Raw genomic sequence first — 101,191 nt, 5'->3', positions numbered from 1 at the left:
GACGCTCCCTCTCTTACGGTGGCTGTCAAACACCACCATTCTGGCACATCGATGCCGTCGAGGGGGCGTCCACCCCATCACTATCCTTTCTCTTCTCGACCAGCGCGGTTCGGTGCTGTTCTCAGGCATGGTCGGCGACACTCCGTAGGCAGGTCTGAACCAGGCCGAAGCCGACCGCCGATCTTTCCGATCGAATATCCGATGATCTGGTAGCAGGAGCGCGCTGCCGCCTTTGCCATACTCACCGGAGTACCAGTTTCGGGTTTCGCTGCTGCGGCTGAACGAACGGAGCCTACCCCGGACCTTCGCGCGCCGATTTTCTACTAGCTTCCCGCGAGCGACAACCCACTGGCGCGCTCGCATAACAGGGCAAGCAATTCGCTGCGCCGCGCTTCTGGCGTGTCGACGGGCAACACGAAACAAAGCGTCTTGTTGATGGCTCCGTTGCCGTCGCGGATCGGCGCGGCCATGCACCAGGTGAAGCGGTCGGCCAGAGCGGCGGTCTCGCTGAAACCTTGCTGGCGCGCCAGAGCGACATCGTCGAAGAACTCGGCTGGCGCAATGACGCGGCCGTCGGGAAGCGTGTAGTCGCCAGGCGGAATGAAGTCCCGTATTTCCTGCTCGCTCATATGGCCGAGCAGCAGCCTACCGGACGCCGTCCACGGTATCGGCACCTCGACGCCGACATCGCTTGAAATCCGGAACGGGCCAGGCGAGTCCCGGCAATCAAGGACGACATATTTGGTCCCGCGCAGGCCGCACAGTTGGACGGTCTCGCCCGTCTCCGCGCCTAGTCTGTCCAGGGTTTCGATGATGCGCCGGTAATGGGCATTATGATGTGAGTAGGCCCAGCCGAACAGATGCATCGCCTTTCCGAAATAGACATAGCCTTCCGTCCCGACATTTTCGAGCATTTCGGCTTCCAGCAGGCTGTTGACGATTTCATAAGTGGTTGAACGCGGCGCGCCGATCATCTTGGCGATGTCGCCGACGCGCATCGGCGCGCGGTGCCGCAGAAGGGCCTCGAGTAGCATGATGACGCGGTCGATCCCGCGACGCCGTTCGCCATTGCGCGGCTCGGCGCCGGCTTCCGTTTCAATTAGACCAGTGACGCCATCGCTCATGTAGGCCGCACCCGCGCAAAATCATTCGGCCCTCGTCTCAAGACGCTTGAAAGATGTCAAGGCTCAGTCTAGCATCCCGTTTGTCCGATATACAGGCCTATTGTCTGAAATATCGGACAATAACGAGCCAGGCGCAGAAAGTCCTGACGAGAAAAACGGGCGGTTTCCGATACGGCAACCGGCGGGTTCTCTCGTCCCGATCCCGCACGTCCAGGCATAACTTCAGAAGGGAACAATCATGACGAAATCATCGTTTTTCGCGTCCGCCAGTGCCCTTTGCCTCGGCCTCCTCCTCAGCCTCGGCGCCGGTTCGCAGGCCAACGCCGCCGCTAAATGCATCAAGGGCGATCGCAAAGCGCCATATACGATCGGCTGGGCCAATATCTATTCAGTGCCGACCTGGATGAAGCAGACACAGGGCACGATCGAAGCCGAAGTCAAGACTTTGAAGAAGCAAGGCTTGGTCGACAAACTCGTCGTGACCGATGCCCAGGGCGACGCCAACGTCCAGATTCAGCAGATCCAGTCGATGATCGATTCCGATGTCGATGCCATCATCTTGATCGCTGGTTCGTCGACCGCGCCGGCGCGCGTGCTGGCGGACGCCTGCGCCAAAGGCATCGCCATCATCAACTTCGACAGCCTCGTCGATACCGACCAGGTGACCGCCAAGGTCAACACCGATTCCTCACAGTGGGGCGATCAGGCGGCCAAGTTCCTGATCGACGCCATCGGCGGCAAGGGCAAGATCCTCATCCTCAATGGCCCAGCCGGCGTTTCGGTCAGCGACGACCGGCGCAAAGGCGCCGATGCCGAGCTTAAGGCCCATCCCGATGTGAAGGTGCTTGCCGAGACGAACACGCCCTACAATGTCGCGCCCGCCCAGGAGGCCGTCACCAGCCTGCTTTTCGCCAACCCCGAAATCGACGGCATCCTGTCGCTGGGCGGCGCGTTGTCGGCGGGCGCCGTGCTCGCGCTCGACAAGCAGGGCCGCGACCAGGTGCCGATCACCGGCGAGAATGCGCGCCAGTTTCTCGAACTGTGGAAGGAAAAGGGCCTGAAGAGCTGGGCGACGATGCAGCCGAACTGGCTCGGCGCCTTCGCCACCTACACCGCCGTCCAGGCACTGGAGGGCGAGGATGTGCCGGCTTTCGTCAAGATCCCGTTGCCGGTGATCGACAATTCCAACATCGACGAATACCTCGCCCGGGCGAAGGATTTCCCGGCTGACGGTTACATCTATTCGCCGTACGATGAGGATCTATTCAAGAAGCTGCTGGCCCAAAAATAAGCCTGAAGGGTTGTAGCATTGACAACCACGGCTCCGCTTCTCGCCGCGCAGGGGGTGTCGAAGTCCTTTTTCGGCAACCCCGTTCTGCGCAACGTTTCAATCGCTCTCCAGCCCGGCCGCGTGCATGCACTGCTGGGCGAGAACGGCGCAGGTAAGTCGACACTGATCAACCTTTTGTCCGGCGCCTTGCGCCCGGACGGCGGGGCGATCGAGGTCGATGGGCGCCCGGTCTCGCGCATGACCCCCGCTAATGCGCGACAGGCCGGGATCGCCGTTGTCCAGCAGGAACTCAGCCTGACGACCAGCTTGTCCATTGCCGAAAACATCGGGCTCGGTGCCTATCCCAAGCGGTTCGGCTTGATCGACTACAACGAGCTTGCCGTCCGGGCCAGGGCCGCATGCGATCTTGTCGGGCTTTACGAACCGCTGTCTGCGCCGGTGGGGCACCTGTCCCTCGGCCGCCGGCAGATGGTGGAGATCGCCAAGGCGCTTTACCGCCGGCCGCGCGTGCTCATTCTCGACGAACCCACCTCATCGCTATCGGCAACTGAGACAAAAATCCTCACCGACCTGCTGGAGAGGCTTCGGGGCGAGGGCATCGCTATTCTCTACATCTCACACCGACTGAACGAGGTGATGGCGCTGTGCGAGCATGTCACCGTGCTCAAGGACGGGACCTGCACGGCGGACTGCTCGCTGGAAGGAACCGATGCCGCCGGGCTGGTACGGCTGATGGTCGGCCGCGACCCCGGCGATCTCTTTCCACGATGGCGGCCTTCGCCATCGCCGGCCGACGCCATCTCGGTTCGTAAATTTTCGGCCGGCCTGATGCGCGACGTCGATCTCGACATCAGGACGGGCGAGGTGCTTGGCATTGGCGGCCTGGTCGGGCAGGGGCAGGAAGATCTGCTGCTTGGCCTCTACGGCGCGATCCCCGCCAGGACGGTATCCGCGACCGTAAACGGTGTTTCGGGTTTGCCCGGCGGCGTGCCGAACGCCAATGCGCTCGGCCTCGCTTATGTCCCGGCTGACCGCAAGCGCGAAGGCCTGCACCTGATCCATCCCATCATCACCAATATGATGCTGCCCGCCTTCGCAAGGCTGCCGGCGCTGAAGCTGCGCAGTCGGCGTGCCGAGCGCGATATGGCAAGGGGTCTCGCCGCCCAGCTTGCCATCAAGGGCGACCTCGACCGCCCGGCACAGGCACTCTCAGGTGGCAACCAGCAGAAGGTCGCGCTGGCGAAATGGATGCCACACGAGCCGCTTGTGCTTCTCCTCAACGACCCGACGCGCGGCGTCGATGTCGAGACCAAGCGTGAGATCTACATGATGCTTCGCAAACTCGCCGCCGCCGGCAAGGCGATCGTGCTGCTCAGTTCCGACACACCCGAACTGGTGCATCTTTGCGACCGCGTCGGCGTGGTCCGCGAAGGCCGCATCGTGGCCATGCTCGAGCGCGAGGCACTGAGCGAGGAAGCCATCGTTTCCGCCGCAATGGGCGCCGAACAGCAGAAAGTTGCGGCATGAGCGCGGTCGCATCCTCAAGCCAAGCCGGCGCGCTCTACTGGCCGGTTCAGCTGCGCCGCAATGTCGGCGTGCGCAGCCTGTTCGCTGTGGTCCTGGCGTTCGTCATTGCTTACGGTTTCCTGTTTCCCGGCCTCTTGACAGCGTCCGGTTTCGCCAAATTCACCCAGAGCTGGTTTCCGCTGGCGCTGGTCGCCATGGCCCAGGCGATCCTCATGCTCACCGGCGGCATAAGCCTGGCCATCGGCGCCATGGTCAGCCTGGGCGCAGTGATCGCTGCGACGACGATGACTGGACCGCTGGGCGTAGCCGGCGGTGCCGCTGCGGTGGCGCTGACCGGTCTCGGCATCGGTGCCGCGATCGGGTTCATCGTCGTGAAACTTCGGTTGCCGGCGATCGTGGTGACGCTGGCTGGCTCCTTCATTATCGGCGGCGCTGCCCTGCTCATCCTGCCGAGGCCGGGGGGCGCCATACCCGAGTGGCTGTCGGACCTGCTTGCCGGCAACACGCCGGCGGCATTCGTGCTGCTGGTACTCATCGTGGTTTTGTGGAAACTCTATCTCGCCACGCCGCTTGGTTTGAGCATCTATGCTGCAGGCGAAAATCCCGTCGGCGCCTACCGCTCCAGCGTGCCGGTCGACGGTGCCCGGATCGCCGCCTACGCGATTAGCGGCCTGCTTTGCACAGGCGCCGGCCTGTTCATCGCCGCGCAAACGGGTTCGGGCGATCCAGTCATCGGCACGGCGTTCACGCTGAATTCCATAGCCGCCGCAGTGCTCGGCGGCATCGGTTTCCTTGGCGGCCAAGGTACCATGCGCGGCGCTCTTGCGGGCAGCCTGCTGCTCAGCCTGATGATCAGTGTCATGTTCTTCCTCGGCTTCACGCCGGTCGCCCAATATGTCGCCCAGGGCCTCATCATCATCGGGGCGGTCGCCATCCCGCAATTCCGCAAGGTGCAGCAATGACAGCACGGAAAGTCAGTGTGAGCGGCAGGCGCGCCGTGACGATTTTGCGCAGCCGGCCCTTCCTTACGATCGCTATAGTTGCGGCGGTATGGATCGCGGCGAGCTTCGCTTCACCTGGCTTCGGCGCTTATGGGCATTTGCGCTATTTGGTTGAATTGGGCGCGGTGGTCGGCCTGGTCGCGGCGGGCCAAACTTTCGTGGTGATTGCCGGCGGAATCGACCTTTCCGTCGCGGCGATCGTCACGGTTAGCGCTGTCAGCCTGCCGCTGCTTTCATGGCAGGCGGATCCGACAGGGCTCACCGCCGTTCTTGCAGTTCTCACGTTGACGAGCGCAATCGGTCTGGTGAACGGGCTGGGCGTGGCGCTGTTGCGCGTTCATCCAATGATCATGACGCTGGCGATGGCGACATTCCTGCAAGGTCTGCTGATCATCATCGCCGGCGGCAGTGCCGTGACCGCCGAGAACCCGCTGGTCCGCTGGCTCGGCAATGCGCGGCCGGTCGGTATTCCGGCAGGCGTGCTTTTGTGGGTGGTCATTTCAGTGATCGTTCTGACCACGATGCATGCGACATCCCTTGGCGCCCGGATATTCGCGATGGGCGCCAATTCGCTCGCCGCGGCGCTGTCCGGGGTTCCCGTCGCCTCGACCACGCTGGCGGTCTACGGCATCAGCGGCTTCTGTGCGGGACTTGCCGGTGTGTTGGTCCTCGGCATGAACGGACAAGGCTATGTCGGTATCGGCGATCCTTATCTGCTCGCCTCGATTGCCGCCGTGGTGCTTGGCGGCACCTCGATCCTCGGCGGGCTTGGCACCTATGCCGGCACCATCCCCGGCGCCATCCTGCTGGTTACGATCACGGCGCTGATCACCGTGGTCAACGCATCGCCTGGCTGGCGCAGTATCCTGTTCGGGTCGCTGATCCTGGGGCTGCTGCTTCTCTCAGGCAGAGAGCAGGCCCGCCGATGACATATCGTCCAGCCGATAAATGCGCCGTGCATTGCCGTAGAACAGTGCCGTCTGCTCGTCCGCGGAAAGCTCTCCTGCAATGGCCTTGAAGCTGTCATACACCGCATCGAACGATGCATGCAGGCCGGCGACCGGAAAGTCGCTGCCGAACATCGCGCGCCGCGTACCGAAACAGTCGATGCAATGCATGACAACCGACCTTAGGCTGTCGAGCGTCCAATCATGATCGTAGGCGACCAGATCCGATATCTTGATGGCGACGTTCTCGCGCTCCGACAAAAGCCGCAGCCCCTCGCGCCACACCCGCATTCCGTCCGCATCGCGATCGATCGGGCTGCCGCAATGGTTGAGAACAAAGAGCTGGTCTGGAAATGCCGCTGCGAGGCGCGCCGCGCCGGTGAGCTGGCGCGGAAACACCATCAGGTCGAAAACCAGCCGGCGGCGCCCAAGCAGGGACAGGCCGGCACGCCAGGCCGGATCGTCCATGATGCCGTCGCGGGCGGCAAAACGACGGGCGGGATCAGGATCCCAGCTCAGTATGTCGCGTACGCCGACGACACGGTCGAATGCCGCCTGCGCCTGGACCAGCGCCGGCGCTTGGCGGTTCGCCAGAGGTACGTGAACGACGTAACGGGCGGCCACGCCGCGCGACTTGTCGAGGGTTTCAAGCCACCGCGTTTCACCCACGCAGTCATCCCCGGCCCAACCGGCTTCAATATGGACGGTGGCGACGACACTGTGCTGGCCGGCGTCGCGCAAATAATCTTCAGGAAGGTAGTTTCGCCGCAAGGGGCCAAGCTCGCCCAGACCGCCGCGTTCGCCAGCCGTGGGCGCGAGCCAGGGATGGCGGCCGAGGCCGAGATCCCACAGGTGATGGTGGGCATCGATGATCGGTCCGCAGTAACGCTTTGGCACGCATCTCTCTCATGGTGTGGCCGGCATCGGAAATCGATCCGGACTTCATCCTGCGAAAGCGAAAGGACTAGCATCGGATGACCGAAAACTCACCCGTACTGTCGCTCGCGACCCGTGAAAATTTCCTGCTCGACGATCGTATCCGCGGCGTTCCGCCTGGCACCCTCGGCCTGGACAGCAGCTTTGTCGCATCTGAGCGCTGGCATCCAGCGCATGGACGTATGTCGTTGCCGGTGTTGACCCTCGACGAGGAGGCCTTCATCGCCAATCGTGACCTGTTCTTGGGGTATGCGCGAGAACAGGGCGCCGTGATCGCCCCGCATGCCAAGACCCCGATGGCGCCGGACCTTGCCCGGTCCCTGGTCGAGGCCGGAGCATGGGGCACGACCGTCGCCGACATAAGGCAGGCCACAGTGATGCTCAGATCCGGGCTCTCTCGGCTGATCATCGCCAACGAGGTCGGCGGACCAGGTGGTGCGAACCGACTTGCTGTCCTTGTCGGCGCCTGGCCAAGCGCCGAGTTCTACGTTTTTGCCGACTCTTTCGACGCCGTGAATGCGCTTGCTGAAGCTTGGCGCGCCAATGCGACGCTGCCGCCATTGCGCGTGCTCGTCGAACTTGGTGCGGGGAGGGCAGGCGCCCGGACCACCGGCGAAGCCGAGGCGATCGCCGACGCGGTTGTAGCTGCCGGAGGGCGGCTGCTGATCGCCGGCGTCGCAGCCTACGAAGGTGCCGCGGCGCAAGCCGATCCTGGCCGTACCGATGAGGCGATATCCGCGCTGTTGGCAATGACAGCCGATATGTTCCTGCGGCTCCGCGCCCGCGTCGGCGGCGACACCCCGCTGATCGCCACCGCCGGCGGCTCGGTGTACTTCGACAAGGTGGTCGCAGCGCTTTCGCCCCTCGTCTCCAGGGACGGCAATGCCACGTTGGTGCTGCGCAGCGGCGCCATCTTCTTTCACGACCATGGCGTCTACGACAGGTCGCTCGGCGCACTCGATGCCCGCGACGGTTTTGCGATCGGCGGCGTCGGTGCTTCCGCACGAAATTCCTTCCATCCGGCTTTACGTCTTTGGGCCGAGGTACTGTCGCGGCCGGAGCCCGGCCTTGCTATCTGCGGTATGGGCATGCGCGACGTGTCGTTCGACCAGGGCTTTCCGAAGGTCGTGACCATCTTTCGTGCCGGCAAGCAGCTGCCGAAAGCGCGTGCCGAGGTCTTCAAGCTCAACGACCAGCACGCCTTCCTGACAATTGCGTCGGGCGACGATATTGCCGTTGGTGACGTCGTTGAATTCGGCATCTCGCACCCCTGCACCTGCCTCGATCGCTATCGCGTGATCTTCGGCGCCGACGCGGCCGGGTATGTCCGCCACGCCTTTCCTACCTATTTCGGCTGAGCAGATATCGCGGCCACTTCCAAAAAAGAGAACCTCGAAAGGATCTGATATGATCAAGTACTTCCAGTCCGGCTCCCGCATGTCTCAGGCGGTCGTCTATGGCGGCCTCGTGCACATCGCAGGCCAGGTGGCAGACGACCGCAAGGCCGGCATCGAGGGTCAGACGAGCGACGTGCTCTCCAAGGTCGAGGCGCTCCTTGTTGAGGCCGGCAGCAGCAAGTCGAGGCTAGTGGCGATCAACATCTTCCTGCCGCAGATCGCCGACTTCGATGCCATGAACAGCATCTACGATGCCTGGGTGGATCCTGCGCGCCTGCCGGCGCGCGCCTGTGTCGAGGCGCGTCTCGCCGATCCCGATCTCCGCATAGAGGTCACTGCGATCGCAGCTATCTGAGCCGCCGCCATGCACACCGGCCTCAGCCATACGCTCGACTTCGACCGGGACGGCAAGACACTCGGCCATCTCAGCATTCCGTTTTCGATCGACCGTTCGCCCTATTTCCAGGTCAAGGTCCCGATCTGCCTTGTCCGCAACGGCGAAGGCCCGTCGGTGCTTCTGATGGCCGGCAATCACGGCGACGAATATGAAGGCGAGCTGTCGTTGGCAAAGCTGGTGCGCCGGCTCGATCCCAAGCAGATCAAGGGTCGCGTCACCATCCTGCCGATGGCGAACGTGCCGGCGGTGATCGCCGCAAAGCGCTGCTCGCCACTCGACGGCGGCAATCTCAACCGCGCCTTTCCGGGCGACCCGTCAGGCACGCCAACAAGCCGGCTTGCCAATTTCCTGGAGATGGAACTGTTTCCCCGCCACGACGTCATCTTCGACATTCATTCTGGCGGCACCTCGATGGAGCATCTGCCGACCGCGCTTGTCGAGCACAATACCGATCCCGACCGGCACCGGCGCGGTGTGGAGCTAATGCGGACGCTCAGCATGCCCTATGGGTTCGTGGCCGACAACGGCCAGGCCTCACCGACCTCCATGGGTGCGGCGCGCCGGGCCGGCGCCATCGGCGTCAGCGGAGAGTTCGGCGGCGGTGGCACTGTCACGGTCGATACGATGGAGATTACCGCCCGCGCACTCGACGCCCTGATGGCCGCCTTGGGAGTGGTTGAGGCGCCGGTTCTTGCACCGGCAACCGGACCTTCGGCGCCGACGCGGCTTCTTTCGTTGTCTCGGCACAGTCAGGGCCTTTATGCCACAAGCCGTGGTTGGTTCGAGCCGGCAGTCAGGCTGGGCGACAGCGTGACTTCAGGCCAACTGGCGGGCTGGTACCACGACCTCGAACGACTCGACCTCGCCGAGCAAGCCCTGCACTTCCTCGAAAGCGGCATTGTGCTTTCGCGCCGGCTGCACACGATGTGCGAGGCGGGAGACTGCCTCATGCAGGTCGCCGAGCCGGTCGACTGATAAGAAGCCCTCCCGACCATACGCCCATATCAGGATCAAGACTGAGGACAACCGGATGCAACTGTCGATGTGGACCTATCCTTGGGATGTCCAGGATCTGGGCTTGGAGATGGTCGAGCGCGATCTTGTCGAGCGTGCCGGGCTCAACATGATCAGTCTGGCGACTTCGTATCACGCTGGCCGGTTTCTGCAGCCGCGCAGCCCGCGCCGGAAAGCCTATTTTCCGGAAGACGGAACCATCTATTTCAAGCCAGATGCGGCACACTGGGCCGACCTAGCCATCCAGCCCAAGGTGGCGAAGGTGATCATGGAAGGCGGCGATGTGCTTGGCGACCTTGTCCGCCGGCGCGAGGTGGGCGGGCTGGGCGTTTCGTGTTGGACGGTCTGCTTGCACAACACCCGGCTCGGCATGCTTCATCCGCAGGCCGTAACCCGCAACGCCTTCGGCGATGCCAACTACTACAATCTCTGCCCATCACATCCGGAAGCGCGCGCTTATGTCCGCGCGCTGATCGCCGATATCTCGCACAGCTACAGGCCGGACCGGATCGAGCTTGAAAGCCCGTCCTTCATGGGCTTCGCCCACGAATACCATCATGAGAAAGACGGTGTCGGGCTGATGCCGGAAGACGATTTTCTGTTGTCGATATGTTTCTGCCCGTCCTGCCTTGCGCGCGCGGCCGAGGCCGGCGTCGACGGCGAAGTAGCGCGCAAGCTCGTCGGGCAATGGATCGTCGAGACCTGCGAGCGCGCCGTGCCCGAACGGCGCTTTCCAGACTTTCCGGGGAGCGGCCTCGACACTTTTTTGCCATGGCCGGAACTCCATGGCTACCTGCTGTGGCGGTTCGAACCGGTGACCAGCCTGGTCGCCGAACTGCGCGAGGTGGCCAATCCGGCGACCCGCGTTGTCATCATCGATTTGAAAGACGGTTGGCTTGGCGGCTGCGATCTCGCGGCGCTCGGCAAGGTCTGTGACGGGGCAATCCTGTGTGCCTACGACATGCAGCCCGGCGATGTCGCCAGCCTGATGGCGGCCGGACGCGCAGCCCTTGGCGTGAAAAAGTTCCTCGGCGCCGGCTACCGGCTGTTCTATCCGGAAATGGCCGGCCCCGACATCCTCACCGCCAAGGTCAAAGCTGCGATGGCGCCGGATGTCGACGGCATCAATTTTTACAATTATGGCCTTGTCCCTGCCGCACGCCTCGATTGGGTGAGTGCCGCAAGATCCGTTTGAAAAACCGATCCGTTGCCGCAGTCTGCTAGGACTGACCTCACTTTGCCTTGGAGCTTTATGAGCATGCCGGCTATTCGCTTCGGTCACATTGGCCGGCGGCGGCCGGACAAGCTGAAAGCATGGCGGTGACGGTCCATGCGGATCGAAGATCATACGCCGACCATATTGCTGCTTATACGCTTCAAAGTATACAAAATTCGATACGGAAAAGCGTATATTGAAATTTATCTGCGCGAGCGTATAATACCATGGCTAGAGAGGTATGCTGTGGACCAAATCGCCCGAACACCCAAGCAAATTGGAGATGCCGTCCGCCGGCAGCGTCGCAAGCTCCGCCTCAACCAGACCAATGTCGGGGACCAAACGATGCTGCGTCAGGCGACCATCTCGGCCGTCGAGAGTGGCGCGTCTGGGACCCAGCTCGGAACGCTTTGCGATATTCTCGCAGCGCTCGACCTCGAATTCGTCGTCCGCCCTCGGACCAAGGCAAAGCCGGCTGAGATCGAGGACATCTTCTGATGGCTCGTCCGCGGCAGCACATCCCGCTAAATGTCTTCTTGAACAGCCGTCTCGTCGGGCGGCTGAATAGACAATCCAGCGGCGCGATCGATTTTCAGTACGATCCGTCCTGGCTTGCTTGGGAGCACGCGCTGCCCGTCTCGCTATCACTGCCTCTGCGTGAAGATCGTTATATCGGTGCGCGCGTCATCGCCGTCTTCGACAATCTCCTGCCCGACAACGTCCCCATTCGCCGCCGTATGGCGGAGCGTGTTCATGCTCAAGGAATAGACGCTTACGACCTGCTTGCCGCTGTCGGGCGCGATTGTGTCGGCGCATTGCAATTCCTGCCGGATGGTGTCGAGCCAGGCCCCGCCGGTATTGTCAACGGCAAACCCGTTGACGATACCGAGATTGCTCGTCTTCTCCTCGATCTGGCATCGGCTCCCCTTGGGCTTGGCGAGGACGAGGATTTCCGGATCTCGATCGCTGGCGCTCAGGAAAAGACTGCGCTCTTGTTCTGGAAAGGACGTTGGTACAAGCCGCTGGCGACGACTGCCACGACGCACATCCTCAAACCACAGATTGGACGGTTGCCAAATGGCATCGATCTTTCCTTCAGCGTCGAGAACGAATTTTTCTGCCTCAAGCTGACAACCGCCCTAGGGCTCCCGAGCGCCGTCGTCGCAATCGAGGAGTTCGAAGGCAATCGCGTGCTCGCGGTCGAGCGGTTCGATCGCCGATGGACCAGTGACAATCGTCTCCTGCGTTTGCCCCAGGAAGACTGCTGCCAGGCCCTTTCTGTGCCGCCGTCACTGAAATACGAATCCGACGGCGGGCCTGGCGTTCCGGCTATCCTCAATTTGATGAAGGGAAGCGACCAACCGGAGGTAGACCAGGCTGCGGTTTTAAAGGCCGTGGTTGCCTTTTGGCTTCTCGGCGCCACAGATGGGCACGCCAAGAATTTTAGCGTCTTTCTTTCCCCCGGCGGCCGGTTCCGCATAACGCCGCTCTATGATGTGATTTCAGCGCAGCCCAGCCTTGATGCGGGACAGATCAAGCGCAACAAAATGAAACTGGCGATGGCTATTGGTGACACACGCCACTACCTCGTCGACAGCGTCATGCCACGCCATTTTATCCAGACCGCCGCCAAAGCAGGGATCGGTCCGAAACCCGTCAAGGCGATCTTTGATGAGCTGCGCCAACAGGCGCTAGCGGCGGTCGAACTGGTTTCTGCATCGCTCCCAAAGGATTTTCCTGCGGAAGTCGCTGATGCCATCGGCAATGGGGTCAGGGCTCGTGTACGCAGACTGGAAGAGGCGTGATGCTGAAAGTAGAGACGCAACGAGACTGATGTCGCCATTGCGACAACGCTCAAATGGTCTTCTTCAGCAGCAGCAGCATCCAGGCGGCCACGGCCGCCGCTGCGTCGTCCAGATGATGCCGAACCCACCCCTTACCTTCTCATGCGCGATAGGATGGGCCAAGGTTTGACCACGTCAAAAAAACCGGAAAGCAAGGAACCTGCCGACCACCAGAGTGGCTCGAGCGGCAGCATGGAAAGTGTGACGCGGGGCTACCCGATCCTAGCCAGTGCCTTTCCGGGATAGGATCAACTCACGGATTTGCCAGCCTGTAACTTTCTTACGAGGCCGATCAACTGATCCAGATCAGCGCGTGGAAGCGCAAGTATCTCGGGCGGGGGTTTGTGATATTCCTTCATCAATTCCTTGATGGTTGCGGCACCTTTGGGTGTGAGCTTGACAAGCTTCACACGGCGATCGCCTGGCGACGGAATCCGTTCGGCGAGCCCCGCCTGCTCAAGCCGGTCGACCAGCCAGGTCGCCGTCGATGGATCGCACTGCCATTGAGCAGCCAATGCGCCGATCGGCTTGCCCGCATCTTTGTCGAGCGTGAAGAGGGCGCGGGAGTCGTTGGGCGTCAGGCCCAATTTCTGCTGGATCGCCAACCGGTCCGGCGCGGACCGCATCAGGAAATCAAACATCAGGCGCCATGCCTCGGTGGCGTGCTGCAAGCGATCTTGGCTCGGTCTCATTCCACGCTCCTTCATGTCTTGACACATACTTGGACCAATCGTATGATTTGATCAATCAAAATGTTTTTGTGGTCAAAGCAATGAGAGGAGATCCGAGATGACCAATACCACGGTTCTCGTCGTCGGAGGCGGCCTGAACGGTCTGACGGCGGCCGCCCTTTTGGCTCACAACGACATTGCGTGTGTCCTCGTCGAGCGTCATCCCGACACGTCAATCCAGTACAAGTTTGCCGGCATCTCCCCGCGCAGCATGGAGATATTCCGAAGCCTCGGCCTCGAGGAGGAGATTCGTACAAATCGGACGGGGGACCAGCAGGCAGGCGCTATTGCGCGCGCCAGGAATCTCGCCGATCCGCAGATTCAATGGGGCGGACCGGCGTGGCCGGATGCAAGTGCCCTCAGCCCCACGCAACCAGCGACGTGTGATCAGCACGTCCTGGAACCGATTCTGCGCCGCTACGCCGAGCGGAACGGTGCAGACGTGCGTTTCAGCACGGAGCTGGTGACTTTCGATCAGGACGAGACCGTCGTCCGCGCGGAAATTCGCGATTTCGCGACCTGCGCAAAGGAGGTCATCTCGGCCGACTATCTGATCGTCGCGGACGGTGCGAACGGTTCCCTGCGAGAGAGGCTGGAGATCAGCCGCAGCGGGGCAGGCCGCCTTCAGCACTGGATGAATGTCGTCTTTGACACGGACATGCCTCCGACGATAGGCGGCAAGCGCTTCACGTCGTGCTTCGTGACGGACCTCAACGGGACCTTCACGCCCAGACAGGGTGGACGATGGCTTCTGGCGCTCCAGTACTTTCCCGAAAAAGGGCGAGAAACCACAGGATTTTGATGAAGCCAAGTGCAGGGAACTGATCATACGAGGTGCGGGCCGGCCGGACATCACGACGAGGCTTGTCGATGCGCGCTCCTGGGAAGTGGCCGCCCTCACAGCGCGCCAATTCCGCCGAGGCCGCGCGTTTCTTGTGGGGGATGCCGCACATGTGATGCCCCCAACAGGCGCTTTCGGTGGCAATTCAGGTATCCACGACGCCCATAACCTTGCCTGGAAGCTTGCGATGGTAGCACGCGGGCATGCCGATCCCTCGTTGCTGGATAGCTATGACATGGAGCGCCGGCCGGTCATCGAGGCTACGTTGGCGCAAGCGCTCGCCCGCCTACAGAAATGGTTCGACGATCCGTCGAAGCGGTTGCCTCCTCCTGTTGCGATCGTCGAGGATTACGACGTGGTATTTGGCCAACGCTACGCTGCAGGCATCGTGGCTCTGGAATCCACACCGGACGATCACCCATTCCAAAAATCCACGGAGCTGTCGGGCCGCCCCGGCACGCGTTTGCCGCATTTCGCGGTCGGGCGTGCCGGCCAGCGGATTTCGAGTCTCGATTTGTGCGACCGCGATCTTCTTCTCCTCTGCGCCGACGAAGCATGGTGTCAGGCCGCTGACTCCGTAAGCCAGCGCCTCGGGATGCCGCTGACGTGCCACTCGTTGGGTGCGAATGGGGATCTGCTTGACTTGGACCATCGGTGGCCTTCCGTGCTCGGGGTTAAAAGCGGCGGTTCCGCCTTGGTCAGACCGGACGGATTTGTCGCGTGGCGGTCAACGCACGGTGTGCCTGATCCTGTACAGGTGCTGATCGAAACACTTGATGGGCTCGGTTTCCGCACGGAGGCGCACGAACATCATCGGTGAGCGGCGGCGAGTGCGGATGCCTCCCGCCTTCGGGCATGACTTGCTTGCCGATGCCATCACTGGGAATGACAACGATGCCAGGCGCTTGCTCCTTTCCTACTCGTTGTCGCCGAGTAGGGCCGCGCACACCGCTTCGGTGACCTTATCGGTGGTGGCACTTCCGCCGAGATCGGGCGTGTGCAGTGAGGCGTCCGCCGTCACGCGCTCGATGGCGCGCATCAGGCGCGCCGCGGCAGCCGGCTCGCCAAGATGCTCCAGCATCATCACCGCCGACCAGAACGTGCCGACCGGATTGGCGATGCCCTTGCCGGTGATGTCGAAGGCCGAGCCGTGGATCGGCTCGAACATCGACGGAAACCGCCGCGCGGGGTTGAGGTTCGCAGTCGGCGCAATGCCGATCGATCCGGCAAGTGCGGCCGCAAGATCCGACAGGATATCGGCGTGAAGATTGGTCGCGACGATTGTGTCGAGCGAGCGCGGATTGAGCGTCATGCGCACTGTCATCGCGTCGACCAGCATTTTGTCCCATGCGACATCAGGAAAATCGGCCGCGACCTCACGGGCGATGTCGTCCCAGAGCACCATGCCGTGACGCTGGGCGTTCGACTTGGTGACCACGGTCAACAGCTTTCGCGGCCGCGACCGCGCCATCTCGAAGGCGAAGCGCATGATGCGCGTCACGCCGGCGCGGGTGAAGATCGAGACCTCGGTCGCGATTTCCTCAGGCAGGCCGAGATGCGAGCGCCCGCCCTGGCCGGCGTATTCGCCTTCCGAATTCTCCCGAACGATGACCCAGTCGAGATCCCCTGCCGTGACGCCGCGAAGCGGGCTCTCGATACCGGGCAGGATGCGGGTCGGGCGGACATTGGCGTACTGGTCGAAGGGCTGGCAGATCGCGAGCCGCAACCCCCAAAGCGTCAGATGGTCGGGCACGTCTGGCGCGCCGACAGCGCCGAAATAGATCGCATCGAAGGCCTTCAGCCGCTCGGTGCCGTCCTTGGGCATCATCACGCCGTTGAACTTGTAGTAGTCCGAGCCCCAGTCGAAATGCTGCACCTCGAGACTGAAACCGCCGTCGCGCGTGGCGCAGGCGGCCAGCGCACGAAGGCCGGCCGCTACGACTTCCTTGCCGATCCCATCGCCTGGAATGGCCGCGATCCTATAGCTTCGCATTAGTCCAGTCCTCCCCTTGTGGCGCTAAACTAGCATGGACCATCGTGCTGGCCTTTGGCCGTGAGGCCGAATGCCGCCATTACGGCAAATGGTCAATCAATCCGTTCAGCAGGAGCAGCAGCACCCCGGCGGCCACAGCCGCAGCCGCATCGTCCACCATGATACCGGCCCCACCCCTTACCTTGTCATGTGCGATACGGATGGGCCAAGGCTTGACGACGTCGAAAAACCGGAAAGCAAGGAAGCCTGCTGCCCACCAGAGCGGATCGAGGGGCAGCATGGAAAGGGTTAGGGCCGCGCCGAAGGTCTCATCAATGACGACGATCTGCGGATCCTCCGTCCCGGTACGGGAGATAACATACGATGACGCCCATACGCCGACGGCGAACAGGGCCACGTAGGCAAGCACCGTCAGCCAAGGTGATGCGGGTATCAGAGCCGCGGCAACAGCCACTCCAACCATTGCGCCGGCCGTGCCCGGCCATATTGGAGATAATCCCGCGCCGACAGAGGTCGCGAGCAGGTAGGCGAACTTGGGTGGAAACTTATGCATCGATTTTCGGCCGGCTTCCCACGGATCGCAAGCGATCATAGTCACATCGTTCGGGTGCTGCCGCCAGACTGCTGTTCGATTTGCACCACCTCACAAGGGCATCGCCCAAACCGTGAAAATGCTGTCGGGCAGCTGTCGCAGCGACTGGAAGTTCTGTTTCGCCGCCAGCTCGGCGAGTACCTTAATCCGCCGGCCCCATTCGCCAAACGAGATCGTTTTTGCGGCAAGTTGAGAACGTTGCTGAGCCCGGTCTCGGCCCGCATTGGCCAACCCAAACGGTGGCGACGGTGGAACAAACCCGCAAATTGCTGGTAAACCCGTCAACCGACATCATCAGAGGAGCCGCCATGATCGCCGGTCTCATGAAAAGTCGCATCGACCCGCTATGGGAGCAGGCCGCCTCTCCGCTGATCGGGATCGGCATGACGCCGAACCAGGTTACGGCCAGCGGGCTGGTGCTCGTGGCTTTGTCTTCGGCCGCCTACGCGTTTCATCATTCAAGTCTTGCCTTTGGCCTTTGCTTGGCGTTTGCCTTCAGCTTCGATGCGCTGGACGGTGCGGTCGCCCGCCGGACAAATATGAGCACCAAGGCCGGTGGCTATTTCGACGCCGTCGTCGACCGCTATCAGGAATTGGCCGTCTTTGCGGCTATCGGCTGGGTTGCCGATCTGTGGGCGATCGCAATGTTCGCATTCGCGGGCGGGATCCTCACCAGTTACGCCAAGGCGCGGACGGCGCTGGAAATCCCTGTGAAAAACCACGGTTGGCCGGATTTCTTCGAGCGGATGGAACGTCTGGTGTTCATTTGCGTGCTGCTCGCCGCCGACGGAGTCGCGACCGCGATGGGCGCGGCTTCGCCCTGGATTCTGGCGGGTGGGTTCGCGCTGTACGCAGTGCTGGCCAACGCCACAGCCCTGCAACGGATCAGTCGCGCATTTGCGATGCTGAAACGAGCCGACGGGAAGCAGCCGTGAGACTACGGGGATGCTTGCACTTGGCCTCACCTGAGGCTAATGGCATTTGGAAATATAGCCGATGTGCTGGGCTGCCGCCCAAGGAGACGGCTGCACGGTCGCCATTCGGGCTGATGGCTCGAATCGAAGACGGATTGCCGTTGGGTGCGCTTGAACGCGTCTCACAATTGCTGGCACCGGCCGATACGCAATTCAAATATCGCCTCGTCCCAAAGGCAACTTATGAGCGCCGCAAGAGAGGTGCTCTCCGACTCTCTTCGGAAGAGGGCATGCGGGTGGCGCGGGTGGCGCGCCTATGGAACCTGGCCCTCGACGTTTGGCAGATCGAAGGTGAGGCTCGTGACTTTCTGTTTCGGTCTCATCCCATGCTGGAAGACCGACGCCCGATCGACGTGGTCATTCAAAGCGAGATCGGCGCCGAACTGGTGCTCGATATCCTTGCAGGCCTGAAGTACGGCACCGCTGCTTGACGGCACAGATACTCGATCGCATGCTGCAGTGCTTCAGGATCGGCGATCCAGCCGGCACATATCCGATCTTCGACGCGACGGGCTCGACGATAGCGCCTGGCCGCTGGAACACGCCCGGCAGCCCGTTGATCTACACCAGCGAGCATTATTCAACGGCCTTGCTGGAAAAGCTGGTGCACGGCAGCGGCAGACTGCCGCCCAACCAGCCTTACGTCCAGATCATGCTTCCGCGCGGGCTGAGCTACGAAATCTTTTCTCAGCCGTCGTTGCCCGGATGGGATATGATGCCGGCAACGGTGAGCAAGGAATTCGGTGAGACATGGTGTGTCGAGCGCCGCAGCGCGATCCTGATCGTGCCAAGCGTCGTGGCTCGCCCCGACAACAACGTGTTGATCAATCCGGCACATCCGGAGTTTTCCCTGATCACGGCCAGCCTGCATCAACCCGTATACTGGGATAGCCGCCTGTTTGGCTCCTGAGCCGGGCAGAGAGGCAGGTTCCTACTTAACACAACCCGTCAGCGCCAACTCAAGCCTGGAGCGACATGGGTCAGGATCGCCTCGATGGCATGGACATTGTACTCGACGCCGAGCTGGTTGGGGACGGTAAGCAGCAGCGTATCGGCCTCGGCGATGGCTTCGTCGCCCTTTAGCTGCTCGATCAGGACGTCCGGTTCGGCGGCATAGGAGCGGCCGAACACCGCGCGTCTGTCTGCCTCGATGTAACCGAAATGATCTCCGCTCTGGTTGCCGCCGAAATAGGCTCGGTCGCGATCGTCGACCAGCGCAAAAATGCTCCGGCTCACCGACACCCGCGGCTCGCGCGTGTGTCCGGCCGCCTTCCAGGCCTCACGAAAAGCCCGGATCTGTTCGGCCTGCTGGACGTGAAACGGCTTTCCGCCTTCATCGAATTTGAGCGTGGAGCTCTGCAGGTTCATCCCCAGTTTCGCCGCCCATTCGGCGGTGGCGTTTGTGGCGGCGCCCCACCAGATGCGCTCGCGCAGGCCCTCCGAGTGCGGCTCGACGCGAAGCAGGCCAGGCGGGTTGGGAAACATCGGCCGCGGGTTGGGCTGCGCAAAGCCTTTGCCCAGCAACACTTCGAGCAGCACTCCGGTGTGTCTACGGGCCATGTCGGCATCGCTCTCGCCCTCTTGCGGGGCGTAGCCGAAGTAGCGCCATCCCTCGATCACCTGCTCCGGCGAGCCTCGGCTGATGCCCAGCTGCAGACGCCCTCCGGCGATTAGGTCGGCGGCGCCGGCGTCCTCGGCCATGTAGAGCGGGTTCTCATAGCGCATGTCGATCACCGCCGTGCCGATCTCGATTCGGCTGGTCTTTGCGCCGACCGCCGCCAGCAGCGGGAAGGGCGAGGCGAGCTGGCGGGCGAAGTGATGCACGCGGAAATACGCGCCGTCCGCACCCAGCTCCTCGGCCGCGACCGCCAACTCGACGGACTGCAAAAGCGCGTCGGATGCCGTCCGCGTCTGCGATTGCGGCGAGGGCGTCCAGTGCCCGAACGAGAGGAAACCAATCTTCTTCATGAGAACCAGCCTAAAGGGGAGCCAGGTGCAGACTATGCTGCGGCGCGCAGCAAAGCATCGCAAAATCGGTGCCGATGACCGCCTGCCTTGACGCGCAAAGCTTGAATCGGCGGTTGTTGATCAACGATGGCCGACCGTGCCGAGCTGCCGTCGGACGCCAGCCTAGGAAGGTGCCGCGAATGCGAGCGCTATCGCGATGAGGATCAACAGCGGTCCCATCCATTTGAAGCGAGTCCCAAAGTTGGTCCACCATGCTTGCTGCTGGCCGGGGCGAGCTTGGAACGGGTCCGCGAGAAATCCGAAGCCGATGCCAGCCATCCACAACCCGGCGCAGAACATGATGAACTCGTCGATGTATTCCGCGACCATGCTTCGAAGCTTTCGAATTTATGCCGCCGCTACATGCGCCGAATTCGAGCCGATATAGTTTCGGATCGTTTCGATGATCCGGTCCTGGTCAGCCTCGCTCAGATAGGGATGCATTGGCAGGCACAGGATGCGCTTCGGCAGCTCTTCCGAAACGGCAAGGCCGGTCGGCGTGCGCGGATAATCGCGATAGGCAATCTGGCTGTGCAGCGGTTTCACATAGTAGATGACCGACGGAATGTCCTTTTCACCGAGATGTGCCTTGAGCCCGTCGCGTTTCGGCGTTTCGATGGCGTATTGCGCCCAGGCCGAGCGGCCGCCGCCCAGATTGCGCGCCGCCTTGACGATATCGCCGAGACCTTCGGCATAGCGATTGGCGACCGCTTGCCGCGCCACCATCTCGTCCTCGAGGATGGCCAGCTTCTCTATCAGGATCGCCGCCTGAAGCGTGTCGAGCCGTGAATTGATGCCGACGCGGACATTGTCGTATTGCGTCTCGCCCTTTCCGTGGAAGGCGAACGAGCGCAGCTGTTCGGCCATCGCATCGTCATTGGTGAACATCGCACCGCCGTCGCCATAGCAGCCGAGCGGCTTTGCCGGATAGAAGCTGGTCGAGCCGACGGTGCCGAACGAGCCGCACATCTTGCCGTCAGCCGAGCCGCCGGTCGCCTGCGCCGCATCCTCGATGACCATCAGGCCTTCGCGATCGGCGATGGCCATGATCGCCTCGTAATCGGCGGCGAGGCCGAACAGGTCGACGGGAATGATTGCCTTCGGCCTCAGCCGGCCCTCCGCCTTGATCATGGCAATTGCCGCCTCGAGGCTGGCGATGTCGATATTGTAGCTGTCGGCATCGACATCGACGAACACCGGTTCGGCCTTGGTCAGCGCCACCACTTCGGCCGTGGCGGCGAAGGTGAAGCTCGGCACGAACACCGCGTCGCCCGGGCCGATGCCGGCGGCAAACAGCGGCAGCAGCAGCGCATCGGTGCCGTTGGCGCAAGCGACCACGTGCTTGGTGCCGATATAGGCGGCGAGCTTGTTTTCGAATTCGGTGACCTGCGGTCCGAGAATATAGCGGCCTTCGTCGACAACCCGGTCGATTGCCGCTTTCAGCCTGTCGCGGATGCGTTCGCGCTGCGCGCCAAGATCGATGAACTGCATGTCGGCCTCAAACGGTTTTAGTCAGATAACCGGCCGCTGGTAGCAGACTTGGTACGGCCGAGAAAGCCGCAGGGCAAAAACCCTGAATTGCTCAAGTGTCGCAGCCTGTTACCTCTGATTTCCGATCTGGCCTCTTAAAGGCGTGGAAATCCGGGCTTCGGCCGGCCTGTTACAGGCTTCGCACCCCGCCCGCCAGGCTGGACGAAACATAAAGTGATCGCCGGTGAGCAGTCCATGGGCTGCGCACCAGCCGGTCAGGCGATTTCATGCCGCCATGGCGGGTTGGCGCCGGCCCGCGATACCGTCACCGCCGCGGCCTTGGCGCCAAGCGTCAGCGCCTTGTGGATGGCGTCTTCCGGCAAACTGGCGATTGCCGTCTTCGACAGCAGACCCTGTTCATGCAAGGAGGCAAGAATGCCGGCATTGAATGTGTCGCCGGCGCCGACCGTATCGACCACCTCGACCTTGTCCGGCACGACGGTGACCCGGTGCTGGCTGCTGTAACCGACCGCGCCTTCGCTGCCGTGGGTGACGACGATCAGCTTCGGGCCGCGATCCAGCCAGTTGCGGACGACGTCCTCATGCGAGCCGGCTTCGCCGAACCAGTTCAAATCCTCGTCCGACAGTTTCACGACGTCGGCCATCGCCATCATGCTGCGGATGCGCCTGAGGTGCCTGGCCTTGTCGGGAATGAAGTTTGGCCGGATGTTGGGGTCGAGCATCATCACGCGGCGCTCATGCTCGCGCCGCATGAACTCTTCATAGGCCGACCCGGCCGGCTCCGAGATCAGGCTGATGGCGCCGAACAGCATGGCCTCGATCTCGCTGCCGAGTTCCGGCAAGTCCTCGATGGTCAGCATGCGCCCGGCGGTGTTCTCGTCGTAGAAGGTGTAGGTCGCCTGGCCGTTGGTGAGCCGCACGAAGGCGAGAGTAGTCGGACGCGGCGAGGTGTGCGCATAGGTGGAACTGACCTTGCTGGCCTTCAGCGCCTCCCTGAGCTGGCCGCCGAACAGATCCGACGACAGGCCGGAGAAAAAGGCAGCGGGCGCGCCGAGCCGGCCTAGCGCAATGGCCGAGTTGAAGACGGCACCGCCGACATAGGGGGCAAAGGCCGGCTCGCCCTCCGTCGTGGTCCGCGGCAGCATGTCGATCAGGGCTTCGCCGCAGCAGAGGATCATGAAGTCTTGCTTTCCGGCGGATAGATCACGCCCTTGCGAATGATGATGTTGGCGTAGAGCCGCGGCTCGCTCGTCGCGACGATCGCGTGCGCGGCCTTGACCCGTGCATAGAAGTCGGCACCGGCAAGCGCAACCACCTTGCGGCCCGGCGCACGCCTGGCGCAGATCGCTTCCATCTCATGGTGAACCGGATCGGCGAGCAGGGGATCGCCTTTGGCCGAGGCGCGAAACAGCGCCTGCGGCACGGCGTCGTCGACCGGCAATACGCTCAATACCGCATCGAGCACGGGGACGAGATGATGACCGTCGGCGCGGACCAGCCGCTGTGCCTGCTGCTCGGCCGGGTAGTTGCCGTCGACCAAGGCGATCTCGTCGCCATGGCCCATGGCGCGCAATATCGCCAGAAGCTCGGGGCCGAGCAGCGCCGGGATGCCGATCAGCATGCTCAGAAGCTCCGGGAAATCGTGGTCGAGCCGATGAGGAAGCGCTCCGACAGCGGCAGGCTGGCGCCACCCAGCGCCCGCGCATGGATGCCGACGGTTCCCTCGCGAACGGCCGGCAGCCTCAGGCCTTCGCCGTCGATCCGGCCGATGGCCTGGATAATGGCATCGACAAGCCGCCTGCGCACGGCAAGCGGCATCCATCCGTCGATCACCGCGGCATCGAAGTCAATGACGGAGGAGGCCGAAACGATGGCATAGGCAAGCGCCTGCGAGGCGCTGGCGATCCAGTCGTCAAGCTCGGCGCCGATCTCGCCCCAGTCCCCCGGTGATGTCCACAGATGCGAGGCCTCGATGCCGCGCGCGTTGAGCGCCTTTTCCAGCATGGCGATCGACGCCACGTCGATCAACTGCGTCGGCTTGCCGTCCGGCCCTGGCACCGGCATCGAGCCCAGCGCGCCGGCATTGCCGGTTGGGCCACCAAACAACCGGCCGTTCAGCACGATGCCGCCGCCGGCAAAGGCACCGATATAGAAATAGACGAAATCGCGTGCCGCACCCGCCGCGTGGCCGAACACGAGTTCGGCGCCGCAGGCCGAGGTGGCGTCGTTCTGCAGATAGACTGGAAATTCGCATTGCGCCTGGATATCGGCGCGGATGTCGCGATGGCGCCATTCGTCCATGATTTCGCGCGGTGCGCCGGCGGTGTCGGCCCAGTTCCACAATTCGAACGGCATGGCGATGCCAAGCCCGGCAATGCGTTTGTCCTGCGCCGGGGTGAGTTCGCCGCGCATCTTCTTCATGCCGCTTGCGACGAATTCCACCGTTTCGCGCGGCGCCGGATAGCGGTAGGAATGCTGCAGCATAGAGCGCACATTGCCGAGGAAATCGATCAGCACCAACTCGGCGCTGCGGCGGCCGATCTTCAGGCCGATGAAATAGGCGCCGTCGGGATTGAGCGCCATGGGTATCGAGGGCTGGCCGATCTTGCCGCGCAACGGCGCCTGGCGGACGAGCAGGTCGTCCTCCTCCAGCTCGCGCATGATGACCGACACTGTCTGCGCCGAAAGGCCGGTCATACGTGCGATGTCGGATTTGGCCAGGCTGCCGTGCTGGCGCACCAGCGACAGCACCAGCCGCTCATTGTGGTCCCGCATGCCGCTTTGATTGGTGCCGCGGTGCAGGCGGCTTTCGGCCGCATCGGGCGAGCCGTGCCTCGTAATGCCGGTCTCCACCCTGTTCCTCCCGTCGTTTCCCCTCAATGCTTTTGGTCTAGAGTGAGTGAACAATCCTGCGTTGTCAATAATAAATAAGAGTGATTTAATTATTGACAGTGCTGCCGGACTGGTGTCTCTTGAGGTCGGCGCCGACACTGGGAGATTTCGTCGGACGCGCTGCAGATGCCGGTTGGCCGGCATCCTAAATGGTTCCATGGGAGGAAAATCGTGACCACGTCAAAACTGTTGAAATCCACCGTGTTTGCCGCGGCCGGACTGAGCCTGATGGCCTTTGCGTCGACGGCATCGGCCGCCGGGGTCGGCGCCTGCTTGATCACCAAGACCGACACCAATCCCTTCTTCGTCAAGATGAAGGAAGGTGCGGCGGCCAAGGCCAAGGAGCTTGGCGTCGATCTCAAGACTTACGCCGGCAAGATCGACGGCGACAGCGAGAGCCAGGTGGCTGCAATCGAGAGCTGTATCGCCGACGGGGCCAAGGGTATCCTCATCACCGCGTCCGACACCAAGGGTATCGTGCCGACCGTGAAGAAAGCGCGGGACGCCGGGCTGTTGGTGATCGCGCTCGACACCCCGCTTGATCCGATCGATGCGGCTGACGCGACCTTCGCGACCGACAATCTGGAAGCCGGCAAGCTGATCGGCGCATGGGCCGCCGCGACGCTTGGCGATAAGGCCAAGGATGCCAAGATCGGCTTCCTCGACCTGACGCCGTCGCAGCCCACGGTGGATGTGCTGCGCGACCAGGGTTTCATGATGGGCTACGGCATAGACGTGAAGGACCCCAACAAGATCGGCGACGAGGACGATCCGCGCATCGTTGGCCACGACGTGACGAACGGCAATGAAGAGGGTGGTCGCAAGGCGATGGAGAACCTTCTGCAGAAGGATAACACCATCAACGTCATCCACACCATCAACGAGCCCGCAGCTGTCGGCGCCTACCAGGCGCTGAAGGCCGTCGGTCTCGAAAGCCAGGTGCTGATCGTCTCGGTCGACGGTGGCTGCCCCGGCGTGAAATCGGTGACCGAAGGCGTGATCGGCGCTACCTCGCAGCAATATCCGCTGCAAATGGCGGCGCTCGGCATCGAGGCGATCGCCACTTTCGCCAAGGACGGGACGAAGCCGAAGCCGACCGAAGGCAAGAACTTCTTCGATACCGGCGTCAATCTTGTCACCGACAAGCCCGCCAACGGTGTGAAGTCCATCGACACCAAGGAAGGCCTCGCCAAGTGCTGGGGTTGAGCCTGGCCTGACCGGCAACAGATCGCGATCGGCCGGGGCTTGATCCCCGGCCGCTCCGGGTGGACGATGTGCCGATCTAAACGCAAATAGTGCCGGCGGCAGACCGGAAGGCGTGGATGGCGTCGGCGGTTGGCCGAAGCCCAGGGGAGGAAACATGGCTCAAGCACAAGAATTCGAAAAAGTTCTATCGAGCAGCGACACAAGCGTCGCCGCGTTCGACGACCATAAATCGGCCGTCAAGCGTGCCCAGCATTTCCTGCATTCCACGCCGGCAGCAGTGCCGCTTATCGTGTTGGTTCTGGCTATCATTATTTTTGGTATCACCATCGGCGGGCGTTTTTTTTCATCCTATACGCTGACGCTGATCCTTCAGCAGATCGCCATTGTCGGCATTCTGGGCGCCGCACAGACGCTGGTGATCCTGACTGCCGGCATCGACCTGTCGATTGGCGTGATCATGGTGATTTCGGCTGTGATCATGGGCAATTGCGCGGTCAGCTACGGTATGCCGGCCGTGCTCGCGGTGGCGATCGGGCTTCTCGCCGGTGGCGCGTGCGGCCTGCTCAACGGTGTGCTGGTCGCCTACATGAAGCTGCCGCCCTTCATCGTGACGCTCGGCACCTGGAACATTGTCATGGCCACCAACTTCATCTATTCGGCCAATGAGACGATCCGCGACACCGACGTCGACGTCCAGGCGCCTCTGCTGCACCTGTTTGCCCTGAGCTTTAAGGTCGGCACGGCCGTGCTGACGCTTGGCGTCATTGCCATGGTCGTTCTCGTGTTGGTCCTGTGGTACGTGCTCAACCACACCGCATGGGGCCGCCATGTCTACGCGGTCGGCGACGATCAGGAGGCTGCGAAACTGTCGGGCATCCAGACGAAGAAGGTGCTGATGACCGTCTATGCCCTTGCCGGGCTGATCGCCGCCTTCGCAGCTTGGGTCTCCATCGGCCGCAATGGCTCGATCTCTCCTTCCGCCGCTGTCACCGACTACAATCTTCAGGCCATCACCGCGACGGTGATCGGCGGTATTTCTCTGTTCGGCGGGCGCGGCTCGATCCTCGGCACGCTGTTCGGCGCCATGATCGTCGGCGTCGTCTCGATGGGCCTCAACATGCTGGGCGCCGATCCGCAGTGGAAGGTGCTGCTCACCGGCGTGCTGATCATCGGCGCCGTGGCGATCGATCAATGGATCAGAAAGGTTTCGGCATAGCCATGACCCAGGAACCCATCCTCATCGCGCGCGGTCTGGTCAAGCGCTATGGCCGCGTCACCGCCCTCGACAACGCCGATTTCGACCTCTATCCGGGCGAAATCCTTGCCGTCATTGGCGACAACGGCGCCGGCAAGTCGTCGCTTATCAAGGCGATTTCCGGCGCGGTCATGCCCGACGAAGGTGAGATACGACTTGAAGGCAAGCCCGTTGCGTTCAAGTCGCCGATGGAGGCACGGGAGGCCGGCATCGAAACAGTCTATCAGAACCTGGCTCTGTCGCCGGCGCTGTCCATCGCCGACAACATGTTCCTCGGCCGGGAGATCCGCAAGCCGGGGTTCCTCGGCGAATGGCTGCGCATGCTCGACCGCCCGGCGATGGAAAAGCGCGCCCGCGACAAGCTCACGGAGCTTGGCCTGATGACCATCCAGAACATCAGCCAGGCCGTGGAAACGCTTTCCGGCGGCCAGCGTCAGGGCGTGGCGGTGGCGCGCGCCGCCGCCTTTGGCAGCCGGGTGGTGATCATGGATGAGCCGACGGCGGCGCTTGGCGTCAAAGAGAGCCGCCGCGTCCTCGAACTGATCCTCGACGTGAAGAAGCGAGGCCTGCCGATCGTGCTGATTTCACACAACATGCCGCATGTTTTCGAGGTGGCGGACCGCATCCACATTCACCGGCTCGGCCGTCGCCTCTGCGTCATCGATCCGAAGCAGTATACGATGTCCGACGCGGTCGCCTTCATGACCGGCGCCAAGGTGCCGCCGGAAGCGGCGCTGGCGGCCTGAGCAAGAACTTGCGGCCTGTCGCGGAGGTCCCAAACGCGCTGTTTCCAAATGCCAAATTGCCGCAGGGCAACCCGGCTTGCGATCACCTGAATCGATTGAACATCCGGTGGGATGTACTAGCATTGGCAGAGATGGTGAAAGCCGCATGATCCTGGCAACGTTACGAGAGGCAGCATGACGCGCGCGATGACAACCGAAGCTCCTCTGCCCACGCTCAAAAACCCGGATCCCAAGACGCTCGCCGAGGAAGTCTTGCAAGCCCTCAAATACAGGGTCGGCAAGGGCACCAACGTTGCAACCCAGTACGATTGGCTCACCGCCTCGATCAAGGTTGTACGCGACCGCATCGTCGATCACTGGATGCAGGCGACCCAAGAGGCCTACGCCCAGCAGGAAAAGCGCGTCTACTACCTGTCACTGGAATTCCTCATCGGCCGCCTGATGCGCGATGCCTTCTCCAATCTCGGCCTGATGGACAATATGCGCGAGGCGCTGTCGTCGCTTGGCGTCGACCTCGACATCATTGCAGCGCTCGAACCGGACGCTGCCCTTGGCAATGGCGGTCTTGGCCGGCTCGCCGCCTGCTTCATGGAAAGCATGGCGACCGTCAATATCCCCACGCATGGCTACGGCATCCGCTACGCCAACGGCATGTTTCGGCAGGAGATCCATGACGGCTGGCAGGTGGAGCTGCCCGAGACGTGGCTCGATCACGGCAATCCCTGGGAGTTCGAGCGCCGCGAACGCTCCTTCGAGGTCGGCTTCGGCGGCTCGGTGGAATCGATCACCTCGAAGGACGGCAGGCTCGAGCGGCACGTCTGGAAGCCGACCGAACATGTTCTGGCCGTTGCCTACGATACGCCGGTGGTTGGCTGGCGGGCCAACCGCGTCAACACGCTGCGTCTGTGGTCCGGCATGCCGGTCGACCCGATCCTGCTCGACAAGTTCAATGCCGGCGATCACATCGGTGCGCTCGCCGAAAGCAACAAGGCCGATGCGTTGTCGCGCGTCCTTTACCCGGCCGATTCCCACAAGGCCGGCCAGGAGTTGCGGCTCAGGCAGGAGTATTTCTTCTCCACCGCCTCGCTGCAGGACATCGTCCAGCGTCATCTCAGCCAGTATGGCGACCTGCAATCGCTGCCCGACAAGGCGGCGATCCATCTTAACGACACCCATCCGGCCATCGCCGTCCCCGAGTTGATGCGCCTGTTGATGGATGTCCACGGCATGGATTTCGACCAGGCCTGGAGCATCACCAAGCGCACTTTCGGCTACACCAACCACACGCTCCTTCCCGAAGCGCTGGAAAGCTGGCCCGTGCCGCTGTTCGAGCGGCTGTTGCCGCGCCACATGCAGATCGTCTACGCCATCAACGCCGAGGTGCTGCTCGAGGCGCGCGCCTCCGACCAGTTCTCGGACGAGCAGATCAGCCGCATCTCGCTGATCCAGGAAAATGGCGATCGGCGCGTGCGTATGGGCAATCTGGCCTTTGTCGGCTCGCACTCGATCAACGGCGTGTCGGCACTGCATACGGAATTGATGAAGGAGACGGTGTTTGCCGACCTCCACAGGCTCTACCCGGATCGCATCAACAACAAGACCAACGGGATCACACCGCGGCGCTGGCTGATACAGTGCAATCCCGGCCTCACTGCACTCACCCGAGAGGCGATTGGCGACGGCTTCCTCGACGACATCGACGAGATAAAGCGGCTTGATCCTTTCGCTGAGGACGCAGCCTTCCGCGACAAGTTCGCCGCCGTCAAACGGGCGAACAAGATGAGGCTTGCCAAGCTCGTTGCCGACCGGCTCGGCATCAAGGTCGACCCATCGGCGCTGTTCGACATCCAGGTCAAGCGCATCCACGAATACAAGCGCCAGCTCTTGAACATTCTCGAAGCGGTCGCGCTTTACGACCAGATCCGCTCGCATCCGGAGCGCGACTGGATGCCTCGCGTCAAATTCTTCGGCGGCAAGGCGGCGCCCACCTATCACAACGCCAAGCTGATCATCAAACTTGCCAATGACGTCGCCCGGGTCATCAACCGCGACCCGGCGGTGCGCGGCTTGCTGAAAGTGGTATTCGTGCCGAACTACAATGTCAGCCTGGCCGAGATCATGATGCCTGCCGCCGATCTTTCGGAGCAGATATCGACCGCCGGCATGGAAGCGTCCGGCACCGGCAACATGAAGTTCGCGCTGAACGGCGCGCTGACCATCGGCACGCTCGACGGCGCCAATGTCGAGATCAAGGAATGCGTGGGCGACGATAATATCTTCATCTTCGGCCTGACCACCGATGAGGTCGCCGAGCGGCGTAACAATGGTTACGATCCGCGCGCTGTGATCGAGGGATCGCCTGAATTGGCGCAGGCGCTGGCCGCGGTTTCATCCGGAGTCTTTTCACCTGACGATCCGGACCGTTATCGCGACCTGATCAACGGTCTTTACCAGAGCGACTGGTTCATGGTCGCCGCGGATTTCGATGCCTACGCCGCCACCCAGCGCGACGTCGATGCCGTCTGGCGCAACAGCCCGGACTGGTACGCCAGAGCCATCCGCAATGTCGCGCGCGTCGGCTGGTTCTCGTCCGACCGCACGATCCGCCAATATGCGAAAGACATCTGGCACGTGCCCGCCTGATGTGATTGCATGAGACTACGAACAATGTGGCCCTAGTGGAGTGATTTGACCCTCGCATCCCTTGGAGGGTAAGGCGGCATGGCGAATGTCGAATTCAAAACTCCACTAGAAACATACACTTGGTGCCCGGGGAGGGTCACTGCCTGATGAGCAAGCCGCGCGCGACCGTTGCGACAAACGGGCCGGACGGACTGGCGCCAGCCGGCGATGTCGCGGCGATTGTCGCCGGCACCCACGGCGATCCGTTTGCCGTGCTTGGCGTGCATGAGGCGGGAAAGGGCTTTGTCGCCCGCTGCTTCGTCCCTTATGCCGAGTTCGTCACCGCCTATACGCTGACCGGCAAGAAGGCCGGCGAGCTGTCGAGACGCGACGACAGCGGTTTCTTCCAAGGCAAACTGTCGCTGCGCAAACGCCAGCCGCTGCGCTATCACGCCAGGAATTCCGGCGGTGACTGGTGGCTGACCGATCCATATTCCTTCGGTCCCGTGCTCGGCCCGCTGGACGATTATTACATCGCCGAAGGGTCGCATCTCAGGCTGTTCGACAAGCTCGGCGCCCATCTCATCGACCATGAAGGTGCATCGGGTGTGCATTTTGCGGTGTGGGCGCCCAATGCAAGGCGCGTCTCGGTGGTCGGCGACTTCAACGAGTGGGACGGCCGCAGGCATACCATGCGCGTCCGCCGCGATACCGGCATCTGGGAGCTGTTCATTCCCGACATTGGCGCTGGCCGCCCGTATAAGTATGAAATCATCGGGCCGGATGGCGTGAGATTGCCGCTCAAAGCCGATCCGTTCGCCTTCAAGTCCGAACTGCGCCCGGCCACCGCCTCGGTGACGGCGCTGCCGCCGGCGCACGAATGGGGCGACGAGGCGCACCGGAACTACTGGCGCAATGCCGACCACAGGCGCGAAGCCGTATCGATCTACGAGGTCCATGCCGGGTCATGGCGGCTTCACGACGACGGCAGCTTCCTGTCGTGGGACGAGCTCGCCGACAGGCTGATCCCTTACGTGGTCGAGACCGGCTTTACCCACATCGAATTCATGCCGATCGCCGAACACCCTTATGACCCGTCCTGGGGCTACCAGACGACGGGTCTTTATGCGCCGACTGCCCGCTTTGGCGATCCGGACGGTTTTGCCCGCTTCGTCGACGGCGCCCACCGCGCCGGCATCGGCGTCATCCTCGACTGGGTGCCGGCGCATTTCCCGGTTGACGAACACGGTCTGGCAAAGTTCGACGGTACCGCGCTCTACGAACATGCCGATCCGCGCAAGGGCTTCCATCCCGACTGGAGCACCGCGATCTACAATTTTGGGCGCCGCGAAGTGATTTCGTTCCTGGTCAACAATGCGCTGTTCTGGGCCGAGAAATATCACGTCGACGGACTGCGCGTCGATGCGGTCGCCTCGATGCTTTATCTCGATTATTCGCGCAAGGCCGGTGAATGGATTCCCAACGAGAAGGGCGGCCGGGAGAACCTCGAAGCGGTCAGCTTCCTGCAGCGTATGAACAAGGAGGTCTACGGCCACCATCCAGGTGTGATGACCATCGCCGAGGAATCGACCTCGTGGCCGAAAGTCTCGCAGCCGGTGCATGAAGGCGGACTGGGCTTCGGTTTCAAATGGAACATGGGCTTCATGCATGACACTTTGGAGTATTTCTCCAAGGAGCCGATCTTCCGCAAGCATCACCACAACGACATCACCTTCGGACTGGTCTACGCCTTCAGCGAGAATTTCGTGCTGCCGCTGTCCCATGACGAAGTGGTGCACGGCAAGGGCACGCTGCTCAACAAGATGGCCGGCGACGACTGGCAGAAATTCGCGACGCTGCGCGCCTATTACGCCTTCATGTGGGGTTATCCCGGCAAGAAGCTGTTGTTCATGGGCCAGGAGTTCGCACAGCGCCGCGAGTGGAGCGAGGCGCGCGCACTCGACTGGAACCTGCTCGATTTCCGGCTCCACCGCGGCGTCTGGCAGACGGTGCGCGATCTCAACTATCTCTACCGCTCGCGCCCCGCGCTGCATGCCCGCGACTGCGAGCCGGAGGGCTTTTCCTGGCTGATCGTCGACGACAGCGCGAACTCGGTATTTGCCTGGCTGCGCAGCGCGCCGGGCGGCAACCCGGTCGCCGTCATTTCCAACTTCACGCCGGTGCCGCGCGACAATTACCGCGTGCCGTTGCCGCACGCCGGAAAATGGCGCGAGATCATCAACACCGATGCCACGGATTATGGCGGTTCCGGCAAGGGCAATAGCGGCGGCGTCGAGGCTCAGGCGGAAGGAGGAGGCATTTCGGCGACGATGCTTTTGCCGCCGCTGTCGACGATCATGCTCGAATTCGTCCCGGACTGAGCTATGTCTGGAGCATCTAACCTGGGAGGATAGGAATGGCTGAAACAAAACGAACACAGCCGCTGGCACGCGACGCCATGGCTTATGTGCTGGCCGGCGGCCGTGGCAGCCGGCTCAAGGAACTGACCGACCGCCGCGCCAAACCGGCGGTCTATTTCGGCGGCAAGACCCGCATCATCGATTTCGCGCTCTCCAATGCGCTCAATTCCGGTATCCGCCGCCTCGGCGTCGCCACCCAGTACAAGGCGCATTCGCTGATCCGCCATCTGCAGCGCGGCTGGAACTTCCTGCGGCCCGAGCGCAACGAGAGTTTCGACATTCTGCCGGCCAGCCAGCGTGTGTCGGAAACGCAATGGTATGAGGGCACCGCCGACGCCGTGTACCAGAACATCGACATCATCGAGGCCTACGGGCCGGAATACATGGTCATCCTGGCCGGCGACCACATCTACAAGATGGACTACGAAATGATGCTGCGCCAGCATGTCGAGGCCGGCGCCGATGTCACCGTCGGCTGCCTCGAAGTGCCGCGCATGGAAGCCACCGGCTTCGGCGTCATGCATGTCGATCCCAAGGACACCATCATCTCCTTCATCGAAAAGCCCGCCGATCCGCCGGGCATTCCCGACAAACCGGATTTCGCGCTGGCCTCGATGGGCATCTATGTGTTCAAGACCAAATTCCTGATGGAGCAATTGCGTCGCGATGCGGCGGAGCCCGGCTCGAGCCGGGACTTCGGCAAGGACATCATCCCCTACATCGTCGAGCACGGAAAGGCGATCGCCCATCGTTTTGCCAAATCCTGCGTGCGCTCGACCGCCGAGAACGAGGCTTATTGGCGCGACGTCGGCACGGTCGACGCCTATTGGGAGGCCAATATCGACCTGACCGACATCACGCCGGAACTCGACCTTTACGACCGCGATTGGCCGATCTGGACCTATGCCGAGTTGAAGCCGCCGGCAAAATTCGTGCATGACGAGGATGGCCGCCGCGGGTCGGCCGTGTCGTCTCTCGTGTCGGGCGATTGCATCGTTTCGGGCGCTTCGCTGAAGCGAAGCCTGATCTTCACCGGCGCGCGCATCAATTCCTATTCGACGCTGGAGGAGGTCGTCATGCTGCCGGACGTCCATGTCGGCCGCAACGCCAGGCTGAAGCGCGTGGTCATCGATCACGGCGTCAGGATCCCGGAGGGTCTGGTGGTCGGCGAGGATCCCGTCCTCGACGCCAAGCGTTTCCGCGTTTCGGAAAAAGGCATCTGCCTCGTCACGCAGGACATGATCAACAGGCTGGGATCGTAGTGCATGCAGGTTCTGTCGGTGGCGCCCGAGATCTTTCCGCTGGTCAAGACGGGCGGGCTCGCCGACGTGACCGGCGCCTTGCCCGTGGCATTGGCCGGCAAGGGCGTCACCATGCGCACGCTCGTCCCCGGCTATCCTCAGGTGATGGGCGCCTTCAGGAAAAAGAAGCCGGTTCAGCAATATCCATTGCTGCAGGGCGGCAAGGCTTCGGTGTATGCCGCCCAGATCGCCGGGCTCGACCTGTTCGTGCTTGACGCGCCGCATCTTTTCGACCGTCCCGGCGGCCCATACGGCAACGCGACAGGCGCCGACTGGCCGGACAATTGGCGGCGGTTCGCGGCCTTGAGCCAGGTAGGCGGTGATATTGCCGGCGGTGCGATCTCGGGCTACCTGCCCGATATCGTCCATGCCCATGACTGGCAGTCGGCAATGACGCTTGCCTACATGCGCTACGGCAAGGCGGTCGGCACGCCGTCGATGATCACCGTGCACAACCTCGCCTTCCAAGGCCAGTTCGGCGCCGGCATCTTTGGCGAGCTTGGCCTGCCGGCGGCGGCGATGGCGCTCGACGGCGTCGAATATTACGGCGGCGTCGGCTTCCTCAAGGCCGGCCTGCAGGCGGCGTGGGCGATCACCACGGTCAGCCCGACCTATGCGCAGGAAATCCGCTTGCCCGAATTCGGCATGGGCCTCGACGGCCTGATCAACATGCGCTCCGTCGATCTCCATGGCATCGTCAACGGCATCGATACCGAGGTGTGGAACCCGGAAACCGACAAGCATCTGGTCTCCAACTACACCGCAAAGACGCTCAAGGCGCGAATGCCCAACAAGGCCGCGGTCGAGGACCGTTTCAGCCTCGATCGCGATGACAGTCCGATCGTCTGCGTCGTCAGCCGGCTGACCTGGCAAAAGGGCATGGACATACTGGCTGCGGCCATCGACGGCATCGTCGCGGCAGGTGCACGGCTGGCGATCCTCGGCTCCGGCGACGCTGGGCTGGAAGGCGCGTTGCTTGCCGCCGCAGCCCGCCATCGCGGCCGCATCGGCGTCGTCGTCGGCTATGACGAGGGACTCTCCCACACCATGCAGGGCGGCTGCGACGCAATCATTATCCCATCGCGCTTCGAACCTTGCGGGCTGACACAGCTTTACGGCCTGCGCTATGGCTGCGTGCCGGTCGTCGCGCGCACCGGCGGCCTTGCCGACACGATCATCGATGCCAACGAAGCCGCCATCTCTGCCGGCGTGGCGACCGGTTTCCAGTTTGCGCCCGCCAATGCCGGCGCCTTGCTGCACGCCGTCCGCCGCCTTGTCGAGGCGCATGCCAATCCCGCAGTGTGGACGTCGATGCAGCGGCAAGGCATGAAGGCCGACGTTTCGTGGGACAAAAGCGCCGAAAAATATGTCCAACACTATCGCTTGCTGCTTTCGAAAAGGGCTGCCTGACTGATGATCCGCACCGTCGCCACCAAACCCTATCCCGACCAGAAGCCCGGCACCTCCGGGCTGCGTAAAAAGGTCCCGGTGTTCCAGCAGGAGCACTATGCCGAGAACTTCATCCAGTCGATCTTCGACGCGCTGGACGGGTTCGAGGGCAAAACCCTGGTGATCGGCGGCGACGGCCGCTTCTATAACCGCGAGGTCATCCAGAAGGCCATCGCCATGGCCGCGGCAAACGGCTTCGGCAAGGTGCTGGTCGGGCAGGGCGGCATCTTGTCGACGCCGGCCGCTTCGCATGTCATCCGCAAATACAAGACCTTTGGCGGCATCATCCTGTCGGCCAGCCACAATCCGGGTGGCCCGCATGAGGATTTCGGCATCAAGTACAATGCCGGCAATGGCGGCCCGGCGCCGGAAAAGCTGACCGACGCGATCTTCGAAAAATCCAAGGCGATTTCAAGCTTCAAGATCGCCGATATCGGGCAGGTCGACATCGACACGATCGGCACGGTCAAGACGGGGGACATGACCGTCGAAATCATCGATCCTGTCGCCGACTATGCCGAACTGATGGAAAGCCTGTTCGATTTCGACGCATTGCGGGCGCTGTTCAGGTCGGGCTTCCGCATGCGCTTCGACGCCATGCATGCGGTGACCGGCCCCTACGCCAAGGAGATCCTCGAAAACCGGCTCGGCGCGCCCAACGGCACCGCCCGCAATTTCATTCCGCTGCCGGATTTCGGCGGCCATCATCCCGATCCCAATCTGGTGCACGCAAAACACCTATACGACGAGATGATGGGGCCGGATGCGCCAGACTTTGGCGCCGCCTCGGATGGCGACGGCGACCGCAACCTGATTATCGGCAAGGGAATTTTCATCACCCCGTCGGATTCGGTGGCGATGCTCGCCGCCAACGCCCATCTGGCGCCGGGCTACAAGGCGGGGCTGAAAGGCATCGCCCGCTCGATGCCGACCAGCGGTGCTGCCGACCGGGTCGCCGAAAAGCTCGGCATCGGCATCTACGAGACGCCGACCGGCTGGAAATTTTTCGGCAATCTGCTCGATGCCGGCATGGCAACGATCTGTGGCGAGGAGAGTGCGGGGACCGGCTCCAACCATGTCCGCGAAAAGGACGGCCTGTGGGCTGTGCTTTTATGGCTCAACATCCTTGCCGTTCGCGGCGAAAGCGCCAAGCAGATCGTCACCCAGCATTGGGCGGCCTATGGCCGTAACTATTATTCGCGCCACGACTACGAGGAGGTCGAGACCGATCGTGCCAACGCGCTTGTCGGCGAGTTGCGCGCCAAGCTCGGCTCGCTGCCTGGCACCAGCGTGCGCGGCATGACGATCGCCAGCGCTGATGATTTCGCCTATCACGATCCGGTCGATGGCTCGGTCAGCAGGAAACAGGGCATCAGGGTGCTGTTCGAAGGCGGCTCACGCGTCGTCTTCCGCCTGTCCGGCACCGGCACCTCGGGCGCGACGCTGCGGCTTTATGTCGAGCGCTACGAGCCGGACAAGAACCGCCACGATCTCGACACCCAGGAGGCGCTTGCCGATCTGATCGCGGCGGCCGACGACATTGCCGGGATTCGCAGCCATACGGGCCGCGCCAAGCCGAGCGTCATCACCTGATGTCGTCGGGACTATCCGCCGGCTATCGTCCGCGATTTGGCGGGCTTGCCGGGGAGGGCGGTATCCGCTTCGCCGCATGGTCCTCGTCGGCTCGGCGCATCTGGGTTTCGATTTTCGACGAACACGGCAACCGCGAAGTCGACCGGCTGGAACTCCAGTCGGAAGACGAGGGCGTCCATGCACTTTTTGTTGCCGGTCTCGCCGCCGGGACCCGATACGGGTTCCGCGCCGATGGCGACTACGCGCCGGAACACGGTCTCTGGTTCGATCCCGACAAGCTGCTGGCCGATCCCTATGCCGTCGAGATCGACAGGCCCTATGCCTATGACGGCCGGCTCGCCGCGCGCCGAGGCGAGGGGGCCGACACGGCGCCGCTGATGCCGAAAGCCATCGCCGGCGCCTTGCCGGAACCCTTGTCCGCCTTGCCGCCGCTGTTTCGGCCCGGCGGCCTTATCTACGAAGTGCCGGTACGCGCCTTCACAAAGCTGCATCCCGACATTCCCGAGAAGCAACGCGGCACCATTGCAGCGCTCGCTCACCCCCTCGTTGTCGAGCATCTGCAAAAACTCGGCGTGGCAGCCATTGAGTTGATGCCGGTGACTGCATCGATCGACGAACGGCATTTACCGCCGCTCGGTCTGCGCAACGCCTGGGGTTATAATCCCGTGACCTTCATGGCGCTCGATCCGCGACTGGCGCCCGGCGGTCTGGCCGAGTTGCGCGGAACGGTCGCCGCGCTGCGCGAGGCCGGCATCGGCACCATTCTCGACCTGGTGTTCAACCACACCGGCGAAAGCGACCGGCTCGGCCCGACATTGTCGCTGCGCGGGCTCGACAGTCGCGCCTACTACCGGCACGAGGCCGACGGCGCTCTGGTCAATGACACCGGAACCGGCAATACGCTCGCCTGCGAGCATCCGGTCGTCCGGGAAATGGTCCTCGACACGCTTCGCCACTTTGTCCAGCGCGCCGGTGTCGACGGATTCCGCTTCGACCTGGCGCCGATCCTCGGCCGCGTCGACGGCGTTTTCGACTCCGATGCGCCGCTGCTGAACGCCATTCGCAACGACCCTGTTCTTGGCGACCGGGTGCTGATCGCCGAGCCTTGGGATATCGGACCGGATGGCTATCAGCTCGGCAATTTTCCGCCGCCCTTCCTCGAATGGAACGACAAATACCGCGACGATATCCGCCGCTTCTGGCGCGGCGACGGCGGCATGATCGGTGCGCTGGCGACGCGGCTTGCGGGTTCGTCCGATGTCTTTGCCAAAGCAGACCAGACAACGAGCCGCAGCGTCAATTTCATCGCCGCGCATGACGGCATGACGCTGGCCGATATCGTCGCCTATGAGCACAAGCACAACGAGGCCAATGGCGAACAGAACCGCGATGGTCACGACGACAACCTGTCCTGGAACAATGGCGTCGAGGGCGAGACCAGCGACCAGTCAATCGTTACGGCCCGTTTCGATGACCAGCGCGCGCTGCTGGCGACGCTCTTTGCCTCGCGCGGCACGATCATGCTGACGGCCGGCGACGAGTTCGGCCGCACGCAGCGCGGCAACAACAACGCCTACGCGCAGGACAATGACATCACCTGGCTTGACTGGGCCGGGCGCGACCTGGCGCTCGAGCATCATACGGCTCTGCTCGCCAGGATGCGTCGCGCCGTGCTGGCGCTCTTGGACACAGCATTCCTGACCGGAGAACAGCTTGCGGGTTCGGAAATCCCAGACGTAGCCTGGCTGACGGAAACCGGCGTGCCGTTCGAAGAGGCAGCCTGGGACGATGCCAGGCGGCACCGGCTGGTCACGGTTCTCGGTAGCGGTGAGAACAGTCGCCTTGCCGTGATCATCAACGGCGACCGCCGGGCCTGCATGTTCACGCTGCCGGAACGGGCGGGTTTTCATTGGCGCCCAGCTATCGAACCGGATAGTAGCGATATCTCGCGGCCGGTGCCTGGGCGAACAGTCCTGTTCATGATCGAAAGCAGGACAGCGCGTGCGGGCGCAGGGGAGAGCCATGATGGCTGACAATGCCGAATGGTGGCGCGGCTGCGCCATCTACCAGATCTACCCGCGCTCCTTCCAGGACACGACAGGCGACGGCAGCGGCGATCTCAGCGGCATCACCTCGAGGCTGGCCCATGTCGCATCGCTCGGTGCCGACGCCGTTTGGCTGTCGCCTTTTTTCAAGTCGCCAATGGCCGATATGGGTTACGACGTTTCGGATTACTGCGCCGTCGATCCGATGTTCGGCACATTAGAGGATTTCGACGCACTGATTGCGGAGGCGCACCGGCTCGGCCTGAAGGTGATCATCGATCAGGTCTTGTCGCATTCGTCGGATCGGCACGAATGGTTCGTCGAAAGCCGCACGAGCCACGACAACCCCAAGGCCGACTGGTACGTCTGGGCCGATGCGAAGCCCGACGGCACCGCCCCCAACAACTGGCTGTCGCTTTTCGGCGGCCCGGCCTGGGAATGGGACGCAACGCGCAGGCAATATTACCTGCACAATTTCCTCGCCTCGCAGCCGGACCTGAATTTCCACAACCCACAGGTGCAGGACGCCTTGCTGGAAACGGTGCGGTTCTGGCTCGAGCGCGGCGTCGACGGTTTCCGGCTGGATACGGTCAACTATTACGTCCACGACCACTGGCTGCGCAGCAACCCGCCTTTGGCGGAAAGCGTCGCCGGCACCAATACGGCAACCAGCCCCTATCTCTATCAGGAGCATCTGTTCGACAAGAGCCAGCCGGAAAACCTTGCTTTCCTCAGGCGCTTCCGGGCCTTGCTTGACGAATATGAAGGCCGCGCCGCTGTCGGCGAGATTGGCGACGAAACGCGTTCCTTGCAGACACTCGCCGCCTATACCGGCGGTGGCGACAAGCTCCAAATGTCCTACACGTTCGACCTGCTCGGCCCGCAATTCTCGGCGTCGCATGTGCGTGGCTGTGTCGAGGCCTTCGAGAGTAAGGTATTCGACGGCTGGGTTTGCTGGGCGTTCTCCAACCACGATGTCGTGCGCCATGTCAGTCGATGGAAAAGGCCGGGCGGCGATCCGGACAGGGTGGCGAAATTCTCGATCGTGCTGCTTTCCTGCCTGCGCGGATCGATCTGCCTCTACCAGGGCGAAGAACTCGGGCTGGAGGAGGCCGAACTGGCGTTCGAGGATTTGCGCGATCCTTTCGGCATCCGCTTCTGGCCGGGGATCAAGGGGCGGGATGGGTGCCGAACGCCGATGGTCTGGGAGGCTGGCGCCGACAATGCCGGCTTTTCGACGGGCAAGCCGTGGCTTCCGGTCCCGGCAAGCCATCGCGCCCAGGCGGTCGACGTCCAGGATGGCGAGCAAACCTCCGTCCTGGCGAGCTACCGTGCGATGCTGGCCTTGCGCAAGCAGCATCCGGTGCTGGTTCGAGGCTCGATCCGGTTCCTCGATGCCGAAGGCGACGTCCTTGCTTTCATTCGCGAAGGCGGTGACGAAAAGCTGCTCAGTGTCTTCAATTTCGCCGACGAGCCGGCCGGCTGGCAATTGCCACCGGATCTGGAAGCGATAGAGCCGATAGACCTTGGCGGTGCTGCCGGCGTCTTGCAGGAAAGAACGCTGTCGCTGCCGCCGCTGGGCTGCTTCCTCGGCCGGATTGGCTGAGCTCTATTTCATTATCTCATTGAACGAGCACGGAGCGCCCGCAAGTCGCGCCGACAACCCGCACATCGGCCTCGCCGACATGCACGCCGACAGCTGCAAGCACGTTATAGACCAGTTCGTCGACCGGCGCCGTCACGCCGTTCAGAACCGTTACCACCGCCGGCTTAACCGTTCCGAGCAGGGCCGTCACGTCCAGCCCGAGGCCCAGTGCATTGACCGAGAGCGAGAGGCCGCTGACCAGCGATGTCGTGAGTGATTGCGTCAGGTTTTTTGTGGCGACAGTTTTTATCGTCTTGTTGGCGATATCGGTGCTGTCGAACGTCAATGTGGTCGGATCGTTGTTGGTGATGGCAAGTGATGACGAACCCTTCACATCGAGCAGATTGAGGGTAAGCAGCAGAAGCTTCACGCTTACCTGGGCAATCGTGGCATCGGAGAACGATTGCGGATTGCTGAAATCGGCGAAGGCCGATGCGTTATTGTCGGCGTCGCTGGCGGCAAGGTGCAGCGAGGCCACGCCTGGCTGCGCGGCGATCGAGACCTTGATGCTATCCGGCCGGCCCGTCGGGCAGCTGATGTCGGTTAGCTTGGCTTCCGCATAGGCGACTTCGACATGCAGAGGCAGGTTGACGGACAGCAGGCTGATGCCGCCGCCGAGATTGGAATTGCCGATGCCCACTGTGGTGACCAGCTTGATGCGCGTCTGCGCGGTGCGCACCACGGTGCCTTTTTCCCCGACGGCCAGCCAGGGTGAGTATTGCATCGGTTCACCGATGGCGATGGCGAGCGTGGTGGAGGTAAGTCCCGGAATAGTGGCGCCGAGATCGACCTGGACCTGGTTTGAGCCATTGGCCAGCGAGGCGGCGGCACCCAGCATGCCCATCGCGCTTGCGTCGACGGAAAAGCCGGGAGACTTTTGTCCGAGGCCGAGCCTGCCGATCGAGCCAAGATCGATAAGATGACTGAGGGGTATCTTGACCGTGTTGGTGGCCCTCGACGCGATCGTCTGCAGCACAAGTTTGCTGGCGCTGCCCGACCCGGACGCATTGGCCATGGCGGTCGCGATCTGGCCTACCGTCGCTTTTGACGCCAGCACGTCGGAATAGCTGACACCTGTCAGTTGCAACTGTACGGCAAGGGCATCGACGAACGAAAGCACGTTTACATCGGCCGAGATCAGCGCGTTGTAGTCCATGACGCTGAGCGAAATGTTGGCGCCCAGCAACTTGCTGAGAAGCGCGTTGAGGATGCCGCCATTGACGCTGAGGAGCCTGGACCCGACCGAGAACATCGCTTGCGGGGTCACACTGGCGATGGCTTCGGTGCCGACAACCGGAGTAGGGATGAGCGAACTGGCGAAATACCGGGCGGGGATTTTTCGCAGAGTGACGCGAACGGCGTTGTAAGGCGTTTTGCCGGCTTCGAAGCGCTTGTCGACACCAACGGAGGACGCCGCTGAGTATCGGCCGCCGGTGACCGACACGACGGTTTTGCCAACCGTGGGAACGATTGTCTGACCTGCCTTTTGAACAATGATGCCGGGCATTCGGTTGTCACTGAGCGTGGTTACCGCCGCGGCTTCCATATTGTTGATGTTCGACGCCGCGGTGATCGCCGCCAGATCGGTCATCGCCTGGGCTTCCCTGCGCTCCGTGTAGATCGAACCTTCGTCGACAGCGAAGGCAGCCAGCCCCAGCGCGAATGGCGCTGTCAGCGCCGTCATGACGGCAAAGTTCGCCTTCTTGTCGCCAACCATCGAGCGAGCGATCCGCCCGATGCTCCTCAGCAAGAACTGCGACATTTCAAATGCCTCCAATCCTGATGGTAGATCTGCGCGACATCGTGGTTTGCGGCATCGCAAGGCTTGGTAACAGGTTCCAGATCGGCAGGTTGCTGGCATCGTACTGGATCGACACGACGAACTGATTTCCGTCGGCCGTGCTGTCCGTCGCCTGATAGGTCAGCTTGCCGGAATCGACAAACGGGTATCCACTGGCATTGTTTTTGACGAAACTCGCCACCAGCGCCTGGCGCTCGGTTTGATTCAATCCGGCAATTGCGGTGCGGGCGGCATCGGCGGCGATTTGCTGCAAGGAGTTGCTTGCACCAAAATAGATACCATATGCAACCATTCCGAGCAAAAGAAGGATAAAGATTGGGGAAAGCAGGGCGAACTCGACCGCGGAAGTTCCGGACTCTTCTCCAATTTTGCGTAGATTCGTCCGTATGTGGCGCAATATTTTACGCTTCAATGCGACAGTATTACTGTCTATCTTGTTCATTGCCCTTGCCCGTTGGAACCCAAGGTCGATGTGCCGATTCCATCGAAATTTGTAACCCTTGGTTGCCTAAGAACCAATTAATACATTCCGGTAAACTGAAAAGATCGGCCAGATTATTTCCCAGATCGGCGTTCTGGCCAGGAAACCCAGTCAAACTCATGGTTTCGACCATTGATTGGCCGCCCGCAAAACGACTGCCCCGGCCCCCTTACTTTGGGTGACCCCGAGAGTCTGTTGAAATAAAAAATCTCCACGTTACTGTTTGGCCACCAGCTGCCGGAGAGGGAACCGGCTGCGCGCTCGAAAGGAACCAGCCAATCGGTTTCGGGGCGTCAACACTTAGAGACGTGGCCGAAGGGCGACGTCGTTAGGGAGAACTCCATGCTGAAACATGTGCTGAAGGCGACGGTACTCGCCACGACCATGGTCTTGGCCGCCGGTACGTTCTACACGCCGGCTTTCGCCGCGACCGTCTACAACCGCGGAGCCGCCGCCGAAGCGGAGACGCTCGATCCGCACAAGACCTCGACGGTCTACGAAGCCGATATCATACGCGACCTGTTCCAGGGCCTCGTCATGCATGACCAGAAGACGAATCTCATTCCGGGCGCCGCTGAAAGCTGGACGGTGTCCGACGACGGCACTGTCTACACCTTCAAGCTGCGCAAGGACGGCCTCTGGTCGGATGGCAGCCCGGTGACGGCGGACGACTTCGTTTATTCGTTCCGTCGGCTGGAAGATCCGGCCACCGCTGCGGAATACGCTTCCATGCTCTATCCAGTGAAGGGTGCCGAGGAAGTCAACACCAAGAAGGGCAAGCCGGAGGATATGGGCGTCAAGGCGATTGACGCAAATACCCTCGAAGTCACGCTCAAGGCGCCAACGCCTTACTTCCTGGAGATGCTGACCCATCAGGCGACCTATCCGGTTAACAAGGCGTCTATCGAAAAGCTTGGCGCCGACTGGATCAAGGCAGGCAAGCTGGTCTCGAACGGGGCCTTTACAGCGGCAGAGTGGATTCCCAACGACCATCTGAAGCTGGTCAAGAATCCGAAATTCTGGGACGCCGCCAGCGTCAAGTTGGACGTGGTCAACTACATCCCGACCGAGGATCGCTCGTCCGCGATGAAGCGCTTCGAGGCCGGCGAATTCGACAGTTACGGTGACCTGCCGACCGAACAGCTCGCCGATCTCAAGACCAAATTCGGCGACCAGGTCCGTGTCGGGCCATATCTCGGCATCTACTATTACGCGATCAAGACCGACAAGGCGCCTTGGGACAACGTCGAACTGCGCAACGCTATCTCGATGGCGATCGATCGCGACTTCCTCGCTGAAAAAGTCTGGCAGAATTCGATGCTGCCCGGCTATTCGATGGTCCCTCCGGGTATCCAGGGCTACACGCCGGCACTGGCCAAATACGCCGACATGCCGCAGATCGACCGCGAGGACGCTGCCAAGAAGATCCTCGAGAAACTCGGCTATACACCCGAGCATCCGTTGAAGATGCAGATCCGCTACAACACCTCGGAAAACCACAAGAACACCGCTGTCGCCATCCAGGAACAGTTGAAGCCGCTTGGCGTCGAGGTCACGCTGCTCAACACCGACACCAAGACCCACTACTCCTTCCTCGAGCAGAAGGGCGACTACGATGTGGCGCGTGCCGCCTGGATCGCCGATTACAAGGACCCGGAAACCTTCCTCGGCATATCTCGCAAGGCCAGCGGCAACAATTATTCGAGCTATAACAGCCCGAAATTCGAGGCGGCCATGGACAAGGCCGCCGCCGCCGGCGGCAAGCCCGACCAGCGCATGAAGGAACTCGCCGAGGCCGAGCGCATCCTCGTCGACGACGTCGGCGAGATCCCGCTTCTCTACTACAGCTACCACGACATCGTTTCCTCGAAGCTGCACGGCTTCGACGACAATGTGATGGACATCCATCCGTCCCGCTTCATCAGCAAGGACTGATACCTTAGCCAGGCCGCCGCGCGACTCAATGCGCGGCGGCGCCGGTTTGCCATCGCATCGGCCCGGGAACCGGATTCGATTTTCGACAATGTCGGTGCGAAGATTTGAAGGCTAGAGCGCAATCGTCCAGCCGGACGCGCGCTGCTCTGGATCAAGCGGGGCATCGATGCTGCGATTCGTTTTCCGGCGGCTCCTGACCGCCATCCCGACGCTGTTCGTCATCGTGACTATAGCGTTCTTCCTGATACGCGTCGCGCCGGGCGGCCCGTTCAACCAGGAGCGGGGCCTGAGCCCCGAGATCAGGGCCAATCTCGAAGCCCAGTTCGGGCTCAACGACCCGCTCTGGCTGCAGTACCTCCATTATTTAGGCAATCTTCTGCGCGGCAATTTCGGCCCCAGCTACAACATGCCGGATTTCACCGTCGGCGAGTTGTTCAGGGAAGGCCTGCCGATCTCGATCCAACTTGGCGCTTCGGCGCTCGTTCTGGCGCTGCTCCTCGGCAGCGTGCTCGGCACTGTTGCCGCGCTCAACCAGAACAAGCTTGCCGACTATTCGGTGATCGCGCTGGCGACCGCCGGCAGCACCATACCAACCTTCGTCATCGCCCCGATAATCCAGCTTGTATTCGGATTGACCTGGAAGCTGCTGCCGATCGGCGGCTGGGGCGATGGAGCCCTCATCAACAAGGTCGGCCCGGTACTGACGCTCGCTCTGCCGCAGATCGCCATCGTTGCCCGCCTGATGCGCGGCTCGATGATCGAATCGCTGCACTCGCATCACATCCGCACCGCGCGCGCTCTCGGCCTGTCCGACTGGTCGGTCGTCGTCAAGCATGCGCTGCGCGGCGCCATCCTGCCGATCGTCTCCTTCACCGGTCCGGCAGCCGCAGCCCTTCTCACCGGCTCGGTCATCGTCGAGACCATCTTCTCTATCCCGGGCATCGGCCGCCATTTTGTCGTTGCCGCGCTCAACCGCGACTACACGCTGGTGATGGGGACGGTGGTGGTCATCGCGCTCTTCACCATTGTCTTCAACCTGATCGTCGACGTCCTCTATGGGGTCGTCGATCCGAGGGTGCGCTATGACTGATATCGCAGTTGCCGCACCGGTCGTCGGCCGGTCCCTTTGGGGTGACGCCTGGGCGCGCCTCAAGGCCAATCGCGCGGCCATGTTCAGCCTCTATTATCTTGCCTTCATCGCCGTCATCAGCGTGTTTGGGCCCTATCTCGTGCCGCACCAATACACCACCATCTATGCCGACTATGTCCGTACGCCGCCGAGCTTCTCCGCCTATCCGAAGGCCGACATGATCGAAGGCGCTCTCGATGAGGCGATCAGGCGTATGCGCGTCGACATCAAGGAGTGGCGGCAGGAGGACAGCCGTGTGTTCGTTACCGTCAAATCGTCCAAGCCGATCGATGACCGCAACATTCGCTACCTTGATCGTTCCGATACCTTTGATGACACAAAGATCGAGAGCAAATCGCCGGACGGTCTCGAAATGGTGATGAGTGCCTCGATCAAGCAGCAATATTTCCTGTTCGGCACCGACAATACCGGCCGCGATCTCCTGTCCCGAACGCTGATGGCCGGGCGCATATCGCTAGCCATCGGCCTGCTTGCCGGCATTGTGGCCGTGGTTAACGGCGTGCTCTATGGCGCCACCGCCGGCCTTGCCGGCGGCAGGGTCGACGAGGTGATGATGCGTGTCGTCGACGTGCTTTATTCTTTGCCGTTCATCTTCTTCGTCATCATGCTGGTGGTGTTCTTCGGCAGGAACTTCGTGCTGATGTTCCTGGCGGTCGGCGCGGTGCTGTGGCTCGACATGGCGCGCATCGTTCGCGGACAAGCGCTGTCGATCCGCCGGCAGGAATATGTCCAGGCGGCGGAAGCGATGGGCGTCGGCCAGCGAGGCATTCTGCTGCGCCATGTGATCCCCAATTTGCTCGGGCCGGTGGTGATCTACATGACGCTGCTGGTGCCGCAGGTCATTATCCTGGAGAGTTTTTTGTCGTTCCTCGGGCTTGGCGTCCAGGAGCCGATGACCAGCTGGGGCGTGCTGATCTCGGTTGGCGCCCAGAACGTCGGCTCGGCCAACTGGCTGCTTCTTTTCCCGGCCTTCTTTCTCGTCTCCACGCTGTTCGCGCTGAATTTCGTCGGCGATGGGCTGCGCGATGCGCTGGACCCGAAGGATCGTTGAGATGGCTGCTTCCGATACCATTCTCAGCGTCAAGGACCTTCGAGTCCGCTTCCGCACCCTCGACGGTGTGGTGGAGGCGGTGAAGGGCATCAATATCCACGTCAAATCAGGCGAAACCGTCGCCGTCGTCGGCGAATCCGGTTCCGGCAAGAGCCAGACGATGATGGCGGCGATGAGCCTGCTCGCCTCGAACGGCGAAGCCAGCGGCACAGTCGATTATCGCGGCCGCAATCTTTTGACCTTGAGCAAACCCGAGCTCAACAAGATCCGCGGCCGCAAGATCAGCATGATCTTCCAGGAGCCGATGACGTCGCTAGACCCGCTCTATTCGATCGGCAACCAGCTGATCGAGCCGATCCGCAAGCATCGCGGACTTGGCGCCGCCGCGGCGCGCGAGGAGGCGCTCAAGCTGCTGCGGCTGGTCCATATTCCCGATCCGGAGCGGCGGATGAAATCCTATCCGCACGAGTTGTCGGGCGGTCAGCGCCAGCGCGTCATGATCGCCATGGCGCTGGCCAACGACCCCGACATACTGATCGCCGACGAGCCGACGACCGCGCTCGACGTCACCATCCAGGCGCAGATCCTCATGCTGCTCGCCGAATTGCAGCGCAAGCTCGGCATGGCGATCGTCTTCATCACCCACGATCTCGGCATCGTCCGGCGCTTTGCCGATCGGGTCTATGTGATGCGATATGGCGAGGTGGTCGAGGAGGGCGAGGCGGAAGCGATCTTCGCCAACCCGCAGCACGGCTACACCAAGATGCTACTTGCCGCCGAACCGACCGGCACCAAGGCGCCGCCGCCTCCGAATGCCCCTGTCCTGCTTGAAGGCAGAAACGTCGAGGTGACCTTCAAGATCGGCGGCGGATTTCTTGGCGGCGAGCCGCTGCTGCTGCGCGCCGTCGATCGCATTTCGATACGGCTGAAGCGCAACCAGACGATCGGCATCGTCGGCGAATCCGGCTCGGGAAAATCGACGCTCGGCCGCGCCTTGCTGCGGCTCCTGCCCAGCGACGGTATCATCCGGCTTGGTGACCGCGACATTTCCCACGCCGACCGCCAGGCGATGAGGCCGCTGCGGCGCGAATTGCAGCTGGTTTTCCAGGATCCGTTCGGCTCGCTGTCGCCACGCATGACCGTCGGCCAGATCATCACCGAGGGGCTCCTGGTCCATGAGCCCAATCTGTCGGGCAGGCAGCGCGATCTCCGCGCGGTCGATGCCTTGCTCGAAGTCGGGCTCGACCCGAACACGCGCAACCGCTATCCGCATGAATTCTCCGGTGGTCAGCGGCAGCGCATCGCCATTGCGCGCGCCATGATACTCAAGCCTAAAGTGGTGGTGCTGGACGAGCCGACCTCGGCGCTGGACCGCTCCGTGCAGAAGCAGATCGTCGAATTGCTACGCAAGCTGCAGGCCGACCACGAACTGTCCTATCTGTTCATCAGCCACGATCTCGCCGTTGTGCGCGCCATGGCCGACTACATCATCGTCATGAAACAGGGCAAGATCGTCGAGGAGGGGCCGGCCGAGGCGATCTTCAGCAATCCGCAGGCAACCTACACACAGACACTGATGGCCGCGGCCATCGATGTCACGCGATTTCGCCTGAGCGCATAGCCTTGCTGGCGATCCGCCACATGTCGACGTCGCACAGCACAGGCCACATGGCGCGGGTATAGCGAAGCACATTCGGGGTGACATCGTCGCCGAGCCCGGCTTCCACGCGGCAGGTGCGGAACGCCTTCTCGATGCGCTTTGTCGGTTCGCCCAGGCTGTCATGGACGACCGGCCCGCAGTCGCAATCGATACGCTTCCAGCGGCGCATATGGGCGATCAGCCGTGACGGCAGTCGCGTCGGCGGACGCCATTTCTTGCTTTTTTTCGCGTGCTGATCTTTGCAATAGAACACGCCGCGGCCTAGGTCCGGCCAAGCTTCTGCGGCCTCGCCATCCCAATTGAGTTGCAGGATTGAACGATGTCGGCAGCCAGTGTAGAGCCCCACAATGATAAAGCGGCAGAGATGAGCGTACTGACCGTGCTTCCGGCGCAGCCGCAATGCCGCGCGCAGCAGTCCCGCTGCTTCCTCGCGCGTCAGCCAGCGCTCGCGCGCTGCTGGTTTGTCTGGCAAGGTGACGGACGGCTTCGGATCGAGACCGTATTCCTTGGCCCAAAAGTTGATCGCCGAGCGGAGGTCCTCAAGATCGCGACGCGGGCCTGATGTAAAGTCCTTGTCTCGCCACGCCGGGAGTAACGCACGGCGGGTCTCCATCGCCGCAGCGTTGAGCTTGGCGATTCGCTCACGCTCTACCCGATTGCGCTCGCGCGAACGGTGCTCGACATAGACGCGGCAGCGATCTCCATTGATGTTGGCGACCGGCTCGGTGCCGAAGAATTCGTTCAGAAAACGCATCCTGGCGAGAAATTCCTTGCGACCGGCAATCTTGGCCTGGCGTGCTTCGGTATAGGCGGCGAGGATGTCACCGACAGTCAGGCGGCGGGCATCGGCCCTGGAGATCGGGCGCTGATATTTGCCTGCGGCGGCAGGCCCGAGTTGAGGGCGCAGCATACCTGAAGCGCTAGACACCGCTCCCGTGCGGGCATGATGATGGGTCGTCACAATGGTCCCCTTTTTTGCTCCGAAGTTGTTCGTCCTGCGGACGGGGATCACTAGAAGAGGCGACAAGACCGGCTTTGCAACAAGCAAAATGGACGATAGTGCCGTGAGATGCAAAGACTTGCGAAAGGCGGCGCAGAATCGCGCCGGCTTGGCTTTCCCGCCGGACGACGAGTCTTGGCGCATTCCCGGAGGGTAGCTGACAGCCGCATCAAAATGGTGGCTCGGGCTATCCCATGTTCCGGTTGCAACTGAGGTGTAAATCTCACGCCGGCCTTCACGGGACGATTTGGCGTTTCGAAGCGGGGGAGGTTTCCGGTGCCTTGGAAATCTCGCTTTTTTCGGTGACGAACATGCGTTAGCAATAGCCGCGATCCGATGCCACTGCGGGCACCGCGTAGCCTCTCCTCGGCCAAACCTCTTTTTGTCGAATGTACAGGCGCAACTTGGAAGAGCCCCTACGAGCCCTGAGCCATTGCCTCCCGGGTTGGACAATGTTTTTTCTGGTCGGAGTGGCAGGATTTGAACCTGCGACCCCATCGTCCCGAACGATGTGCGCTACCAGGCTGCGCTACACTCCGTGACCAGACCGCGGGCTTATAGCCGCCGAGTTTGGTTACTGCAAGCGCCAATGGCAGCGCTTCTGTCGCATTTCTTTCGCTTTCGCCGCCACGTCATACAGGTTTCAGTTTCCTGTCGCACAAACACGGCTTAAAGGGCATCTGGGTAACCGTCCACTTGCCTCGAAGCACCTGATTCAGCCGCCTGGAGTTTGCAGCCTTGTCGATGAAGATCGTTAGCGATGCCAGACCAAACACATTCGAGTTCGAAACCTCGGCGCTCGTCATGCCGTCCGGGTTTCGCGAATATGATGCGCGCTGGTGGTTCGGCCATCCCGGCTCGAACGAAACGCCGGAACTCAATCTAATCGGCGTCCAGGCGCTCGGCATGGGGCTCGGCACGCTGATCCGTCGCCTGGGTGCCGGACCCGACATCGTCACCGGTCACGATTTCCGCTCCTATTCGCTTGCCATCAAGCTGGCGCTGGTTTCCGGGCTGATGGCGGCCGGCGCACGGGTCAAGGATGTCGGGCTTGCCCTGTCGCCGATGGCTTATTTCGCCCAGTTCGCGCTCGACACGCCGTCCGTCGCCATGGTCACTGCCTCACACAACGAGAATGGCTGGACCGGCGTCAAGATGGGCGCGGCGCGTCCGCTGACCTTCGGTCCGGAGGAGATGAGCGCGCTGAAGGCGATCGTGCTGTCAAGCGATTTCGACCTTGTCGGTGATGGCTCCTACGCCTTCGTTGCGGATTTCCGCAAAACCTACCTTGACGATCTGACCGCGGGAAAGCGTATCTCCAGGAAGCTCAAGGTGGTGGCCGCCTGCGGCAACGGCACCGCCGGGGCTTTCGCTCCCGAGGCACTGGAAAGTATCGGCTGCGAGGTCATCCCGCTCGACGTCGAGCTCGATCATACGTTTCCCAATTACAATCCCAACCCCGAAGACATGCAGATGCTGCACGCCATTCGCGACAAGGTGCTGGAAACGGGCGCCGATGTCGGGCTAGGCTTCGACGGCGACGGCGATCGCTGCGGCGTGGTCGACAATGAAGGCAACGAGATATTCGCCGACAAGGTCGGCGTAATGCTGGCGCGCGACATTTCGCACCTCTATCCCGGCTCGACTTTCGTCGTCGACGTTAAGTCGACCGGATTGTTCATGACTGACAAGGTGCTGCAGGAGAATGGCGCGGTCACCGACTATTGGAAGACCGGTCACTCCTATATCAAGCGGCGGGTGGCCGAACTCGGCGCCGTTGCTGGTTTTGAGAAATCGGGCCACTTCTTCTTCAATCCTCCGATCGGCCGCGGCTATGACGATGGCCTGGTCACGGCCATCGCCATCTGCCAGATGCTGGATCGCAGCCCGCAAAGCAGCATGGCTGACCTCTATCGCGATCTGCCGCTGACCTTTGGCACGCCGACCATGTCGCCACACTGCGCCGACGAGCTCAAATACGGCGTCGTCGAGCGCGTCGTAGGCGACTTTCGCAAGATGAAGGACGAGGGCACGGTCTTCGCCGGCCAGAAGATCGGCGAACTGATCACCGTCAACGGCGTCAGGGTCGTGGCGGAGGATGGTACATGGGGGTTGGTGCGGGCATCATCGAACAAGCCGGAGCTTGTGGTGGTGGTGGAGAGCCCGGTATCGTCCGAGCGGCGCCGGCAGATGTTCGAAGCCGTCGATGCGGTGCTGCGCCGCAGCCCCGAAGTCGGCGCCTACAATCAGACTTTTTGAACGCGGGGCTTGTTTTCATGATCGAACGGATCGTCAGTTTTGTGATGAGCGGCGGCGTCGGCTCGCGGCTGTGGCCGTTGTCGCGCGAGGACAATCCCAAGCAGTTCCATGATTTCTCGGGCGACGGCTCAATGCTGGCCAAGACGCTGCGCCGGCTGACCGCGCGGCCGGAAGGCGAAACGCCGGTTTTCCTGATTGCCTCGGAAAGGCATGCCGACCGCGTTCATGCCGACATTGCCGGTCACGAGCTTTCCGGCGGCGGCCCGCTGTTCGAGCCGACCGGACGCAATACTGCCGCGGCCGTCGCTTTGGCAAGTCTGCGCACGCTGTCGGAATTCGGCGACAGCCTGGTGCTGGTGGTGCCGTCCGATCATGAGATCGCGACGCCACAGCAATTCTGGCGGAGCATCGAGGCCGGCACGGCGGCCGCGCGCCAAGGCAGGCTGGTTGTGTTCGGCATCAAGCCCGCCCAACCCGAGACCGGTTACGGCTACATCGAGGTGGCCGGCGAGCGTGATGGCATCTGCGATGTCTCGCGTTTCGTCGAAAAACCCGATCTCGCCACGGCGCAGAGCTATCTCGAGGCCGGCAATTTCTACTGGAACACCGGCATCTTCCTGTTTCGCGCCAGTGCCATGCGCGACGCGTTCATGGCCTTCCAGCCCGACATCTGGAGCGCCACAGAGGCTGCCTATCAGGCTGCGACATCGGATCTTTCCGGCCTCTACATGCCTCTGGATCTCTATGCCGCCATCCCATCGACATCGATCGACTATGCGATCATGGAGCGCGCCAGCGGCATCGCCATGGTGCCGGCCGGCTTTCGCTGGAACGATCTCGGCTCCTGGCAATCGCTGCTCGACGTCGGCCCCTCCGACACGCAGGGCAATGTCATCGTCGGCGATGTCGTCGCCATCGATTGCGAGAACTCCTATATCCGCAGCGACGGCCGCCTGCTGTCGGCCATAGGCCTGAAGGACGTCGCCATCGTGTCGACCGCCGACGCCACTTTCGTTGCTCCGGTCAGTCACAGCCAGAACGTCAAGAAGATCGTCGAGCAGCTCGAAAAAAGCGGCCGCCTTGAGACCAGGTTCACGCCCGCCGACGACCGCGTCATCGAAAGCGGCGCCTGGCAGCGCCGCGTGCACCATTGGCTGTTCGAGGAGACGGTGCCGTTGTGGTCGACGGTCGGCGTCGATGAGCGCCACGGCGGGTTCCACGAGGCGCTCGGCTTCGATGCCACCCCGCTGATGAAACCCAAGCGCATGCGCACGCAGGCCAGGCAGATCTACGCCTTCGCCGTCGCCAAGGCGCGCGGCTGGAACGGCCCGGCCGATCGGCTGATCAGCCACGGCCTCGAATTCATGGCCAGGCACGGACGTACCGACAATGGCGGCTGGGTACGCACGCTCAACGTCGACGGCACCGTCGCCGACGCCGCCGAGGATGCCTATGACCATTCCTGCGTGCTCCTGGCGCTGGCGCATGCCCATATGTGCGGCAATCCCGATGCGTTGCGGCTTGGCCAGGAGACCTTTGCGTTCATCGACGCGCATCTCGAGGACGAACGCCTGACCGGCTTCCGCGAGACCTCGAGCGGCGAGGGCGAGCGCCGCTCCAACCCGCACATGCATCTGCTCGAGGCATTCCTGGCCTGGCATCAGGCGACCGGCGAGCGCGCCCATCTTCGTCGCGCCGCGCGCATCGTCGATCTGTTTCGCAGCCATTTCTTCGACCCGGAAAGCTGGACGCTGGGTGAGTATTTCGACCATGAATGGCGGCCGACCCCTGGTGAGAAGGGCACGTGGACCGAACCCGGCCATCATTTCGAATGGGCCTCGCTGCTGGTCGACTTCGCCGGCCGCAGCGGCCAGAGCGGCTTGACCGGCCTTGCCCGGAAGCTCTACGCGTCGGCGATCGCCAATGGCCTGAACCGCGCCACGGGCCTCGCCTACGGCGCCGTCTCGCGGCAAGGACTGCCGCTCGACCGCGTCTCGCGCAGCTGGCCGCAGGCCGAAGCGATCAAGGCGGCGATCGCGCTGGACGGTTCGGGCGGTCCCGACCTGAAGCCGGAGATCGAGGCGCGTGTCGGCCGGCTGTTCCGCTGGCACATCAATCCGGCACCGCTCGGCCTGTGGATCGACCGCATCGACGAGCGTGGCCGCTCCTTGGCGAGCGAGGTGCCGGCCAGCATCTTCTATCATCTCGTCTGCGCGCTGACGCAGTATCTGGACGGCACGGCGCCCAAGGATCAGTACGGGCTGGCGACATCCCCGGTCTCGACATAGACCGACTTCAGCTGCGAATAGAGCGCCAGTGCCGCGAGCGAATTCTCGCGGCCGATGCCGGACTGCTTGAAGCCGCCGAAGGGGATTTCGACCGGCGTCAGATTGTAGGCGTTGATCCAGCAGGTGCCGGCCTGCAGTTCGGCGATGACACGATGGGCGCGCGCCAGGTCTCGCGTGAACACGCCTGCTGCGAGGCCGAATTCGGTGTCGTTGGCGCGATCGATCACCTCGTCCTCGCTGTCGAATTTCAGCACGCTCATGACCGGCCCGAAAATCTCCTCGCGGGCAATGCGCATCGTGTCGACGACACCGGTGAACACCGTCGGCTCGACGAAGAAGCCGCCCTGAAAACCCTGCAGCGAAGGCACGTTGCCGCCGCAGCCGAGCACCGCGCCATCCTGCTTGCCGGCCTCGATGTAAGAGACCACCTTGTCGTGCTGCGCCTTCGAGACCAGCGGCCCCATCTGCGTGTCCGGATCGAGCGGATCGCCGATGCGGATTTTCTTCGTCCGTTCGGTCAGCCTCTCGACGAAACGGTCAAGGATGCCGCTCTGCACGAAGACCCGCGTGCCGTTGGAGCAGATCTGGCCGGTCGAATAGAAATTGCCGAGCATCGCGCCGCCGATGGCGTTTTCGAGGTCGGCGTCTTCGAAGACGATCAGCGGCGACTTGCCGCCGAGCTCCATCGTCGCGTGCTTCATCTTCGAGCCGGCGAGCGACAGCACTTTGCGGCCGGTCGGCACCGAGCCGGTCACCGAGACCTTGGCGACGACATCGTGGCCGACAAGGCCGGCGCCGACATCGCCAAAACCCTGCACCACGTTGAACAGCCCGTCGGGCAGCCCGGCCTCGGTATAGATTTCGGCGAGCGCCAGCGCTGATAACGGCGTGTTTTCCGATGGTTTGAAAACCATCGCATTGCCCATTGCGAGGGCGGGTGCGGATTTCCAGCCGGCGATCTGGATCGGATAGTTCCAGGCGCCAATGCCGACGCAAACGCCGAGCGCCTCGCGCCTGGTATAGGCAAAGGGTCCGCCGAGATCCACGGCCTCGCCATTAAAGGCGGCGACGGCGCCGCCGAAATATTCCAGGCAGTCGGCCGCCGACGGGGCGTCCGCAACCAGCGTCTCCTGGATCGGTTTACCAGTGTCCAGCGTCTCGATGCGCGCCAGATCGGCATTGCGCGCGCGCAAAATGTCGGCGGCGCGGCGCAGGATGCGGCCGCGTTCGACCGGCTTCAGCCGCGCCCAGGCCGGTTGTGCTGCACGCGCGGCCTCGATCGCGAGCTCCAGCACGTTCGGCGTCGCCGAGCGCAGCATGGCGATGGTCTCGCCGGTTGCCGGATAGATAACCGGCAGCGCTGCGCCGCGCTCGTCGTCGATATAGCGGCCGTTGACATAATGCGATGCCGTTGGCTGGGCGCGCATGACTGTTCTCCAAATCGTTGTCGCGGCATGCGGACTGTGCGTCCGCCGGATCATGGCCTATCTGTCCGACACCTGCCAGCGCGGATTGATCCATGGTTCCTGGTTGGAAGGTGGCAGCGGCGTACGCCCGAGAATGTGGTCGGCGGCTTTCTCGCCGGTCATGATCGACGGAGCGTTGAGATTGCCATTGGTGACGCGCGGGAAGATCGAGGAATCGGCGACCCGAAGCCCTTCGACGCCAATGACGCGGCATTCCGGATCGACGACGCTCATCGCATCGTCGGCACGGCCCATCTTGCAGGTGCCGCAAGGGTGGTAGGCGCTTTCGGCGTGGTCGCGAATGAAGGCGTCGAGCTCTTCATCCGATTGTACATGCGAGCCCGGCGACAGTTCCTTGCCGCGGTACGGATCGAAGGCCGCTTGCCCGAAGATCTCGCGGGTCAGCCGGATGCAGTGGCGGAACTCCGTCCAGTCGTCCGGATGCGACATGTAGTTGAAGCGGATCACCGGCTTCGATTTGGGATCGGGCGAGCGCAGCGTGACCGAACCGCGCGACTTCGACCGCATCGGCCCGACATGCGCCTGGAAGCCGTGCGCCTTGGCCGCCGCCTTGCCGTCATAGCGGACCGCGGCCGGGATGAAGTGATACTGGATATCGGGATAGTCGACGCCGGCGCCCGAGCGTACGAAGGCGGCCGCCTCGAAATGATTGGTGGCGCCGAGGCCGGACTTGAAGAACAGCCATTGTGCCCCGATCAGCGCCTTCGAGAACGGGTTCAGCACCGAGTTCAGCGTGATCGGCTTCGTCGATTCCTGCTGGATGTAGAGTTCCATATGGTCCTGCAGATTGCGACCGACGCCGGGCCGGTCGACAATCACCGGGATGCCGTTCTCCCTAAGGTGCTGGCCGGGGCCGATGCCGGATAGCATCAGGATCTTGGGCGAGTTGATCGAGGACGCCGCAACGATCACCTCACGCCGCGCTCTGACCATCTGAATCCGTTTGCGCACTTCGATCTCGACGCCGGTGGCGCGTTGATTCTCGATGATTACCCGCCGGGCGAAACCCTTGACCAGACTGACATTTTTCCGCCTGAGTGCCGGCCTGAGGTAGGCGCTCGCCGCCGACCAGCGGCGACCGCCGCGAATGGTCTGCTCCATCGGCCCAAAGCCTTCCTGCTTCGCGCCGTTGTAGTCGTCGGTCAGCTCGAAACCGGCCTGGCGGCCCGCCTCGACGAAGGCGCCGTAGAGTGGGTTCGTCCTCGAGCCGCGCTGCACAGTCAGCGGGCCGCCGTGGCCGCGCCAGCCATTCTCGCCGCCTGCGCTGTCCTCCATGCGCTTGAAATAGGGGAGCACGTCGGCAAAGCCCCAGCCGGCGGCACCCTGTTCGGCCCAATGGTCGAAGTCACGTGCATGGCCGCGCACATAGACCATGCCGTTGATCGAGGATGAGCCGCCGATGACCTTGCCGCGCGGCGTCGCCAGCACGCGGCCGCCGAGATACGGCTCCGGCTCGCTGACGAAGCCCCAGTCGTAAAGGCTCATATTGAGCGGGATCGACAGCGCCGACGGCATCTGGATCAGCGGCCCGATATCGCTGCCGCCATATTCGATGACGATCACCGAATGCTTGCCGTCCTCCGACAGCCGGTAGGCCATGGCCGAGCCGGCCGAGCCGGAGCCGATGATGACGAAATCCGCTTCAAGCATGGTTCATATGCGCCCATGGTTCATATGCGCCATGAAATCGGCGAGCGAGACGTTGCCGCCGGTTGCCATCACCAGAACGGTCCTGCCGGTTATGTCGACCTTGCCGCCGAGCACCGCCGCCAGCGAGGCAGCGCCGGATGGCTCAAGCACCAGCTTCATCCGCTCGAAGGCAATGTGCATGGCGCGCCGCACCGACGCATCATCGACAGTGACGCCGCGAACGCCGGCGGTCGTCACCGCTGCGAACGGCGCGTCGCCGGGCCGCCGCGACATCAGCCCGTCGCAGATCGATTTCGGCCCGATCGGCATGGTTTCGATGGCGCCATGCGCGAGCGACGAGCCCATGCCGTCAAAACCTTCCGGCTCGACGCCGATGATCTCTGTGGCGGGCGACAGATAGTGGAAGGCCAGCGAAACGCCACCTATCAGCCCGCCACCGCCGACCGAACAGAACAAGAGATCGGCCTCCACTTGCCTGGCGGTGAGCTGGTCGAGTGCCTCCAGTCCGGCGCCGGCCTGGCCGGCGACGATCTCCGGATCGTCGAACGGGTGCAGCAGGGCCAGGTCATCGCTGGCGGCGATCTCACGCGCTCTGGCGGCGGCGACTTCCTCACGCGCGCGCTCGCCATGGTCGGTCAGCACGACACGCGCGCCATACCCCGACGTGGCATCGCGTTTGGCGGCAGGGGCGTCGATCGGCATGACGATGGTGACGGGAATGCCAAGCGCCTGGCCCGCCGCCGCCAGCCCCTGCGCGAAATTGCCGGAGGAATAGGCGACGACGCCCTTTTTGGTTTCGTCAGGCGAGAGCTTCTTCAGCCGCCAGTAGGCGCCGCGCACCTTGAACGATCCTGCCCATTGCAGCGATTCGGCCTTGACGAAGACGCGGGCGGCGCCGGTCTCGCGGGCAAGTGCCGCCGATTCCAGGAGCGGCGTGATCTGCGTCGCCTTGGAGGTGACGGCATAGGCCTGCCTGAGATGGTCGAGCGAGGGGACGAGACGGTCTGCCATCATTTGCCTCGCGGAAAGCGCTTCTGCTCTTCGAGCAGGTCGAGGTTCATATGGTTTCGCATGTAGCGCTCCGATGCCTTCTGCAGCGGCTGGAATTCCCAGGGATAATGGGTGCCGTTGCGCAGCGCCGGGTAGACCACCCAGCGGCGTGCCTGGCTGGCACGCACCGCGGCATCGAACGCCGCCATGTCCCAGCGCGCCCGCACCTTGTCGGTGAAAGCGGCCACCAAAGCCGCATTGGCCGGATCGGCGGCGAGGTTGGTCGATTCCAGCGGATCCGATTCAAGATCAAACAGTTGCGGCGGATCGATCTCGCAATGGATGAATTTGTAACGGCCCTCGCGCAGCGCCACCATCGGCGCGTTCGAGCCTTCGGCGGCATATTCCATCAGCACCGGCGCGGAGCGCTTCTTTCCATTCAGCAGCGGCAGCAGCGACTGGCCGTCGGTCCACGACGCAATCGCGCTGATGTCGATGCCGGCGAGGTCGCAAAGCGTCGGCGTCACGTCGAGGTTGGAGACCGGCGTGTCGATCAGCCCGGCGGCGATGCCTTTGCCGGCGATCATCAGCGGCACCCGCGCCGAACCTTCGAAGAAGCACATCTTGAACCACAGGCCGCGCTCGCCGAGCATGTCGCCGTGATCCGAGCAGAACAGGATGATCGTGTCGTCGAGCATGTGCGTGTGCTCGAGCACCGACATCAATTCGCCGAGCTTGTCGTCGAGATATGAGATGTTGGCGAAATAGCCACGGCGCGCGCGGCGGATCTGCTCCGCTGTGATGTCAAAGCTGTCATAGTCGCTGGCGCGGTAGAGCCGCTGCGAATGCGGATCCTGCCTTTCGTAAGGAATAAAGCCGACCTCGGGCTCGAGCGCCGGGCAGTCCTCGTAGAGGTCCCAGTATTGCCGCCGTGCGACGTAAGGATCGTGCGGATGGGTGAAGGAGACCGTCAAGCACCAGGGCCGATGTGCGGCATCGTCGGAGACGCGGGCAAAATCATAAAGCTTCTGCACCGCATGGAAGGCGACCTCGTCGTCATATTCCAGCTGGTTGGTGATCTCGGCAGTACCGGCGCCGCTGACGGAGCCGAGATTGTGATACCACCAGTCGATGCGCTCGCCGGGTTTGCGGTAGTCCGGTGTCCAGCCGAAATCAGCCGGATAGATGTCGGTGGTCAGCCGCTCTTCGAAGCCGTGCAACTGGTCCGGACCGACGAAATGCATCTTGCCGGATAGGCAGGTGTGATAACCTGCGGCGCGCAGATGATGGGCGAAGGTCGGGATCGAAGACGCGAATTCGGCGGCGTTGTCATAGACCCCGGTGCGTGACGGCAATTGGCCGCTCATGAATGCGGCGCGGCCCGGCGCGCAGAGCGGCGAGGCCGTGTAATTGTTGCAAAAACGCGCCGAACGCGCGGCGAGCGGCTTCAGATGCGGCGCGTGCAGGAAGTCCGCCGGCCCATCCGGAAACAGCGTTCCGTTGAGCTGATCGACCATGACGATCAGGATGTTGGGTCGCTTGGATGTCACTGCTTCTGCCGTCCGCTGAGCTTCGTTTCGAGATAGTCCTCGACCAGTGCAATCGCGGTCGCGGCATCGGGAAGACCGTCCTTCAGCGCGCGCCTGATATAGAGCCCGTCGATCAGCGCCGCCGTCGCTTCGGCGACCCGGTCGGCCTCGCTTCTCGGCAGGATGCCGGTCAGCCCGCTGAGCAGATTGGAATGCAGCCGCCGCGCATAGACCTTGAGCAGCCGTCGAAGTGCTGCCGATTTTTGCGCCTCGACATAGAAGGCGAGCCAGGCGGCGATCGTTTCGGGCTGGAACTGGATGTCGGAAAAATTGACCGCAACCACCGCCGAGACGCGCTGGCGCGCCGTGCCGGCCGCGCGAAGTGCACGGCCCGTATCGGCGGTGAGCTCGCTGAGGATGTGCCGCATCGTCGCCAACAGCAATTCGTCCTTGACGCCGAAATAGTGGTGGGCAAGCGCCGAGGACACGCCGGCGCGCCCGGCGATTTCCGACATCGTCACATCAAGCGAACCGCGCTCGCCGATCGCCGAGATCGTTGCATCGATTAGCGCCCTGCGGCGCAACGGCTCCATTCCGAGTTTCGGCATTCTTGCTCCGGCCTATTGGGGCAAGATTATTTTTTATTGACGCATCAATCAACAAAAATCCACCCTGATTTGCTGGCAAAAGCCAGGCACTATGACCAGATCATCAAGATCAAGCGATTGTGCGGTTCTGGCCCCTTCGCGAGGCCGGCAGAACGGTGCTTGAACAATGCTGATGCGCGCGCAGTATCGCGTAGCCCCGGTCCACAGGATGGAGATCGCCATGACAGCATGCATCGTCGGCTGGGCGCATTCGCGCTTCGGCAAGCTCGAAGGCGAGACGCTGGAGGGCCTGATCACCAAGGTGGCAGTCGAGGCGCTCGATCATGCCGGCATCGGTCCAGATGACGTCGACGAGATCGTGCTCGGCCACTTCAACGCCGGGTTTTCCGCCCAGGATTTCACCGCGAGCCTGGTCCTCCAGGCCGACGACCGGCTGCGCTTCAAGCCGGCGACCCGCGTCGAGAACGCCTGCGCCACCGGCTCGGCGGCGGTCAGGCAAGGCATCCGCGCCATCGACGCCAATGCCGCCCGTATCGTGCTGGTGGTCGGCGCCGAGCAGATGACGACGACGCCCGGTCCCGAGATCGGCAAGAACCTGCTCAAGGCCTCGTATCTGCCGGAGGACGGTGACACGCCGGCAGGTTTCGCCGGCGTCTTCGGCAAGATCGCCCAAGCCTATTTCCAGCGCTACGGCGACCAGTCGGATGCGCTGGCGATGATCGCCGCCAAGAACCACAAGAACGGCGTCGACAATCCCTACGCGCAGATGCGCAAGGATTTCGGCTACGAGTTCTGCCGGCAGGAAAGCGAAAAAAACCCCTTCGTCGCCGGTCCGCTGAAGCGCACAGACTGCTCGCTGGTGTCGGACGGTGCCGCCGCGCTTGTCCTTGCCGACACGGCCACGGCGCTGAAGATGCGCCGCGCCGTCGCCTTCCGCGCCAATGAGCATGTGCAGGATTTCCTGCCGATGTCGAAGCGCGACATTCTCGCCTTCGAAGGCTGCGAGCAGGCGTGGAACCAGGCGCTGAAGCAGGCGGGCGTGACGCTCGGCGACCTGTCCTTCGTCGAGACGCACGACTGTTTCACCATCGCCGAACTGATCGAGTATGAGGCGATGGGCCTGGCAAAGCCGGGCGAGGGCGCCAAGCTGGCCCTGGATGGCGAGACGGCGAAAAACGGAAGGCTGCCGGTCAATCCGTCCGGTGGACTGAAGGCCAAGGGCCACCCGATCGGTGCCACCGGCGTATCGATGCATGTGCTGAGCGCCATGCAGCTTGTCGGCGAGGCGGGCGGCATCCAGGTGCCGGGAGCAAAACTCGGCGGCATCTTCAACATGGGTGGTGCCGCGGTCGCCAACTACGTTTCCATTCTTGACCGGATCAGATAAACCCGCCCGCATTGCGGGAGGTGACATGACAAATCCGGTTCTGGTCGAAGTCTTGCGCGGCGCAATCGTCGAGAGTGCCCATCGCGGCGCTGTTGCCGTTTTCGACGCCGACGGCAAGCCTGTCTGGGAGATCGGCGATACGGCACAACCGGTGTTCCCGCGTTCGGCGGTCAAGGCGATCCAGGCGCTGCCGCTGGTCGAGAGCGGCGCTGCCGATGCCTACGGCTTCGGTGATCGGGAGCTGGCGCTGGCCTGCGCCTCGCATTCCGGCGAGCCGCCACATGTCGAGCTGGCGCGCGCCATGCTGGCGAAGGCCGGCCTGGACGAGACGGCACTCGAATGCGGCGCGCATTGGCCGTCGAGCCATGGAGCGACGTTGGCACTTGCCCGCGCCGGCAGCGTGCCGAACGCGCTGCACAATAATTGTTCCGGCAAGCACTCGGGCTTTCTCTGCACCTGCGTTCACAGCGGCATCGCCCATCGTGGTTACGTCAAGGCTGGCCATGCCTCGCAGGAGATGGTGCGCGAAGCGATGCAGGCGGTGACCGGTGCTGCCCATGACGCCGATCACCGCGGCACCGACGGCTGCTCGATTCCGACCTATGCCGTGCCGCTGCGCAGCTTTGCCCTTGGCTTTGCCCGCATGGCGACAGGTGCCGGGTTCGAGCCGGTGCGCGCCCGGGCGGCGAAGCGGCTGCTTTCCGCCTGCATGGCCGAGCCGTTTTTCGTCGCCGGCACGGGCAGGTCCGATGTCGCGATGATGGACGCCGCACCGGGCCGGATTTTCGTCAAGGGAGGCGCCGAAGGTGTTTTTTGTGCAGCCCTTCCGGAGCTTGGCCTTGGCATCGCGCTGAAGTGCGACGATGGCGCCGGCCGCGCCGCTGAAGTGATGGTCGCGGCCGTGCTGGCTAAGCTTTTGCAAGCCGACCAGGCGCTCGCAGCGAAACTGACCGAACAGGCAAATCCGCCTATCGAGAGCCGGATCGGCGCCAAGGTTGGCGCGCTCCGGCCGACGGCCACCTTCAACTGACGTGGTTGCGCTCGACGGTCAAATGCGCATAGCCGGCATTGCCTGATGCAGCGAGGTCGCCGGTCACCGGCTCGGCCCAGCGTTGGCCGACGATCGCGCCGTTCTGGACTCCGTCGATGACATTGTCGGAGATGATTGCCGTTCCGGCACCTTCGACCACGGTGACGACGATGCCGGTCCCCGCCTTGCGGATGACGTTTCCCGTGGCGACCACATTGCGCATGAACGGTCCCCAGCCGATCTGCATGCCGTAGAGCGGCGCATTCTCGATGACGTTGCCGGAAACGGTGGTGTCGGCCTCGACGCTAATGCCGACGCCGAAGCCGGGCGCGTCGGCAGGGTAGGGGCCGCTGGTCGACAGATTGCGGACGATGTTGCCGGAGCACACGCCCATGCGGCCGCCCTCGTTGAAATTGACGATCGAAATGCCGTTCGCGGCGCCGTCGACGATGTTGTTGCCGATGACGGCGCCTTCGAACGAGAATTCGGAATACACGGCCGTCTCGCCCGAACGCGAGCAGGTGTTGCCGGTGACTTGCAAATTGCTGGAAGTGTTGGCGCGGATCGCCGAGAACGCGCAGTCCGAGACAATATTGCCGGAGATGATGACGTTGCCGGCGCGGAACGCATTGATGCCGTTGCCGTTCTGGCCGGCTCCGCCGCTGCGCGCCTGGATGCGCTCGATCCGGTTGCCGCTGACGATGGTGCCGTCTTCAGCCGCCTGCCAGCGGTGCACGAGAATGCCGCCATTGGCGCAGTCGGAGACGCTATTGCCTGATATTTCCAGGCCATCGGCCTCGACCGAATAGATGCCGGCATCGGCCGCACCGGATATCTCCGAGCGCTGGATTCGGCCCCAGGCGTGCTCGAGCGCCAGACCGTTCTTGCCGCTGCCGGTAAGCTGGCAATTGTCGACGACCAGATGGGCGATGCGGCGCAGATCGAGCAGGCCTTGCGTGTAGTCGCCCATCCAGCGGTTGCAGCCATCGAACACCAGCCCGCTGAGTTCGATATGCTCGGCCTGGTCGGCCATGATGAGATGGCCATTGCCGCCATAGACGATCCGCGATGCGCCCGGCACGCCGGACAGGCGCACCCGGCCGGGCAGCGACAGGTTGGAAACGATATAGATCCCCGGCGGCAGGAACACCGGCATGTCGCGGTCGTGCGCGTCGCGCAGCAGCTTGGTGAAAGCCTTGCTCTGATCGTCAAGCGCACCGGGCCGGACGCCGAGCTCGGTCGCGTTGATCGCGCCACGCATCGCGGCTTTCTCGATGCCGGGAAGGTTTTTCGCCGCTGCCTTGCCGAGCGAAAGCCCCATGACGGCAAAGCCGGCGGTCTGCGCAAGCAGCGTTCGTCTGTTCAACATCGGCACAGATTCCTTGCGTTCAACGGTCGCGCCGCAGGATTCGTGCCAGACAGGATCGGCCCGGATCGGCTCCGACGTCGGTTCGCCGGCTACGGCTTGTGGAGTCGTCGCGTCAGGCATAAGTTCGATAAATGAGCAGGGCTTTCACCCGCGAGGAAGACAGCGAAAACGCCATCGCCGGCATCGGCGAGCGGCCGATCAGTCATCACCGCAATCTGGTGACGGAACGCGGCCTGACGCTGATCGATGCGGAGGTGGCCGCTCTGCGCGACGAACTGGGCAGAGCCGAAAAGAGGGCCGACCGCGAGCGCATCGCGCTGGTGTCGCGTGATCTCCGCTACTGGACGGCGCGGCGCGAAAGCGCCGAGCTTTCGGTGCCGGAACCGGGCAGCGACATGGTTCGCTTCGGCATGGGCGTCACGCTGGAAAGCCACGACGGCAAGAAGGTGCACTGGAAGATCGTCGGCGAGGACGAAGCCAATCCCGCTAAGGGGACAATTTCTCATATGTCGCCGATGGCGATGGCCTTGTTCGGCAAGAAGGTCGGCGAAGTTGCCGTGGTCAATGGCAAGGAATGGGAGATCGTCAAGCTCTCCGACAGTTAGTCTTCGAGCTTGACGACATGATCGCGGAAGAACGCTGAGGCGCCGGCCTCGTCGATTTCGCCGGCGGCGACCATCATGACCAGTTGAATAATGTCCGCCTGCTCGGCTTCGATGCTCAGCCCGTTGAAATAAAGGAACAGATCGGCCGCCGCAAAAGCCGTGCGCTTGTTGCCGTCGACGAATGGATGGTTCTTGGCAATGCCGAAAAGATAGGCGGCTGCGAGTTCACAGAGATCGGGCTCGCCATAGATTTCTCTTTGCTGCGGCCTGTAAAGCGCCGACTCCAGCATTCCTTGATCGCGGATTCCCGCTGCGCCGCCGTGGAGGCGCAACTGCTCGGCGTGAAGCGCCTCCACGAACTCCCTCGAATGATGCTCGGTCATTTTGCGAGCGCGCGGTAGGCAACCTCGTACTTCTTCATCCGCTCGCGCGCGATCTTCATCTTGCGCTCGAATTCTTCGGCAGTGTCCTCGGTGCGGCGCAGGCGAAGCTCATCGCCCTCCTGGACGATGACGATGCTGTCGCCGGCCTTCAGGTTCATGCGGTCGAGAATTTCCTTCGGCAGGATCACGCCTTCGGAATTACCGATCTTGCGAATGGTCGTGTTCATGGTGAGACATCCTGTTGCAACGCTGATTATAACCAACCGTGTTTCTGTTGCAACAGACATTATAACAACAGCGCATCAGCCGACCTTAAGCAGCCGGTCCATCAGCCGCTCCGCCGCTTCGGGGATAACCGTGCCGGGCGGGAAGATTTCAGTGGCGCCTGCCTGCCGGACTGCGTCGTAATCCTGCGGTGGAATGACGCCGCCGGCGACGATCAGCATGTCGTCGCGGCCGAGCTTCTTCAGCGCATGCTTGAGTTCGGGAATAAGCGTCAAATGGCCCGCAGCCAGCGACGAGGCGCCGACGATGTGCACGTCATGCTCGACGGCCAGCCTGGCGATCTCGTCCGGAGTCTGGAACATCGGCCCGACGGTGACGTCGAAGCCTAGGTCGGCAAAGGCGGTGGCGATCACTTTCTGGCCGCGATCATGGCCGTCTTGCCCCATCTTGGCGACCAGAATGCGCGGCTTGCCGCCGGACTTTTCCTCGAACGCGACGATCTTGTCCTGCAGCCGGTCGACCACCGGATTGTCGCCGAGCGCGTTGCGATAGACGCCGGAGATCGTCTGCACCGAGGCGACATGGCGGCCGAAAACTTTTTCCAGCGCCAGCGAAATCTCGCCGACCGTGGCGTTGGCGCGTGCGGCCCGGATGGCGAATTCCAGCAGGTTTCCGTTACTCCCGGCAGCACGGGTAAGCGCATCGAGCGCGCTCTCGGCGGCAGCGACATCACGCGTGCCTTTCAGCCGCTGCAGCTTCGACAATTGCCGCGCCCTGACTTCGGCATTGTCGATCTTCAGCACGTCGACTTCGATGTCCGTGCCGGGACGGTGAGCATTGACACCGACCACGATCTGTTCGCCGGAATCGATGCGCGCCTGGGTGCGCGCGGCAGCCTCTTCGATGCGCAGCTTCGGTAGACCCTTTTCGATCGCCGCGGCCATGCCGCCGAGCCTCTCGACCTCCTCGATATGCGCAAGCGCACGCGCCGCCAGATCATGTGTCAGCCGTTCGACATAGGCGGAGCCGCCCCACGGGTCAATAATGCGCGTCGTGCCGGATTCCTTCTGCAGGATGAGCTGTGTGTTGCGGGCGATGCGGGCCGAATGGTCGGTCGGCAGCGCCATTGCCTCGTCGAAGGAATTGGTGTGCAGCGACTGCGTATGCCCTTGAGTGGCGGCCATCGCCTCGATCATGGTGCGGATGATGTTGTTGTAGGGATCCTGCGCCGTCAGCGACCAGCCCGAAGTCTGGCAATGGGTTCGCAGCGACAGCGAGCGCTCGTCCTTCGGCGAAAAGTTCTTCAGCATCAGGCTGGCCCACAAAAGGCGCGCTGCTCTCAGCTTGGCGACTTCCATGAAGAAATTCATGCCGATCGCCCAGAAGAAGGAAAGGCGCGGCGCGAAACGGTCGATGTCGAGGCCGGCCGCGACGCCGGCGCGGGCATATTCGATACCGTCTGCAATCGTGTAGGCGAGCTCGAGGTCCGCCGTCGCTCCCGCCTCCTGCATGTGGTAGCCGGAGATCGAGATCGAATTGAACTTCGGCATGTGCTTCGACGTGTAGGAAAAAATGTCCGACACGATCCGCATCGAAGGTTTTGGCGGATAGATGTAGGTGTTGCGCACCATGAACTCTTTCAGGATGTCGTTCTGAATGGTCCCGGTGAGGTCCTTCTGCGCAACGCCCTGTTCCTCCGCCGCCACAATATAGAGCGCCATGATCGGCAGCACCGCGCCGTTCATCGTCATCGATACCGTCATCTCGTCAAGCGGTATGCCGTCGAACAGCTGGCGCATGTCGAGAATGGAATCGATGGCGACGCCGGCCATGCCGACATCGCCGGCGACGCGCGGATGGTCGCTGTCATAGCCGCGGTGCGTGGCGAGATCGAAGGCGACCGACAGGCCCTTCTGGCCGGCGGCAAGGTTGCGACGGTAGAAGGCGTTGGACTCTTCGGCAGTCGAGAAGCCGGCATATTGCCGGATCGTCCAGGGTTGCTGGACGTACATCGTCGGATAGGGGCCGCGCACGAAAGGCGGCAGGCCCGGATAGGTATCGAGATGTGGCAAGCCCTTGAGATCGCCCTGGTTGTAGAGATGCTTGACGGCAATGCCTTCCGGCGTCATCCGCTGGCCTTTGATCTCGACCGGCGCCCGCCGGGGCGGCGACCAGGCGATCTGGCTGAAATCCGGGATCATGGTACGGCTCCGATCGACTGATCGATGCGGATCGGAAATAGCGGCTCGCATACCGCAACGCCTTCGGTGAAGGCAGGCCGCCGCTCAGCCGCCAGCGTCTCGACCGGACGCTCGGTCTTCGACGGGTGCAGCGTCGTGCCGACGATCGCCCGTTCGCCGGCCTGGTAGGCTGTGTTGCGGCGGGCGGAAGCTGCCTGGACGCGCCTCTGGATGTGCCCTTGCTCAAGGCTGGTCAGCACGCCGCCTTCCGCCTCGATCTGCTGGAATTCCTGCCAGGCCGCCGCGCAGAGCTCCGCAGTCAGCGCTTCGACGGCGCCCGAACCGCAAACCGGATCGGCCACGTGGTCGATATGGCTTTCATTGGCCATGATCAGTTGCGCGTTGCGGGCAACGCGGCGAGCAAAACCCGCGGGTAGGCCGTGCGCGATCGTGTGCGGCAGGATGGCGATCGAATCCGCGCCGCCGGCGGCAGCCGCGAAAGCGGCGATGGTGGTGCGCAGGATGTTGGTTTCCGGGTCGGCCGCCGTCATCATCCGGAAGGAGGTTTCGGCATGGATGCTGGCGGTGGAGGGCGGTATCGAGCAGGCCTCCTGGACACGCGCCCACAGCCTGCGCAACGCCCTGACCTTGGCCGTCGAAACGAACTGGTCCTGGTCGACGCTGAGCGCAAAACCGATATGCGGCGCCGCGTAGACGAGCGGCTGGCGCGCTTTCTCGAACAGCCTCAAATAGGAGACGGCCGAGGCGAGCATGGTGCCAAGCTCCTGCGCCTCGGTGGCGCCGGCATTGTGGAATACCCGCCCGTCGGCCTCCAGCAGCACGCCGGGCACACCCATCGAAAAGAAATGCGCCAGCGACTGCGGCATCGAAGCCTGCAAAGCCTCGATCGACATGCGCAGCCTGCCGGTCCCGGCAAAGATCGCCGCCGGATCGATGCCGAAGGAGAGGTTGAGCTTTGCCGGGTCGGAGCGGCGCTTGGTCAAAAACGCCACCAGCCAGTCGGCCACGGCACGGCTCCAGGGATGGGCGTCGATGCGGATCTGGATGCGGTTGAGCGGCACGCCGTCGAGCACGCCCTCCAGCGCCTCCGCCGTCCTCGGCAAGCCATAGCCGAAGGCGTTCGGCGCACCCTCGAAGACAAGCGACAGTCCGGTGGCACCCTGCGCGACGTCTTCCAGCGCCTGCGCACTGGCGCGGCCTACGTCCGGATCGTCGATGCGCTGGCTGACGATCCACGGTGATCCCGGGTTGGCGCGCACGACAGGCTCGGCGGTTACCGAACGCTCATAGAGCGGCTCGATGCGGATGGCGTCGTCCGTATGCGAGACGAGCTTTTCCTCGAAGGACCCGCCGGCCAGCGCCTTCTCCGCCAGCGCCAGCCATCGTTGCCGGTCGGCGTTCGGAAGTTCGGCATCCTGGGTCAAGGCACCGGCGCCCATCGGTTCTCCTCGTTCTAGCGGCCGCAGCGGCCGACTATGTCAGTCTACGGTCCCCGGCCCGATATCACAATGCAGCACACATGCCGTGCAACACGCCTTCCGTGATTGTGACCGTCAACCGATTGCCAAACATGGGCAGGCTCCGCAAGCTCCAAAAGCCATTTTCGACAACGCCCATTGTCGCTGCGCAACGGCCTCACTATACCTGCGGCGGGGTTCCCTTTTCTTCAAGGGATCAGGGCATTCAACCCTATAGGTTTGCGGAGACCGCACACATGGCCGACGATACCAGCATCTTCATAGGGGCCAGCCGCAAGCCGGACGACAGCTATCAGCGGCCCGAACAGCTTTTGCTGCAATATGGCAATCGTCACGGCCTGGTCACCGGCGCGACCGGCACCGGCAAGACGGTGACCCTGCAGATTTTGGCCGAGGGTTTCTCCAATGCCGGCGTGCCGGTATTCTGCGCCGACATCAAGGGCGACCTGTCGGGTATCGCCATGATGGGCACAACGCAGGATTTCCTGGTCAAGCGGGCCGAGCAGGTCAAGCTCGATCCCTATGAGTTCCAGGAATTCCCGGTCATCTTCTGGGATCTGTTCGGCGAGCAGGGCCACCCGATCCGTGCCACCATCTCGGAGATGGGGCCGCTGCTTCTGTCGCGCTTGATGAACCTTTCCGAGGCGCAGGAAGGCATTGTGAACATCGCCTTCCGCATCGCCGACGAGGAAGGCCTTCTGTTGCTCGATTTGAAGGACCTGCAGTCACTGCTGGCCAACATCGCCGACCGCGCCGAAGAGATCGGCGCCCGCTACGGCAATGTGACGAAACCTTCGGTCGGCGCGATCCAGCGCACGCTGCTGGTTCTGGAGCAGCAGGGCGCTGCCAATTTCTTCGGCGAGCCGGCATTGCGGATATCCGACATTATGCGCACCACGCGCGATGGACGCGGCGCCATCAGCGTGCTCGCCGCCGACAAGCTGATGATGAATCCGCGGCTCTATGCGACGTTCCTTCTGTGGCTGATGTCGGAGCTGTTCGAGGAACTGCCCGAGGTCGGCGATCCCGACAAGCCGAAGCTGGTCTTCTTCTTCGACGAGGCGCATCTTTTGTTCGACGACGCGCCGAAGGTGTTGGTCGACCGCGTCGAGCAGGTGGTCCGGCTGATCCGTTCGAAGGGCGTCGGCGTCTATTTCGTCACGCAAAATCCGCTGGATATCCCTGAAACGGTGCTGGCCCAGCTCGGCAACCGCGTGCAGCACGCACTCCGTGCCTACACGCCGCGCGAACAGAAGGCCGTCAGGACGGCGGCCGAGACGTTCAGGCCCAATCCCGACTTCGACTGCGCAACCGTGATCACGCAGCTCGGCACCGGCGAGGCGCTTGTCTCGACGCTGGAAGCCAAGGGCGTGCCGTCCATGGTGCAGCGAACGCTGATCCGCCCGCCGTCATCGCGCCTTGGCCCGATCACGCCCGACGAGCGCCGCAAGCTGATCACCGAGAGCCCGGTTGCGGGACAATACGATCAGACCATCGACCGCGAATCGGCGTTCGAGATGCTGCAGAAGAAGGCCAAGGACGCCCAGGAGGCACAGGCGCAGCAACAGGAAAGCGGCCGTTCGCGCTGGACCATTCCCGGCTTCGGCAATGACGATCCCCAGCCGACCGGCGGCCGCCGCGCGCCGCGCCCCTCCAACCGTCAGACCGTTGCGGAGGCGGCGATCAAATCCATCGTGCGCTCGGTCGGCTCGTCGGTCGGACGGGCGATCGTCCGCGGGATTTTGGGGAGCTTGTCCAGGGGCAGGTGAGGGGCATCGCACCGAAGGGCGGGCATCTGTGTTGGCAAATTCTGTCTTGCACATCAAGTGCCGGTGGCCAGATCTGAAGGACAGCGGACGGCGGCTATGCGCCCATAGCTGCCGTCGGACCGTCTGCAAAAGTGTAAACGCGTATCGGCGGTAGCTAGTTCAGCGTCGCCAACAGGCGCGCGGCAGCCTTCAAATCTTCCGTACTCGCGCCTTCTACGAAATGCTCCGCAACCGATTGCAAGAGCTCGCGAGCGCCGTCGATCTCGCCTCGCGCGGCCATCAACGTTGTCATGTCAATTGCGGTTCGCAGCTCCCATGCCCGCGCGCCCTGACTCCGGCTCAACTCCAGTGCCTGCATTAGGTATGCGCCGACCTCGTCGCGATTGCGTCCCGACAGTTGTTGGAGAAGAAGGCCTCCCTTCATCCGCAGCAACTCCGGAAGGTACAATTGGTCACCGTTCTTTTCGACTTGACCAACTGAATGAGCGATCAGCGCGGCTGCTTCGTCGACCTGACCGATCGCGGATAGTCCTCTAACCAGCGAGAGGTTGAGCTCGGTCGTGAGCAATTCGTAAGGTGCTGCGTGGAGCTTTTGGAGAGAACTCTGGAGGCCCCCGACCCCACCTGTCGCATCCCCGTGCCGGATTGCGACTTCGCTTTTGAATCCCCGACCGACCAGCAGATAAGGGGCCATGGAATGGGACTCGGCGCGGGAAATCAGCATGTCGATGTGTGCCTCCGCGCTCTCCAGTTCCCCGGCCCACAGGAACACCGATATTCCCCAGATCAGGGCGATCGCCAGAGTCAGCGAGTGGTCCATGGCGGCGGCCTCTTCGACGGCCTGTCGAGCACGTTCCATGGCTTGGTCCGGATGGCCTTGCAGCCAAAGGTTCCTCGCCAGGATAGCCTTGGCCAGGATTTTGCCCTCGAAACCGAGATAGACCGTTGTGGTTCGCTGAGAGCGTGGCCCACGATCCAGCGCTGCCTCAAGCTCCGCGCGGGCTTCGGCCAGGTCACCACGAAGGTGAAGCGATATCCCCAGAATGGTATGCGCCAACGCAATCGCGACCGGATCCTCCAGGGTCGCGGCTATGGCTGAACAGCGTTTTGCAAACTGGAGGGCGGTCACGAAGTTGCCTGTCCGCAGGTGGAACATGTTGAGCGGACCCAGCAGGCGCACTTGATCCAACGTATCACCGCGTTCTTCGGCGATCGCCAGGCTTTTCTCCAGGGCGACGCGCGCCGCATCACGCCCTCCCCGCATGAACATCAGGGACACACCCAAGGCTGCCTGGAGATGCATCTCGTCAAGTCCGCCAAGAGCGGCATCGTCGAGAGCGAATATCGCGCGTTCTGACCAGCGATGACACTCCGGCAACAAGGACATCGCCAGGAAAACAGGCGCGGCAGCAGTGGCAAGTCCGATGCCGATATCGGCGTTTCCGCCCTCGCCGAAGCACCATTCCAGAGCGGCCCGCACATTGTTGATGGCGGCGAAGTGAGGAGCCCGCTCCTCGCCGGTCGCCAGACCTGGCCACTCGATACCTGTTTGCTCAAGCCATCTTCGATAGTAGGCGGCGTGGCGCACCGCCAGATCGGCGGCCTCGGCGTCATCTATGCTGATATCGAGGACGTAGGCGCGCGTGGTATCCAGGAGCCGATAGCGCATCATCGCTCCGAGCGGGCGCGTCGCTATGATCGACTTGGCAACAAGACTATCCATGGCATTAAGAACCGTCGATCTGTCGAGGGCAGCGCTTGTGACGACTTCCAAGACCGCATCGAGCGTGAAATGGCCAAGGAATACAGCGAGCCTGCGAAGCACTGCGCGCTCCAGGTCGGTAAGTAGCCCAAAGCTCCAATCCAGCGTGGCCTGCAGGGTCTTTTGACGCGGTGGCGCGGTCCGCGATCCCAGCCACAGCAAAGTCAGACGTTGATCGAGAAGCGCGGCGGTTTGTTGCAATCCATAAGACTCGACCCGCCGGGCCGCCAACTCGATTGCAAGCGCCACACCGTCAAGCTTTCGACAGATGCTTGCGACGATCAGGGCCTCCGCATCGCTGACATCCAAGCGCGCGCCACTTGCCACCGCGCGCTCCACGAACAGTTGAATGGCCGGGAACGTCTGGACAACCGCCGCCGTAAGCCTTGGGTCGTCCGGCGGACAGGCAAGGGCATCCAATCGGTAGATATGCTCGCCTTCGACCCGAAGCGCTTCGCGACTTGTTGCCAGAATGTGGACCTGCGACGCCGCGTCGATGATGCTTGCGGCCAGAGGCGCCACCGCATCGACGAGATGCTCGCAGGTATCGAGGATCAAAAGCATCCGCTTGTTGCGCAGGTAGGCGATCAGATTGGGCGTCGCGTCACTCGATTGAACCGACAGCCCAAGCATGGAGGCAACGGCTGTCGTCACCAGGTCGGGATCGCCGAGCATTCCCAGGTCGACGAACAGCACAGCGCCCGCGAAGGCGTCAATGAGGTGATGTCCGACCGCGATCGCGACGGTGGTTTTGCCGACGCCGCCCGCGCCAACGATTGTGACGAAGCGCGACGCATTCAGTCGAGCCGACAGCTGGAGAACGTCGTCGTCCCGGCCAACCATTCGGCCCAAGCGGTTCGGAAGATTCGCGTGCGGAAAACTGGCGGCAGCTGCAGGCTCTTCATCGCGCGGACCGCCGATCTGCGAGACGGGCGCGATGAAGCAATAACCCCGCCCTGGTAGTGTCGCGATGTATCGTGCGCCGTCCTTTCCGTCACCCAGCGCCTTGCGGAGCCTGGTCATGTGAAACCGCAGGCTGCCTTCCTCGACTACGACATCGGGCCAAACCCGCGACATCAGATCCTTTTTGCCGACGATTTCATTCGGCGTGGAGATCAGGGCAATGAGAATGTCCAGTGCACGCGAGCCCAGCGCCAAGGGAGCGCCGTCTTTTGTGACGAGCCTTTCGCTCGCAACCAGATGGAAAGGACCGAACGACAGTCCGTCCTTGGCCTGACCTGCCACTATCGTCATGGCGCTTCTCTCGGAGCCGCCCGCCACCAAGCCGATAGTCTAAGTCAAGTACAACACCTGCACCATAGCGAACGGTGGCAGGACCCCGCTGCCCGGAGCCACCAGCGCTGACAGCCACTAACAGGGGGCTCACAACACATAACGGGCGATTCTCGTCCTGCGGGCGTAAGTTTTCGGCAGCACCGAGCACCCCCCGAGGAGAGACCCATGAATACGACCAAGACTCCCGAAGTAATCGATCAGGACCGCCGCCTGGTTTTGAGCACGGCCGCAATGGGCATAGCCGCCGTAGGTACTGCCAGCCTGCTCCCATCGGTCGCCGCAGCCGCGGGCGATGCGATCCGGCCCTTCAAGGTCAGCTTTCCTCAGGAGGAAATCGACGAGCTTAGCCGACGCGTCGCCGCGACCCGCTGGCCGGACCAGGAGAATGTGGCCGACGACACCCAGGGCGTCCAGCTCGCCACAATGCAGAAGCTCGCGAAGTACTGGGCGACGGATTACGACTGGCGCAAGATGGAGACCCGGCTCCATGCCCTGCCGCAGTTCATCACCGAGATCGACGGGCTGGACATCCACTTCATCCATGTCCGCTCCAGGCATGAGAATGCCTTGCCAATCATCGTCACGCATGGCTGGCCTGGCTCGATCATAGAGCAGCTGAAGGTCATCGAGCCACTCACCAATCCAACTGCATACGGCGGGACCGAGGCGGATGCGTTCCACGTGGTGATCCCGTCCTTGCCGGGCTATGGGTTCTCCGGCAAGCCGACGGCACCTGGCTGGATCCCTGCCCGTATCGCCAAGGCGTGGGCTACGCTGATGCAGCGTCTCGGCTACACGAAATACGTCGCACAGGGCGGCGACTGGGGCAACGCCGTGTCGGAGACGATGGCGCTGCAAGAGCCTCCGGGCTTGCTTGGCATCCACACCAACATGGCTGCCACCGTGCCCGCCGACATCTCGAAGGCGCTTGCCGCCAGCGGCCCGGCGCCCGCCGGCCTCTCGCCCGACGAGAAGCGGGCCTACGACCAGCTCGACGACTTCTATAAGAACGGGCTGGGCTACGCGATCGAGATGAACAATCGCCCGCAGACGCTCTACGGCATCGTAGACTCGCCGGTCGGTCTCGCAGCCTGGATGCTCGACCACGACATCCGCAGCTACGAGCTGATCGCACGCGTCTTCGACGGGCAAGCGGAAGGGCTGACGAAGGACGACATCCTGGACAATGTCACGATGTACTGGCTGACCAACACGGCGATCTCCTCGGCGCGGCTTTACTGGGACAACGCGCACCACCCGACGGGAGGCTTCTTCGACCCCAGGGGCATCAAGATCCCGGTCGCTGTGAGCGCCTTCCCGGACGAGATCTACCAGGCGCCGCAGAGCTGGGCTGAAAAGGCGTATCCGAAGCTTATCCATTACAACCGGCTCCTCAAAGGCGGCCATTTCGCAGCCTGGGAGCAGCCCGAGGCCTTCACCGCCGAACTCCGGACGGCATTTCGTCCGCTGCGCCAGCAAATCTGACCCCTGGCAGGGTTCCGCTTGCAGTCACACCTGCTCGACCGCCCAAGGCAACCCGATTGAACCCGGGACAAAGGAGAACGTCATGTCAGCAATCGCGCCATCTTCCGCATCGCACGAACCCATCACGAAGATGGCAGCCCCCGTCGAGGATCATGAGATCGTCGATTCAAGCTTTACGGCTATCATCAACGCGCCGATCGAGAAGATCGACATTCCCAACTGGTGCTTCGCGCTGTCGGAACATGAATATCAGGGGTGTTCGCCCGCCCACATAGCGGCGGGTTTCACGACGGCGCCGGATGGCAAGCGCATGTCGATCAATGTCGAGATCATCGGCGGCAGCCTGATGGTGCAACACTATGTCGAGACGCTCGGCCGCAAGGATCACCTCATCCTGGAGTCGGTTTCAGACCTCTTCACGCCTACGGGCCGCACCACGATCCATGTGCATTGGGAGCTGAGCGTCAAGGCTATCGACAGTCGCCGATGTGAGTTTACCAACCACGTCCGGTCCTGGGCCACGAAGGAATTCATGGCCTTCTTCGAGCGCCAGGGCATCCCGTTCGAGGTGCTTCGGTCACAGCGCCAGCCCATGTCGATCGCTCACAACAAGGGCGAGACGCCGCTTTTTGCGGCCAGCATCGAACGAGCCGCGCTCAGCAACTGAGCGGCAGCATCTTTCTTGTGATCTAGCCGCTCCATGGAGGAGGCACAATGACGAGGCACGCACATGACCGGGAGGTCACCGCACTTCTGGTGATCGATCCGTACAACGACTTCATTTCCGATGGGGGCAAGATATGGCCCCGCATCCGGGCTGTCGCAGAGGCGAACGGCTGCGTGCCTCACATGCTGCAAGTCCTGAATGCCGCGCGTCAAGCTAAGCTTCGCGTCTTCTATGCAATGCATCATCGATACCGTCCGGGCGACTATGAGACATGGACTTACGTCGCGCCCGTCCAGAAGAGAGCATGGAAGAGCAAGAGCTTTGAATACGGCACCTGGGGCGGCGAGATTCGGTCCGAGTTCGAGCCCAAGCCAGGCGAAACTGTCGCCACCGAACATTGGTGTTCCAGTGGGTTCGCCAATACGGATCTGGATCTGCAGCTGAAAAGGCACGGAATCCAGAAACTCATTGTCATCGGACTGATCGCACACACCTGCGTCGAAGCGACCGTTCGCTTCGCCGCCGAGCTCGGCTACGACGTAACCATGGTGAGGGACGCGACGGCAGACTACTCGGATGAGGAGATGCACGCGGCTCTCGACATCAACATGCCGAACTACGCCAGCGCGATTGTCACGACAGACCAAATCATCGACTCGATTTCTGCCGTCCAGACCTCGGCCGCCGAGGCGTAGTGATGATCGATCTCACACGCGAGGGAATGGCCAACCGTGCGCATCTCACTCTGCACACCGGCGGACCGTTTCCGTGCGCTCGATGCGTCAAAATACGTCGAAGAGAACTTGGCTCTGGCCGACATGCAGCAGAGAGATCCAGAACAGGCTCGGTCATTACGTGGCAACGATCGGGCAGGACCAGGTCCCACCCAACTGGAAAGAAAACGACCATGTCAGACATCGCAACGGCCCGTCAGGGCGAAAAGACCTCCGACACCGCAAGCGCACGTCCCGTCGACCTGAAGTTCGAGGTTGTCGTTATTCCGGTCGCAGACGTCGACCGCTCCAAGCAGTTCTACGAGGGCCTCGGCTGGCGGCTCGATGCCGACTTCGCGGTCGGCGATACGTTCCGGGTTGTGCAGTTCACGCCTCCGGGCTCGCCTGGCTCGATCCACTTCGGCAAGGGTGTCACCTCGGCCGCGCCGGGGTCGACACAGGGTCTCTATCTCATCGTGTCCGACATCGTAGCGGCGCGCGCCGAGCTCATCGCTCACGGTGCAGATGTGAGCGAAGTGTTCCACCGTGCCGGTCCGGGACAGCCTGCTGTCAATGGTCGGGACCCGGAGGGACGCAGCTACGTCTCCTTTGCAACGTTCAGCGATCCCGACGGGAACGGCTGGCTGCTCCAGGAGATCACCATCCGGTTTCCGGGCCGGATCGACTCGAAGGCGACGAGCTTCGCCTCCGAGGGCGACCTGGCCGCCGCAATGCGCCGCGCGTCGGTCGCCCACGGAGAGCACGAGAAGCGGACCGGCGGCCAGCGCGACGAGAACTGGCCGGACTGGTACGCCGAATACATGGTGGCCGAGCAGTCTGGCGAGGAACTGCCGCAGTAGGACGAGCTTCCAGACGGCGGCACACTGCCGCCGTATTCGTCCGCGGCCTGCGGAGATCGTGGCAACCTGACGGCCTTTATCGGAGGAAATCATGAGTACCGCAGCCATCCCCACTCAGCGCGAACCTGAACTTCTTGGCCAGACCGTCGTCGTCATCGGCGGTAGCGCCGGCATCGGTCTGGAGACCGCCCGGCGTGCCCGCGCCGAAGGCGCCCGCGTCATCCTCACCGGACGCAATCGCGACCGCCTCGATCAAGCAGCGCGCGAGATTAGCGCTGAGGGCACCGCCGCCTTCGACGCCAACGATGCGACCCAGCTGAAGTCGTTCTTTCAAGATCTGCCGGACTTGATCGACCATGTGATGGTTACTGCAAGCGCTCCCCATTATCGCTCACCCCTCGAAGTTCCTCCCGAGGAGGCACGACACGATCTCACGGACCACCTATTGCTCGCGCTCAATGTGGCACGCAGCGCCACTGGCAAGGTCGGGTCGGCCGGCTCACTGATATTCATGGGCGGCACGGGCGCACGCCGCCCAAAACCAGGCCTCGCGATCGTCTCGACGGTTACCGTCGCGTTCCCCGCGCTCATCGCCAATCTCGCGCTCGAGCTCGCGCCGATACGCGTCAACCTGATCGCCGCAGGCTTCGTCGACACGCCACTGTCGGCGTCGCTGCTCGGCGACAACCTCGACAAGCGGCGCGACGAACTGCGCGCGACGCTGCCAATCCGACGTGTCGTCGGACCGGCTGATGTCGCCGCGCTCGCCGTTCACATCATGAGCAACACGGCGCTGACGGGCGCGACATATGACGTCGACGGCGGCCAGCAGCTCGTCTCGTGACTACGCAGGAACAAAGCACATTGCCTCATCACAAAGAGACATCACTATGAACACGATCAGTGTTTGCGACAAAATCGATAAGCGCCGCCGTCGCCTGATCGGTGCAGCCGCAATGGGCATGACGCTTGCCGAACTCGGCATGACCGCGACAGCGAAGGCGGCGCCCAGCGGAGTCGACCAGACGACGGCGGCTGCGATGCACACGGCAAAGAACTCGTTCGGCGCACCCAGGCAGATCGATGCCGGTGTCCTTAATGTCGGCTATGCAGAGGCCGGCCCTGCCGACGGTCCGCCCGTTATCCTTCTCCATGGCTGGCCTTACGACATCCACACATATGTCGACGTTGCGCCCATTCTGGCGGCGAAAGGCCGCCGCGTGATCGTGCCCTACCTGCGCGGATACGGCACGACGCGATTCCTGTCGGACGAGACGATGCGCAATGGTCAGCAGTCGGCCATCGCTGCCGACATCGTCGCGCTGATGGATGCGCTGGGTATCGAGAAGGCGACGATTGCCGGCTGCGACTGGGGCGCTCGGACGGCGAACATCATCGCCGCCCTGTGGCCGGAACGCTGCAAGGCGATGGTCTCGGTGAGCGGCTATCTCATCGGCAACCAGCAAGCCGGCAAACTGCCGCTGCCGCCGAAGGCCGAGCTGCAATGGTGGTACCAATATTACTTCGCTACCGATCGCGGCCGTGTCGGCTACGAGAAATATACGCGCGATTTCGCCAGGCTGATTTGGCAGCTCGCCTCGCCGCAATGGAATTTCGATGAGCCCACGTTCGAGCGGAGTGCTGCGGCCTTCGACAATCCGGATCACGTCGCGATCGTCATCCACAATTATCGCTGGCGGCTCGGCCTGGCAGAAGGCGAGGCGCAATATGATTCACTGGAGCAGCGGCTTGCTCAGGCACCCGTCATCTCCGTGCCCACGATGACACTCGAGGGCGACGCCAATGGCGCGCCGCATCCGGACGCCAGCGCTTACGCCAAGATGTTTTCAGGCAAATATAGCCACCGGGTAGTCATGGGCGGCATTGGACACAACCTACCTCAGGAAGCGCCACAGGCCTTTGCCGACGCCGTTGTCGAGGTCGACGCGTGATCGAGTTCGCGGCGCCGCCCCTCCGGCAGGTACGACAACCACCAAAAGAATGCCTATGAACCCGATCGCAAGGGTTGTTTACACGGCCAGGACCGCAACCATAGGTGGCCGCGAGAATGGCGCCTCGCGCAGCTCTGATGGCCTTCTGGACATCAGGCTTTCCATACCCGGATCGGCGCGCATCGGCACCAACCCGGAGCAACTGCTTGCAGCCGGCTGGTCGGCCAGCTTCGCAAGCGCGGTTGCGTCTGTGGCTCACGAACAAAAAATTACGCTGCCGGCCGGAGTGAGAATCGATGCCGAGGTTGATCTGAATCTCGGGGACGACGGCTACTCTCTCAGCACTCGGCTCAACGTCAGCCTGCCTGGCGTGGAGTACAATACCGCACGAGCCCTGATCGACGAGGCGCACGACATTTGTCCGTACTCGAAAGCGACGCGCGGCAACGTGCAAATTGCGATCAACCTGCTCTGAGTGGATTGCATCGATCGTTGAAGCAATTGGCATGGCCAGGGTTACATTTTGGATCATTCCTTCTCGCCAAGGTCTACAAAAACCTGCCACGGCATCGCACCTGTGAGAGGGCATCCAGCACAAATACGGTCAGGATGACAGGAGGGGTATCCCTCCGGTCACCGTGATAATCCCTTCTGAGCGCGAAATGTCCGCTCTGGCTCATGAGCTGTCACCGGCGGCGTCTGCACACGGCGCGGCAAAATCCGCTGCTCAACGAAAGCGTCAAATCCAAAGGCGGGCACCGGAACGGGCAAGCCGACGCTCGGCAAAACCAGCAGGAGCCGTGAGCAATCCCGCCTCCGCGCTTCCGTCAGCTCAGAAGATCGAGTCTGTGATCGCCTTGACCGGGCCGAGCAGGATCGATCCTTCCGGCACGCCGGCGTCGATCGGGATGGCTTTGCGGTTTGCTGTGGCCACCATCGGCTGGCCGATGTCGGCCGTCACCACGACCGGGGTCTTGTTCGGCACTCGGTCGTAGAGATCGATAATGTCCTGGTTCATCAGGCGAACACAGCCCGACGACACCGATTTGCCGATCGACCGCCATTCCGGCGAACCGTGCAAGCGGTAGAGCGTGTCCTGGTTACCCTGGAAGAGATAAAGCGCCCGCGCGCCAAGCGGGTTCTTGAGCCCACCGGGCATGCCGCCATTGTCGGCGCTGTACGGCTTCAACTCCGGCTGCCGGGCGATCATTTCGTCCGGCGGCGTCCATTTCGGCCATTTCTGCTTCCATTGGACCACCGCATCGCCCGACCATTCGAAGCCGGCGCGGCCGAGGCCGACGCCATAGCGGATCGCCTGGCCGCCCGGGCGCACCAGATAGAGGAAGTGATTGGTGGTATCGACGACGATGGTGCCCGGCTGCTGCCCGGTCGGATCGTCAACGATCTGGCGCAGGAACTGCGGGTCGATCTTGTCGACCGGTATGGCCGGCAGCTCGAAGCCGCCATCCGACACCGGCCCATACATCGTCACATAATCGCCGAGCGCCGGCTCGACATAGGTCGGCGGCGGTGGCTCGACCGGTTGTTGCGACAGCGTGGTGCAACTGGAGACCGCGACCGAGGCGGCGCCAAGGGCGGCCGCGTTGAGAAAACCGCGACGGCTAAGGCGCAGAGAGGACGATGGGGGTGTGAACATGATTGCCTTTTTTAAGTCTCAAATCGCAACAAAGCATAAATGCGTCTGTTGCGCAGGTGCCGAGCAATGCCCGGCGCGATAGGCGGTTCCAATTCTGGCCGCAGGGTGGACAAACAAAGGCAAAGCTGTGACTGGATCGTCACTGTTGCGCCGACGCAACATTCCGGTTTCACCCCCCGGCGACCAGACCTTCAAGGGACGGCAGGATCAGGGCCGGTGGAAAATCCCGGTATTCCTCTGGCTGATTGGCGCGGTTGATCCACACCGTCCTGAAGCCGAATTTGGTGGCGCCGGCGACGTCCCAGCGGTTGGATGACTGGAAAGAGACCGCGTCCGGATAGAGGCGCCAGCCCGTGGTGACCATGTCGTAGACCGACGGGTCGGTCTTGAAGCGCCTGACGCTGTCGACGGAATAGACGTCGTCCAGGACCTGGTCGAGCGCGGCGGATTTGACGGCCGCTTCCAGCATCTCAGGCGAACCGTTGGACAGGATCGCCAGCCTTGCCCCCGATGCCTTGAGCGCCTTGAGCACGGCCGGCACCTCCGGATAGCAGTCCAGCCGCCAATAAGCCTCGAGCAGCTTCGCTTTCAGTCCGGCATCGGCGGACGGAACCTTGCGCAGGGCGAAATCGAGCGCCTGCTCGGTGAGCTGCCAGAAATCGGCATAGGCCCCCATCAGCGTCCTGACCCAGGAATATTCCAGCTGCTTGGCGCGCCAGATCTCGGACAGCAACTGGCCGTCCGGCCCGATCTGGTCGGCGTGACGACGCACGGCCGCATGCACGTCGAACAGCGTGCCGTAGGCGTCGAAAACGTAAGCCGCATGGTGCATGCAACAGTTTTGAGGCCACGCAAGGCAAGGCGCAAGCGCTGATTGCAGTTGGGCAGCTCCGCTGGCCTCAAGAAATCTCAGCCATGCCGGTTGACGGCGGCCGCCAAAGCATCTTCCAATGCGCCGCAACAAGCATCGAACGGAACCTGGCAATGACACTGGCGACTGCGGCGCAATCCGCGACATGGACCTTCGTCGACGGCGACTGGTACGAGGGCAATGTTGCCATTCTCGGGCCGCGCAGCCACGCCATGTGGCTTGGTACAAGCGTGTTCGACGGCGCCCGCTGGTTCGAGGGCGTCGCCCCCGATCTCGATCGCCATGCAGCAAGGGTAAACGCCTCGGCGATCGCGCTCGGCCTGAAGCCGACGATGAGCACCGACAAGATCGTCGGGCTGACCTGGGACGGGCTGAAGAAGTTCGACGGCAAGACGGCAGTCTACATCAGGCCGATGTATTGGGCCGAGCATGGCGGCTATATGGGCGTGCCGGCCGACCCGGCCTCGACTCGTTTCTGCCTTTGCCTCTACGAATCGCCGATGATCTCGCCGGCGGGGTTTTCGGTGACGGTGTCGCCGTTCCGGCGCCCGACCATCGAAACCATGCCGACCAACGCCAAGGCCGGCTGCCTTTATCCCAACAACGGCCGGGCCATCCTAGAAGCCAAGATGCGCGGCTTCGACAATGCGCTCGTGCTCGACATGCTGGGCAATGTCGCCGAGACCGGCACCTCGAATATTTTCCTGGTCAAGGACGGCCATCTCCTGACGCCGGCGCCGAACGGCACCTTCCTGTCCGGCATTACCCGCGCGCGCACCATGGCCCTGCTAGGCGAATACGGTTTCACGACGACGGAAAAGACGCTGTCGATCCGCGACTTCCTGGAGGCGGACGAAATCTTCTCGACCGGAAACCACTCGAAAGTCGTGCCGGTCACCCGTATTGAGGATCGCAATCTGCAGCCCGGACCGGTGGCCAAGAAGGCGCGCGAACTCTATTGGGAATGGGCGCATTCGACTTCGCCCGGCTGACCCGCTAAAAAGCGGCCGGCGCTTCGTTTCCGGAGTTGTTCCAGACCAATCCAGTCCTATGTTAGTCCGGTATCGACACCGGATTTTTCCACGAGGGAGTACGACCGATGGCTTTTGAATTGCCCGCCTTGCCCTATGATTACGAGGCTTTGCAGCCTTATATGTCCAAGGAAACGCTGGAATATCATCACGACAAGCACCACAAGGCCTATGTCGACAACGGCAACAAGCTGGCCGCCGAGGCGGGCATGAGCGATTTGTCGGTCGAAGAGGCCGTCAAACAGTCCTTCGGCAAGAATGCGGGCCTCTTCAACAATGCCGCCCAGCACTACAATCACATCCATTTCTGGAAATGGATGAAGAAGGGCGGCGGCGGCAACAATCTGCCCGGCGCATTGCAAAAGGCGGTCGACAGCGACCTTGGTGGCTACGACAAGTTCAAAGCCGACTTCATCGCCGCCGGCACCACCCAGTTCGGATCGGGCTGGGCCTGGGTCTCGGTCAAGGACGGCAAGCTGGCGATCTCGAAGACGCCGAATGGCGAGAACCCGCTCGTCCATGGCGCGACGCCGATCCTCGGCGTCGATGTCTGGGAACATTCCTATTACATCGATTATCGCAACGCCCGGCCGAAATATCTCGAAGCCTTCGTCGACAGTCTCATCAATTGGGACTATGTGCTCGAGCTCTACGAAAAGGCCTGATCCGTTCCAGAAAGCCCCGGCAGAACCGGGGCTTTTCTTTTTCAGCATCAGAACGACAGCTGCAAAAATTTCACGCAAGCGTGAGGCGAAGCGTCGGAATTTTTAAGCCATCCTTGCCGTTTGTCATCGGGGTGGGGCCGCATCCTGAATTTGCCTTCAACATGGAGCCAAGTGAATGAGAAAGCTTATCCTCGCCATCTCGATGCTCGCCTTCGCCGGTTCGGCGGCATTTGCCGACCCGGTAGCCGACCGGCAGGCCCTGATGAAGGAACGTGGCAAGATCGCCGCCGGCTTGTCGAAAGTGGTCAAGGGCGAGACGCCCTACGACGCAGCTTCGGTGCTGACGGCGTTGCAGGCACTGCAGGCCAATGCCGAGAAATTCCATGCCGGCGTCGACACGCTTTTCCCGGCCGGCAGCGACACCGGCGACACCACGGCGTCCCCAAAAATCTGGCAGGACATGGCCGGCTTCAAGACGGCTGAAGGCAAGTACCTCGCCGACGTCAAGGCGGCGGTCGCCGCAGCACCTGCGGATGCCGACGCGTTGAAGGCGCAGTTCAACACCATCGGCGGCGGCTGCGGCAACTGTCATCAAAACTACAGGGTGAAAAAAGGCTGATAGCGGGCAATGCGCTTGCTGAAGAAACTTGTCGGCGCCGCCCTCGTTCTGGGCGGCGCGGCCGCGATTGCCGGCTGGTTCTTGTCGGCTCCGGTCAGGCTCGATGCCGCAACGCTGGCTGAGCTTGGTCCTGGCGACGCCGCCAGGGGCAAGCGCATCTTCTACGCCGGCGGCTGCACATCCTGTCATGCCAAGCCTGGCTCGCAAGGCGACGCCCGTCTTCAGTTGGCGGGCGGCCTTGAACTCAAGACGCCATTCGGCACCTTCGTGCCGCCGAACATATCGCAGGATACCAGGGACGGCATCGGCGCCTGGTCGGTCGAGGATCTTGCCAACGCCATGCTGAAGGGCGTGTCGCCGTCGGGCGAGCATCTCTATCCGGCATTTCCCTATACTTCCTACGCGCGCATGAAGCCGGCCGACATTGCCGATCTCTATGCATTCCTGAAGACGTTACCCGCGGTCGCCAGCAAGGCGCCCGCCAATTCGCTGGCATTTCCCTTCAATGTCCGACGCGGTCTTGGCTTGTGGAAGCTGCTCTATTTGAGTGACCAGCCGGTCGTTTCCTTTCCCGACGGCACACCGGATCCGGTGGTGACAGGCCGCTATCTGGTCGAAGGCCCCGGCCATTGCGGCGAATGCCACACGCCGCGGGATCTTGCCGGCGGCACCAGGAAGAGCCAATGGCTGGCAGGTGCGGCCGCGGCCGAAGGCAGCGGCATCGTGCCGAACATCACGTCGGGCGAGGGCGGCATCGCGGACTGGTCCGAGGCCGACATCGCCAACTATCTCGAAACCGGCTTCACGCCGGATTTCGATGCGGTCGGCGGCGCAATGGTCGACGTGCAGCGGAACATGGCCGTGCTGACCCTGGAGGACCGCTCGGCGATCGCCGCCTACCTGAAAGCCGTGCCGCCGCACCCCAACGGCTATCCGGCGCGCAAGAAGCCGTCGAGCTGACGGCCGTTGCGTCAGCGGTCGCCGAGAAAGTCGAAGCCGGTTTCGAAGAAGTGATTGTAGTCGCAGGTCATTTCCTCGCCGGGCGCAATGTCGCGCAAGGCATAGGTCTCCTCCGGCTGCGAGACGTCGCAATTCGGGCTGTCGGCATGGTTCATGTAGCGCGCATCGTCGGCTTCGAAGACGATGTAGTTCGGGTCGCGCCGGTCCGGATAGGCGTAGCGGTCGAGATAGGTTCTGACCGGCCCGGTTTCCCGCTCGTAGGCCGCTACCTCGATGCGCCGGTCGTATTTCGGGTCGAGCTTCCAGACCAGCGTGCCGCGGGCAATGTGGTTCTTGGCAAAGACGCCGATGCCCTGGATGGGCGATTTGTCGAGATAGACATCGACGAGCAACATGGCAGATCCTTGGGTGATTGTGTGTTGGCGCGGCTGTGAAAAGGCCGCGCACTGGGTAGCGCGCGGCCTTTGCAATTGCGAGCGGAAAATCAGCTGTGCCTGCCCATTATCCGAAGCCTCGTACGGCTCGTCGCCTGTCGAGACCCTAGCGCTGTTGCAGCGCCAGCCGGATGCCTAAGGCGCAATAGATACCGCCGACAGCCTTGCCTTGCCATCTCAGCACCGTCGGGTTTCGGCGCAGGAATGCACCGAGGCCGCCCGCACCCACGGCGAAAACCACCGTGCTGACGAGGCCCAACAGAACAAAGATGACGCCCAATATCGCCAGTTGAAGCATCACCGATCCGTTTTCAGGCCGCACGAACTGCGGAAGAAATGCGAGGAAGAAAAGTGCGGTCTTGGGATTGAGAACCTCGGTCAAAACAGCCTGCCGAAATGCTTTGGCAGCGGGGATCGCGAGTGCGCCGGCGGCCGGATAGGCCGGCGTTTTCTCGATGATCGCGCGAATGCCGAGATAAATGAGGTAGGCTGCGCCGATGTACTTCACGATGCTGAAAAGCGCCGCCGACGTGGCAATGATCGCCGAAATGCCGACGATCGCCATGAAGGTGTGAACCACGTCGCCGGCCGCGATCCCCGCGCCGGTCGCGATGCCAACCCTGGTTCCGGAACTAGTAGCCCGCGCCACGGTCAGAAGGGTGGCCGGACCCGGGATGAAGACAAAGCCAAGCACAACCGCGACATAAGCTATCAACGTGGCGAGATCGATCATTGGTGGGCTCCGCAACTCTCACCGCCAATGAAGCCACGTCGCGGAACGGAAGGCAATGACCGCTCATCCGCCGATGTTCACGCCGCAAGCTCGGCCTTGCCTGTCACCTTGAGCGCGAAGGCGTAGGTGAAGGCGATTTCCTCCAGTCTTGAAAACCGGCCGGAGGCGCCGGCATGGCCTGAATCCAGGTTGATCTTGAACAGCACCGGATTTTCACCCGTCTTGCGGTCGCGCAGCCGCGCCACCCATTTGGCCGGCTCCCAATAGGTGACGCGCGGGTCGGTCAGGCCGGCCAGTGCCAGGATCGGCGGATAGTCGAGTGCGGCGACATTGTCGTAGGGCGAGTAGGCGGCGATGGTCCGGTAATCCTCCGCCGACGCGATCGGATTGCCCCATTCCGGCCATTCCGGCGGCGTCAGCGGCAAGCTGGCGTCGAGCATGGTGGAGAGCACGTCGACGAAGGGAACCTCGGCGACGATTCCGCCGAAGCATTGCGGCGCCATGTTGGCGACCGCGGCCATCAGCATGCCGCCGGCCGAACCGCCTTGCGCAACGATGCGGTCATGCTGCGTATAGCGTTCGGCGACGAGGTGGTGGGCGGCAGCGAAAAAATCGGTGAACGTGTTCATCTTGTTCACCCGCTTGCCGTCGTCGTACCAGCCATAGCCCTTGTCCTTGCCGCCGCGAACATGGGCTATCGCGTAGACAAAGCCGCGGTCGACCAGCGAAAACAGATTGGTGTTGAACGCGGCCGGCACGGTGATGCCGTAGGAGCCGTAGCCGTAAAGCAGGCAAGGGGCGGACCCGTCGAGCGGTGTGTCGCGGTGATGGAGGAGCGAGATCGGCACCAGTTCGCCGTCGGCGGCAGGCGCCATCAGCCGGCGCGTGACGTAGTGCTCCGGGTCGTGGCCGGACGGCACTTGCTGGGTCTTGAGCAGCACCCGCTCGCGGGTGCGCATGTTGTAATCGAAGACCTGCGCCGGGGTCGTCATCGACGAATAGGAAAAGCGCATGATCTCGGTATCGTATTCGTAGGAGCCGGACAGGCCGAGCGAGAAGGCTTCCTCGTCGAAGGAGGTCAGGTGCTCCTCGCCGCTCTTGCGGTCGCGCACGACGATGCGCGGTAGGCCTTCCTTGCGCTCGAGCCGGACCATGTGGTCCTTGAAGCCGATCACCGAAAGGATCAGCCGGCCCGCTTCGTGCGGCACCAGTTCCTGCCAATTGGCGCGCACCGGATCATGGGCCGGCGCCGTCATGATCTTGAAGTCCTTGGCGCCGTCGGCATTGGTGAGGATGAAGAAGATGTCGCCGCCTTCCTCGAGTTCGTACTGCAGGCCGGTCTGGCGCGCCGCAACCAGCTTCGGCTCTGCGAACGGATCGTTGGCGCTCATGATACGGTATTCCGAGGTCTCATGGTCGTTGATGCCGATCATGATCCACTCGTTGGAGCGCGTGCCGCCGACATCCATGAAAAAGCCCGGATCGGTTTCCTCGTAGATCAGCCGGTCGTTTTCAGGACCGTCGCCAAGCGCATGGAACAGCACTTTGGAAGGACGGTGGTTGGGGTCGAGGCGGGTGTAGAAAAAACCGTCATTGCCGGCATCCCACACACCGCCGCCGCCGGTGTCCGGGACCCTGTCCGCCAGATCGTTGCCGCCGGCCAGATCGCGGACGCGCAGCGTGTAGAATTCGGAACCCTTGTCGTCGAAGGCCCAGAGCAGCTTGCTGTGGTCGTGCGAATGATCGACGCCGCCCAGGCGGAAATAGGGCTTGCCCTCGGCCTCGGCATCGCCGTCGAGCAATATCTGCTTGTCGCCGCCGTCACGCGCCGTGCGGAAATAACGCGGCTGCTGGCCGCCAAGCTTGAAGGAGGAGCCGTAGGCGTAAGGTCCGTCCTTCATCGGCACGGAAGAATCGTCTTCCTTGATGCGTCCCTTCATTTCCGCGAAAAGCTGCTTCTGCAGTTGGACCGTATCGGCCATCAGCGCCGCCTGGTAAGCATTCTCGGCTTCGAGGTGGGCGCGGATTTGGCCGTCGAGCAGGGACGGATCCCTGAACATCTCTTGCCAATTGGCGGCCCTCAGCCAGGCATAATCGTCCGTCCGTGTTATGCCGTGATGCGTGTCGAAGATCGGCCGCCTCTCCGGCTGCGGCGGCGTGGCGGTCGGAAACACTGGGGTTCTGGTCATTGCGTCTCGCTGTGGAAGCTACTTGAATGGCGAATGAACACGCCGAGCAGCGCGGGTTCAAGGGCTATGATCTATTGTCGTGGTGGCTCGAGAGGACGGGCTGGAGGAGCGGATAACGAATATTTCTTCTCGGACTGCCGCGGTTCTCGCGGTCGCTGCGATGACCCTGCCAGTGCCGGTCAATCTCATGCAACTGCCTTCGCGGCTTGGCAAGTGGCCGATATGGCTGGGTCTACGGAAATACACTACCCCATTTCAATGATACAGCGCACCGCTCCGGCGACGGCTCACGAGCAACAGTAACACAGCGCAACCTATGATTTTACTGAACCGCCGATCATCCAGGCTGTAATGCCGCCGGCAGGGTCAAGCATCGAGCTCTATTTACCTGCTGCCGTTTGTGTAATGGCTGCTTGCCGCCGCGTCAGTCGATGCTGGTCTGACCAGAAAAAACGGCAAAGTTACACTTTGCACGAAAGAGTGAAGCTGAATGAGGAATATTTGACTTGTATCGCTGAATAGACCGCAAGAAGCGAATTGACTTACTTGGCGCTCAGGCTCATTAAGATGCCGCGACGCGAATCGCGGAGGCTTTTTCCTGCACAAGTTCGCGCGATGCCCTGCCTGCCAAAAATAGGGTGTAGACAGAAACAATTCTCGTTGGGACCTGAACGCCATGGATATTACCGAAACACCTTCCAGAAACAGTGACGCGCTGATCGAGCTCACCGCCGATGTGGTGGCCGCCTATGTCAGCAACAATCCCGTGCCGGTCGGCGAACTGCCGAACCTCATCGCCGATGTCCATGCCGCTCTCGGGCGCGTCGGCGGGGCCGCCGAGCAGCCGCCTGCCGACAAGCAGAAGCCGGCGGTAAATCCGAAGCGGTCGGTGCATGACGACTACATCATCTGTCTCGAAGACGGCAAGAAGTTCAAGTCGCTCAAGCGTCACTTGATGACCCACTATGATCTGACGCCCGACCAGTATCGCGAAAAGTGGAACCTGGACCCGAGCTATCCAATGGTTGCGCCCAATTATGCGGCCGCCCGTTCGCAGCTCGCCAAGAAGATGGGTCTCGGCCGCAAGCGCAAGGGACGCTGACAACCGGCTCTTCCGGTTTGACACTCAAACGGCGCCTGCGGGCGCCGTTTTGTATTATGGGGTCAAGGTCGAACCCGCCATGCCCGCCAGCAACTGCCGTGCGGTCAGGCGGTCTGCTTCAACGCTGCCTCGGCGTCACGCTTGATGCGCTTGACCATCGAGCGGAGACCATTGGCGCGCTGCGGCGACAGGTGCTCGTCAAGTCCGAGCGCCTTTAGCGTTGCCTCGGCGTCGGTCCTCTGGATTTCGCTGGCCGGCCGTCCCGAAAACAGCGCCAGCATGATGGCGACCAGGCCGCGCACGATATGGGCGTCGGAATCGCCCTTGAAGGTGATAACGGGGTCGGCACCCCCGCCCTGTTCGGTGGTCAACCAGACCTGGCTGACGCAGCCGGGCACCTTGTTTGCCGGTATGCGTTGCTCATCGGGAAACGGCGGCAGCGCTTCACCCAGTTCAATCACATAGCGATAGCGGTCTTCCCACTCGTCGAGCAGGGAAAAGTCGTCGCGGATGGTCTGGATCGTCGTCGTCATGCCCCCGGATATAGTCATCCAGCGCTGCCACGTCACGGAAAAAGAGGAGAAACGCCGCAGGCGCCGGGCATGGGGAGCCTTGCGGTCCGGCGATGAATTCGGCCGAAACAGTCTCAGTTCTTCGCCGGCAAGTGCAGTTTCGCCGGCAGATCGACTTTCGCCGGCAAGACGATTTCCCCGGGCACGCTGCCGGTAGTCGTCACTGTATCGGGTTCAGCGGCCTTGTCGTCCAGCATGGCAGCCGCGATCTTGGCGGTCTCCTTTGCCCGGGCGGTGATGGTATGCATTGCCGATTTGCCGGTCTCGCACACGTCCGGCTTGCGCTCGCAGATGCCAGCGATATCGCCGACGGCTTCGCGCGCCGCAAACAGCGCCTGGAGCGGCCCGACGCTTTCGCGGCCCGCATCATCGGCGCCGACACCCAGCGGCAGCGCCAGAAGCACCAGCGAAAACCAGAAAGCAGCTCTTATCAGAAAGCCCATCTGTCTGTCCTTTATGACGGTCATGCCTCCGAACCGCACGACCCTTGTACCGCGATACTGACACAGACGCGCAAAGGACGGCTTGTCCCGAAAGCAACAGTTTTCCTCAAATTTTAGGCAGATTCGAAACGAAGCGTTTTGAAGTTCATTTGCCTCGAACGGTTCAGATTTTATTCAGCAAATAATAACTATCCAACCTATTGTTTTTCATGATCATTTTCTTAATCGGCGACAAGTTGATGCCATTGGTCGCAGGTGCAGGCGCGGGCGGTGTGGATAACGCTCCGTTTACTATGGCGACAATTGCCCCGGTTTTTCCCCGCCGGTATCCCGATATTTGCAGCCAGCCGGGGGACGATCAGCCCAGCCTTATCCATTCCTTAAACGCTGGATGCGAGTTTCGGATCGACAAAAGCCGCCTGCAAAGCAGGGCCTTTCACGACCGGGTGCGTTGAGTTGAGTGCGATCAAGGCCAGATACGCCGAGTTGCCGGGCGCGATAGCCGCCGGTTGCGAACGGATGGTTCATCCGTCCGTACTCGGCCAGAGCGATCGTCGCCGCCACAGCCGGTTCATTGGCGTCATGCTGGCGGCGCCTTTCTTCAGCGCGGGTGCAGCGGTGACGCTGGTCACGTCGGGAATGGGCGCGGCCGTGACTGTGGCTGCGATCTTTGCGGCGTTCGGCCTTTGCTGGTTCGCCGCCCTGCTGGTGGCTGCCTCGGGCAAGATGACCCTGGCCGGCCAACTCGCCTTGGTCGTCGGCAGCGTTGCCCTCGGTGCCCTTATCGCTGCCGCCGGCGGTGTGGCCTCGCCGGTTGCCTTGCTCGCAGTGGCGCTGCCGTTTGAAGCGTGGTGGATCGGCCAATCGCGCCGTGCCGTGGTCTGGGGCGCCATATCGGCCTTTGTCGCAGTCTTGCTGCAGCCTTTAGCCGGTTCAGTCTTGCTCGCCCACCAGACCGAAATCGCCGCATGGCACTGGCTGGTACCACTGGCCTGGGCACTCACGCTCATTCCGCGTATCGCTCCGCTTCGCGGCGCCGCCAACGCACAGCTCGATCCGGCCGGCAGCCACCGGCTCGAAGACCTGATCGACGCCGTCGTGCTGCGAATCGCTGCGCATGGTGAGGTTCTGGACGTCTCGGCTAAGGCACGCACTATGCTGAGGCTGCCGCCGGAGCTGCTTTTCGGCACCGGACTTTTCGATCGCATCCATCTGTCCGACCGCGTCCCGTATCTCAGTGCGCTGGCCGATATGCGCGATGGCGCCCTGTCGCACCGGCTCGACCTTCGCGTCCGGCTGCCGCAGAGCAGCGGCGTGACGGCCGACAATTACCGGGCGTTCTCGCTCGAGATGATGCGCGCGCCGGGGCAGGAGACTGTCTTCACGCTTCTTCTGCGCGAGAACGACGAACTGGCCGGACTGCGCCAGGAGCTTGCCGCTGCCAATGAGGCGGCTGCCTCCGCCGAGGTGGCGAAAGGACGCTTCCTTGCCGTCGTCAGCCATGAGTTGCGCACCCCGCTCAATGCCATCATCGGTTTTTCCGACATGTTGCTGCACGAGATGTTCGGCAGCTTCAAGGATCCTCGCCAGAAGGAATATGTCGGCTTGGTCAGGGATTCGGGCCAGCACCTGCTTGCCGTCGTCACCTCGATACTCGACGTATCGCGGATCGAATCGGGCGCTTACGCGACCGAACCGGAACCGTTCCGCTTCCGCGAAGCGGTCGAGATGTGCCAATCGATGATGCGCCTGCAAGCCGAGGCAAAGGCTATCGATCTGCAGGCCCAGATCGCGCCGGACGCAGGCGAAATAAATGCCGACCGTCGCGCCGTGCAGCAGATCCTGATCAATCTCGTCTCCAACGCGATCAAGTTCACGCCCGAAGGCGGCAATGTCGTCATCGGCGCCAAGCGCATCGGCTCGCGGCTGCATTTCTGGGTCCGGGACACCGGCATCGGCATCGCCGAGGAAGATTTCGCCAATCTCGGCAAGCCGTTCATGCAGATCCAGAACGACTATACCCGCCGTTTCGAAGGCACAGGCCTCGGGCTTTCGCTGGTGAAGGGGCTGGTGGCGCTGCACGAGGGCACCATGTCGATCGAAAGCATGCCTGGCGAGGGCACCACGGTGACGATCAGCCTTCCCGTGAACGGCCCGACGGGCCGCTCGGCGGAGAAGGCCGGCGTGGTGCCGATGTCCGCAGTCAAAGCCAAGGCGGACGGTGGCAAAGGGGAGAGCAATGGGTCGCTCCGCAAAACAGCCTAGGGCGGTCAAACGCCGCGGCAATGCCTTCGGGCACGGAGCGATGGCGCTGGGCAGCCTGATCTCGCGCAATCCTGTTGTGGTCGGCGGCTCCACCGCGTTCCTGGTGACGCTGTTCTACGTCTCGGCGAACGCGCTTTGGTACCAGCCTTTTCCGCATGCCGGCGCGTTTTTCGCCACGAGGAGTATCGAGCGCTTTCCCCGGGCGGACAGCGACGAGCCCGAAACCACCATCAATATCGTGCGTCCGGCCGCTGCGCCGATGAAGAGCGACCCGGTCGTCGAGCAGGTCCAGGGCATATTGAAGGATCTCGATTTCTATTCCGGCACCGTCGACGGGATTCCCGGACCGAATACGCGCAAGGCCATCCAGGCCTATCAGCAGAAGGTCGGATTAAATGCCTCCGGCGAGATCGACAGCGTTTTGCTGGATCAACTGGGTGCCACGCCGACGACCGCAGCCGTGGTGCCGCATCCCGTGCCGCGGCCGGTCGAAACGGCCGCTGTTCCAACCGCCATTCCAGCGTCCGCACCGGCAAATGCGGTGGCGCAAACACCTGATCCCCGCATCGTCAAGATCCAGGCCGGACTGAAGGCGTTCGGCAATGACGACATGCGATTGGATGGCGTCGTCGGCGCGCGCACCAAGGCCGCGATCAAGGAATTCCAGGCGCTGTTCGGCTTGCCGGAGACCGGCGAGCCCGACGAGATCGTCTACGTCAAGATGCGCGAGATCGGCCTGACCAACTAAGGGTCGAAACGGCCGCTCGCCGATCGCCTCGCAAAGACGGTTACGGTCTTCCGGCCAATGCTGTAAGGACCGCCGCATGTCCAGGACTTCTCCATGCGGGTAACCACCGATCTGTGGGTGTCGGCGCTGTTGCGCCGGGTTTTCAGCGCCGGCGGCTTTGCCGCCGTGGTCAAGCGCGGCGCGACGGAAGCCGGCGCGGTTTTCGTGCTGGCGCGGGGCAGGCAAGGGGAGATGGCGCTGTTCGGGCCGGCGCCGCAGACGAGTTACGATTCAGCCAGGCCGGACGACCGTTTTTTCAGCCTGCTTGGCGAAGGCGACGATGCCGCCATCTTCGACGCGCGGCTGGAGCGCGAGAAGAGATTCGATCCGGATATCTGGGTGGTCGAGATCGAGGCGGGCGCCATTCGCGTCGAGGAGCTTATCTCGGTCAAGGCGTCTTAACGGCAAGCCCTTCAGACGCGACGCGCCTTTGGGGTGGCGGTCATATCGGCGCTGTTCGGCTTGCGCAGGTCGGCATTTGCGGCGACGCGCCCAGGCTTGCGAACGATTTTCGACACGGTCTCGGCCTTCCAGCCGCGGAGCCTGTCCAACGCCGCGTCGCGGTGCAGCAGGCGGTAGCGGTCGAGGAAGATGCGGATCGCCTGCGGGTGCGGAAACTCGGTCGGATAGATGGCGGCCGTGATCAGGAACGCCTTGTCTTCGCTGAGGTCGAGCGCGCGCAAGGCGGCCAGCAGCGATGTGTAATTGTGGCTTGCGGTGAGCGTCCGCGCCGTTGAAAAATCGACTTCGAGCGCATCGGCGAGCGCTGTCTGGAAGAATGCCGCATTGCCGGTCAGCGCGGTCTCGCGCAGCTTGACATAGGTTTGTGGCTCGACGAACGGACTGATGGAGGCGCCGCTCTCGGCGCGCATCATGGATCGCAACCGGCGGCGTACAGTTTCAGCGGCATCGGAAGCCTCTTGCCTGTTGACCTCGCCCGCAACCACTTCGGCGTTTTCGGACGCGGCTTTGGCGGTTGTTTCCGGCTGCTGCTGCGACCGCACCAGCGTCGGCCTTTCGAGCACTTTGATGAGATCCGCGATCGTCTGATTGAGATCCTTGCGGCGGGCAATGGCACGGGCATGCGGCAGGCCGTGACGTCCGATCAGCGCGATCAGGTCGACGTCGCTGAGGGCGCGCGAGCGGATGAGCAGCGGAGCGGCGATGTCGACCCGCTCCTGGCAAAGCCGCCGCACCAGCGCGGCGGGTGCATATTCGCATTCGGAAAGGGCTGCCGCGACGTAGCGGCGCGATTCGACCGAGACATTCTCGAACAGCGGCAGCGTCAGGTCTTCGAGCTGCGCGATTTCCCGGCGCGAAGGCCGGGTGAGCGAGCAGAACGCCGATACCGCGGCGCGAAACAGCCTTTCGGCCTTTCCCGATTCAGCTCCTGCTGCGATTTGCCTGAAATCCGAAGCTGACACGAAGGATACGCCCGACACTCGACACGATCTGGACAGCGCTCTGCCGGGCTGTACCGGTTTCGCGTTTCCCAAGAACAAAGATCAATTTAGCGGCGATCCGTTAGCGCTCCGTTAACCTACTGCCTTCTTAATCGACTATGGAGGCGTTGCGTTGTGCTCCGGGGCAACCGAGAGGAATACGCGAACCATGGGCATGGTACTGTCTTTCGTGCCGCGAACGGCGGCAACCAATCGAGCACAACAAACCGCGCCGGCGGCAGTGATCATCTTTCCCGGGGTGCGCTACGAACAGCGGCCGCTGACCGGCGAAACGCGGCCGGCCGGCCCCGACAAGCCGGGACCTTCGGGAACATTGCCGGTACCGCATCACTGAGCATCGGAACCGGCTTAAAAATCCTGCAGTTCGCAGGAACTCTGTTCGAGAAACCGCGAGACGATCGGCTTCCAGCTGTCGTCGGGCACGAACGAACGGATGACGAATACGCCTTCCTCTATCGGCGCCTCGACGAAGATGGCCCCTTGCAGTTCCTCGGGAAGATCCTTGCGGACCTCGATCATCTGGGCCGGCGTCAGCACAACGGTGTCGAGCATGCCTGCGGTCGCGCTGTGGTCGTTGAACGAGTAGATGTTGTGGCCGCCGCGGTCATAGACCGATATCGACCAGAACGGCACCTTGCCCGGCGCCTTGACCCGCACCATCCCCTCGGCAAGATCGAAACGGCATGCCGCCGCATAAAATAGCGGATCGACCGATTTCACCACCGGCGCGCCGCCGGCTTCCGCGTCGAGCCTGGTCATCTTGTAGAGATCCGAAGCCATGGCCAATCGCGACCAGGCGTCGCGTTCGGAGAACTCGGGGACGAGCAGCAGCACGATGATGTGCACGATGCCGGCGCCGAGCAGGCCGAGCAGCACGGCATGCAGCAGGCTACGCATTGCAGCCGACCTTCTGGATTTGTGGCAGCGTGACGTCCGAGAGACCGGTGCTGCTGGCGATCGGCGTGTCGTAGAACGTAAGCACCAAGTACATCTTGCCGGCGCCGCTGGTCAGCAGCCAGTTGCCGGGCGCTGGGCGGCTGCCGACGGAAATGACCACCGAATTGTCGGCCTGGCGCAGCACTTGATAGGACTGCAGCGCAGCCGGCCTCGGCTTGCCGGTCTCGACCACGCCAAGCGACTGGTCGGCGGCATAAAGCGTCCAGAACCGGGCGGTGGGAAAGCCGCCCGCGATCTTGTAGGCACATTGCCGCTGGAGCTGTTCGCCGCCGGAATCGCGCTCGGCTATGAAGGACAGTCCTTCCGCCTGTCCGAGCGCCAGCACGCCTTCGCGAGCCACGCGGGCCTTCGAATAGGGATCTGCCGTCGGCGTGCCGATATCGGGGAAGGCGGTCCATTGGCCGATCCTGATGGCGCCGACGCCATCCTGCAGCTTCAGTGCATACCAGACGCTGCCGCCACCGCCGACGACGGCGATGGCAAGCGAAAGCAGTGTCAGGAAGGCGTTCTTGAGCATGAGGAGGCAGGGAACCGAAGGCCGGGACTGAAAGATTGCCGCTCGGGGATATCGCGGCGCAGGGCCTTGTGGCAAGCGGCCCCGCGCAATTGGGCGTCACAGCGCCGAGAGGGTTTCCGGTGCAGCGGGCGCGTCGAGCACGGGTGCCGCCTGGAACAGCCTGGTCAGTTCCTTCAGGGTCTGGGTGGTCCGGCTGGACAGCACCGGCGGACGCTCGGCGGCGGCATCGGCAGCTGCCTGTTCGGCGTTCTTCTTTTCCGCTTCCTCGGCCTTGGCGGCAATTTCGGCATCGACGAAGGGGTGATCGAGGCCGGGAATCGGTCTGAGGTCGATATTCTGGTGCGCATAGACCATCAGCCGCTGCCACACCATGGCCGGCAGCGTGCCGCCGGTCATCTTGTTGGTCGCGGTGAAGTCGTCATTGCCGAGCCAGACGGCGGCCGTGTAGTTGCCGGTAAAGCCGACAAACCAGGCATCGCGGTAGGACTGGGTCGTGCCGGTCTTGCCGGCGACGACGATGTTTGGAAGGGCCGCGCGCCGGGCAGTGCCGATCACCGGCACCGCCGCCAGCATGGTGTTCATGTATTTGAGCGCCTGCTCCGACAGCACCCGATGCGGCGGCGGCGCATCCTTGGCGAAGTCGTAGACCACCTCGCCGGTACGGGTGAAGAGTTGGCTGACGCCGTGCCGGGTTCCGGCAAGGCCGTTCTGGGCAAATACGCTGTAACCCGTCGCCTGGTCCATCACGGTCATGCCCGACGTGCCGAGCACCATGGTCTTGTGCGATTCCAGCGGCGACTCGACGCCCATCGCCTCGGCCATGGCCTTGATCGGCTTGATGCCGAGATAATCCTTGGCCAGCCGCACCGGCACCGTGTTGATCGATTTGGCCATCGCCGTGATCAGCGTGACGTTGCCGGCCGACCCGCCATTGTAATTGTGGGGCGACCAGCTGCCCCAGGAGATGGGTCCGCCGGAAACCACCGAATCCGGCGTGAAGCCATGCTCCATCGCCGTCGCATAGACATAGGGCTTGAACGAGGAGCCGGTCTGGCGAAGCGCTTTGGTGGCGCGGTTGAACTGGCTGGCGCCGTAGTCGCGGCCGCCGACGATCGCCCTGACCGCGCCATTGGTCTCGATGACGACGATGGCGCCCTCGGTGACGTTGTATTCCTGGCCGAACTGGCGGAGGTGGAACTCCATCGATTCTTCGGCCGCCTTCTGGATGTTGGCGTCGAAGGTGGTGTGGGCGACAAGCGAGTGCGGGCCGCCTTTGGCGGCGATCTTCTTGACCTCGTCGAAGGCCCAGTCGAGGTAGTAGTCGGGGCTCTTCTGCTCGCCGCGGTCGACGATTTCGGCCGGGTGTAATCTTGCCTGCAGCACCTGGCCTTCGGTCATGAAGCCGGAATCGACCAGGTTGGACAGCACCACATTGGCCCGCGCCCGGGCGGCGGGCAGGTTTATGTGCGGCGCATATTTGGTCGGCGCCTTGAACAGGCCGGCCAGCATCGCCGCCTCGGCAAGGTTCAGGTCCTTGACGCTCTTGCCGAAATAGAAATCGGCTGCCGCCTCGATGCCGAAGGTGCCGCCGCCCATATAGGCGCGGTCGAGGTAAAGCTGCAGGATTTCCTTCTTCGACAGATTGGCTTCGAGCCACAGCGACAGGAAGGCTTCCTTGATCTTGCGCTCGAATGTCCGCTCATTGGTCAGGAACAGGTTCTTGGCCAGCTGCTGGGTGATGCTCGAGCCGCCCTGGACGACGGAATTTGCCCGCACATTCTCGAATATGGCGCGCGACAGGCCGAGCACATCGATGCCGTAATGGTCGAAGAAACGGCGGTCTTCGGTCGCCAGCACCGCCTTGATGACATGGTCGGGCATCTCGTCGACCGGCACCGAATCGCGCTGGATGATGCCGCGCTGGCCGATCTCGTTGCCGTAGCGGTCGAGGAAGGTGACGGCGAGGTCGCCTTGCGTGCGCCAGTCGCCGGCGGTTATCTGGAAGGCCGGCAAGGCCAGCGCCAAAAGGACGACGATGCCGCCGGCACCGAGCGTAAAGCCTTCACTCAACAGTTCGATCAGGCCGCGGCGCCAGCCGTCGACACGGAAACGCCGCGAGAAGATGGTCGCCGCTTCCCAGAACTGGCGCGCCCTGAAGCCGATTTCGTAGACCGAGGAATCAATCCACGCATCCACCGCCAGCAGCCTTGCGGCGATCGGACCTCTTCTCTTGCGTGGTTCCAAAGGACTGGCCATTCCAGGATCCGGCTGCGGCGATGCCGCCAACTGAGAAACCGCATGCCGGCAATTTCACGGCGGCGCGCCGCTATGACTATTCGTCCATTTTGGCGCTGCCTACAAGGGCGATGAAGGTTCCGCGCTTGCGCGAGGTGCCGAGGATTGGCAGTCGTCACATGGGACGCTTGTCCGCGATCTTTTTCGGGTCGCGGCCTATCATGCCGGCGTTGGCTTTCCTGTGCTTGTCGGCAAGCCTGCGAATGCGATCGAAGCGGCTTTCCTCGGCCACTTCGATTTTCGCCGCTGCCTTTGGCTTCGGGACGAATGCGATCATTGATCGATCTTCTTGCCGATGGTGCGCGCCGGGGAAGATACCCCGGCGGCTGTCTTTCAGGCTTGTTTCCGGCAGTGGCTGGTCAATAGCCGATGCCGCCGGGCGAAGCAGCGGCTTCCTTCGCCGGAACGTCGGTGATCATGGCTTCCGCCGTGATCAGAAGCGCCGCAATGGAGCCCGCGTCCTGCAGCGCCGTCCGTACCACCTTCGCCGGGTCGACGATGCCGGCCTTGATCATGTCGACATAGACCTCGTTCTGGGCATCGAAGCCCTGATTGTGATCCTTGCCCTCGGCGAGCTTGCCGACGACTATCGAACCTTCGACGCCGGAATTCTCGGCGATCTGCCGGATTGGCGCTTCAAGGGCCCTGAGCACGATCGAGATGCCTGCCGTCACATCGGCATTGGCTCCGGTCAGCCCCTTCAGCACAGCCTTGGCGCGCAGCAACGCGACGCCGCCGCCGGGAACGATGCCTTCTTCGACGGCCGCGCGCGTGGCGTTCAGCGCATCGTCGATGCGGTCCTTCCTTTCCTTGACCTCGGATTCGGTGGCGCCGCCGACGCGGATGACGGCAACGCCGCCCGCCAGCTTGGCGAGACGTTCCTGCAGCTTCTCCTTGTCATAGTCGGACGTGGTTTCCTCGATCTGCCCCTTGATCTGCTGGACGCGCGCCTGGATGGTAGTCTTCTCGCCGGCGCCGTCGATGATCGTGGTGGTGTCCTTCTCGATCAGCACGCGCTTGGCGCGGCCGAGCATGTCTATGGTGATGTTCTCCAGCTTGATGCCGAGATCCTCGGAAATCATCTGTCCGGCGGTGAGCACGGCGATGTCTTCCAGCATCGCCTTGCGGCGGTCACCGAAGCCAGGCGCCTTGACGGCCGCTACCTTGAGGCCGCCGCGCAGCTTGTTGACGACCAGCGTTGCCAGCGCTTCGCCCTCGACGTCCTCGCAGATGATCAGCAGCGGCCTGCCGCTTTGCACCACGGCTTCGAGGATGGGCAGCAGTGCCTGCAGATTGCCGAGCTTCTTTTCGTGGATGAGGACGTAAGGGTCTTCCAGCTCGGCACGCATCTTCTCGGCATTGGTGACGAAATAGGGCGAGAGATAGCCGCGGTCGAACTGCATGCCTTCGACGACGTCGAGCTCCGTTTCGGCGGTCTTGGCCTCCTCGACGGTGATGACGCCGTCATTGCCGACCTTGTCCATCGCCTTGGCGATCATGGCGCCGACGCTGGTGTCGCCATTGGCGGCAATGGTGCCGACCTGCGCGATCTCTGCTGAGGACTTGACCTTCTTGGCGCGCGCCTGGATTTCCTTGACGACGGCGCTGACGGCAAGATCGATGCCGCGCTTGAGGTCCATCGGGTTCATGCCGGCGGCAACGAATTTGGCGCCCTCGCGCAGGATGGAAGCGGCAAGCACCGTGGCGGTGGTGGTGCCGTCGCCGGCAAGGTCGTTGGTCTTCGAGGCCACTTCGCGCACCATCTGCGCGCCCATGTTTTCGAACTTGTCGGAAAGCTCGATTTCCTTTGCCACGGCCACCCCGTCCTTGGTGACGCGCGGCGCGCCGTAGGCCTTGTCGATAATGACGTTGCGGCCTTTGGGGCCGAGCGTCACCTTGACGGCGTTGTTGAGGATTTCGACGCCGCGCAGCATGCGGTCACGCGCGTCGGTGGAGAATTTGATTTCCTTGGCAGACATGATCTTTTCCAGTTCGGTTGTCGTGGCAAGGCGCTTGCAGCGCCTGAATCAAAGCTCGGAGCGTCCTTTGCGCGCGCGCGGGAG

The 101,191-nt window shown here is 62.6% G+C and carries 88 protein-coding genes, 1 tRNA gene and 1 pseudogene; 51 read left to right on the top strand and 39 right to left on the bottom strand.

Features of this window, described 5'->3' with window-relative positions; all coding sequences use genetic code 11:
• Positions 1-323 precede the first annotated feature (323 nt).
• A complete protein-coding gene (locus NKH67_RS21145) occupies positions 324-1,124 on the bottom strand; it encodes an IclR family transcriptional regulator (protein ID WP_352503475.1) in 801 nt (266 codons plus the stop codon).
• Between the two features lie 238 nt (positions 1,125-1,362).
• Here NKH67_RS21145 and NKH67_RS21140 point away from each other — a divergent pair, with 238 nt between their 5' ends.
• Genes NKH67_RS21140 through NKH67_RS21125 form a run of 4 tightly spaced genes read left to right on the top strand, consistent with a single transcriptional unit; the run spans position 1,363 to position 5,872 of the window.
• Entirely contained in the window at positions 1,363-2,415 is a 1,053-nt protein-coding gene (locus NKH67_RS21140) for an ABC transporter substrate-binding protein (protein WP_352503474.1), read from the top strand.
• Positions 2,416-2,433: 18 nt separating this feature from the next.
• A complete protein-coding gene (locus NKH67_RS21135) occupies positions 2,434-3,942 on the top strand; it encodes a sugar ABC transporter ATP-binding protein (RefSeq protein WP_352503473.1) in 1,509 nt (502 codons plus the stop codon).
• On the top strand, positions 3,939-4,904 hold the full coding sequence (locus NKH67_RS21130; RefSeq protein ID WP_352503472.1) for an ABC transporter permease: 966 nt from the start codon (positions 3,939-3,941) through the stop codon (positions 4,902-4,904). Before NKH67_RS21135 ends, NKH67_RS21130 begins: the two co-directional genes overlap by 4 nt.
• A complete protein-coding gene (locus NKH67_RS21125) occupies positions 4,901-5,872 on the top strand; it encodes an ABC transporter permease (protein ID WP_352503471.1) in 972 nt (323 codons plus the stop codon). Before NKH67_RS21130 ends, NKH67_RS21125 begins: the two co-directional genes overlap by 4 nt.
• Here NKH67_RS21125 and NKH67_RS21120 read toward each other — a convergent pair.
• Positions 5,846-6,787, bottom strand: a complete 942-nt coding sequence (locus NKH67_RS21120) for an amidohydrolase family protein (RefSeq protein WP_352503470.1) — start codon at positions 6,785-6,787, stop codon at positions 5,846-5,848. The genes NKH67_RS21125 and NKH67_RS21120 overlap by 27 nt on opposite strands.
• Before the next feature lie 77 nt (positions 6,788-6,864).
• Here NKH67_RS21120 and NKH67_RS21115 point away from each other — a divergent pair, with 77 nt between their 5' ends.
• The 6 genes from NKH67_RS21115 (at position 6,865) to NKH67_RS21090 (ending at position 12,655) form a co-directional block, all read left to right on the top strand.
• Entirely contained in the window at positions 6,865-8,184 is a 1,320-nt protein-coding gene (locus tag NKH67_RS21115) for a type III PLP-dependent enzyme domain-containing protein (RefSeq protein ID WP_352503469.1), read from the top strand.
• A 49-nt stretch (positions 8,185-8,233) separates the two neighbouring features.
• A complete protein-coding gene (locus NKH67_RS21110; RefSeq protein WP_352470933.1) occupies positions 8,234-8,578 on the top strand; it encodes a RidA family protein in 345 nt (114 codons plus the stop codon).
• Between the two features lie 9 nt (positions 8,579-8,587).
• Positions 8,588-9,595 (top strand): succinylglutamate desuccinylase/aspartoacylase family protein, encoded by a 1,008-nt coding sequence (locus NKH67_RS21105; protein WP_352470934.1) that lies wholly within the window; start codon positions 8,588-8,590, stop codon positions 9,593-9,595.
• A 55-nt stretch (positions 9,596-9,650) separates the two neighbouring features.
• Entirely contained in the window at positions 9,651-10,829 is a 1,179-nt protein-coding gene (locus tag NKH67_RS21100) for a hypothetical protein (protein WP_352470935.1), read from the top strand.
• 135 nt (positions 10,830-10,964) lie between these two features.
• The gene (locus NKH67_RS21095) at positions 10,965-11,348 is read left to right on the top strand and encodes a helix-turn-helix domain-containing protein (RefSeq protein WP_502893783.1); all 384 of its coding nucleotides are present in this window, start codon (positions 10,965-10,967) and stop codon (positions 11,346-11,348) included.
• A complete protein-coding gene (locus tag NKH67_RS21090; protein WP_352503468.1) occupies positions 11,348-12,655 on the top strand; it encodes a type II toxin-antitoxin system HipA family toxin in 1,308 nt (435 codons plus the stop codon). Before NKH67_RS21095 ends, NKH67_RS21090 begins: the two co-directional genes overlap by 1 nt.
• 287 nt (positions 12,656-12,942) lie before the next feature.
• Here the strand turns inward: NKH67_RS21090 and NKH67_RS21085 are convergent, their stop codons facing one another.
• Positions 12,943-13,386, bottom strand: coding sequence for a MarR family winged helix-turn-helix transcriptional regulator (locus NKH67_RS21085; protein ID WP_352470937.1), 444 nt, complete (start codon positions 13,384-13,386; stop codon positions 12,943-12,945).
• Positions 13,387-13,483: 97 nt separating this feature from the next.
• Here NKH67_RS21085 and NKH67_RS21080 point away from each other — a divergent pair, with 97 nt between their 5' ends.
• Positions 13,484-14,227 (top strand): FAD-dependent monooxygenase, encoded by a 744-nt coding sequence (locus NKH67_RS21080; protein WP_352503467.1) that lies wholly within the window; start codon positions 13,484-13,486, stop codon positions 14,225-14,227.
• Entirely contained in the window at positions 14,163-15,086 is a 924-nt protein-coding gene (locus NKH67_RS21075; protein ID WP_352503466.1) for an FAD-dependent monooxygenase, read from the top strand. The genes NKH67_RS21080 and NKH67_RS21075 overlap by 65 nt, the downstream gene beginning before the upstream one ends.
• A 96-nt stretch (positions 15,087-15,182) precedes the next feature.
• On the opposite strand, the gene NKH67_RS21070 is transcribed toward NKH67_RS21075, so the two are convergent.
• Together NKH67_RS21070 and NKH67_RS21065 are read right to left on the bottom strand one after the other, a co-directional pair.
• Complete coding sequence (locus NKH67_RS21070) at positions 15,183-16,259, bottom strand: tartrate dehydrogenase (protein WP_352470939.1); 1,077 nt, start codon at positions 16,257-16,259, stop codon at positions 15,183-15,185.
• A 79-nt stretch (positions 16,260-16,338) separates the two neighbouring features.
• Positions 16,339-16,851, bottom strand: coding sequence for a phosphatidylglycerophosphatase A family protein (locus NKH67_RS21065; RefSeq protein WP_352470940.1), 513 nt, complete (start codon positions 16,849-16,851; stop codon positions 16,339-16,341).
• A 308-nt stretch (positions 16,852-17,159) separates the two neighbouring features.
• Here NKH67_RS21065 and NKH67_RS21060 point away from each other — a divergent pair, with 308 nt between their 5' ends.
• The 3 genes and pseudogenes from NKH67_RS21060 to NKH67_RS21050 all read left to right on the top strand — a co-directional run bounded on the left by NKH67_RS21060 (position 17,160) and on the right by NKH67_RS21050 (position 18,735).
• A complete protein-coding gene (locus NKH67_RS21060) occupies positions 17,160-17,786 on the top strand; it encodes a CDP-alcohol phosphatidyltransferase family protein (protein WP_352470942.1) in 627 nt (208 codons plus the stop codon).
• A gap of 39 nt (positions 17,787-17,825) precedes the next feature.
• A pseudogene (locus tag NKH67_RS21055) lies at positions 17,826-18,256 on the top strand (antitoxin Xre-like helix-turn-helix domain-containing protein).
• Positions 18,253-18,735, top strand: coding sequence for an RES family NAD+ phosphorylase (locus NKH67_RS21050; protein WP_352503465.1), 483 nt, complete (start codon positions 18,253-18,255; stop codon positions 18,733-18,735). Before NKH67_RS21055 ends, NKH67_RS21050 begins: the two are co-directional and overlap by 4 nt.
• 38 nt (positions 18,736-18,773) lie before the next feature.
• On the opposite strand, the gene NKH67_RS21045 is transcribed toward NKH67_RS21050, so the two are convergent.
• The 6 genes from NKH67_RS21045 to NKH67_RS21020 all read right to left on the bottom strand — a co-directional run bounded on the left by NKH67_RS21045 (position 18,774) and on the right by NKH67_RS21020 (position 24,176).
• A complete protein-coding gene (locus tag NKH67_RS21045; RefSeq protein WP_352470945.1) occupies positions 18,774-19,793 on the bottom strand; it encodes an LLM class flavin-dependent oxidoreductase in 1,020 nt (339 codons plus the stop codon).
• A 162-nt stretch (positions 19,794-19,955) separates the two neighbouring features.
• The gene (locus tag NKH67_RS21040) at positions 19,956-20,162 is read right to left on the bottom strand and encodes a hypothetical protein (RefSeq protein ID WP_352470946.1); all 207 of its coding nucleotides are present in this window, start codon (positions 20,160-20,162) and stop codon (positions 19,956-19,958) included.
• An 18-nt stretch (positions 20,163-20,180) separates the two neighbouring features.
• A complete protein-coding gene (locus NKH67_RS21035) occupies positions 20,181-21,323 on the bottom strand; it encodes a DegT/DnrJ/EryC1/StrS family aminotransferase (RefSeq protein ID WP_352490788.1) in 1,143 nt (380 codons plus the stop codon).
• Positions 21,324-21,577: 254 nt separating this feature from the next.
• Positions 21,578-22,501, bottom strand: a complete 924-nt coding sequence (locus tag NKH67_RS21030; RefSeq protein ID WP_352449104.1) for a carbohydrate kinase family protein — start codon at positions 22,499-22,501, stop codon at positions 21,578-21,580.
• Positions 22,498-22,944 carry an RbsD/FucU family protein gene (locus NKH67_RS21025; protein ID WP_352449103.1) on the bottom strand — a complete coding sequence of 149 codons (447 nt, stop codon included), beginning with the start codon at positions 22,942-22,944 and terminating at the stop codon, positions 22,498-22,500. Before NKH67_RS21025 ends, NKH67_RS21030 begins: the two co-directional genes overlap by 4 nt.
• 2 nt (positions 22,945-22,946) lie before the next feature.
• Positions 22,947-24,176 (bottom strand): ROK family transcriptional regulator, encoded by a 1,230-nt coding sequence (locus NKH67_RS21020; RefSeq protein WP_352503464.1) that lies wholly within the window; start codon positions 24,174-24,176, stop codon positions 22,947-22,949.
• 267 nt (positions 24,177-24,443) lie between these two features.
• Between NKH67_RS21020 and NKH67_RS21015 the strand changes: the two genes are divergently transcribed.
• The 10 genes from NKH67_RS21015 to bglA all read left to right on the top strand — a co-directional run bounded on the left by NKH67_RS21015 (position 24,444) and on the right by bglA (position 40,458).
• Positions 24,444-25,421: a sugar ABC transporter substrate-binding protein gene (locus tag NKH67_RS21015; protein ID WP_502893787.1), complete on the top strand. Its 978-nt coding sequence runs from the start codon at positions 24,444-24,446 to the stop codon at positions 25,419-25,421.
• A gap of 154 nt (positions 25,422-25,575) precedes the next feature.
• A complete protein-coding gene (locus NKH67_RS21010; RefSeq protein WP_352503463.1) occupies positions 25,576-26,637 on the top strand; it encodes an ABC transporter permease in 1,062 nt (353 codons plus the stop codon).
• Positions 26,638-26,639: 2 nt separating this feature from the next.
• Positions 26,640-27,422, top strand: coding sequence for an ATP-binding cassette domain-containing protein (locus NKH67_RS21005; RefSeq protein ID WP_352503462.1), 783 nt, complete (start codon positions 26,640-26,642; stop codon positions 27,420-27,422).
• A 174-nt stretch (positions 27,423-27,596) separates the two neighbouring features.
• Positions 27,597-30,065 (top strand): glycogen/starch/alpha-glucan phosphorylase, encoded by a 2,469-nt coding sequence (locus NKH67_RS21000; protein ID WP_352503461.1) that lies wholly within the window; start codon positions 27,597-27,599, stop codon positions 30,063-30,065.
• Positions 30,066-30,211: 146 nt separating this feature from the next.
• Positions 30,212-32,425, top strand: coding sequence for a 1,4-alpha-glucan branching protein GlgB (gene glgB, locus NKH67_RS20995; RefSeq protein WP_352503460.1), 2,214 nt, complete (start codon positions 30,212-30,214; stop codon positions 32,423-32,425).
• Positions 32,426-32,460: 35 nt separating this feature from the next.
• Positions 32,461-33,726 (top strand): glucose-1-phosphate adenylyltransferase, encoded by a 1,266-nt coding sequence (gene glgC / locus NKH67_RS20990; RefSeq protein ID WP_023679306.1) that lies wholly within the window; start codon positions 32,461-32,463, stop codon positions 33,724-33,726.
• Between the two features lie 3 nt (positions 33,727-33,729).
• Positions 33,730-35,175: a glycogen synthase GlgA gene (glgA, locus tag NKH67_RS20985; protein ID WP_352503459.1), complete on the top strand. Its 1,446-nt coding sequence runs from the start codon at positions 33,730-33,732 to the stop codon at positions 35,173-35,175.
• A 3-nt stretch (positions 35,176-35,178) separates the two neighbouring features.
• The gene (locus tag NKH67_RS20980; protein WP_352503458.1) at positions 35,179-36,807 is read left to right on the top strand and encodes an alpha-D-glucose phosphate-specific phosphoglucomutase; all 1,629 of its coding nucleotides are present in this window, start codon (positions 35,179-35,181) and stop codon (positions 36,805-36,807) included.
• Positions 36,807-38,840: a glycogen debranching protein GlgX gene (glgX, locus tag NKH67_RS20975; RefSeq protein ID WP_352503457.1), complete on the top strand. Its 2,034-nt coding sequence runs from the start codon at positions 36,807-36,809 to the stop codon at positions 38,838-38,840. Before NKH67_RS20980 ends, glgX begins: the two co-directional genes overlap by 1 nt.
• Entirely contained in the window at positions 38,830-40,458 is a 1,629-nt protein-coding gene (gene bglA, locus NKH67_RS20970) for a beta-galactosidase BglA (RefSeq protein ID WP_352503456.1), read from the top strand. The genes glgX and bglA overlap by 11 nt, the downstream gene beginning before the upstream one ends.
• A 16-nt stretch (positions 40,459-40,474) precedes the next feature.
• On the opposite strand, the gene NKH67_RS20965 is transcribed toward bglA, so the two are convergent.
• Positions 40,475-42,259 carry a pilus assembly protein TadG-related protein gene (locus NKH67_RS20965; RefSeq protein ID WP_352470960.1) on the bottom strand — a complete coding sequence of 595 codons (1,785 nt, stop codon included), beginning with the start codon at positions 42,257-42,259 and terminating at the stop codon, positions 40,475-40,477.
• A 1-nt stretch (position 42,260) separates the two neighbouring features.
• Positions 42,261-42,740, bottom strand: coding sequence for a TadE family protein (locus tag NKH67_RS20960; RefSeq protein WP_084641571.1), 480 nt, complete (start codon positions 42,738-42,740; stop codon positions 42,261-42,263).
• A 381-nt stretch (positions 42,741-43,121) separates the two neighbouring features.
• On the opposite strand from NKH67_RS20960, the gene NKH67_RS20955 reads away from it, so the two are divergent.
• From NKH67_RS20955 to NKH67_RS20940, 4 genes are all read left to right on the top strand, one after another.
• Positions 43,122-44,714: a peptide ABC transporter substrate-binding protein gene (locus NKH67_RS20955; protein WP_352503455.1), complete on the top strand. Its 1,593-nt coding sequence runs from the start codon at positions 43,122-43,124 to the stop codon at positions 44,712-44,714.
• A 166-nt stretch (positions 44,715-44,880) separates the two neighbouring features.
• Entirely contained in the window at positions 44,881-45,804 is a 924-nt protein-coding gene (locus NKH67_RS20950) for an ABC transporter permease subunit (protein ID WP_352470962.1), read from the top strand.
• Entirely contained in the window at positions 45,797-46,915 is a 1,119-nt protein-coding gene (locus NKH67_RS20945; RefSeq protein ID WP_353031757.1) for an ABC transporter permease, read from the top strand. The genes NKH67_RS20950 and NKH67_RS20945 overlap by 8 nt, the downstream gene beginning before the upstream one ends.
• Position 46,916: 1 nt before the next feature.
• Complete coding sequence (locus NKH67_RS20940; RefSeq protein ID WP_352503453.1) at positions 46,917-48,536, top strand: ABC transporter ATP-binding protein; 1,620 nt, start codon at positions 46,917-46,919, stop codon at positions 48,534-48,536.
• Here NKH67_RS20940 and NKH67_RS20935 read toward each other — a convergent pair.
• Positions 48,511-49,719, bottom strand: coding sequence for a site-specific integrase (locus tag NKH67_RS20935; RefSeq protein ID WP_352503452.1), 1,209 nt, complete (start codon positions 49,717-49,719; stop codon positions 48,511-48,513). The genes NKH67_RS20940 and NKH67_RS20935 overlap by 26 nt on opposite strands.
• A 318-nt stretch (positions 49,720-50,037) precedes the next feature.
• Positions 50,038-50,114, bottom strand: a tRNA-Pro gene (locus NKH67_RS20930).
• 205 nt (positions 50,115-50,319) lie between these two features.
• Between NKH67_RS20930 and NKH67_RS20925 the strand changes: the two genes are divergently transcribed.
• Both NKH67_RS20925 and NKH67_RS20920 read left to right on the top strand, forming a co-directional pair.
• A complete protein-coding gene (locus tag NKH67_RS20925) occupies positions 50,320-51,834 on the top strand; it encodes a phosphomannomutase/phosphoglucomutase (protein ID WP_502893782.1) in 1,515 nt (504 codons plus the stop codon).
• A gap of 17 nt (positions 51,835-51,851) precedes the next feature.
• The gene (locus tag NKH67_RS20920) at positions 51,852-54,122 is read left to right on the top strand and encodes an AGE family epimerase/isomerase (protein WP_353031755.1); all 2,271 of its coding nucleotides are present in this window, start codon (positions 51,852-51,854) and stop codon (positions 54,120-54,122) included.
• Here the strand turns inward: NKH67_RS20920 and betB are convergent.
• Genes betB through betI form a run of 5 tightly spaced genes read right to left on the bottom strand, consistent with a single transcriptional unit; the run spans position 54,086 to position 60,386 of the window.
• The gene (gene betB / locus NKH67_RS20915; RefSeq protein WP_352501751.1) at positions 54,086-55,549 is read right to left on the bottom strand and encodes a betaine-aldehyde dehydrogenase; all 1,464 of its coding nucleotides are present in this window, start codon (positions 55,547-55,549) and stop codon (positions 54,086-54,088) included. The genes NKH67_RS20920 and betB overlap by 37 nt on opposite strands.
• A gap of 57 nt (positions 55,550-55,606) precedes the next feature.
• The gene (gene betA, locus NKH67_RS20910) at positions 55,607-57,259 is read right to left on the bottom strand and encodes a choline dehydrogenase (RefSeq protein ID WP_352501752.1); all 1,653 of its coding nucleotides are present in this window, start codon (positions 57,257-57,259) and stop codon (positions 55,607-55,609) included.
• Between the two features lie 3 nt (positions 57,260-57,262).
• Positions 57,263-58,270, bottom strand: coding sequence for a pyridoxal-phosphate dependent enzyme (locus NKH67_RS20905; protein ID WP_502893786.1), 1,008 nt, complete (start codon positions 58,268-58,270; stop codon positions 57,263-57,265).
• Entirely contained in the window at positions 58,270-59,799 is a 1,530-nt protein-coding gene (gene betC, locus NKH67_RS20900) for a choline-sulfatase (RefSeq protein ID WP_352501754.1), read from the bottom strand. The genes NKH67_RS20905 and betC overlap by 1 nt, the downstream gene beginning before the upstream one ends.
• Complete coding sequence (gene betI, locus NKH67_RS20895; RefSeq protein ID WP_352501755.1) at positions 59,796-60,386, bottom strand: transcriptional regulator BetI; 591 nt, start codon at positions 60,384-60,386, stop codon at positions 59,796-59,798. The genes betC and betI overlap by 4 nt, the downstream gene beginning before the upstream one ends.
• A 220-nt stretch (positions 60,387-60,606) precedes the next feature.
• On the opposite strand from betI, the gene NKH67_RS20890 reads away from it, so the two are divergent.
• Together NKH67_RS20890 and NKH67_RS20885 are read left to right on the top strand one after the other, a co-directional pair.
• A complete protein-coding gene (locus tag NKH67_RS20890) occupies positions 60,607-61,773 on the top strand; it encodes an acetyl-CoA acetyltransferase (protein ID WP_352501756.1) in 1,167 nt (388 codons plus the stop codon).
• Positions 61,774-61,798: 25 nt separating this feature from the next.
• Positions 61,799-62,803, top strand: a complete 1,005-nt coding sequence (locus tag NKH67_RS20885; RefSeq protein WP_352501757.1) for an asparaginase — start codon at positions 61,799-61,801, stop codon at positions 62,801-62,803.
• Here NKH67_RS20885 and NKH67_RS20880 read toward each other — a convergent pair.
• Positions 62,796-64,172: a TIGR03808 family TAT-translocated repetitive protein gene (locus NKH67_RS20880; protein ID WP_352501758.1), complete on the bottom strand. Its 1,377-nt coding sequence runs from the start codon at positions 64,170-64,172 to the stop codon at positions 62,796-62,798. The genes NKH67_RS20885 and NKH67_RS20880 overlap by 8 nt on opposite strands.
• 131 nt (positions 64,173-64,303) lie before the next feature.
• Here NKH67_RS20880 and NKH67_RS20875 point away from each other — a divergent pair, with 131 nt between their 5' ends.
• A complete protein-coding gene (locus NKH67_RS20875; RefSeq protein ID WP_352501759.1) occupies positions 64,304-64,777 on the top strand; it encodes a GreA/GreB family elongation factor in 474 nt (157 codons plus the stop codon).
• Here the strand turns inward: NKH67_RS20875 and NKH67_RS20870 are convergent.
• From NKH67_RS20870 to NKH67_RS20855, 4 genes are all read right to left on the bottom strand, one after another.
• Positions 64,774-65,160 (bottom strand): type II toxin-antitoxin system death-on-curing family toxin, encoded by a 387-nt coding sequence (locus NKH67_RS20870; RefSeq protein ID WP_352501760.1) that lies wholly within the window; start codon positions 65,158-65,160, stop codon positions 64,774-64,776. The two genes, NKH67_RS20875 and NKH67_RS20870, sit on opposite strands and share 4 nt — an antisense overlap.
• A complete protein-coding gene (locus tag NKH67_RS20865) occupies positions 65,157-65,387 on the bottom strand; it encodes an AbrB/MazE/SpoVT family DNA-binding domain-containing protein (protein ID WP_352501761.1) in 231 nt (76 codons plus the stop codon). The genes NKH67_RS20870 and NKH67_RS20865 overlap by 4 nt, the downstream gene beginning before the upstream one ends.
• A gap of 75 nt (positions 65,388-65,462) precedes the next feature.
• Positions 65,463-67,586, bottom strand: a complete 2,124-nt coding sequence (scpA, locus tag NKH67_RS20860) for a methylmalonyl-CoA mutase (RefSeq protein WP_352501762.1) — start codon at positions 67,584-67,586, stop codon at positions 65,463-65,465.
• Entirely contained in the window at positions 67,583-69,025 is a 1,443-nt protein-coding gene (locus tag NKH67_RS20855) for a methylmalonyl-CoA mutase subunit beta (protein WP_352501763.1), read from the bottom strand. The genes scpA and NKH67_RS20855 overlap by 4 nt, the downstream gene beginning before the upstream one ends.
• A gap of 275 nt (positions 69,026-69,300) precedes the next feature.
• Here NKH67_RS20855 and NKH67_RS20850 point away from each other — a divergent pair, with 275 nt between their 5' ends.
• Positions 69,301-70,833 carry a helicase HerA-like C-terminal domain-containing protein gene (locus NKH67_RS20850; protein WP_352501764.1) on the top strand — a complete coding sequence of 511 codons (1,533 nt, stop codon included), beginning with the start codon at positions 69,301-69,303 and terminating at the stop codon, positions 70,831-70,833.
• Positions 70,834-70,987: 154 nt separating this feature from the next.
• On the opposite strand, the gene NKH67_RS20845 is transcribed toward NKH67_RS20850, so the two are convergent.
• Positions 70,988-73,849 carry an ATP-binding protein gene (locus tag NKH67_RS20845; RefSeq protein ID WP_352501765.1) on the bottom strand — a complete coding sequence of 954 codons (2,862 nt, stop codon included), beginning with the start codon at positions 73,847-73,849 and terminating at the stop codon, positions 70,988-70,990.
• Positions 73,850-74,056: 207 nt separating this feature from the next.
• Between NKH67_RS20845 and NKH67_RS20840 the strand changes: the two genes are divergently transcribed.
• From NKH67_RS20840 to NKH67_RS20810, 7 genes are all read left to right on the top strand, one after another.
• Entirely contained in the window at positions 74,057-75,376 is a 1,320-nt protein-coding gene (locus NKH67_RS20840) for an epoxide hydrolase family protein (protein WP_502893781.1), read from the top strand.
• A gap of 130 nt (positions 75,377-75,506) precedes the next feature.
• Complete coding sequence (locus NKH67_RS20835; protein WP_352501906.1) at positions 75,507-76,043, top strand: hypothetical protein; 537 nt, start codon at positions 75,507-75,509, stop codon at positions 76,041-76,043.
• 47 nt (positions 76,044-76,090) lie between these two features.
• Positions 76,091-76,738, top strand: a complete 648-nt coding sequence (locus NKH67_RS20830; RefSeq protein ID WP_352501766.1) for a cysteine hydrolase family protein — start codon at positions 76,091-76,093, stop codon at positions 76,736-76,738.
• A gap of 221 nt (positions 76,739-76,959) precedes the next feature.
• A complete protein-coding gene (locus NKH67_RS20825) occupies positions 76,960-77,616 on the top strand; it encodes a VOC family protein (protein WP_502893785.1) in 657 nt (218 codons plus the stop codon).
• Positions 77,617-77,707: 91 nt separating this feature from the next.
• Positions 77,708-78,460 (top strand): SDR family oxidoreductase, encoded by a 753-nt coding sequence (locus NKH67_RS20820; RefSeq protein WP_352501768.1) that lies wholly within the window; start codon positions 77,708-77,710, stop codon positions 78,458-78,460.
• Positions 78,461-78,506: 46 nt separating this feature from the next.
• Positions 78,507-79,568 (top strand): alpha/beta fold hydrolase, encoded by a 1,062-nt coding sequence (locus tag NKH67_RS20815; RefSeq protein ID WP_352501769.1) that lies wholly within the window; start codon positions 78,507-78,509, stop codon positions 79,566-79,568.
• Positions 79,569-79,623: 55 nt separating this feature from the next.
• The gene (locus NKH67_RS20810; protein WP_352501770.1) at positions 79,624-80,043 is read left to right on the top strand and encodes an Ohr family peroxiredoxin; all 420 of its coding nucleotides are present in this window, start codon (positions 79,624-79,626) and stop codon (positions 80,041-80,043) included.
• Positions 80,044-80,400: 357 nt separating this feature from the next.
• On the opposite strand, the gene NKH67_RS20805 is transcribed toward NKH67_RS20810, so the two are convergent.
• Positions 80,401-81,225 (bottom strand): L,D-transpeptidase, encoded by an 825-nt coding sequence (locus NKH67_RS20805; protein ID WP_352501771.1) that lies wholly within the window; start codon positions 81,223-81,225, stop codon positions 80,401-80,403.
• 169 nt (positions 81,226-81,394) lie between these two features.
• A complete protein-coding gene (locus NKH67_RS20800) occupies positions 81,395-82,057 on the bottom strand; it encodes a haloacid dehalogenase type II (RefSeq protein ID WP_352501772.1) in 663 nt (220 codons plus the stop codon).
• Positions 82,058-82,209: 152 nt separating this feature from the next.
• On the opposite strand from NKH67_RS20800, the gene NKH67_RS20795 reads away from it, so the two are divergent.
• The 4 genes from NKH67_RS20795 to NKH67_RS20780 all read left to right on the top strand — a co-directional run bounded on the left by NKH67_RS20795 (position 82,210) and on the right by NKH67_RS20780 (position 85,371).
• Complete coding sequence (locus tag NKH67_RS20795) at positions 82,210-83,088, top strand: branched-chain amino acid aminotransferase (protein WP_352501773.1); 879 nt, start codon at positions 82,210-82,212, stop codon at positions 83,086-83,088.
• Between the two features lie 107 nt (positions 83,089-83,195).
• Positions 83,196-83,792, top strand: coding sequence for a superoxide dismutase (locus tag NKH67_RS20790; protein WP_352501774.1), 597 nt, complete (start codon positions 83,196-83,198; stop codon positions 83,790-83,792).
• Between the two features lie 175 nt (positions 83,793-83,967).
• Positions 83,968-84,411, top strand: coding sequence for a c-type cytochrome (locus tag NKH67_RS20785; protein ID WP_352490827.1), 444 nt, complete (start codon positions 83,968-83,970; stop codon positions 84,409-84,411).
• Between the two features lie 9 nt (positions 84,412-84,420).
• Entirely contained in the window at positions 84,421-85,371 is a 951-nt protein-coding gene (locus NKH67_RS20780) for a cytochrome c (protein ID WP_352501775.1), read from the top strand.
• A gap of 11 nt (positions 85,372-85,382) precedes the next feature.
• On the opposite strand, the gene NKH67_RS20775 is transcribed toward NKH67_RS20780, so the two are convergent.
• From NKH67_RS20775 to NKH67_RS20765, 3 genes are all read right to left on the bottom strand, one after another.
• Positions 85,383-85,766, bottom strand: a complete 384-nt coding sequence (locus NKH67_RS20775) for an SET domain-containing protein (protein ID WP_352449057.1) — start codon at positions 85,764-85,766, stop codon at positions 85,383-85,385.
• A 145-nt stretch (positions 85,767-85,911) separates the two neighbouring features.
• The gene (locus NKH67_RS20770) at positions 85,912-86,538 is read right to left on the bottom strand and encodes a LysE family translocator (RefSeq protein ID WP_352501776.1); all 627 of its coding nucleotides are present in this window, start codon (positions 86,536-86,538) and stop codon (positions 85,912-85,914) included.
• A 77-nt stretch (positions 86,539-86,615) separates the two neighbouring features.
• Entirely contained in the window at positions 86,616-88,727 is a 2,112-nt protein-coding gene (locus NKH67_RS20765; protein ID WP_352501777.1) for a S9 family peptidase, read from the bottom strand.
• 676 nt (positions 88,728-89,403) lie between these two features.
• Here NKH67_RS20765 and NKH67_RS20760 point away from each other — a divergent pair.
• Positions 89,404-89,829: a Ros/MucR family transcriptional regulator gene (locus tag NKH67_RS20760; protein WP_023677844.1), complete on the top strand. Its 426-nt coding sequence runs from the start codon at positions 89,404-89,406 to the stop codon at positions 89,827-89,829.
• Positions 89,830-89,933: 104 nt separating this feature from the next.
• On the opposite strand, the gene NKH67_RS20755 is transcribed toward NKH67_RS20760, so the two are convergent.
• Together NKH67_RS20755 and NKH67_RS20750 are read right to left on the bottom strand one after the other, a co-directional pair.
• On the bottom strand, positions 89,934-90,362 hold the full coding sequence (locus NKH67_RS20755; protein ID WP_352471107.1) for a SufE family protein: 429 nt from the start codon (positions 90,360-90,362) through the stop codon (positions 89,934-89,936).
• Between the two features lie 113 nt (positions 90,363-90,475).
• The gene (locus tag NKH67_RS20750; protein ID WP_352470996.1) at positions 90,476-90,844 is read right to left on the bottom strand and encodes a DUF5330 domain-containing protein; all 369 of its coding nucleotides are present in this window, start codon (positions 90,842-90,844) and stop codon (positions 90,476-90,478) included.
• A gap of 519 nt (positions 90,845-91,363) precedes the next feature.
• Here NKH67_RS20750 and NKH67_RS20745 point away from each other — a divergent pair.
• The 3 genes from NKH67_RS20745 to NKH67_RS20735 all read left to right on the top strand — a co-directional run bounded on the left by NKH67_RS20745 (position 91,364) and on the right by NKH67_RS20735 (position 94,298).
• On the top strand, positions 91,364-93,109 hold the full coding sequence (locus tag NKH67_RS20745; RefSeq protein ID WP_352501907.1) for an ATP-binding protein: 1,746 nt from the start codon (positions 91,364-91,366) through the stop codon (positions 93,107-93,109).
• Positions 93,084-93,857: a peptidoglycan-binding domain-containing protein gene (locus tag NKH67_RS20740; protein ID WP_352501778.1), complete on the top strand. Its 774-nt coding sequence runs from the start codon at positions 93,084-93,086 to the stop codon at positions 93,855-93,857. The genes NKH67_RS20745 and NKH67_RS20740 overlap by 26 nt, the downstream gene beginning before the upstream one ends.
• A gap of 93 nt (positions 93,858-93,950) precedes the next feature.
• A complete protein-coding gene (locus NKH67_RS20735) occupies positions 93,951-94,298 on the top strand; it encodes a DUF1491 family protein (protein WP_352501779.1) in 348 nt (115 codons plus the stop codon).
• An 11-nt stretch (positions 94,299-94,309) separates the two neighbouring features.
• On the opposite strand, the gene NKH67_RS20730 is transcribed toward NKH67_RS20735, so the two are convergent.
• Positions 94,310-95,320 (bottom strand): DUF2336 domain-containing protein, encoded by a 1,011-nt coding sequence (locus NKH67_RS20730; protein ID WP_352470999.1) that lies wholly within the window; start codon positions 95,318-95,320, stop codon positions 94,310-94,312.
• A gap of 187 nt (positions 95,321-95,507) precedes the next feature.
• On the opposite strand from NKH67_RS20730, the gene NKH67_RS20725 reads away from it, so the two are divergent.
• Complete coding sequence (locus tag NKH67_RS20725) at positions 95,508-95,693, top strand: hypothetical protein (protein WP_292658434.1); 186 nt, start codon at positions 95,508-95,510, stop codon at positions 95,691-95,693.
• A 14-nt stretch (positions 95,694-95,707) separates the two neighbouring features.
• Here the strand turns inward: NKH67_RS20725 and NKH67_RS20720 are convergent, their stop codons facing one another.
• The 5 genes from NKH67_RS20720 to groL form a co-directional block, all read right to left on the bottom strand.
• Positions 95,708-96,256, bottom strand: coding sequence for a DUF1254 domain-containing protein (locus NKH67_RS20720; RefSeq protein ID WP_352471000.1), 549 nt, complete (start codon positions 96,254-96,256; stop codon positions 95,708-95,710).
• A complete protein-coding gene (locus tag NKH67_RS20715) occupies positions 96,249-96,833 on the bottom strand; it encodes a DUF1214 domain-containing protein (RefSeq protein WP_352471001.1) in 585 nt (194 codons plus the stop codon). The genes NKH67_RS20720 and NKH67_RS20715 overlap by 8 nt, the downstream gene beginning before the upstream one ends.
• 96 nt (positions 96,834-96,929) lie before the next feature.
• The gene (locus NKH67_RS20710) at positions 96,930-99,089 is read right to left on the bottom strand and encodes a transglycosylase domain-containing protein (protein ID WP_352501781.1); all 2,160 of its coding nucleotides are present in this window, start codon (positions 99,087-99,089) and stop codon (positions 96,930-96,932) included.
• A gap of 154 nt (positions 99,090-99,243) precedes the next feature.
• Positions 99,244-99,405 carry a hypothetical protein gene (locus tag NKH67_RS20705; RefSeq protein ID WP_352501782.1) on the bottom strand — a complete coding sequence of 54 codons (162 nt, stop codon included), beginning with the start codon at positions 99,403-99,405 and terminating at the stop codon, positions 99,244-99,246.
• 82 nt (positions 99,406-99,487) lie between these two features.
• Entirely contained in the window at positions 99,488-101,107 is a 1,620-nt protein-coding gene (groL, locus tag NKH67_RS20700; protein ID WP_352501783.1) for a chaperonin GroEL, read from the bottom strand.
• Positions 101,108-101,191: the final 84 nt, after the last annotated feature.

It is taken from the genome of Mesorhizobium sp. M0968 (assembly GCF_040319065.1).
Classification (GTDB): Bacteria; Pseudomonadota; Alphaproteobacteria; order Rhizobiales; family Rhizobiaceae; genus Mesorhizobium.
Note: the sequence above shows the minus strand (reverse complement) of the source record. Positions and strands in the feature narration are given on the sequence as shown.

Coding starts and splice junctions, on each gene's coding strand:
- NKH67_RS21145 (WP_352503475.1), bottom strand. CDS start 1,124: ATGAGCGATGGCGTCACTGGTCTAATTGAAACGGAAGCCGGCGCCGAG.
- NKH67_RS21140 (WP_352503474.1), top strand. CDS start 1,363: ATGACGAAATCATCGTTTTTCGCGTCCGCCAGTGCCCTTTGCCTCGGC.
- NKH67_RS21130 (WP_352503472.1), top strand. CDS start 3,939: ATGAGCGCGGTCGCATCCTCAAGCCAAGCCGGCGCGCTCTACTGGCCG.
- NKH67_RS21125 (WP_352503471.1), top strand. CDS start 4,901: ATGACAGCACGGAAAGTCAGTGTGAGCGGCAGGCGCGCCGTGACGATT.
- NKH67_RS21115 (WP_352503469.1), top strand. CDS start 6,865: ATGACCGAAAACTCACCCGTACTGTCGCTCGCGACCCGTGAAAATTTC.
- NKH67_RS21110 (WP_352470933.1), top strand. CDS start 8,234: ATGATCAAGTACTTCCAGTCCGGCTCCCGCATGTCTCAGGCGGTCGTC.
- NKH67_RS21105 (WP_352470934.1), top strand. CDS start 8,588: ATGCACACCGGCCTCAGCCATACGCTCGACTTCGACCGGGACGGCAAG.
- NKH67_RS21100 (WP_352470935.1), top strand. CDS start 9,651: ATGCAACTGTCGATGTGGACCTATCCTTGGGATGTCCAGGATCTGGGC.
- NKH67_RS21095 (WP_502893783.1), top strand. CDS start 10,965: ATGCGGATCGAAGATCATACGCCGACCATATTGCTGCTTATACGCTTC.
- NKH67_RS21090 (WP_352503468.1), top strand. CDS start 11,348: ATGGCTCGTCCGCGGCAGCACATCCCGCTAAATGTCTTCTTGAACAGC.
- NKH67_RS21085 (WP_352470937.1), bottom strand. CDS start 13,386: ATGAGACCGAGCCAAGATCGCTTGCAGCACGCCACCGAGGCATGGCGC.
- NKH67_RS21080 (WP_352503467.1), top strand. CDS start 13,484: ATGACCAATACCACGGTTCTCGTCGTCGGAGGCGGCCTGAACGGTCTG.
- NKH67_RS21070 (WP_352470939.1), bottom strand. CDS start 16,259: ATGCGAAGCTATAGGATCGCGGCCATTCCAGGCGATGGGATCGGCAAG.
- NKH67_RS21065 (WP_352470940.1), bottom strand. CDS start 16,851: ATGATCGCTTGCGATCCGTGGGAAGCCGGCCGAAAATCGATGCATAAG.
- NKH67_RS21060 (WP_352470942.1), top strand. CDS start 17,160: ATGATCGCCGGTCTCATGAAAAGTCGCATCGACCCGCTATGGGAGCAG.
- NKH67_RS21045 (WP_352470945.1), bottom strand. CDS start 19,793: ATGAAGAAGATTGGTTTCCTCTCGTTCGGGCACTGGACGCCCTCGCCG.
- NKH67_RS21040 (WP_352470946.1), bottom strand. CDS start 20,162: ATGGTCGCGGAATACATCGACGAGTTCATCATGTTCTGCGCCGGGTTG.
- NKH67_RS21035 (WP_352490788.1), bottom strand. CDS start 21,323: ATGCAGTTCATCGATCTTGGCGCGCAGCGCGAACGCATCCGCGACAGG.
- NKH67_RS21030 (WP_352449104.1), bottom strand. CDS start 22,501: ATGATCCTCTGCTGCGGCGAAGCCCTGATCGACATGCTGCCGCGGACC.
- NKH67_RS21025 (WP_352449103.1), bottom strand. CDS start 22,944: ATGCTGATCGGCATCCCGGCGCTGCTCGGCCCCGAGCTTCTGGCGATA.
- NKH67_RS21015 (WP_502893787.1), top strand. CDS start 24,444: ATGGCCTTTGCGTCGACGGCATCGGCCGCCGGGGTCGGCGCCTGCTTG.
- NKH67_RS21010 (WP_352503463.1), top strand. CDS start 25,576: ATGGCTCAAGCACAAGAATTCGAAAAAGTTCTATCGAGCAGCGACACA.
- NKH67_RS21005 (WP_352503462.1), top strand. CDS start 26,640: ATGACCCAGGAACCCATCCTCATCGCGCGCGGTCTGGTCAAGCGCTAT.
- NKH67_RS21000 (WP_352503461.1), top strand. CDS start 27,597: ATGACGCGCGCGATGACAACCGAAGCTCCTCTGCCCACGCTCAAAAAC.
- glgB (WP_352503460.1), top strand. CDS start 30,212: ATGAGCAAGCCGCGCGCGACCGTTGCGACAAACGGGCCGGACGGACTG.
- glgC (WP_023679306.1), top strand. CDS start 32,461: ATGGCTGAAACAAAACGAACACAGCCGCTGGCACGCGACGCCATGGCT.
- glgA (WP_352503459.1), top strand. CDS start 33,730: ATGCAGGTTCTGTCGGTGGCGCCCGAGATCTTTCCGCTGGTCAAGACG.
- NKH67_RS20980 (WP_352503458.1), top strand. CDS start 35,179: ATGATCCGCACCGTCGCCACCAAACCCTATCCCGACCAGAAGCCCGGC.
- glgX (WP_352503457.1), top strand. CDS start 36,807: ATGTCGTCGGGACTATCCGCCGGCTATCGTCCGCGATTTGGCGGGCTT.
- bglA (WP_352503456.1), top strand. CDS start 38,830: ATGATGGCTGACAATGCCGAATGGTGGCGCGGCTGCGCCATCTACCAG.
- NKH67_RS20965 (WP_352470960.1), bottom strand. CDS start 42,259: ATGTCGCAGTTCTTGCTGAGGAGCATCGGGCGGATCGCTCGCTCGATG.
- NKH67_RS20960 (WP_084641571.1), bottom strand. CDS start 42,740: ATGAACAAGATAGACAGTAATACTGTCGCATTGAAGCGTAAAATATTG.
- NKH67_RS20955 (WP_352503455.1), top strand. CDS start 43,122: ATGCTGAAACATGTGCTGAAGGCGACGGTACTCGCCACGACCATGGTC.
- NKH67_RS20950 (WP_352470962.1), top strand. CDS start 44,881: ATGCTGCGATTCGTTTTCCGGCGGCTCCTGACCGCCATCCCGACGCTG.
- NKH67_RS20945 (WP_353031757.1), top strand. CDS start 45,797: ATGACTGATATCGCAGTTGCCGCACCGGTCGTCGGCCGGTCCCTTTGG.
- NKH67_RS20940 (WP_352503453.1), top strand. CDS start 46,917: ATGGCTGCTTCCGATACCATTCTCAGCGTCAAGGACCTTCGAGTCCGC.
- NKH67_RS20935 (WP_352503452.1), bottom strand. CDS start 49,719: ATGCGCCAAGACTCGTCGTCCGGCGGGAAAGCCAAGCCGGCGCGATTC.
- NKH67_RS20925 (WP_502893782.1), top strand. CDS start 50,320: ATGAAGATCGTTAGCGATGCCAGACCAAACACATTCGAGTTCGAAACC.
- NKH67_RS20920 (WP_353031755.1), top strand. CDS start 51,852: ATGATCGAACGGATCGTCAGTTTTGTGATGAGCGGCGGCGTCGGCTCG.
- betB (WP_352501751.1), bottom strand. CDS start 55,549: ATGCGCGCCCAGCCAACGGCATCGCATTATGTCAACGGCCGCTATATC.
- betA (WP_352501752.1), bottom strand. CDS start 57,259: ATGCTTGAAGCGGATTTCGTCATCATCGGCTCCGGCTCGGCCGGCTCG.
- NKH67_RS20905 (WP_502893786.1), bottom strand. CDS start 58,270: ATGGCAGACCGTCTCGTCCCCTCGCTCGACCATCTCAGGCAGGCCTAT.
- betI (WP_352501755.1), bottom strand. CDS start 60,386: ATGCCGAAACTCGGAATGGAGCCGTTGCGCCGCAGGGCGCTAATCGAT.
- NKH67_RS20890 (WP_352501756.1), top strand. CDS start 60,607: ATGACAGCATGCATCGTCGGCTGGGCGCATTCGCGCTTCGGCAAGCTC.
- NKH67_RS20885 (WP_352501757.1), top strand. CDS start 61,799: ATGACAAATCCGGTTCTGGTCGAAGTCTTGCGCGGCGCAATCGTCGAG.
- NKH67_RS20880 (WP_352501758.1), bottom strand. CDS start 64,172: ATGTTGAACAGACGAACGCTGCTTGCGCAGACCGCCGGCTTTGCCGTC.
- NKH67_RS20875 (WP_352501759.1), top strand. CDS start 64,304: ATGAGCAGGGCTTTCACCCGCGAGGAAGACAGCGAAAACGCCATCGCC.
- NKH67_RS20870 (WP_352501760.1), bottom strand. CDS start 65,160: ATGACCGAGCATCATTCGAGGGAGTTCGTGGAGGCGCTTCACGCCGAG.
- NKH67_RS20865 (WP_352501761.1), bottom strand. CDS start 65,387: ATGAACACGACCATTCGCAAGATCGGTAATTCCGAAGGCGTGATCCTG.
- scpA (WP_352501762.1), bottom strand. CDS start 67,586: ATGATCCCGGATTTCAGCCAGATCGCCTGGTCGCCGCCCCGGCGGGCG.
- NKH67_RS20855 (WP_352501763.1), bottom strand. CDS start 69,025: ATGGGCGCCGGTGCCTTGACCCAGGATGCCGAACTTCCGAACGCCGAC.
- NKH67_RS20850 (WP_352501764.1), top strand. CDS start 69,301: ATGGCCGACGATACCAGCATCTTCATAGGGGCCAGCCGCAAGCCGGAC.
- NKH67_RS20845 (WP_352501765.1), bottom strand. CDS start 73,849: ATGACGATAGTGGCAGGTCAGGCCAAGGACGGACTGTCGTTCGGTCCT.
- NKH67_RS20840 (WP_502893781.1), top strand. CDS start 74,057: ATGAATACGACCAAGACTCCCGAAGTAATCGATCAGGACCGCCGCCTG.
- NKH67_RS20835 (WP_352501906.1), top strand. CDS start 75,507: ATGGCAGCCCCCGTCGAGGATCATGAGATCGTCGATTCAAGCTTTACG.
- NKH67_RS20830 (WP_352501766.1), top strand. CDS start 76,091: ATGACGAGGCACGCACATGACCGGGAGGTCACCGCACTTCTGGTGATC.
- NKH67_RS20820 (WP_352501768.1), top strand. CDS start 77,708: ATGAGTACCGCAGCCATCCCCACTCAGCGCGAACCTGAACTTCTTGGC.
- NKH67_RS20815 (WP_352501769.1), top strand. CDS start 78,507: ATGAACACGATCAGTGTTTGCGACAAAATCGATAAGCGCCGCCGTCGC.
- NKH67_RS20810 (WP_352501770.1), top strand. CDS start 79,624: ATGAACCCGATCGCAAGGGTTGTTTACACGGCCAGGACCGCAACCATA.
- NKH67_RS20805 (WP_352501771.1), bottom strand. CDS start 81,225: ATGTTCACACCCCCATCGTCCTCTCTGCGCCTTAGCCGTCGCGGTTTT.
- NKH67_RS20800 (WP_352501772.1), bottom strand. CDS start 82,057: ATGCACCATGCGGCTTACGTTTTCGACGCCTACGGCACGCTGTTCGAC.
- NKH67_RS20795 (WP_352501773.1), top strand. CDS start 82,210: ATGACACTGGCGACTGCGGCGCAATCCGCGACATGGACCTTCGTCGAC.
- NKH67_RS20790 (WP_352501774.1), top strand. CDS start 83,196: ATGGCTTTTGAATTGCCCGCCTTGCCCTATGATTACGAGGCTTTGCAG.
- NKH67_RS20785 (WP_352490827.1), top strand. CDS start 83,968: ATGAGAAAGCTTATCCTCGCCATCTCGATGCTCGCCTTCGCCGGTTCG.
- NKH67_RS20780 (WP_352501775.1), top strand. CDS start 84,421: ATGCGCTTGCTGAAGAAACTTGTCGGCGCCGCCCTCGTTCTGGGCGGC.
- NKH67_RS20775 (WP_352449057.1), bottom strand. CDS start 85,766: ATGTTGCTCGTCGATGTCTATCTCGACAAATCGCCCATCCAGGGCATC.
- NKH67_RS20770 (WP_352501776.1), bottom strand. CDS start 86,538: ATGATCGATCTCGCCACGTTGATAGCTTATGTCGCGGTTGTGCTTGGC.
- NKH67_RS20765 (WP_352501777.1), bottom strand. CDS start 88,727: ATGACCAGAACCCCAGTGTTTCCGACCGCCACGCCGCCGCAGCCGGAG.
- NKH67_RS20760 (WP_023677844.1), top strand. CDS start 89,404: ATGGATATTACCGAAACACCTTCCAGAAACAGTGACGCGCTGATCGAG.
- NKH67_RS20755 (WP_352471107.1), bottom strand. CDS start 90,362: ATGACGACGACGATCCAGACCATCCGCGACGACTTTTCCCTGCTCGAC.
- NKH67_RS20750 (WP_352470996.1), bottom strand. CDS start 90,844: ATGGGCTTTCTGATAAGAGCTGCTTTCTGGTTTTCGCTGGTGCTTCTG.
- NKH67_RS20745 (WP_352501907.1), top strand. CDS start 91,364: ATGGTTCATCCGTCCGTACTCGGCCAGAGCGATCGTCGCCGCCACAGC.
- NKH67_RS20740 (WP_352501778.1), top strand. CDS start 93,084: ATGGGTCGCTCCGCAAAACAGCCTAGGGCGGTCAAACGCCGCGGCAAT.
- NKH67_RS20735 (WP_352501779.1), top strand. CDS start 93,951: ATGCGGGTAACCACCGATCTGTGGGTGTCGGCGCTGTTGCGCCGGGTT.
- NKH67_RS20725 (WP_292658434.1), top strand. CDS start 95,508: ATGGGCATGGTACTGTCTTTCGTGCCGCGAACGGCGGCAACCAATCGA.
- NKH67_RS20720 (WP_352471000.1), bottom strand. CDS start 96,256: ATGCGTAGCCTGCTGCATGCCGTGCTGCTCGGCCTGCTCGGCGCCGGC.
- NKH67_RS20715 (WP_352471001.1), bottom strand. CDS start 96,833: ATGCTCAAGAACGCCTTCCTGACACTGCTTTCGCTTGCCATCGCCGTC.
- NKH67_RS20710 (WP_352501781.1), bottom strand. CDS start 99,089: ATGGCCAGTCCTTTGGAACCACGCAAGAGAAGAGGTCCGATCGCCGCA.
- NKH67_RS20705 (WP_352501782.1), bottom strand. CDS start 99,405: ATGATCGCATTCGTCCCGAAGCCAAAGGCAGCGGCGAAAATCGAAGTG.
- groL (WP_352501783.1), bottom strand. CDS start 101,107: ATGTCTGCCAAGGAAATCAAATTCTCCACCGACGCGCGTGACCGCATG.